The sequence below is a fragment of the Leptolyngbya sp. AN10 genome (assembly GCF_050565645.1).
In the GTDB taxonomy this organism is placed as follows: Bacteria; Cyanobacteriota; Cyanobacteriia; order Leptolyngbyales; family Leptolyngbyaceae; genus Leptolyngbya.
In genome coordinates this window covers 1-113,708 of the sequence record NZ_JBNXVP010000006.1, presented here as the reverse complement: position 1 = coordinate 113,708, position 113,708 = coordinate 1, and the positions used below count along the sequence as shown (strand labels likewise).

The 113,708-nt window shown below is 45.9% G+C and carries 114 protein-coding genes, 1 tRNA gene and 1 riboswitch (1 of these 116 running past the window's edge); of the genes, 64 read left to right on the top strand and 51 right to left on the bottom strand.

Going from position 1 to position 113,708, the window contains the following annotated elements:
- A protein-coding gene (locus tag ACQ4M5_RS10545) for a methyltransferase domain-containing protein (protein WP_430675572.1) crosses the window boundary here: on the bottom strand, positions 1-517 show its 5' portion. 410 nt of this gene lie to the left of the window's left edge; the window shows 517 of its 927 coding nt (coding positions 1-517); it begins with the start codon at positions 515-517; its stop codon lies beyond the left edge, outside the window.
- A gap of 90 nt (positions 518-607) precedes the next feature.
- Between ACQ4M5_RS10545 and ACQ4M5_RS10540 the strand changes: the two genes are divergently transcribed.
- The 3 genes from ACQ4M5_RS10540 (at position 608) to ACQ4M5_RS10530 (ending at position 2,938) form a co-directional block, all read left to right on the top strand.
- On the top strand, positions 608-1,267 hold the full coding sequence (locus tag ACQ4M5_RS10540; RefSeq protein WP_430675571.1) for a DUF4230 domain-containing protein: 660 nt from the start codon (positions 608-610) through the stop codon (positions 1,265-1,267).
- Between the two features lie 17 nt (positions 1,268-1,284).
- A complete protein-coding gene (mtgA, locus tag ACQ4M5_RS10535; protein ID WP_430675570.1) occupies positions 1,285-2,004 on the top strand; it encodes a monofunctional biosynthetic peptidoglycan transglycosylase in 720 nt (239 codons plus the stop codon).
- A 403-nt stretch (positions 2,005-2,407) separates the two neighbouring features.
- Positions 2,408-2,938, top strand: coding sequence for a Dps family protein (locus ACQ4M5_RS10530; protein WP_430675569.1), 531 nt, complete (start codon positions 2,408-2,410; stop codon positions 2,936-2,938).
- A gap of 97 nt (positions 2,939-3,035) precedes the next feature.
- Here ACQ4M5_RS10530 and ACQ4M5_RS10525 read toward each other — a convergent pair whose 3' ends face one another.
- Positions 3,036-4,079: a hemerythrin domain-containing protein gene (locus tag ACQ4M5_RS10525; protein ID WP_430675568.1), complete on the bottom strand. Its 1,044-nt coding sequence runs from the start codon at positions 4,077-4,079 to the stop codon at positions 3,036-3,038.
- Between the two features lie 336 nt (positions 4,080-4,415).
- Between ACQ4M5_RS10525 and pgl the strand changes: the two genes are divergently transcribed.
- Both pgl and ACQ4M5_RS10515 read left to right on the top strand, forming a co-directional pair.
- Positions 4,416-5,132, top strand: coding sequence for a 6-phosphogluconolactonase (pgl, locus tag ACQ4M5_RS10520; protein ID WP_430675567.1), 717 nt, complete (start codon positions 4,416-4,418; stop codon positions 5,130-5,132).
- 81 nt (positions 5,133-5,213) lie between these two features.
- Positions 5,214-6,551 (top strand): ABC transporter substrate-binding protein, encoded by a 1,338-nt coding sequence (locus ACQ4M5_RS10515; RefSeq protein WP_430675566.1) that lies wholly within the window; start codon positions 5,214-5,216, stop codon positions 6,549-6,551.
- A gap of 307 nt (positions 6,552-6,858) precedes the next feature.
- On the opposite strand, the gene ACQ4M5_RS10510 is transcribed toward ACQ4M5_RS10515, so the two are convergent.
- Positions 6,859-7,653, bottom strand: a complete 795-nt coding sequence (locus ACQ4M5_RS10510; RefSeq protein WP_430675565.1) for a glucose 1-dehydrogenase — start codon at positions 7,651-7,653, stop codon at positions 6,859-6,861.
- 140 nt (positions 7,654-7,793) lie between these two features.
- On the opposite strand from ACQ4M5_RS10510, the gene ACQ4M5_RS10505 reads away from it, so the two are divergent.
- The 11 genes from ACQ4M5_RS10505 to ACQ4M5_RS10455 all read left to right on the top strand — a co-directional run bounded on the left by ACQ4M5_RS10505 (position 7,794) and on the right by ACQ4M5_RS10455 (position 21,904).
- Positions 7,794-8,435, top strand: a complete 642-nt coding sequence (locus ACQ4M5_RS10505) for an exopolysaccharide biosynthesis protein (protein ID WP_430675564.1) — start codon at positions 7,794-7,796, stop codon at positions 8,433-8,435.
- 17 nt (positions 8,436-8,452) lie between these two features.
- Positions 8,453-9,976: a mechanosensitive ion channel domain-containing protein gene (locus ACQ4M5_RS10500; protein ID WP_430675563.1), complete on the top strand. Its 1,524-nt coding sequence runs from the start codon at positions 8,453-8,455 to the stop codon at positions 9,974-9,976.
- Between the two features lie 306 nt (positions 9,977-10,282).
- Positions 10,283-10,732 carry a chemotaxis protein CheW gene (locus ACQ4M5_RS10495; protein ID WP_430675562.1) on the top strand — a complete coding sequence of 150 codons (450 nt, stop codon included), beginning with the start codon at positions 10,283-10,285 and terminating at the stop codon, positions 10,730-10,732.
- Positions 10,733-10,736: 4 nt separating this feature from the next.
- Positions 10,737-11,882 (top strand): CheR family methyltransferase, encoded by a 1,146-nt coding sequence (locus ACQ4M5_RS10490; protein ID WP_430675560.1) that lies wholly within the window; start codon positions 10,737-10,739, stop codon positions 11,880-11,882.
- A gap of 10 nt (positions 11,883-11,892) precedes the next feature.
- Positions 11,893-13,488 (top strand): methyl-accepting chemotaxis protein, encoded by a 1,596-nt coding sequence (locus tag ACQ4M5_RS10485; protein WP_430675559.1) that lies wholly within the window; start codon positions 11,893-11,895, stop codon positions 13,486-13,488.
- 3 nt (positions 13,489-13,491) lie between these two features.
- Positions 13,492-14,154 carry a chemotaxis protein CheW gene (locus ACQ4M5_RS10480; RefSeq protein ID WP_430675558.1) on the top strand — a complete coding sequence of 221 codons (663 nt, stop codon included), beginning with the start codon at positions 13,492-13,494 and terminating at the stop codon, positions 14,152-14,154.
- Positions 14,151-16,916: a hybrid sensor histidine kinase/response regulator gene (locus ACQ4M5_RS10475; protein WP_430675557.1), complete on the top strand. Its 2,766-nt coding sequence runs from the start codon at positions 14,151-14,153 to the stop codon at positions 16,914-16,916. The genes ACQ4M5_RS10480 and ACQ4M5_RS10475 overlap by 4 nt, the downstream gene beginning before the upstream one ends.
- A gap of 3 nt (positions 16,917-16,919) precedes the next feature.
- Complete coding sequence (locus tag ACQ4M5_RS10470; RefSeq protein WP_430675556.1) at positions 16,920-17,891, top strand: chemotaxis response regulator protein-glutamate methylesterase; 972 nt, start codon at positions 16,920-16,922, stop codon at positions 17,889-17,891.
- A gap of 4 nt (positions 17,892-17,895) precedes the next feature.
- Positions 17,896-19,386, top strand: coding sequence for an adenylate/guanylate cyclase domain-containing protein (locus ACQ4M5_RS10465; protein WP_430675554.1), 1,491 nt, complete (start codon positions 17,896-17,898; stop codon positions 19,384-19,386).
- A gap of 259 nt (positions 19,387-19,645) precedes the next feature.
- Entirely contained in the window at positions 19,646-20,596 is a 951-nt protein-coding gene (locus ACQ4M5_RS10460; protein WP_430675553.1) for an AAA family ATPase, read from the top strand.
- A gap of 3 nt (positions 20,597-20,599) precedes the next feature.
- Positions 20,600-21,904 (top strand): DUF58 domain-containing protein, encoded by a 1,305-nt coding sequence (locus ACQ4M5_RS10455; protein ID WP_430675552.1) that lies wholly within the window; start codon positions 20,600-20,602, stop codon positions 21,902-21,904.
- Between the two features lie 17 nt (positions 21,905-21,921).
- Here the strand turns inward: ACQ4M5_RS10455 and ACQ4M5_RS10450 are convergent, their stop codons facing one another.
- On the bottom strand, positions 21,922-24,762 hold the full coding sequence (locus tag ACQ4M5_RS10450) for a COR domain-containing protein (protein ID WP_430675551.1): 2,841 nt from the start codon (positions 24,760-24,762) through the stop codon (positions 21,922-21,924).
- A 119-nt stretch (positions 24,763-24,881) separates the two neighbouring features.
- Here ACQ4M5_RS10450 and ACQ4M5_RS10445 point away from each other — a divergent pair, with 119 nt between their 5' ends.
- The 5 genes from ACQ4M5_RS10445 (at position 24,882) to ACQ4M5_RS10425 (ending at position 27,323) form a co-directional block, all read left to right on the top strand.
- Positions 24,882-25,091: a 2-oxoisovalerate dehydrogenase gene (locus ACQ4M5_RS10445; RefSeq protein WP_430675550.1), complete on the top strand. Its 210-nt coding sequence runs from the start codon at positions 24,882-24,884 to the stop codon at positions 25,089-25,091.
- Entirely contained in the window at positions 25,088-25,333 is a 246-nt protein-coding gene (locus ACQ4M5_RS10440; protein ID WP_430675549.1) for a type II toxin-antitoxin system HicA family toxin, read from the top strand. Before ACQ4M5_RS10445 ends, ACQ4M5_RS10440 begins: the two co-directional genes overlap by 4 nt.
- A 121-nt stretch (positions 25,334-25,454) precedes the next feature.
- The gene (locus ACQ4M5_RS10435; protein ID WP_430675548.1) at positions 25,455-26,348 is read left to right on the top strand and encodes a flagellar assembly protein H; all 894 of its coding nucleotides are present in this window, start codon (positions 25,455-25,457) and stop codon (positions 26,346-26,348) included.
- 69 nt (positions 26,349-26,417) lie between these two features.
- The gene (locus ACQ4M5_RS10430) at positions 26,418-26,903 is read left to right on the top strand and encodes a helix-turn-helix domain-containing protein (protein WP_430675546.1); all 486 of its coding nucleotides are present in this window, start codon (positions 26,418-26,420) and stop codon (positions 26,901-26,903) included.
- On the top strand, positions 26,904-27,323 hold the full coding sequence (locus tag ACQ4M5_RS10425; RefSeq protein WP_430675545.1) for a type II toxin-antitoxin system VapC family toxin: 420 nt from the start codon (positions 26,904-26,906) through the stop codon (positions 27,321-27,323).
- Positions 27,324-27,328: 5 nt separating this feature from the next.
- Here the strand turns inward: ACQ4M5_RS10425 and mutL are convergent, their stop codons facing one another.
- Positions 27,329-28,963 carry a DNA mismatch repair endonuclease MutL gene (mutL, locus tag ACQ4M5_RS10420; protein ID WP_430675544.1) on the bottom strand — a complete coding sequence of 545 codons (1,635 nt, stop codon included), beginning with the start codon at positions 28,961-28,963 and terminating at the stop codon, positions 27,329-27,331.
- Between the two features lie 628 nt (positions 28,964-29,591).
- Here mutL and ACQ4M5_RS10415 point away from each other — a divergent pair.
- Together ACQ4M5_RS10415 and ACQ4M5_RS10410 are read left to right on the top strand one after the other, a co-directional pair.
- The gene (locus ACQ4M5_RS10415; RefSeq protein ID WP_430675543.1) at positions 29,592-29,876 is read left to right on the top strand and encodes a UPF0175 family protein; all 285 of its coding nucleotides are present in this window, start codon (positions 29,592-29,594) and stop codon (positions 29,874-29,876) included.
- A complete protein-coding gene (locus ACQ4M5_RS10410; RefSeq protein WP_430675541.1) occupies positions 29,873-30,352 on the top strand; it encodes a DUF3368 domain-containing protein in 480 nt (159 codons plus the stop codon). The genes ACQ4M5_RS10415 and ACQ4M5_RS10410 overlap by 4 nt, the downstream gene beginning before the upstream one ends.
- Here the strand turns inward: ACQ4M5_RS10410 and ACQ4M5_RS10405 are convergent.
- The 4 genes from ACQ4M5_RS10405 to argS are packed head-to-tail and all read right to left on the bottom strand — an operon-like array spanning position 30,349 to position 33,266.
- On the bottom strand, positions 30,349-30,840 hold the full coding sequence (locus tag ACQ4M5_RS10405) for an N-acetyltransferase family protein (protein ID WP_430675539.1): 492 nt from the start codon (positions 30,838-30,840) through the stop codon (positions 30,349-30,351). The two genes, ACQ4M5_RS10410 and ACQ4M5_RS10405, sit on opposite strands and share 4 nt — an antisense overlap.
- Before the next feature lie 18 nt (positions 30,841-30,858).
- Positions 30,859-31,260 carry a type II toxin-antitoxin system VapC family toxin gene (locus ACQ4M5_RS10400; RefSeq protein WP_430675538.1) on the bottom strand — a complete coding sequence of 134 codons (402 nt, stop codon included), beginning with the start codon at positions 31,258-31,260 and terminating at the stop codon, positions 30,859-30,861.
- Positions 31,257-31,487 (bottom strand): hypothetical protein, encoded by a 231-nt coding sequence (locus tag ACQ4M5_RS10395; protein WP_430675536.1) that lies wholly within the window; start codon positions 31,485-31,487, stop codon positions 31,257-31,259. The genes ACQ4M5_RS10400 and ACQ4M5_RS10395 overlap by 4 nt, the downstream gene beginning before the upstream one ends.
- Positions 31,488-31,499: 12 nt before the next feature.
- Positions 31,500-33,266 (bottom strand): arginine--tRNA ligase, encoded by a 1,767-nt coding sequence (gene argS, locus ACQ4M5_RS10390; protein ID WP_430675535.1) that lies wholly within the window; start codon positions 33,264-33,266, stop codon positions 31,500-31,502.
- Positions 33,267-33,547: 281 nt separating this feature from the next.
- Between argS and ACQ4M5_RS10385 the strand changes: the two genes are divergently transcribed.
- From ACQ4M5_RS10385 to ACQ4M5_RS10355, 7 genes are all read left to right on the top strand, one after another.
- Positions 33,548-34,978, top strand: coding sequence for a nucleobase:cation symporter-2 family protein (locus tag ACQ4M5_RS10385; protein WP_430675534.1), 1,431 nt, complete (start codon positions 33,548-33,550; stop codon positions 34,976-34,978).
- Between the two features lie 179 nt (positions 34,979-35,157).
- Positions 35,158-35,943 carry a C39 family peptidase gene (locus tag ACQ4M5_RS10380; RefSeq protein ID WP_430675533.1) on the top strand — a complete coding sequence of 262 codons (786 nt, stop codon included), beginning with the start codon at positions 35,158-35,160 and terminating at the stop codon, positions 35,941-35,943.
- 64 nt (positions 35,944-36,007) lie between these two features.
- Complete coding sequence (locus tag ACQ4M5_RS10375; protein ID WP_430675531.1) at positions 36,008-36,163, top strand: hypothetical protein; 156 nt, start codon at positions 36,008-36,010, stop codon at positions 36,161-36,163.
- A 26-nt stretch (positions 36,164-36,189) separates the two neighbouring features.
- On the top strand, positions 36,190-36,822 hold the full coding sequence (locus ACQ4M5_RS10370) for a hypothetical protein (protein ID WP_430675530.1): 633 nt from the start codon (positions 36,190-36,192) through the stop codon (positions 36,820-36,822).
- A 102-nt stretch (positions 36,823-36,924) separates the two neighbouring features.
- Complete coding sequence (locus tag ACQ4M5_RS10365; RefSeq protein ID WP_430675528.1) at positions 36,925-37,878, top strand: S1C family serine protease; 954 nt, start codon at positions 36,925-36,927, stop codon at positions 37,876-37,878.
- A complete protein-coding gene (locus tag ACQ4M5_RS10360) occupies positions 37,878-38,720 on the top strand; it encodes a S1C family serine protease (RefSeq protein ID WP_430675526.1) in 843 nt (280 codons plus the stop codon). Before ACQ4M5_RS10365 ends, ACQ4M5_RS10360 begins: the two co-directional genes overlap by 1 nt.
- The gene (locus tag ACQ4M5_RS10355; protein ID WP_430675524.1) at positions 38,717-39,301 is read left to right on the top strand and encodes a response regulator transcription factor; all 585 of its coding nucleotides are present in this window, start codon (positions 38,717-38,719) and stop codon (positions 39,299-39,301) included. The genes ACQ4M5_RS10360 and ACQ4M5_RS10355 overlap by 4 nt, the downstream gene beginning before the upstream one ends.
- Here the strand turns inward: ACQ4M5_RS10355 and ACQ4M5_RS10350 are convergent.
- Complete coding sequence (locus ACQ4M5_RS10350) at positions 39,298-41,643, bottom strand: hypothetical protein (RefSeq protein WP_430675523.1); 2,346 nt, start codon at positions 41,641-41,643, stop codon at positions 39,298-39,300. The two genes, ACQ4M5_RS10355 and ACQ4M5_RS10350, sit on opposite strands and share 4 nt — an antisense overlap.
- Positions 41,644-41,750: 107 nt before the next feature.
- Between ACQ4M5_RS10350 and ACQ4M5_RS10345 the strand changes: the two genes are divergently transcribed.
- Genes ACQ4M5_RS10345 through ACQ4M5_RS10335 form a run of 3 tightly spaced genes read left to right on the top strand, consistent with a single transcriptional unit; the run spans position 41,751 to position 43,189 of the window.
- Positions 41,751-42,500: an HAD family hydrolase gene (locus ACQ4M5_RS10345; protein ID WP_430675522.1), complete on the top strand. Its 750-nt coding sequence runs from the start codon at positions 41,751-41,753 to the stop codon at positions 42,498-42,500.
- Positions 42,497-42,859, top strand: coding sequence for a hypothetical protein (locus ACQ4M5_RS10340; protein ID WP_430675521.1), 363 nt, complete (start codon positions 42,497-42,499; stop codon positions 42,857-42,859). Before ACQ4M5_RS10345 ends, ACQ4M5_RS10340 begins: the two co-directional genes overlap by 4 nt.
- A complete protein-coding gene (locus ACQ4M5_RS10335; RefSeq protein ID WP_430675519.1) occupies positions 42,860-43,189 on the top strand; it encodes an MGMT family protein in 330 nt (109 codons plus the stop codon).
- On the opposite strand, the gene ACQ4M5_RS10330 is transcribed toward ACQ4M5_RS10335, so the two are convergent.
- Positions 43,173-43,598, bottom strand: coding sequence for a hypothetical protein (locus ACQ4M5_RS10330; RefSeq protein WP_430675518.1), 426 nt, complete (start codon positions 43,596-43,598; stop codon positions 43,173-43,175). The genes ACQ4M5_RS10335 and ACQ4M5_RS10330 overlap by 17 nt on opposite strands.
- 153 nt (positions 43,599-43,751) lie before the next feature.
- Here ACQ4M5_RS10330 and ACQ4M5_RS10325 point away from each other — a divergent pair.
- A tRNA-Gln gene (locus ACQ4M5_RS10325) sits at positions 43,752-43,823 on the top strand.
- A 161-nt stretch (positions 43,824-43,984) separates the two neighbouring features.
- On the opposite strand, the gene ACQ4M5_RS10320 is transcribed toward ACQ4M5_RS10325, so the two are convergent.
- The 4 genes from ACQ4M5_RS10320 to ACQ4M5_RS10305 are packed head-to-tail and all read right to left on the bottom strand — an operon-like array spanning position 43,985 to position 48,200.
- Positions 43,985-45,085: an ABC transporter ATP-binding protein gene (locus tag ACQ4M5_RS10320; protein WP_430675516.1), complete on the bottom strand. Its 1,101-nt coding sequence runs from the start codon at positions 45,083-45,085 to the stop codon at positions 43,985-43,987.
- Between the two features lie 8 nt (positions 45,086-45,093).
- Complete coding sequence (locus ACQ4M5_RS10315; RefSeq protein ID WP_430675515.1) at positions 45,094-45,978, bottom strand: carbohydrate ABC transporter permease; 885 nt, start codon at positions 45,976-45,978, stop codon at positions 45,094-45,096.
- Between the two features lie 2 nt (positions 45,979-45,980).
- Positions 45,981-46,886, bottom strand: coding sequence for a carbohydrate ABC transporter permease (locus tag ACQ4M5_RS10310; RefSeq protein WP_430675513.1), 906 nt, complete (start codon positions 46,884-46,886; stop codon positions 45,981-45,983).
- Between the two features lie 3 nt (positions 46,887-46,889).
- Complete coding sequence (locus ACQ4M5_RS10305; RefSeq protein WP_430675512.1) at positions 46,890-48,200, bottom strand: ABC transporter substrate-binding protein; 1,311 nt, start codon at positions 48,198-48,200, stop codon at positions 46,890-46,892.
- 303 nt (positions 48,201-48,503) lie between these two features.
- On the opposite strand from ACQ4M5_RS10305, the gene ACQ4M5_RS10300 reads away from it, so the two are divergent.
- The gene (locus ACQ4M5_RS10300) at positions 48,504-49,106 is read left to right on the top strand and encodes a Uma2 family endonuclease (RefSeq protein WP_430675511.1); all 603 of its coding nucleotides are present in this window, start codon (positions 48,504-48,506) and stop codon (positions 49,104-49,106) included.
- A 184-nt stretch (positions 49,107-49,290) separates the two neighbouring features.
- On the opposite strand, the gene bchH is transcribed toward ACQ4M5_RS10300, so the two are convergent.
- A complete protein-coding gene (gene bchH, locus ACQ4M5_RS10295) occupies positions 49,291-52,947 on the bottom strand; it encodes a magnesium chelatase subunit H (RefSeq protein WP_430675509.1) in 3,657 nt (1,218 codons plus the stop codon).
- A 140-nt stretch (positions 52,948-53,087) separates the two neighbouring features.
- On the opposite strand from bchH, the gene ACQ4M5_RS10290 reads away from it, so the two are divergent.
- Complete coding sequence (locus ACQ4M5_RS10290) at positions 53,088-53,630, top strand: hypothetical protein (protein WP_430675508.1); 543 nt, start codon at positions 53,088-53,090, stop codon at positions 53,628-53,630.
- 12 nt (positions 53,631-53,642) lie between these two features.
- On the opposite strand, the gene ACQ4M5_RS10285 is transcribed toward ACQ4M5_RS10290, so the two are convergent.
- From ACQ4M5_RS10285 to apcA, 5 genes are all read right to left on the bottom strand, one after another.
- Complete coding sequence (locus tag ACQ4M5_RS10285) at positions 53,643-53,912, bottom strand: hypothetical protein (RefSeq protein WP_430675507.1); 270 nt, start codon at positions 53,910-53,912, stop codon at positions 53,643-53,645.
- Positions 53,909-54,127, bottom strand: a complete 219-nt coding sequence (locus ACQ4M5_RS10280) for a hypothetical protein (protein WP_430675506.1) — start codon at positions 54,125-54,127, stop codon at positions 53,909-53,911. Before ACQ4M5_RS10280 ends, ACQ4M5_RS10285 begins: the two co-directional genes overlap by 4 nt.
- A gap of 113 nt (positions 54,128-54,240) precedes the next feature.
- The gene (locus ACQ4M5_RS10275) at positions 54,241-54,444 is read right to left on the bottom strand and encodes a phycobilisome linker polypeptide (RefSeq protein ID WP_059000225.1); all 204 of its coding nucleotides are present in this window, start codon (positions 54,442-54,444) and stop codon (positions 54,241-54,243) included.
- A 302-nt stretch (positions 54,445-54,746) separates the two neighbouring features.
- Complete coding sequence (gene apcB, locus ACQ4M5_RS10270) at positions 54,747-55,232, bottom strand: allophycocyanin subunit beta (protein ID WP_430675505.1); 486 nt, start codon at positions 55,230-55,232, stop codon at positions 54,747-54,749.
- Positions 55,233-55,296: 64 nt separating this feature from the next.
- The gene (gene apcA, locus ACQ4M5_RS10265; RefSeq protein WP_430675504.1) at positions 55,297-55,782 is read right to left on the bottom strand and encodes an allophycocyanin subunit alpha; all 486 of its coding nucleotides are present in this window, start codon (positions 55,780-55,782) and stop codon (positions 55,297-55,299) included.
- A 274-nt stretch (positions 55,783-56,056) separates the two neighbouring features.
- Here apcA and ACQ4M5_RS10260 point away from each other — a divergent pair, with 274 nt between their 5' ends.
- The gene (locus ACQ4M5_RS10260; protein WP_430675502.1) at positions 56,057-57,994 is read left to right on the top strand and encodes a CHASE3 domain-containing protein; all 1,938 of its coding nucleotides are present in this window, start codon (positions 56,057-56,059) and stop codon (positions 57,992-57,994) included.
- On the opposite strand, the gene ACQ4M5_RS10255 is transcribed toward ACQ4M5_RS10260, so the two are convergent.
- Together ACQ4M5_RS10255 and ACQ4M5_RS10250 are read right to left on the bottom strand one after the other, a co-directional pair.
- The gene (locus tag ACQ4M5_RS10255; protein WP_430675501.1) at positions 57,944-58,162 is read right to left on the bottom strand and encodes a hypothetical protein; all 219 of its coding nucleotides are present in this window, start codon (positions 58,160-58,162) and stop codon (positions 57,944-57,946) included. The genes ACQ4M5_RS10260 and ACQ4M5_RS10255 overlap by 51 nt on opposite strands.
- 90 nt (positions 58,163-58,252) lie before the next feature.
- Entirely contained in the window at positions 58,253-58,627 is a 375-nt protein-coding gene (locus ACQ4M5_RS10250; protein WP_430675499.1) for a hypothetical protein, read from the bottom strand.
- Between the two features lie 332 nt (positions 58,628-58,959).
- Between ACQ4M5_RS10250 and ACQ4M5_RS10245 the strand changes: the two genes are divergently transcribed.
- A complete protein-coding gene (locus ACQ4M5_RS10245) occupies positions 58,960-59,328 on the top strand; it encodes a VanZ family protein (protein ID WP_430675498.1) in 369 nt (122 codons plus the stop codon).
- Positions 59,329-59,363: 35 nt separating this feature from the next.
- A complete protein-coding gene (locus ACQ4M5_RS10240; protein WP_430675497.1) occupies positions 59,364-61,004 on the top strand; it encodes an Hsp70 family protein in 1,641 nt (546 codons plus the stop codon).
- On the opposite strand, the gene ACQ4M5_RS10235 is transcribed toward ACQ4M5_RS10240, so the two are convergent.
- Positions 61,001-61,246: a hypothetical protein gene (locus ACQ4M5_RS10235; protein ID WP_430675496.1), complete on the bottom strand. Its 246-nt coding sequence runs from the start codon at positions 61,244-61,246 to the stop codon at positions 61,001-61,003. The two genes, ACQ4M5_RS10240 and ACQ4M5_RS10235, sit on opposite strands and share 4 nt — an antisense overlap.
- A gap of 246 nt (positions 61,247-61,492) precedes the next feature.
- Between ACQ4M5_RS10235 and ACQ4M5_RS10230 the strand changes: the two genes are divergently transcribed.
- Positions 61,493-61,666 carry a hypothetical protein gene (locus ACQ4M5_RS10230; protein ID WP_430675495.1) on the top strand — a complete coding sequence of 58 codons (174 nt, stop codon included), beginning with the start codon at positions 61,493-61,495 and terminating at the stop codon, positions 61,664-61,666.
- Here the strand turns inward: ACQ4M5_RS10230 and ACQ4M5_RS10225 are convergent.
- Positions 61,663-62,565, bottom strand: coding sequence for a carbohydrate ABC transporter permease (locus tag ACQ4M5_RS10225; RefSeq protein WP_430675493.1), 903 nt, complete (start codon positions 62,563-62,565; stop codon positions 61,663-61,665). The genes ACQ4M5_RS10230 and ACQ4M5_RS10225 overlap by 4 nt on opposite strands.
- A 39-nt stretch (positions 62,566-62,604) precedes the next feature.
- Here ACQ4M5_RS10225 and ACQ4M5_RS10220 point away from each other — a divergent pair, with 39 nt between their 5' ends.
- The 5 genes from ACQ4M5_RS10220 (at position 62,605) to ACQ4M5_RS10200 (ending at position 66,468) form a co-directional block, all read left to right on the top strand.
- Entirely contained in the window at positions 62,605-63,474 is an 870-nt protein-coding gene (locus ACQ4M5_RS10220) for a type IV pilin-like G/H family protein (protein ID WP_430675492.1), read from the top strand.
- Between the two features lie 78 nt (positions 63,475-63,552).
- Positions 63,553-63,777 (top strand): hypothetical protein, encoded by a 225-nt coding sequence (locus ACQ4M5_RS10215; RefSeq protein WP_430675491.1) that lies wholly within the window; start codon positions 63,553-63,555, stop codon positions 63,775-63,777.
- Positions 63,774-64,637, top strand: a complete 864-nt coding sequence (locus ACQ4M5_RS10210) for a type IV pilin-like G/H family protein (protein WP_430675490.1) — start codon at positions 63,774-63,776, stop codon at positions 64,635-64,637. The genes ACQ4M5_RS10215 and ACQ4M5_RS10210 overlap by 4 nt, the downstream gene beginning before the upstream one ends.
- 68 nt (positions 64,638-64,705) lie before the next feature.
- On the top strand, positions 64,706-65,350 hold the full coding sequence (gene purN, locus ACQ4M5_RS10205; RefSeq protein ID WP_430675489.1) for a phosphoribosylglycinamide formyltransferase: 645 nt from the start codon (positions 64,706-64,708) through the stop codon (positions 65,348-65,350).
- A gap of 179 nt (positions 65,351-65,529) precedes the next feature.
- On the top strand, positions 65,530-66,468 hold the full coding sequence (locus tag ACQ4M5_RS10200) for a branched-chain amino acid ABC transporter permease (RefSeq protein WP_430675487.1): 939 nt from the start codon (positions 65,530-65,532) through the stop codon (positions 66,466-66,468).
- Here the strand turns inward: ACQ4M5_RS10200 and ACQ4M5_RS10195 are convergent.
- A complete protein-coding gene (locus ACQ4M5_RS10195; protein WP_430675485.1) occupies positions 66,430-67,092 on the bottom strand; it encodes an HAD-IB family phosphatase in 663 nt (220 codons plus the stop codon). The genes ACQ4M5_RS10200 and ACQ4M5_RS10195 overlap by 39 nt on opposite strands.
- Before the next feature lie 163 nt (positions 67,093-67,255).
- On the opposite strand from ACQ4M5_RS10195, the gene ACQ4M5_RS10190 reads away from it, so the two are divergent.
- Positions 67,256-68,209 carry a CHAD domain-containing protein gene (locus ACQ4M5_RS10190; protein ID WP_430675483.1) on the top strand — a complete coding sequence of 318 codons (954 nt, stop codon included), beginning with the start codon at positions 67,256-67,258 and terminating at the stop codon, positions 68,207-68,209.
- A 1-nt stretch (position 68,210) separates the two neighbouring features.
- Here the strand turns inward: ACQ4M5_RS10190 and ACQ4M5_RS10185 are convergent, their stop codons facing one another.
- From ACQ4M5_RS10185 to ACQ4M5_RS10165, 5 genes are all read right to left on the bottom strand, one after another.
- The gene (locus tag ACQ4M5_RS10185) at positions 68,211-68,780 is read right to left on the bottom strand and encodes a hypothetical protein (protein ID WP_430675482.1); all 570 of its coding nucleotides are present in this window, start codon (positions 68,778-68,780) and stop codon (positions 68,211-68,213) included.
- Positions 68,781-69,262: 482 nt separating this feature from the next.
- Entirely contained in the window at positions 69,263-69,898 is a 636-nt protein-coding gene (locus ACQ4M5_RS10180) for a universal stress protein (protein ID WP_430675481.1), read from the bottom strand.
- A 115-nt stretch (positions 69,899-70,013) separates the two neighbouring features.
- Positions 70,014-70,146: riboswitch (cyclic di-AMP (ydaO/yuaA leader) on the bottom strand.
- A 326-nt stretch (positions 70,147-70,472) separates the two neighbouring features.
- Positions 70,473-70,778 (bottom strand): hypothetical protein, encoded by a 306-nt coding sequence (locus ACQ4M5_RS10175; protein ID WP_430675480.1) that lies wholly within the window; start codon positions 70,776-70,778, stop codon positions 70,473-70,475.
- 239 nt (positions 70,779-71,017) lie between these two features.
- Positions 71,018-71,917: a DMT family transporter gene (locus ACQ4M5_RS10170; protein ID WP_430675479.1), complete on the bottom strand. Its 900-nt coding sequence runs from the start codon at positions 71,915-71,917 to the stop codon at positions 71,018-71,020.
- A 38-nt stretch (positions 71,918-71,955) separates the two neighbouring features.
- On the bottom strand, positions 71,956-73,038 hold the full coding sequence (locus ACQ4M5_RS10165) for a hypothetical protein (protein ID WP_430675478.1): 1,083 nt from the start codon (positions 73,036-73,038) through the stop codon (positions 71,956-71,958).
- A 276-nt stretch (positions 73,039-73,314) separates the two neighbouring features.
- Between ACQ4M5_RS10165 and ACQ4M5_RS10160 the strand changes: the two genes are divergently transcribed.
- The gene (locus ACQ4M5_RS10160) at positions 73,315-75,507 is read left to right on the top strand and encodes a hypothetical protein (protein ID WP_430675477.1); all 2,193 of its coding nucleotides are present in this window, start codon (positions 73,315-73,317) and stop codon (positions 75,505-75,507) included.
- On the opposite strand, the gene ACQ4M5_RS10155 is transcribed toward ACQ4M5_RS10160, so the two are convergent.
- The 5 genes from ACQ4M5_RS10155 to ACQ4M5_RS10135 all read right to left on the bottom strand — a co-directional run bounded on the left by ACQ4M5_RS10155 (position 75,504) and on the right by ACQ4M5_RS10135 (position 82,208).
- Positions 75,504-76,415, bottom strand: a complete 912-nt coding sequence (locus ACQ4M5_RS10155) for an FTR1 family iron permease (protein WP_430675475.1) — start codon at positions 76,413-76,415, stop codon at positions 75,504-75,506. The two genes, ACQ4M5_RS10160 and ACQ4M5_RS10155, sit on opposite strands and share 4 nt — an antisense overlap.
- A 71-nt stretch (positions 76,416-76,486) precedes the next feature.
- Positions 76,487-77,491 (bottom strand): helix-hairpin-helix domain-containing protein, encoded by a 1,005-nt coding sequence (locus ACQ4M5_RS10150; protein ID WP_430675474.1) that lies wholly within the window; start codon positions 77,489-77,491, stop codon positions 76,487-76,489.
- A 391-nt stretch (positions 77,492-77,882) separates the two neighbouring features.
- The gene (locus ACQ4M5_RS10145) at positions 77,883-78,875 is read right to left on the bottom strand and encodes a multicopper oxidase domain-containing protein (protein WP_430675473.1); all 993 of its coding nucleotides are present in this window, start codon (positions 78,873-78,875) and stop codon (positions 77,883-77,885) included.
- A gap of 197 nt (positions 78,876-79,072) precedes the next feature.
- Positions 79,073-81,727, bottom strand: a complete 2,655-nt coding sequence (locus ACQ4M5_RS10140) for a phospholipid carrier-dependent glycosyltransferase (RefSeq protein WP_430675472.1) — start codon at positions 81,725-81,727, stop codon at positions 79,073-79,075.
- Positions 81,728-81,752: 25 nt separating this feature from the next.
- The gene (locus ACQ4M5_RS10135) at positions 81,753-82,208 is read right to left on the bottom strand and encodes a GNAT family N-acetyltransferase (protein WP_430675471.1); all 456 of its coding nucleotides are present in this window, start codon (positions 82,206-82,208) and stop codon (positions 81,753-81,755) included.
- 295 nt (positions 82,209-82,503) lie between these two features.
- On the opposite strand from ACQ4M5_RS10135, the gene ACQ4M5_RS10130 reads away from it, so the two are divergent.
- Positions 82,504-83,757, top strand: a complete 1,254-nt coding sequence (locus ACQ4M5_RS10130) for a vWA domain-containing protein (RefSeq protein WP_430675469.1) — start codon at positions 82,504-82,506, stop codon at positions 83,755-83,757.
- Here ACQ4M5_RS10130 and ACQ4M5_RS10125 read toward each other — a convergent pair.
- The gene (locus ACQ4M5_RS10125; RefSeq protein WP_430675468.1) at positions 83,729-84,181 is read right to left on the bottom strand and encodes a hypothetical protein; all 453 of its coding nucleotides are present in this window, start codon (positions 84,179-84,181) and stop codon (positions 83,729-83,731) included. The two genes, ACQ4M5_RS10130 and ACQ4M5_RS10125, sit on opposite strands and share 29 nt — an antisense overlap.
- Before the next feature lie 142 nt (positions 84,182-84,323).
- Between ACQ4M5_RS10125 and psb29 the strand changes: the two genes are divergently transcribed.
- The 5 genes from psb29 (at position 84,324) to ACQ4M5_RS10100 (ending at position 87,447) form a co-directional block, all read left to right on the top strand.
- Positions 84,324-85,016: a photosystem II biogenesis protein Psp29 gene (gene psb29, locus ACQ4M5_RS10120; protein WP_430675466.1), complete on the top strand. Its 693-nt coding sequence runs from the start codon at positions 84,324-84,326 to the stop codon at positions 85,014-85,016.
- Between the two features lie 332 nt (positions 85,017-85,348).
- Positions 85,349-85,789, top strand: a complete 441-nt coding sequence (gene cynS / locus ACQ4M5_RS10115; protein ID WP_430675465.1) for a cyanase — start codon at positions 85,349-85,351, stop codon at positions 85,787-85,789.
- A 75-nt stretch (positions 85,790-85,864) separates the two neighbouring features.
- Complete coding sequence (locus ACQ4M5_RS10110; protein ID WP_430675464.1) at positions 85,865-86,542, top strand: cation diffusion facilitator family transporter; 678 nt, start codon at positions 85,865-85,867, stop codon at positions 86,540-86,542.
- Between the two features lie 28 nt (positions 86,543-86,570).
- A complete protein-coding gene (locus ACQ4M5_RS10105) occupies positions 86,571-86,813 on the top strand; it encodes a hypothetical protein (protein ID WP_430675463.1) in 243 nt (80 codons plus the stop codon).
- 31 nt (positions 86,814-86,844) lie between these two features.
- Positions 86,845-87,447, top strand: a complete 603-nt coding sequence (locus tag ACQ4M5_RS10100; RefSeq protein ID WP_430675462.1) for a Uma2 family endonuclease — start codon at positions 86,845-86,847, stop codon at positions 87,445-87,447.
- A gap of 3 nt (positions 87,448-87,450) precedes the next feature.
- Here ACQ4M5_RS10100 and ACQ4M5_RS10095 read toward each other — a convergent pair whose 3' ends face one another.
- The 3 genes from ACQ4M5_RS10095 to ACQ4M5_RS10085 form a co-directional block, all read right to left on the bottom strand.
- A complete protein-coding gene (locus ACQ4M5_RS10095; RefSeq protein WP_430675461.1) occupies positions 87,451-88,623 on the bottom strand; it encodes an alpha/beta hydrolase in 1,173 nt (390 codons plus the stop codon).
- A 23-nt stretch (positions 88,624-88,646) separates the two neighbouring features.
- Positions 88,647-89,204, bottom strand: a complete 558-nt coding sequence (locus tag ACQ4M5_RS10090; protein WP_430675460.1) for a DUF924 family protein — start codon at positions 89,202-89,204, stop codon at positions 88,647-88,649.
- A 130-nt stretch (positions 89,205-89,334) separates the two neighbouring features.
- Positions 89,335-89,820 carry an allophycocyanin gene (locus ACQ4M5_RS10085; RefSeq protein ID WP_430675459.1) on the bottom strand — a complete coding sequence of 162 codons (486 nt, stop codon included), beginning with the start codon at positions 89,818-89,820 and terminating at the stop codon, positions 89,335-89,337.
- 192 nt (positions 89,821-90,012) lie between these two features.
- On the opposite strand from ACQ4M5_RS10085, the gene ACQ4M5_RS10080 reads away from it, so the two are divergent.
- On the top strand, positions 90,013-90,336 hold the full coding sequence (locus tag ACQ4M5_RS10080) for a type II toxin-antitoxin system RelE family toxin (RefSeq protein ID WP_430675458.1): 324 nt from the start codon (positions 90,013-90,015) through the stop codon (positions 90,334-90,336).
- Entirely contained in the window at positions 90,302-90,556 is a 255-nt protein-coding gene (locus ACQ4M5_RS10075) for a type II toxin-antitoxin system Phd/YefM family antitoxin (RefSeq protein WP_430675457.1), read from the top strand. The genes ACQ4M5_RS10080 and ACQ4M5_RS10075 overlap by 35 nt, the downstream gene beginning before the upstream one ends.
- Positions 90,557-90,819: 263 nt before the next feature.
- On the opposite strand, the gene gyrA is transcribed toward ACQ4M5_RS10075, so the two are convergent.
- Positions 90,820-93,399 carry a DNA gyrase subunit A gene (gyrA, locus tag ACQ4M5_RS10070; protein ID WP_430675456.1) on the bottom strand — a complete coding sequence of 860 codons (2,580 nt, stop codon included), beginning with the start codon at positions 93,397-93,399 and terminating at the stop codon, positions 90,820-90,822.
- Positions 93,400-93,548: 149 nt separating this feature from the next.
- On the opposite strand from gyrA, the gene ACQ4M5_RS10065 reads away from it, so the two are divergent.
- The gene (locus ACQ4M5_RS10065; protein ID WP_430675455.1) at positions 93,549-93,947 is read left to right on the top strand and encodes a response regulator; all 399 of its coding nucleotides are present in this window, start codon (positions 93,549-93,551) and stop codon (positions 93,945-93,947) included.
- Between the two features lie 52 nt (positions 93,948-93,999).
- Here ACQ4M5_RS10065 and ACQ4M5_RS10060 read toward each other — a convergent pair whose 3' ends face one another.
- Both ACQ4M5_RS10060 and purE read right to left on the bottom strand, forming a co-directional pair.
- Positions 94,000-94,779 (bottom strand): cytochrome b-245 chaperone 1/Eros family protein, encoded by a 780-nt coding sequence (locus ACQ4M5_RS10060; RefSeq protein WP_430675454.1) that lies wholly within the window; start codon positions 94,777-94,779, stop codon positions 94,000-94,002.
- Positions 94,780-95,073: 294 nt separating this feature from the next.
- A complete protein-coding gene (purE, locus tag ACQ4M5_RS10055) occupies positions 95,074-95,592 on the bottom strand; it encodes a 5-(carboxyamino)imidazole ribonucleotide mutase (protein ID WP_430675453.1) in 519 nt (172 codons plus the stop codon).
- Between the two features lie 38 nt (positions 95,593-95,630).
- On the opposite strand from purE, the gene nagA reads away from it, so the two are divergent.
- Together nagA and bchM are read left to right on the top strand one after the other, a co-directional pair.
- Complete coding sequence (nagA, locus tag ACQ4M5_RS10050; RefSeq protein ID WP_430675452.1) at positions 95,631-96,728, top strand: N-acetylglucosamine-6-phosphate deacetylase; 1,098 nt, start codon at positions 95,631-95,633, stop codon at positions 96,726-96,728.
- Positions 96,729-97,201: 473 nt separating this feature from the next.
- The gene (gene bchM, locus ACQ4M5_RS10045) at positions 97,202-97,885 is read left to right on the top strand and encodes a magnesium protoporphyrin IX methyltransferase (protein ID WP_430675451.1); all 684 of its coding nucleotides are present in this window, start codon (positions 97,202-97,204) and stop codon (positions 97,883-97,885) included.
- Positions 97,886-97,904: 19 nt separating this feature from the next.
- Here the strand turns inward: bchM and ACQ4M5_RS10040 are convergent, their stop codons facing one another.
- The gene (locus ACQ4M5_RS10040) at positions 97,905-98,432 is read right to left on the bottom strand and encodes a hypothetical protein (protein ID WP_430675450.1); all 528 of its coding nucleotides are present in this window, start codon (positions 98,430-98,432) and stop codon (positions 97,905-97,907) included.
- Between the two features lie 102 nt (positions 98,433-98,534).
- On the opposite strand from ACQ4M5_RS10040, the gene ACQ4M5_RS10035 reads away from it, so the two are divergent.
- A complete protein-coding gene (locus tag ACQ4M5_RS10035; protein ID WP_430675449.1) occupies positions 98,535-99,944 on the top strand; it encodes a GTP-binding protein in 1,410 nt (469 codons plus the stop codon).
- A 113-nt stretch (positions 99,945-100,057) separates the two neighbouring features.
- Positions 100,058-101,875, top strand: coding sequence for an ABC transporter ATP-binding protein (locus ACQ4M5_RS10030; protein WP_430675448.1), 1,818 nt, complete (start codon positions 100,058-100,060; stop codon positions 101,873-101,875).
- A gap of 471 nt (positions 101,876-102,346) precedes the next feature.
- On the opposite strand, the gene ACQ4M5_RS10025 is transcribed toward ACQ4M5_RS10030, so the two are convergent.
- Both ACQ4M5_RS10025 and ACQ4M5_RS10020 read right to left on the bottom strand, forming a co-directional pair.
- The gene (locus ACQ4M5_RS10025) at positions 102,347-102,946 is read right to left on the bottom strand and encodes a Uma2 family endonuclease (protein ID WP_430675447.1); all 600 of its coding nucleotides are present in this window, start codon (positions 102,944-102,946) and stop codon (positions 102,347-102,349) included.
- Positions 102,947-102,993: 47 nt separating this feature from the next.
- On the bottom strand, positions 102,994-104,076 hold the full coding sequence (locus ACQ4M5_RS10020) for a glycosyl transferase (RefSeq protein ID WP_430675446.1): 1,083 nt from the start codon (positions 104,074-104,076) through the stop codon (positions 102,994-102,996).
- 127 nt (positions 104,077-104,203) lie between these two features.
- Between ACQ4M5_RS10020 and ACQ4M5_RS10015 the strand changes: the two genes are divergently transcribed.
- The 4 genes from ACQ4M5_RS10015 to ACQ4M5_RS10000 all read left to right on the top strand — a co-directional run bounded on the left by ACQ4M5_RS10015 (position 104,204) and on the right by ACQ4M5_RS10000 (position 108,698).
- Positions 104,204-104,806: a 2OG-Fe(II) oxygenase gene (locus ACQ4M5_RS10015; protein WP_430675445.1), complete on the top strand. Its 603-nt coding sequence runs from the start codon at positions 104,204-104,206 to the stop codon at positions 104,804-104,806.
- A 33-nt stretch (positions 104,807-104,839) separates the two neighbouring features.
- Complete coding sequence (gene grxC, locus ACQ4M5_RS10010; protein ID WP_430675443.1) at positions 104,840-105,100, top strand: glutaredoxin 3; 261 nt, start codon at positions 104,840-104,842, stop codon at positions 105,098-105,100.
- Positions 105,101-105,226: 126 nt separating this feature from the next.
- Positions 105,227-106,195: a glutathione synthase gene (gshB, locus tag ACQ4M5_RS10005; RefSeq protein WP_430675442.1), complete on the top strand. Its 969-nt coding sequence runs from the start codon at positions 105,227-105,229 to the stop codon at positions 106,193-106,195.
- 301 nt (positions 106,196-106,496) lie between these two features.
- A complete protein-coding gene (locus ACQ4M5_RS10000) occupies positions 106,497-108,698 on the top strand; it encodes a CHASE2 domain-containing protein (RefSeq protein ID WP_430675441.1) in 2,202 nt (733 codons plus the stop codon).
- Positions 108,699-108,988: 290 nt separating this feature from the next.
- Here ACQ4M5_RS10000 and ACQ4M5_RS09995 read toward each other — a convergent pair whose 3' ends face one another.
- The 5 genes from ACQ4M5_RS09995 to ACQ4M5_RS09975 all read right to left on the bottom strand — a co-directional run bounded on the left by ACQ4M5_RS09995 (position 108,989) and on the right by ACQ4M5_RS09975 (position 113,559).
- Positions 108,989-109,627, bottom strand: coding sequence for a lytic transglycosylase domain-containing protein (locus ACQ4M5_RS09995; RefSeq protein ID WP_430675440.1), 639 nt, complete (start codon positions 109,625-109,627; stop codon positions 108,989-108,991).
- Positions 109,628-109,996: 369 nt separating this feature from the next.
- The gene (gene fba, locus ACQ4M5_RS09990; RefSeq protein ID WP_430675439.1) at positions 109,997-111,079 is read right to left on the bottom strand and encodes a class II fructose-bisphosphate aldolase; all 1,083 of its coding nucleotides are present in this window, start codon (positions 111,077-111,079) and stop codon (positions 109,997-109,999) included.
- 133 nt (positions 111,080-111,212) lie between these two features.
- Positions 111,213-111,488, bottom strand: a complete 276-nt coding sequence (locus ACQ4M5_RS09985) for a Uma2 family endonuclease (protein WP_430675776.1) — start codon at positions 111,486-111,488, stop codon at positions 111,213-111,215.
- The gene (locus tag ACQ4M5_RS09980; RefSeq protein WP_430675438.1) at positions 111,464-111,841 is read right to left on the bottom strand and encodes a Uma2 family endonuclease; all 378 of its coding nucleotides are present in this window, start codon (positions 111,839-111,841) and stop codon (positions 111,464-111,466) included. Before ACQ4M5_RS09980 ends, ACQ4M5_RS09985 begins: the two co-directional genes overlap by 25 nt.
- A 158-nt stretch (positions 111,842-111,999) precedes the next feature.
- Positions 112,000-113,559: a hypothetical protein gene (locus ACQ4M5_RS09975; RefSeq protein WP_430675437.1), complete on the bottom strand. Its 1,560-nt coding sequence runs from the start codon at positions 113,557-113,559 to the stop codon at positions 112,000-112,002.
- Positions 113,560-113,708: the final 149 nt, after the last annotated feature.

Sequence of the window (113,708 nt, the reverse complement as noted above, 5' to 3'; positions counted from 1 at the left end):
CAAACACCGCTTTATCTGGCATGTGTGGACCTGCTTCAATACACCACACCACATCAAAGCTAGAATCTGCAAACGATAGATTCATAGCATCATCTTGCTGAAATTTTGCTGGGACTTCTGGTGGCGTAAGTTCTTGTGCCCGTTTTACTTGCCCAGGACTGATCGTAATTCCCGTCACCTGAAAGCCATAGTCTTTTGCCAGAATTCGACTGCTGCCTCCGATGCCGCAACCGACATCTAACACCGTTGTGCCTGCGGGAAGCTTGTCTAATCCACCCCAGCGCACCATTTCATGCACAAAGTCTGCTTTGGCTTGTAAGAAGTCTTTTGAGCGAGGAGGAGAACCATAGTGACCAAGATGGATGTGTTCCCCCCAGTAGAACTCTAGAATGCCGTCTTGAGTCCATTCGTCATAGGCATTCGCTACCGAATCACCCGACTGATACCGACGCGGATTTAGAAGATACACCAGAACCAAGCCAGCGGTTCCAAGAGACAGTAGCCAAAAAATGTTCATAAAACTTAAAGAAGTGACTCTTTCATTTTAAGGGACGAGCAGGGCGAAGTTTGGAATAGACTGGCAGGAGATGAAATCAGGAGACGATTTATGTTAACTTGGGGCACGTGGCTCGGACAAAAGACTGGAACGCTGATTGCTCAAATTCTTCAGAAACTTGGATGGCAAGCGATCGCGCTTTTAACTATTCTGATGCTCGGTTTGTTCAGTCTACCGTTTCTCTTGCAACCAAGTGCGACTCATGTTGATGTGAGGAATTTGATCTTCTCAGGATTGAACAATGTGGATCAGTTAACGACAGTCACGATCGATGCGAAAGCGACTGTTCGAGTAGAGAAGCCGAGTGAAGTCTGGGGCTTGCAAGTTGGGCAAACGAATTTTGTGTATGAGGGAGTGAGTCAAGTTCAAGCAGGGATTAACCTCAAGCGGTTAGAGGTGAAATCGGTGAGTGCAGATGCCGTTCATTTAAGTTTGCCTGCACCGTATGTTCGAGAGATTGGCTTGAATGTGGGGCATTCGACGATTTTGGCGAACTATCGAGATTGGTTTGCCCCAAAAGCAACTCCCGAATTGCAAGAACAAGCTCAACTCAAAGCGATCGCTGCAATCCGACAAGAGGCTTGTAAGGGTGGCATTCTTGAAGCCGCGAACCAGAGCGCGAAACAATTGCTAACTGATGTATTGACGAAGTTGGGATATACAATGATTCAGATTGATACTCAGTTGCCGAAAGATAGTATTTGTGGTTAGTTTTTGGGAAGCGTTCAATGCCTCGGCTCAAATCTCGGCGACGGTTTACACTCAAATCGATCGTTCTGTTTCTGTTCAAAAGCGCGATCGTATTTCTCTTTATCTCGATCGCGCTTGTACTTCCGTTGCGTTGGATTCCTCCGATTACATCTAGCTTTATGCTGCAATCGGCTTTCTTTAGCTCAGGTGGATTGCAGCCTTACAGCTATCAATGGAGATCGTTTGATCAGATTGCTCCGAGTTTAGCTTTAGCAGCAATTTCCGCAGAAGATCAGCGATTTCCAGATCATCAAGGTTTTGATTTTCAAGAGCTTCAAAATGCGATCGGGCAAGGGAAAGCAGGTGAAGGATTACGAGGTGCAAGTACCATTACTCAGCAAGTTGCAAAGAATTTGTATCTTTGGTCAGGGCGTAACTTGCTGCGAAAAGCTTTAGAGGCTTGGTTTACGGTTTTGATTGAACGGAGTTGGTCAAAGCAGCGGATTTTAGAAGTTTATTTGAATATTGCTCAGTTTGGCGATCGTACTTTTGGAGCGGAAGCCGCAAGCCGACGTTTTTTTCAGATTAATGCAAATCAATTGAACCAAGAAGAAAGTGCATTGTTAGCAGCAGTTTTACCAGGTCCTGAAATTTATTTTGTCGATCGACCTTCTGCAACAGTTTTACGGCGACAAGCCTGGATTCTTCAACAGATGGAGCAATTAGGATTGGATTATTTGAGTCGCTTGAGAAACTAAAAATCGCTCAAATGTTGTGATTTGTGAATATTTATCTGATATTTATTTGCATCTAGTGAGTGTTCTCTAGATTACACATTCATCTCGTTAGATCAGTATCTGCACAACAAAGTCAGGATCATAAGTTTCAAAATTTGCTTTGAGGATTGGCGATAGAGAGATCAAACCCATCTCAGCACCTTGCAATAACTTATAAGCATTACATGATTTTGTTATCCAGCTTGTTCTCCGTACACAAATCATCTTTGCTTAAGCGGCAGTCAGTACTGATAAAACCTTGCATTTTTTCAGGTTTAAACCCTGTAGAATCAGCGATCGCGCCTCGAATAAACCTGTTACACTCAGGCGTAACTCACATACAAAGCATCGATCGTGAACCTATCGATCTGCTAGGAGAAATACTATGGCTCAAACACTCGTCAGACCCTTTGGACAAGTTGGGAACAATCCAGTCCTATTAGATCGTTCTACGACTGAACCCGTTTGCGAAGGTTTAAACATTGCTTTGGCAAGTTTTCAAGCCTTGTATCTGCAATATCAAAAACATCATTTCGTAGTGGAAGGCGCAGAGTTCTACTCATTACACCAGTTCTTTGAAGAAGGGTATGGTGCAACTCAAGGTCACGTGCATGATTTGGGAGAGCGCTTAAACGGTTTGGGTGGTGTTCCCGCTGCCAGCTTCTCGAAACTTGCAGAACTTTGCTGTTTTACTCCCGAAGCGGACGGAGAATTTAACTGTCGCCAAATGGTCGAAAATGATTTAGTAGCAGAGCAAGCCATTATTTTGCTACTTCGTCGATTGGCATCGCAAGCAGAAAGTTTGGGCGATCGCGGAACTCGTTATATGCTTGAGCAAATTCTTCTCAAGACTGAAGAACGCGCTTATCACTTGGATCATTTCTTAGCAGCAGATACATTGGTCGTGTTCAATTAGCGATCGCACTGTGGATCAGATTCAAACGATCTGATCCACAACACGATTGATAGTTACTAATTTACTAATCAGAGAATCGACTGGATCAGTAGGAAACCTACATAGATGCCATTTCTTGTTGCACTCTGGTCTTCACTGCTTTGAATTCAGATGCCATTTGTTCCTTCTCTTCGGTGCTGCAATTTTTGTCGATCGATGCAAACATCGTGCTTTCTTCCTGCCGAATGTGATCGCCGACTTGCTCCATCAAATCCTTGATCTTAGAGCGGAACAGATCAGCCGACGAAGCTGGATCGATCGATTTAATCTCCTCTAACATCGGTCGCCATTCTGCTTGTTCGTCGTAGAGTTCCTGAGTGTTGTCATCGCCATAGAACGGGCGAATTTTGGCATAGACGACTTCTTCCTCAGCTTGAGCGTGAGCCAGCATATCCTTGTACAGTTGACCGAAGTATTCTTGTAGTTTCTGTGGATCTTTCGTTGCACCGATTTCAGTGAAGATCGTGTTGACCTTATTGTGGTCTAACCGAATCAACGTTTGGATATTCATATCCTGCTTATCGGTGTTTTGCGTGATCACACTCCCTGCAACACCAGACAACGCTGCGATCCCATCTTGCACACGTGCCCACAGACCTTGATCCGCATCCATTCCAGTCATCTCACGAACGCCCACTTGTTCGAGCATTCCTTTGAGTTGTTCTTGGTGTGCCCGACCTTCAAAGTTCACCGTATTGAGCGGCGCGATCGCAATTTCGATATCGGCTCCCACTTTCTGAGCCGCTTTGTGGATATTGATTCCACTCATGGCTTGACCATGCTTCATCAATTCATGGTGAATGAGCTTTTGATAGTACGTAAATTCATCGCCTTCCATCATCTGCTCAAAGTTCTTGATAAAAATCTTTGTTGCAGGACTAGGTTCAGCTTGAATGCCATACTGAACAATCACCGTTTCAATGATGCCTAAGTTCTTTTGGTCATCTTCTAGCATATTTTGTAAGCGATCGCGCACATCATTATAGGGACACGCTTCGATCAGTTTTTGATCATTGGAAATAATCAAACTTTGAAACGTTTTCAAATCCGCTAACCGTTCTCCGATCATCAATCGTTTTGTATCATCTAGCGTTGTAACCATGTTTAATTCTCCTATAAGTTATGTCGATCGCTTCCTGATTCTGAAAGGGATCGCTCAGTGTTCCACCTGACTGAAGTTAGATCTTGAAAAGATATAGCGATCCTATTTGAGTCGTAAACATTAGAAAGAGTGGGGGGTAGGGAGTAGGGAGTAGGGAGTCAGGCATCAAAACGGGAGCAACACCCTACTCCCCACTCCCCACTCCCCACTTCTTCACAACTCACTTAGGATTGCTATAGTCAGTTTGCAACCTCTCGATTTCGCCAATATTTCTTAAGAGAGCGGAGGTTTCAAAATTCTTCCCTTATTCTGACGAAGAAGAATGATAAATGCCTTATGAATCCACACGTTGAAATCCTCTCTGACTTGCCTGCACTCGTCGATCGTGCTCTCGAACTTGTGCTTGAAAAACTCCACAGCGCGATCGCATCTCGAAACATTGCGACGATCGCTCTAGCAGGCGGTAGCACTCCAAAACCGCTCTATGAAAAACTCGCACAGCAAGACTTTCCTTGGGATAAACTGCACATTTTCTGGGGGGACGAACGGTATGTGCCAGCCGATCATCCTGATAGTAATCAGCGAATGGCGCGATTAGCTTGGCTCGATCGAGTTCCAATTCCCGCTGAGAACATTCATCCCATGCCAACTGAAGAATCTGATCCTGCGATCGCAGCCCAAAAACACGAAGCTGAATTGCAATCTTTCTTCAACTCAAAGCCTGGAGATTTTCCTGCATTTGACGTGATTTTGCTTGGAATTGGCGATGATGCTCATACCGCGTCGCTGTTTCCACAGACGGAAGCCTTGAAAATTCGCGATCGCTTAATCACAGTCGGAAACAAAGACGGAAATCCACGAATTACTTTCACTGCGCCTTTCATCAACGCTGCTCACAGTGTTATTTTTATGGTCGCAGGTGCAAATAAATACAATGCTTTAACGCAGATTTTTGCAGACGAAGCCGACGAAATGACTTACCCAGCAAGACTGATTAAACCGCAAGGCGAACTCTGGTGGTTACTCGAACAATCTACAAACTTTGCTAAATAATGCAAAAAATCGAGAGTCTTAGGTTTACAATCGGCTTCACTAACACTCGGATTTCTCGATCTTAAAGGAGTTGACCGTTCAATGAGTAACCAGGCTTCCCCAACTCGTCTGAAAATCGGACGCGCTTTGTCTCTCGCAGTTATGACACTCACGGTTGGATTGCTGGCTGCCGCCTGTCAAGAAGCCGCCCCACCCACCGGACAAGGCGGAACCGCATCGCCAGCGGGGAATGCCTCTCCTGCTGCAAATACCGGAGGCTTAAAGATTGGATCACTCCTGCCTTCGACTGGAGACCTCGCCTCGGTTGGACAACAGATGACAGCGGCAGTTCCCCTGCTGGTTGAAACCGTGAATCAATGTGGTGGCGTGAATGGTCAACCTGTCACTTTGGTTCAGGTGGATGACCAGACCGATCCGGCTGCGGGTGCAGAAGGGATGACCCGACTAGCAGAGCGGGAACGAGTTGCAGGTGTGGTTGGCTCATTCGCGAGTAGTGTTTCGACCGCAGCATTACCGATCGCGGTTCGTAACAAAGTGGTGCTGATTTCTCCAGGAAGTACGAGTCCGGTGTTCACGCAACAGGCGAAAGAAGGCAAGTTCCAGGGCTACTGGGCAAGAACCGCTCCACCCGATACCTATCAGGCGCAAGCTTTGGCAAAATTAGCGAGTGAGCGCAACTTGAAAACCGCAGGCACGATCGTGATTAACAACGATTACGGAGTGGGCTTTGAGCGGGAATTTGTCAAAGCATTTGAAGCACTGGGCGGCAAGATTACGAACGAGGCAAGACCGACTCGTTATGATCCGAAAGCAACCACGTTTCAAACAGAAGCTGCGGCAGCCTTTACAGGTGGTCCACAAGCTGTTGCAGCCGTTCTATATGCAGATACGGGAAGCTTGATTGTGAAATCGGCTTATGAGCAAGGAAGAAGCCAAAACGCTCAATTTCTACTCACAGATGGCGTTTACTCTCAAGACTTTGTGGATAAGGTCGGTAAAGGTCAGAATGGACAATCAATTCTTACAGGTGCGCTGGGAACGGTTCCGGGGGCAAGTGGAACTGGATTAGCTTCATTTACGAAGCTGTGGGAAGAAAAGCAGAAACGTCCTTTAGCGGCTTATGCGCCTCATGCTTGGGATGCTGCTGCGATCTTGGTGTTAGCAGCACAAGCAGCTAAATCGAACACGGGTGAAGCAATCAAGAATCAGGTGCGGGAAGTGACTAATGCGCCTGGAGAAGAGGTTTCTGATGTGTGCAAAGGGTTGGAACTGTTGCGTCAAGGTAGACAGATTAACTATCAAGGGGCAAGCGGTAATGTCGATATCGATGAGGCTGGCGATGTGGTTGGTAGTTATGATGTTTGGACAGTGGGACCGGACGGCAAGCTGAAAACGATCGGCAAAGTGAATCCGAGATAAGGGGGAATTGTGCGATCGACATTAATGCCTGGGCGAATTCTATTCGGTGGGTGTTCGTGCAGAAAGTTGAATCGATGCAATCGCGATCGCACTAAGAGAGTGTTTTAAAGGTAGTCGTTGGTTGCTACATCCGCCCGTGATTAGAAATCACGGTCTATCGGCACAAAGTCCGTTGGAAACGGACTGAAGCATAACGATGAGTGGCTTTCAACCCGTTTGAACGGGTTTCTCCCCGATAGACCGTGATTTGCAATCACGGGCGGATGCAACCGTAGCGACCTGTCTCTCAATTCCTTTAAAACATCTTCTAAGCAGACCAAGCCTCACGAAAATCCGCGTAGAGCGTTAATCCACCATCAATAAACAGTGTTTGCCCGGTAATGTAAGCCGCATCTTCTGAAGCGAGAAAGGTAACAGCGGCAGCCATTTCTTCAGTCGTTCCCGCACGAGACATAGGAATATGACTTTCTACAACCGCTTTCTTTTCTGGATCTTCGACCCACTCTTCATTAATTGGAGTCACGGTTGCACCAGGCGCGATCGCATTCACCCGAATTCCACGACCTGCATATTCAAGTGCCAGTGTTTTAGTCAAATTCTCCATTCCGCCTTTACTCACTGAATAGCTTAGATACATTGGTCGAGGAATGATCTCGTGAACACTTGAGATATTGATAATAGTTCCAGGTTGAGTGTGTGAAACAAAGTGCTTTAAGGCTTCTCGCGCACAGAGGAATGCACCGCGTAAGTTAATCGAGAGAATTCGATCGAACTCTTCAGTCGGAATCTCATGTGAAGCTCGCTCAGTTTGTACTCCTGCATTGTTGACTAAGATATCTAAGCTACCAAATGTCTCGATCGTGGTTTTGAACATTCTCAAAATGTCTTCTTCTTTTGAAACATCACCTTGAATCAGAACTGTTTTGATGCCTTCAGGAGCTTTTTGGAGCGCCATTTTTTCGGTCTCTTCGGCTTCTTCGAGGCTCTTACGATAGTTGATGGCAACATTGCAGCCTTCTTGAGCCAGTCGAATTGCGATCGCTTGTCCGATCCCTGAACTGGCTCCAGTAATAAGCGCGGTCTTTCCAGCGAGTCCTTTCATCACAGTTCTCCATTGGGTCTGAGCGAACAGCGCGATCTTACACTAGCAATTCGCTAGAAAAAACGATAAATCACTTCAGTAAACAAAAATCTGTCTGTAGAGTGAGTCAAACCTTGCTAACTGCGATCGAGAATAACCCTATGACTGAACAGGACAAATCTCAGAGCGAATCTCAGTTACATACCTCTGAATTGTTGCAGAATTTATTGCGGCAACATTCTGGGGAAACGATTCGCTTAGGAGAATTGATCCAAAGTTTGGGCAGTCGTGCGTTTGGTCCAACGTTATTAATTTGTGCATTACCGGAAGCATTACCGTTACCGATCGCAGGTGTATCTGCGATTATTGGAACTCCATTACTCATTTTTTCGGTGCAACTTCTACTTGGATATTCTTCTCCTCGACTTCCAAAATGGTTATCGAATCGAACTTTCAGGCGCAAAGACTTTGAGAAAGCGGTGAGAGAAATTCTCCGCTATCTGCACCGATTTGAGAAAGTAATTCGTCCTCGCTGGCAGTTCGCAACAACTTCGATCGTAGAACGTTGGTTAGGATTGCTTTTTGTGGTGCTTGCAGTCGTGATTATGCTGCCGATTCCGTTTGGAAATTTCCTACCTGCGATCGCGATTGTGACGATTAGTTTGGGATTGATCGAGGCGGATGGAGTGTTAGTAGTCGTTGGCTCGATCGCTGCTGTGATCATTCTGGCAATTATGGCGGGTGCGATCGTGGCACTCTTCTCTTGGGTGATGCAGTGGCTTAATCAATTCTTGAGACGATAAGCGAAATCTTTCTTCGGATGGAAACTTTCTGTGTTCTTGAAACGGTAAGGTCAGTCTGGAATCTCGTATCGATCGCGTTTATGGAATTACAAGAACTCTTCAATGGAATCGTTGTTCGAGGCTTGTCTGGAGAGTTATCTGAGTTCTTTTCGACCAATCTATTTACGTTTGGTGGAAAGCAATTCTCGATCGGCTCTGTGGTCGAGATTCTGATTCAAGTCATTATTGTTCAGATCATTGCAAATCTAACGAAGCAACTTCTGAAACAACGAGTGTTTCCGGGCTTCGGAATCGATGTTGGAACTCGCGAATCGCTTTCTACGATCGTGAGCTATATCGTTACGGTTATTGGATTTTTTGTTGTTGTTGAAACAACTGGAATCAATCTGAGTTCTCTTGCGGTCTTTGCAGGCGCGATCGGGATTGGTTTCGGAATTGGTTTGCAGAATATTACTAGCAATTTTATCAGCGGCATTACATTGCTGTTTGAACAGCCTGTGAAGGTTGGTGACTACATTGAAGTGGATCAAATGGCGGGAGTGGTTGAAGAGATTTCGGTTCGCAGTACAACAATTCGGACTGTTAATGGGGTGCATGTGATTGTTCCGAATAGTCGAGTGCTTGAAAATAGCGTAGTGAACTGGAACTATCGTGAGCCAGAATCTCGATTGGTGATTCCGGTTTCGGTTGTCGATGAGAGTGATTCTCTGACCGTAATGGAGGCGTTGTTAGCGGCTGCACGTCAAGAACCGAGAGTGTTAACTTCGCCATCTCCAGAGGTTTATTTCAAAGGATTGGATGTTGAGAGTTCCATGCTGAAGTTTGAACTATTAGTGTGGATTATCCGACCGATCGAGATGGATTCGATTAAAAGTGCATTGTATTTTCTGATCGAAGCAGAGTTTCGCGATCGCGATCTCGATACCAAAGCGGCTCCGACTGATATTGTGCTGAATGATTTACCCACAATCGTTCAACTCTTACAAAATAAAACTCATCAGAATGGTTCAGCAATTCCAGTCATGCAGCCTGAAAAGCCGATTAGTGGTTGGCTTCTGCGCGATCTGCTGAAGAAAGTGAGCTATTTCCAGCATTGTTCCGATGTAGAACTGCGGCAGGTGATTGAGAAAGGCTATCGGAAGCGGTTGGCAGCGGGCGAAGTAATTGTGCGAGAGAATGATCCAGGAGATGCGTTTTATCTGATTCTGTCGGGTGCTGTTGAAGTGGTGGTGGAATCTATCGATCGACAAGTTGCCGTTCGACGTGCGGGCGAATTCATCGGAGAGATGTCGCTTTTGTTGGGAACGCCTCGGAGCGCAACTTTACGCACAGTTGAAGATACGATTCTATTTGTCGTGGATCATGGAAATCTACAAAGTTTGCTCAGTAGCCATCAGGGATTGGCGGATCAAATTGCTGAGGAACTATCGCATCGGCAGGAGACGCTTAAAAGTTTAGGTGTGACTGTAATGGAAGCGACGAAGGAGGAATCGCGATTTGAATTGATTCGGAAACAGATTCGATCGATTTTTGATCTTTAATTTTGGATGTGTTCAAAGTTTGGGTATGTTCAAAGGTTTGCGTAGCTCTGAGTCTGTCGCTGCAATTGAGTCCACCCGGAAATAAATCTCCGGGCTAATCGGAGAAAGGAGGCTGAAGCCCCCTAAGAGCGCAGTTTTAGCCCTCTTCAGAGGGGTTCCATCCATTAGCCCGGAGATTCATTTCCGGGCGGGATAGCGGGTAAACACACCAACATTCACAAACCGCTAAATTCCCCTCTTGAGATAGATACTTAGCACCTTCAGATTGCGTTAATCTCGGCTACGAACTGATCGCGGCGATCGTACATGTTACTGCTGCTTTTCCATCTTGATGAAGATACTTATGCGATCGATAGCACTCATGTGGTCGAGGTGCTGCCGATCGTGATGCTGCGAAAAGTATATCAAGTGCCTGCTCATGTTTCAGGTGTGTTTCGGTATCGCAATTGTATCGTGCCTGTGGTGGATCTCTGTAAGCTGATTCGGGGTGAAGCTAGTCGATCTCGCTTCAGCACTCGCATCATTATGGTTCGATATCAAACCAGAGATGGCGAAAATGCTTATGTGGGATTGTTAGCAGAACGAGTGACTGAAACGCTCAATTTACCGCATCTAAAGCCAATAGAACAGAGTAATGATGGTTCTTATCTCGGTGAAGTCTTGATGCACGACAGCGAAATGATTCAGCGATTTCATTGGGAATCTTTGATCACTGATGTTCAGAATGCAGCACTAATCTCTGGAGGGGCTTGTTGAGTGAATGGTGCAAACAACGATTGAAGCAATGTTGAGACAGAAGATTGGATTAGATGCGAATAGTATCGGATCAAACGCGATCGCTTATGCGATCGATCAGCGTCGATCGCGCTGTGGTTCTCCCAATCTGAAAGATTATTACGATCGTTTGCAGCATTCACCCGAAGAACTTAATGCGTTGATCGAAACGGTTGTTGTTCCTGAAACTTGGTTTTTTCGCGATCGAGAACCGTTTGCGTACTTAAAGCAATGGATTCAGAATGAATGGAAGCCAATCACGAAATTGCGCGTTCTTTCTGCACCTTGTTCAACCGGAGAAGAACCGTATTCGATCGCGATTACATTAGTCGAAACAGGACTATCGACAGAACAGTTCCGAATCGATGCGATCGACATTAGCCAAATTGTTTTAGAGAAAGCGAAAAAGGCAACCTATTCAAAGCGATCGTTTCGAGGAAATGCGCCTGCTAATTTGGCGTATTTTGAGAAAACTGGCGAACAATATCAACTACGATCGCACATTCGTAATACGGTTCAATTTGTCCGAGAAAATCTTGTAGAACCTCGTTTTGTTCTCGATCGACAATATGATGTGATTTTTTGTCGGAACTTGTTGATTTATCTCGATCAAGAATCGCGATCGCAAGTGATGAATACGCTCGATCGTGCTTTAGTCACACCTGGATTATTGTTTGTAGGTGCAGCAGAAACATCACAAGTTCCATCCAACAGTTATGAATTAGTTCATCACTCTGGCGCATTTGCTCATCGGAAAGTAGAGCGACCAAAACCTGCGCCTACAGTTCCAATTCTTCAATCATTACCGCCGCCAAAGCCATCCCCAAAACTGCCGAAAATGGAGCAAGCAAAACAATGTCTTAAGCAAGGAAAACTCATTGAAGCGGTACGACTTTGTGAAGCACATTTAATCTGCGATCGAACCGATACAAATGCTTACTTTCTTCTCAGCAAAATCTATCAGGAACTCAAACAACTTCCTCAAGCAGAACAAGCCTTACAAAAAGCGATTTATCTTAATCCTAAATTCTATGATGCCTTGATTGAATTAGCAGTTTTGAAAGAGCAACAAGGAGATTTTACAACCGCAAACATTCTCAGAGCAAGAGTTCAAAGACTTCTCAATTTATAAGGTCATTTCTATGCTAAACAGAATCACAAATCGAATTTTACTCGGCTATTCTATTCCCTTAATATTTTTGATTGTACTGAGCGCGATCGTCTATCGAACAACAACCCGCACATTTCAATTACAAGCCCAAGCCCAACAAGCAGAGCAAAATATTCGACAGACCGATCAGTTAGTGGATGGCATCAATCGCATGATTGGCGCAGGTCGAGGATATTATATCTTTCCAGGACAGCAAGACTTTCTCACAAGTTACAATGCAGGACGAAAACAAGCAGCCGAGAGAGCACAACAATTGCAATCTTCCAATAGTCCTGTTGTTCGGAATGCGCTTGGTGAATTAACGAAATTAGTTGAGCAGTATGATGATGTGTTTCAGAGCGCATTCCGAGCGGTGAATCAGCGGAATCTAGCACAGGCTAGAGCAGAACTCGCAAAGCCCAGAATTGTTGATGTAATAGAGCGGCGCGATCGAGTCGTGAGCGAACTTCAGGCTGAACTGAATCGGCTTAATCAATCGGTTGCTGACTCTCAAGGGTTTTTGCTCAGATTGATTGTAATTGGAACAACGTTAGCACTGATTTTAACAGTCATTGTGGGATTGCTGACTACTTTGCCTCTAAAACGTCAACTTCCCAAAGTGGTGAATGCAGCAGAAGCGATCGCAGATGGCAATTTGACTTACTCACTGGGTCAAACGAAAGATAGAACTGAGGTCGGTCAATTGCTGGTTGCTTTCCAAAACATGATCAAAAGCTTGAATGGTTTAATTTCTCAAGCTCAACGATCGGGGATTCAAATTAGTACTTCAACGACACAGATTGCCGCTGCTGGCAAAGAGTTAGAAGCAACTGTAAATGAACAGTTCGCCTCAATGAATGAAGTGAATGCGACTGCACGACAGATTGCAATGACAGCGGGGAACTTAGCGCGATCGATGGATGATGTGGTGAAAACAGCCCAGGAGACAACGAATGCAGCTACAGATAGTCAAACGAACTTAGATAAGATTCAGTCTGCGATGCAAAGACTTGGATACGCGACGAATTCGATCTCATCTAAGTTGAAAGTGATGGATGAGAAAGCGAACAATATCAATACTGTTGTTACTACGATTACGAAGGTCGCAGATCAAACGAATTTACTGTCTCTCAATGCTGCGATCGAGGCAGAAAAAGCTGGAGAATACGGTGCTGGATTTGCCGTGGTTGCTCGTGAGATTCGACGGTTGGCGGATCAAGCCGCAGTCGCGACTCTTGAGATCGAACAGATGGTGAAAGAAATGCAGTCTTCGGTTTCAACAGGTGTGATTGAAGTGGATAAGTTTCGGGGTGAAGTGAAGCAATATGTGGATGAAGTTGGCAATGTGAGTCAACAGATTGAAAGCTTTATCGGTGAAGTGCAAGGACTGACACCCAAATTTGTCACGGTCAATCAGAGTATGGATGAACAATATCGAGGAGCCGAGCAAATTAGTACTGCGATCGCTCAGTTGCGCGATGCGTCTCAACAAACCGTACAGTCGATTCAGGAAACGAACTATGCGCTGACTCAGTTAGATGATGCGACACGAGGCTTGCAGCGTGAAATCTCACAATTCAAGGTGTAAGTCATGGTGACGATCGAAGAAATCAGCGATTGTTGGAATCAGATCGGCGCAGAAGGCGATCGCAGTTGTGAGCAGCTTAAACAGGTGAATCATTGCCATAACTGCCCCGTGTTTGCCAAATCTGGAAGCTTGCTGCTAGAGCGCGAAGTTCCAAGTGAGTATATCCAGGAATGGACTGATACGATCGCAGAACGCGGATCAGCCCTGAGTTTGCGATCGACCGAAGAAATGCTTTCGTTGATTCTATTTCGGTTGGGAAATGAACAGTTTGCAATTTCAGTACGATCGCTGCAAGAAGTGATTCGTCTAGCTCGAATTCATACTTTGCCCCATCGCAGCAATTCTCTACTTTTAGGTTTAACTAGCATTCGAGGTGAAATCTTACTCTGTGCGTCTCTTAGAGAGTTTCTGAACTTAGAACCGACTGCATCATCAGGACGCGAACAAATGCTAATCGTAGGAACAACTCAGCGCAAATGGGTGTTTCCAGTCGATGAAGTGTATGGAATCCAGCGCTATCCCTTACGAGAGATTCAAGATCCACCTGTTGTTCTGCTCAGGACAAATGCTGCTTATACGCAAGGCATCATTACCTGGAATGATCAGAAAGTGAACTATCTGAATGCAGAATTGCTGATTGACACGCTCGATCGGAGATTGCTATGAGCTATTCAATGCGCGATCTGTTTCAGCAAGAAACGAGTACTCAAGTCGATCGCTTAAGACAGTGTTTGACTCGTTTACAGCAACAGCCTGATCAAAAAGATGAGATTGATACGGCTTTGCAATCGGTTCGTGCGATCGTGGGTGCGGCTCATTTGGTCGAGTTTACGGCTGCGATCCATTTAGCAGAAGTGATGCAAGCTTGTTTGAGTGCAGCCTATGAGGATCGGCGACCTTTAACACCTGAACGGTTAGAAGCATTGTTGCATGGCTGTACTTTGCTTTCTCAGATGGGTCAGCTTGAAGAAACGGAACAATGGTTATCGAATCATGGAGAAGATCTAGAGAAAACAGAAAGGTCGATCGAGGAAACATTGTCTGCTCAGATGAATAATGGTGCGCCCTCACCCCCAACCCCTCTCCCTAGGGGAGAGGGGGGCAAGAATTCTGGTTCCCTCTCCCCTAGGGAGAGGGCTAGGGTGAGGGCTACAACCGACTCAAACGAAGCGAATATACCTCAATTACTAATAGAAGAGCTACCTAAATCTTCTGCTCAAAGCCTTGTTCAAGATGATCCGGAGTTAATGGAATTGTTTCGGCAAGAAGTCGAAGCGCAAACGATTACGCTCAATCGGGGATTAGTCGCGATCGAAGCTCATCCCAATTCCCGTCAAGAACTTGAATCTCTTATGAGAGCCGCACACTCGATCAAAGGAGCCGCTCGAATTGTTGGGCTAGATGTTGCAGTTGAGTTGGCGCATCAGATGGAGGATTGTTTTGTCGCGGCTCAGAAACAGTCTCTCAAGATCAATGCGGCTCAGATTGATGCGTTGTTTCGCAGTGTAGATCTGATTCAATCAATCAGCCAAACTCAGAATGTTCAACAATGGCTGTCTCAGCATCGTTCTGATCTTGAATCAGTTCATCAATTGCTGTCGCCTGATGCTGCTCCAAAATCCATTTCACAGCCTGTTCTGCAATCCGCTACTCCTGCACCGATTTTGCCAAAGATCGAACCCCAAGAGCCTGAAGCGAACATACAGAGCAATACACGGGAGCGCGATCGAGTGGTTCGGATCAGTGCAGACAACTTAAATCGCATTGTTGGACTGGCTGGAGAATCAATGGTGGAAGCGTATTGGCTCCAACCGTTTGCAGAATCATTGATGGAAATTCGATCGAAACAAATTGCGCTGTCAAAAGCCCTAGAAGATCTGCAACAATCGCATCCGATCGAACAGTTGGAACCCCTTCGGCAACAAGAACGAGAATGTCGAGACTTATTGAGCGATCGTATTGCCGAACTCGGTGAATACATTCGACGGACTGATAGTTTATCCGATCGCTTATATCGTGAAGTGATTCAATCCCAGATGCGCCCGTTTGCAGATGGAGTGCAAGGCTTTCCGCGAATGGTGCGAGACTTATCTCGACAGCTTGGAAAGCAAGTTAGATTGTCAATCATCGGAGAGAACACGCCTGTCGATCGAGATATTTTGACCAAGCTCGAAGCTCCGATTACTCATATTTTGCGAAATGCGATCGATCACGGAATCGAGTTGCCCGAAGATCGGATTAAAGCTGGAAAATCCGCAGAAGGAACGATTCAACTCGAAGCTTCTCATCGGGGTGGAATGCTGATGATTAGCATTTCTGATGATGGCAAAGGCATTGATTCGGATCGAGTTCGCAAACAAGTGATTCGTCGTCATCTTGCACCGCCAGATTTTGCCCGACGAATGACCCACTCTGAACTGATGGAATTCCTCTTTTTGCCTGGTTTTTCGCTCACGAAACAAGTGACAGAACTATCCGGGCGCGGTGTCGGATTAGATATTGTTAAAGCGATGGCGCAAGAGGTCGGAGGTTCAGTCCGCGCAACGTCTTCACTCGGTTCGGGGACAAGTTTTCACCTACAGTTGCCGCTTACGTTGTCAGTCGTGCGAACGTTGCTAGTTGAAGTTTCAGGTGAACAGTATGCGTTTCCTTTGTCGCGAATCGATCGTATTCTGAGTCTCGATCGAGCTTCGATTTCTGTGGTCGAAAATCAGCCTTACTTTACCTTTAATAATCAACACATTGGATTGATTTCGCTGAATCAAGTGTTTGATCTAAAGCGATCTAGTTCATTACCTGAATCGCTCTGTGTGATTGTTCTAAGTTATCAATCAGCCCAATATGGATTGATTGTCGATCGAACATTGGGAGAGCGAGAATTAGTTGTGCGCCCCCTCGATCCGCGCCTTGGTAAAGTTCAAGATATCAGTGCTGCATCGTTGATGAGTGATGGTTCATTAGTTCTGATTGTCGATGTTTCGGATCTAGTTCGATCGATTAATAAACTCTTAGATGCTGGAAAGCTTACAGCACCACGCACCGTTGAAACTGAAGAACCGAAAAAACGGATTCTTGTGGTAGATGATTCGATCACAGTGCGGGAAGTAGAGCGAAAACTATTAGAAAAACGTGGATATAGCGTCGATGTTGCGATCGATGGAATGGAAGGTTGGAATGCAGTTCGCAATCAGGCTTATGATTTAGTGATTAGTGATATTGATATGCCTAGAATGAACGGAATCGAGTTAATTCAACAGATTAAGAGCCATTCACGACTACGATCGATTCCTGTGATCGTTGTGTCCTATCGCGATCGAGAATCTGATCGATTGCAAGGCTTGGATGCAGGAGCCAATTATTATTTAACAAAAAATAGTTTTCAAGATGATACTTTGATTCAAGCTGTCGTTGATTTGATTGGGCAGTAAGTGATGAGAATTGCGATCGTCAATGATTTAAGTTTGGCTGTAGAAGCCTTGCGCCGAACAGTCAAACAAGTTCCGCAGCATCAGATTGCTTGGGTCGCTTACACAGGCTTAGAAGCGGTGAATAAATGTGCCCACGATCGCCCCGATTTGATTTTGATGGATTTATTCATGCCTGAGATGGATGGCAGTGAAGCGACAAAGCTGATTATGCAGCGATCGCCCTGTGCGATTTTGGTTGTGACCGCAGATGTACAACATAGCTCTGCAAAAGTGTTTGAAGCGATGGGCTATGGGGCGTTAGATGCGGTGAATACGCCAACGTTTGGGAAAGAAGATGCTCACTTGTTATTGACGAAAATTAAGACGATCGGGAAATTGATCGGAAAGTCTGAGTTTGTGCCAATTCAAGCGAAAGTCCCTCTAGTAGTGATTGGGGCTTCAACTGGAGGACCAAAAGCGATCGTGACGATTCTCTCTCAGTTGCCGCCCGATTTTGGAGCCGCGATCGTGATTGTTCAGCACGTCGATGTGCAGTTTGCGGCTGGCATGATTGATTGGTTAGATCAGCAAACCGCATTAAAAGTGAAAAAAGCGCAGGTGGGCGATCGACCCACGAAGGGCACAGTTTTATTTGCATCAAGTAATGATCATCTCTGCTTACAGGCGAATGGAACACTAACGTATACGCCTTATCCAAAGAACTATCCTTACCGTCCCTCGGTGGATGTTTTTTTCAAAAGCGTAGCGCAATATTGGAGCGATCGAGGAACTGCGATTTTGCTCACAGGCATGGGACGCGATGGAGCAGAAGGCTTGAAAGCGTTGCGGCTTCAGGGATGGTATACGATCGCTCAGAGTGAATCGAGTTGCGTCGTCTATGGAATGCCTAAAGCTGCGATCGAGCAAAATGCTGCGGTTGATGTTCTGAGTCCTGAAGCGATCGCAACCACTTTATTGCACCGTTCACCTTTGTAAAGTCATGAGCGATTCTATTACTGTTCTCCTCATCGACGATCAAGCGATTATTAGCGAAGCCATTCAGAAAATGTTGGCTCCGGAGCCGGATATTACGTTTCACTATTGCAACAATCCACTAGACGCGCTAAAGGTTGCGAAACAGTGTAATCCGACTGTGATTTTGCAAGATTTGGTGATGCCGCAGATGGACGGATTGCTACTGGTGCGATTTTTGCGATCGCAAGATGCGCCAACTGCTGATGTTCCTCTAATTGTGCTATCGAGCAAAGAAGAACCTGTGATTAAAGCTCAAGCGTTTGAACTAGGCGCAAATGATTATTTGGTGAAATTGCCCGATCGTGTTGAGCTAATTGCTCGAATTCGCTATCACTCTAGAGCGTATATCAACTTACGCAAGCGTCAGGAAGCAGAAGCCCAATTACGCGATGAGAACTTGCGGCAAGCTCAGTACATTGAACAAGTGAATAAGCTCACGAAAGCAGCGGTTTCGGTTGAAGATAATAGTTTTAGACCAGAAGATTTAGAAGAAGTCAGCGATCGACCTGATGAACTCGGACAACTCTCACGGGTGTTTGTTCAGATGGTTGATACAGTGAACACACGAGAACAAGAACTAAAGCGATTGAATCAGTCGTTTGCTCGATTCTTTCCCGGTGAATACCTGCAATTTCTACGAAAAGAATCGGTGACTGAGGTGCAGTTAGGCGACTATGTGAGCAAAACAATGGCAGTGATGTTTAGTGATATTCGATCGTTTACAAGCATCTCTGAATCAATGACACCACAGGAGAACTTTGCCTTCGTGAATGCTTACTTAAAGCGTGTCAGTCCAGAAATTCGCAATCACTACGGCATCATTGTGAAATTCTTGGGGGATGGAATGATGGCAGTGTTTCCAGATGGTGCGGATGATGCGGTCGCGGCGGGTGTTGCAAAACAGCTTCGAGTGCAGGAATACAATGTCGATCGAATGGAACGAGGCTTTCTACCTGTACAAGTTGGGATCGGAATTCATGTCGGTCACATGATGTTAGGAATGGTTGGGGAAACCAATCGAATTCAAGGGGATGCGTTCTCAGATAATGTAAATTTGACCTCTCGGCTTGAAGGATTGACCAAATACTATGGCGTTTCAATGCTGATTTCTGGTCAAACTTTGGAGTATTTGAGCAATCCGGATCAATATCAATTTCGGTTTCTCGATCGAGCGATCGTCAAAGGTCGAATTGAACCGATTACAGTCTACGAAGTGCTAAATGCTGAAACCGAAGAGAACCGACAAATCAAACTGCAAACTCAACCGATTTACGATCAAGGAATTGAACACTATCGACAACAGGAGTTTGATCAAGCGAAGTCTTGCTTTAAAGAAGTTTTAGAGGCGAATCCAAACGATAAAACGTCGCAGTTGTATGTCGATCGCGTGACTGAATTGCTCGATCGAGGAGTGCCCGAAAATTGGACGGATGCTTGGGCATTTAGCGAGAAATAAAGGAACGAGATCGTTTGGGTCCGTCCAAAATGTCGCTACGATGCAGTCCGCCCGGAGGTAAACGCTCCGGGCTAATGGGAGAAAGGAGGCTGAAGCCCCCTCAGACAGCAGTTTCAGCCCTCTTCAGAGGGGTTCCTCCATTAGCCCGGTGGTTTACCTCCGGGCGAAATAGCGGATAGACGAACACGCCAAAATTCACAAAACCCGTTTTCCAAATCTGCATTAAGATGGTCATGCCCTCGTTACCCGGTTCGATCGTATGTCTGACCTTCAAGCAACGTTCTCCAGCCTTCGACAAGCTCTTGATCAAATTGTCGTAGGTCAAGGCGCATTAGTGCAGCAGCTTCTAGTCGCGTTGCTATCTGGTGGTCATGTGATTTTAGAAGGTGTGCCGGGAACTGGAAAAACGCTTTTAGTCAAAGTGATGGCGCAATTAGTTCGATCGGAGTTTCGCCGCCTTCAATTGACTCCAGACATTCTGCCATCTGACATTCTAGGAACGAATATTTTTGACCTGAACACGCGCAACTTTATCTTGAAAAAAGGTCCAGTGTTCACGCAGATTCTACTTGCAGATGAAGTGAACCGAACGCCACCCAAAACCCAATCTGCACTGCTTGAAGCAATGGAAGAACAGCAAGTTACTCTAGATGGTGAAAGCTTACCTTTGCCTGAGTTTTTCTGGGTGATTGCAACTCAGAATTCATTAGAGTTTGAAGGAACTTATCCATTACCAGAAGCGCAACTCGATCGCTTTCTATTCAAGCTAATGGCGAACTATCCCGATCCAGCAGCAGAAAAGAAAATGTTGCTGAATCATCAAGCAGGATTCCAAGCGAAACGGCTCGATCTCGGTAGACTTCAGCCGATCGCATCTGTGGACGAAGTTCTCAAAGCGCGGCAACTGGTACGATCGCTGACTGTTGAGGAACCCATTCTCGACTACTTACTGTCTGTGGTTCAGAAAACTCGCCAACATCCCGATTTAGTGTTAGGGGCTTCTCCTCGATCGGCGGTTGCTTGGTTGAATGTGAGTAAAGCTCAAGCTTGGTTATCCGGTCGGAACTATGTGACTCCTGATGATATTAAAGCGGTTGCTCCTCCACTGTTGCGACATCGATTGATTCTACGTCCTGAAGCTCAGTTAGATGGAATTAGTATCGATTCAGTGATCAATGCCATTCTTAATCAAGTTGCTGTTCCTCGTTAGATTATGATTCCTTCACTCCGAACGTATGGATTATTGCTAGTCGGCGGCGCGATCGCTGCTGTTCTATTTTTGTTTGATTCACAATTGTCGATCGTCGTTTTATTACTCTTCGATCTGATTGTTCTCGGATTAGCATTTTTTGATAGTTCACGAGTGAAACCGCATCGGGTGAAAGTCGATCGACAAGTTGCATCCAGATTGTCGATCGGGCGAGATAATCTAGTGAGTTTGAATGTTGAATCTGGAGCGCGATCGACAGAAATTCGTATCTATGATCAGTACCCGATCGAGTTCTCTGTTTCATCAATGCCGTTAGCTCTAAAGCTGGGAGCAAATCTGAAACAGCAACTTTCCTATACGGTGAATCCTTCCTATCGTGGAGAGTATCACTGGAAAGACATTCAAGTGCGTCAATTAAGTCCGTGGCGACTCGCTTGGCATAGTTGGAAGATTCCACAAGAGCAGAAAGTTTCGGTTTATCCAGACTTATTAGGACTACGATCGCTTTCGATCCGATTAACTTTAGAATCTTCTGGTTCAATTCGTCGTGCCCGTCGATTAGGCATTGGAACCGAATTCTCAGAGCTTCGAGAGTATGGCATTGGAGATGATCCACGCTTTATTGATTGGAAAGCAACTGCACGACGCGGACAACCGTTAGTTCGAGTATTGGAACCGGAGCAAGAGCAAACTTTGATTATTTTGCTCGATCGGGGTCGGTTGATGACTTCTCAAGTTCAAGGTTTAGCGCGATTTGATTGGGGATTGAATGCAACACTAGCATTGGCACTGGCGGGATTACATCGAGGCGATCGGGTTGGAGTAGGAGTGTTCGATCGACAAGTTCAAACCTGGATTCCTCCAGAACGCGGACAGGCACATTTGAACCATTTGATCGAGCGCTTAACTCCGATTCAACCAGAGATTCTAGAGCCAGATTATTTGGGTGCAGTTACAACATTGGTGAATCAACAGGCTCGACGTGCTTTAGTTGTTGTGATTACCGATATTGTTGATACTACAGCCTCATCTGAACTATTAGCAGCATTGGGACGATTGACACCGAGATATTTGCCATTCTGTGTTACTTTACGAGATCCACAGGTTGATCAACAAGCACATACAGTAACCGAGGATTTGCCCTCAACTTATGAAAGAGCCGTAGCATTGGATTTGATTGCTCAACGACAGATTGCATTTAGTACATTAAAACAACGAGGTGTATTGGTATTAGATGCACCTGCAAATCAAATTACAGAAGAATTAGTCGATCGATATCTGCAACTCAAAGCCAGAAATCAACTTTGATCAAGTCTCTGAATGGCTCAACGGGACAGTTTTGCTTGAACAATCTTCTCGATCGCTTGCTCAACATTCAACCAAGCATCATCTCGATCAGACCATTGCCTCACCGCTTTTAGATCAGTCGGTAATGCTTGAAGATGATTAAACGGAACGGACTGCCAATCGACAGGACGAATCAAGATCGGAATAACCGTTGCTTCTCCCGCTTGATCTCGTTCTAGAGCGCGTTTGCCTTCGATTTCATAGCAATAGTCTGAAGCTATAAAATCAGGGCTAATCAGTAACAAGATAATATCGGCTCTTTCTAAGTTCGTATCAATCTCTTGTTTCCAGTCGGAACCAGGCGGAATTTGTCGATCGTCCCAGAGTCGAATTAAGCCCTTGCGTTGTAAAAGTTTCAGACGCACTGATAGTTCATCCTTCAGCACTTCATCTTTATGAGAATAGCTACAAAACAGATGAAGGGCTTGATTTCGGAATTCTGGTCTTTTGCGACGAGTTTGATCGAGATCAACGCCTTTTAGTAAGTCTTGAACATTGAGCTTAATCACTTTGCCATTAATCACATTTGGGAACTCTCTCAAGCCTTCTTTTTCCATCACAATCAGGTCTTGATAGTTCAATAACACGCCTGGATGAGCAGGAACGGGAACTTGCTCGATCGGTTTAAATCTAAAACTGCTGTGGATGCGTTCAAAGTCCGATCGAATAATCGCTAACAATCGATTGCGACCAGAAACAGCACCCTCGACATTGATCATGACGGTGCGATCGTGTCGATCGGCTTTCACGAGCGCTCGATTGCCCTCGAATTCCAGAATCACGCCTGTTCGCCAGCGCAGTTGTTTGGGACTCAATACATGAGTGCGAACAATAAAGCGCGGGAGTAAGCCTTCGGGCAAGATGGGATATTCATAGCAAAAATTGAGACAGTCTTCGGGGTGAAAGGCTTCCGCTTCGGGGGGTTGCTGTTTGCCTAACAGATCGGGAATCAGATAGCGGGATTCGTCTTCGGGGAATCGAAAGCAGAGTTCAAACTTGTGCATCAGTTCCAACAGGAAGCCGTGACGTTCGGGGGGATAGAGTTCTCGATCGAGAATCTGCGCGAGAGATGCGATCGCGATTTCGCCTTCGGTGGTGGAGAACTCATGAGCATTGAGCAATTGATAAATGCCATTCGTGACCCAATGAGGGCTGAGAACGTGAGTATCTCGCAGACGCGGATCATCTTTGTAGTTCAGAGCAATTCCGAGATTGTGGAGATGCACTGCGAGCGAATCTTGAGCGCCGAGGTCGGTTTCGCCATCTTGATGACAAATCGATCGATATTCCTCAAACGGAATGTAGTTTTTCCGCAGAGTGCGCTGCATATCGGTGAGGCGGGTTTTGATGGTGAACCAACTTGCGGGGAAGGGGGCGCGGAGATGGTCTAAGCGATCGGTTTCGCGTTCGATCGCGCTTTGCAATTGTTCGATGCCGATCTCCGCCTCGAAATCGGTGGGAATAAAATCGCGGATGTTGGGGAATTTCTGCATGAGAGCGCTGCGATTGAGATCAAAGGGATGGTCTTTGATCTTGTTCAGAACAATGATCACCGGAGAGCTTCCCCCAAAGCTCTGAATTAGCTCTAACCAGTATTCGGCATCGCTGTCTTCATGACTTTGGCGACCATTGAGGACGAGCAGATACAGGCTGCGTTCGGTGAGAAAGAACTGGTGGGTCGAGTGCATGATTTCTTGCCCGCCAAAGTCCCACACATTGAGCTTGATGTCTTCTGTGCCATTTAAGCGGAGGTTCCATTCTGTGATCTGAATGCCCTCGGTCTTTCTGGAGTCTGGATCAAACGTTTTGTGAATGATGCGATTGACGAGCGAGGTTTTACCAACGTTGCCATAGCCGACTAGGATAAGTTTGGCTTCGTTTAGGGGTTGTCGATCGTCGAACTTGGTGCGGAAGTAGTAGTTTAGAATGTCTTGCGGATTGGCTGGTGTAGCAGAACGTCCGATAAAGTCGCTCCACGTACAGCCTAGAATCTCATCAGGAATCCCCAGCTTTGGATTGTCATGAAGAAACAGGCTTTCCAAGGTTGACATTTGCTTCAGAAATTCTGGTAAGGCTGTAATCTGATTCGCATTAAGATTAACCTCCTCCAGATTGCGAACAAAACGGATGAATTCTGGCACTGCTGTCAGTTGATTATCAGAGAGATCAAGCCTTGTCAGATTAACAAGTTGACCTAATTCCGCTGGCACTGCTGTCAGTTGATTATTAGAGAGATAAAGCGTTGTCAGATTAACGAGTTGACCTAATTCCGCTGGTACTGCTGTCAGTTGATTATCAGAGAGGTAAAGCGTTGTCAGATTAACGAGTTGACCTAATTCCGCTGGTACTGCTGTCAGTTGATTGTCAGAGAGATAAAGCGTTGTCAGATTAACAAGTTGACCTAATTCCGCTGGTACTGCTGTCAGTTGATTGTCAAAGAGATAAAGCTTTGTCAGATTAACAAGTTGACCTAATTCCGCTGGTACTGCTGTCAGGTGCAAACTAGATAAATACAGCGTAGTCGCTTTCGTGACAACAGCCTTCTGAATTCGTCGTCTTGCCTCAGCGAGTCCCTCATCATTATTTATTAGTCCATCTTCTGCAATCAACTCATCGATCGACAACCTCAACACATTCGCGATCGACAACACACTCGCCTCACTCACCCGCTGCCCCTGCCACACTCGCCCCACCGTCCCCACACTCACCTCCGCCCGTTCTGCGATCGCCGCATAAGTCAAGCCGAGCCGCGCTTTTGCCGCATTGAGCCGAATCAGCCCCTCTGGACTGGCACTAAACGATCGAGGTTTCGCTGGCATAGTGGAAACAGTAGAATTTCAGTCCTATTTTATACGCCTCAATCTATCTAGCGACTTCTGCAACACGCTAAAATTCAACCATCCCTGATTCTTTGTCATCCTTATGGCGATCGCACATCATGACTGAAATCGTATTTCTCATCGAAGATGCACCCGAAGGCGGCTATACTGCTCGCGCACTGGGTGAATCAATCTTTACCGAAGCCGATGATATCAACCAATTACGCGAAGAAGTCCGCGATGCCGTCAGATGTCACTTTCCAGACGAACAAGCTCGCCCTAAACTCATTCGTCTACATTTTGTGCGAGATGAGGTCATCGCCTCGTGAAACTCCCTCGTGACCTTTCCGGTTTAGAGCTTGCCAAGCGGCTCAAACGGTTTGAATATGTCATCGATCGTCAGACAGGCAGCCATATCCGCTTAACGACAGAGCAAAACGGAGAACATCACATTACAATTCCTGCTCACAATCCGCTCAAAGTTGGAACTCTTTCCGCAATTCTGGGAGATGTTGCTGAACATTTGGAGTTGAGTCGTGACGAGCTAATCGCTGAACTATTTCAGAAATAGCAGAATTTCAGTTCTTCTACGGCTTAACTTGTAGTCGAAGTCTGGAAGCGCGATCGCAACGCTTGTTAAACGCAACAGTGCAGAATACGATCGCACTATTTCCATCCCTGCGTGTGAGAGTATGGCTCAGAACAGTTTTGATCAATTATCGAAGCAGTACCTTGAGGAGTTCCTTGCTCCAATTGGGACAGTACAACGTCAGTACGAGATCCCTGGAGAAGCGAAATTTGCTGACCTGTGGTTTGTTCCCAATCCTGACGCGACCCACGCAACCGATTTGGGGTTACTAGGGCGAATCGTGCAGAAGCCCTGCCTGCTCGAACCCTACCGCAATGTACCCACCCGAACTGAGGTGCGAGTCTCAATTATGAAACTGGTATGGGTGCAGGAAGACGAGCGGCGTAAAGTGCGACGAGAAGAATTGCCCGACGAAGAACTGCCCCAGCTTTGGATTCTAGCCGCGACGACCTCTAGACCATTACTGGAAGAGGCGGAAGGGAAGACTCAAGCGGACTGGATGCCCGGAGTCTACTTTATGGCGGGTATTTTGAAGACGGCGATTATCGCGATCGATCAACTCCCTGAAACCGAAGAAACTCTATGGATAAGGATTCTCGGATGCGATGGCACACAGGAACGAGCGATTCGAGAAGTGTTAGCACTCCCTCCAAATCACCCCCGTCGCGATGGAATTCTGCGATTACTGGTAAGTTGGAAAGTTAGAATAGACTTAGGAGAGCTTGAAGATTTTAGTGGGCGGGAGGCAATCATGGCATTCTCAGAAGCATTCCTACAGTGGGAACAGCAAACTCAGGAGCAGATTAGACAGAGAGTCGAACAGGAAGTCAGACAGAGAGTCGAACAGGAAGTCAGACAGAGAGTCGAACAGGAGGTCAAACAGGAAGAGCGTCGTGAGATCGCACTGAATATGATGAAAAATAATCTTCCACTTGAGCAAATTTCGCGATTCACTGGACTGACGATCGCAGAAATTCAGATGCTCCAACAAGATTAGGAATGACTGTTACCGTCAGGGTAAATATTCTGAAACCTTGGCGATGCAGGGTAAGCGCGATCGCACATCATGACTGAAATCGTATTTCTCATTGAAAATGCACCCGAAGGCGACTATACTTCTCGCGCATTGAGAGTGTCAATCTTTACCGAAGCCGATAACATCGACCAACTACGCGAAAAAATCCGCGATGCTGTCAGATGTCACTTTCCGCAAAACGCTAAAATTCAACCATCTTTGATTTTTTGTAATCCTATGGCGATCGCAACCTCCTCTGAAGTCTTGACCCTTGAAGAAGCTGCCGACTACTTGCGGTTGTCGCCCGAAGTCGTCGAACGACAAGCAATTCAAGGAAGCATACCCGGACGAAACATCGAAAATGAATGGCGATTTCTTAAATCAGCGATCGATGATTGGTTACGAACACCAACCAGCCATGCCGCATTGCTTCAGCAGATTGGCGCTTTTGCCGATGATGAAACACTGACTGAATTGAGAGACTCGATTTACCGCGATCGAGGTCGCCCCGAAGTTGATGAGGGGCAAGACGCATAAATGCACCTGTTAGATACCGATACGCTGACCCGTCTTTATGCCGGAAACCGCAACGTTGCAGAACGATTCAGAAGCGTAAATGATCCTGATACTGGCACAACGATCATCACGAAAGTTGAAATCTTGCGTGGAAGAATCGATTATCTGCTCAAAGCGACAACAGGAGACGATTTACTTCGCGCTCAAAATCTTTTTCTACAATCTGAGGCTTCACTCTCGCGCATCCTGATTGTTCCATTCAATGAAGCCGCCACAGAGCAATTCGATCGACTGGTTGCACTTCGTAATCTGCGTAAAATTGGACGGGCTGATCTGCTTATCGCCAGTATCGTTCTTGCAAATCGAGCAGTATTGGTGACTCGCAATATGCGACATTTTCGACAATTTCCTGGGGTCATGATCGAGAACTGGGTGGACTAAGATTATTACTCCAATCCGTGACTCTTACCAATCACCCAATGCCGCTTGAAGAATCGCGCCAGACTGGATTCTTCAAGTGATAGATAAATCGGGCGACCATGCGGACAGGTGCGCGGATTTCGAGTCTTCTGCCATCGATCGATTAACGATTGCATCTCGTCGATCGACAACGGAACCCCATTCCGAATCGCACTCCGACAAGCCACTGCCACCTGCGCCGCCTGCAAATCTCCACCCAAACTCAATTCAATCAAAGCATCTCTACAATCTTCTCGTTGCGCTAAGAGTTCAGGAGCCGATCGCACTGCCCAAAGTTGCTCTCCGAACGGATCAACTTCGATTCCAAGCCGTTGTAGTTGTTCGATTTGAGTAACTGATAGTTGATTGAGTACGATCGCAGGTTCGAGCGGAACAATTTGCCATCGATCGCTAATTTCCTCAAACAAGATTCGTTCATGAGCAATATGCTGCTCAATCAACCACATTCCCGATGGATGTTCTGCCAGAATGTATCGATTGTGAACTTGTGTCAGTGCTTTGAGAAACGAGAACGAAGGTTCAGGAACAATTTCGCGCTGCACATGATAACCAGCATCAGACTCAGCAGCTTTAATCAGTTGACTCACTTGTGAAGTGTAAAGACCTTCAGGAACAGTCTCAGAATTGATTCGGAGAGCTTGAGCGATCGCGCTTTTTACTCGCTCTCTCCAATCCTCTAGATTGTGCAAATACACTTCCGCTTTTGCAGGATGGCGATTCCAGTCGATATGTTCTGGAGCAAGTTGAAGATGGATTAAACAAATCGGATGTCGATCGCGAGGTAATGTTCTCCGAAATGCTCCTAAAATCGTTTGTTCTAGCTCTGGAAATTGTACAAACCGACCATTGATAGCAACTCTCACCCAATCCGGGCGATGTCGATGAGCGCGATCGGGCAATCCCAATACTAAAGAAAGTGCAGTAGATTGAAGCTCAGTTAAATCTTCAATTCGCACATCTTTCAACAATTGCGGTAGTAAATCTTTTGCAGAGCTTCCCGCCCAGAGATTGAACCACAATCGATCGTTCTGATACACCTGCCAAGTAATTCGCGGATGAGCTAGAGCAATTTGATAAATAATTTGCTGAACTGCTTTTAACTGTTGAGAAGTCGAAGGTAAACCATCACGTCTTGCTTCCCAGGTTTCAAATAATCGATCGACCATCACAATCGTTCCAGGTGCGATCGCAACCGATTCAACTTGCTCTGCTTCTCCATCTGTCCGATACGTAGCTTTCCATCCTGGTTCCGAAGCAGTTCGACTCAGAATCTCTAAATTTGAGAGTTGAGCCAAACTATGAAGCGCTTCCCCCCGAAATCCGAGGCTATGAATTTGCCACAAATCAGCACGATCGCGAATCTTACTCGTACTATGGGGCTGTGCAGCTTTCCGCAAATCGTCCAAACTCATGCCTGCACCATTGTCCGCCACTCTAATGCGCCATTGATCAGCCCACACGGAAACGGTGATCCGAGTCGCGCCTGCATCGATCGCATTTTCGACGAGTTCGCGCACGACTGCGGCAAGAGAATCAATCACTTCTCCCGCTGCAATCAGGTGAACGACATCGATCGGTAGTGGTTGTATCTGCTGTCCCATTCCTCTAGTTTACAAAAATGCAGTCGGGCTTGAGGTTATAAGTCTCGTGAATGAGATAAAAATACTCGCGGTCGAGTTTCAAAGACTCGCGCTTGAGTTTCAAAGACTCGTGAGTGAGTCCTAAACACTCGTGAATGAGTCAAAAAGACTCGTCGTTGAGTTCTAGATACTCGTCGTTGAGTCCTGAATACTCGTGCTTAAGTTCCAAAGACTCGCCACCAAATCCTAAATACTCGTCGTTGGGTTCTGAATACTCGTCGTTGAGTTAAAAAGCCTCGTCAAAGAAATCACAGAAGTGCTGTGATTTCTTTGAATAATCCGTGTTGAACTGCGATCGTGGTAAATGAATGTAATATTTCTCTCGCCGCCCAGACTTTCCATGATACTTGAGGTCGCAGCACTGCCAAAATAGCGATACGCTTTCTAACTGCAATCGAATCCCGAATGCTTGCCGTACAAAATGATTAAGTATTGATCGTTTGGTGTGCAGCGTGTCAAAAGTGTATAAATGATTTAGGTCTAAAAGCGCGATCGTATAAAACCATCATTCTCGTCGATCGTCTCCTGCAATTGCCAAAACTAGAGAAATAACTCGTTCAGATAAATGTAACTTTTCCTGTAAAAGACAATGCAAATCACCATCGATCTTCCCGACACCTTAGCGCACCAGCTACAATCCCATCAAGAAAATTTAGAGCAAAAAATGCTTGAACTCTGCGTGATTGATGCTTATCGAAACGGTTGGATTAGCTCAGGCAAAGCGAGAGAACTGCTCGGATTTTCAACTCGGCTTGAACTTGATGCGTTTTTCAAAGCACGAGCCATTGATCTTAATTACGATATCCCCGATTTACAGCAGGATCTAGAGACACTAAAAAATCTTCAACATAAGGGTAATCAAGCCCAAGCATGATCGTTATTTCTGATACGTCTCCTCTCTGTTATCTCTTGCTGATCGATCTAATCGATTTACTCCCCGAATTGTATAGGCAAGTAATTATTCCTGAAACCATTCGAGACGAATTATCTGCCCCAAAATCACCGTCGATCGTACAAGCTTGGATTACTCAACCACCAGCATGGTTAGAAATTAGAGCAGTCTACACCGCAAACAATCTTTTTGTTGATGAACTCGATCCAGGAGAACGAGACGCGATCGCACTAGCAGAAGAATTACAAGCAGATTTAATTCTGCTTGATGACCAAGCTGCTAGAAATGTCGCCTCTAAACGAGGACTCGCGATCGTTGGCGTTCTAGGAATTTTGGTGCAAGCTGGTCATCAAGGAAAAATTGATTTTCCTATCGCGATCGCCCGATTACAACAAACTACGTTTCGCGCTTCTGCCAGTTTGATTCAAACATTACTTGACCAGTTCGGGCAGAGCTAGAATTCATCTAATAAGCGATACATCACATAAGCATCGACGTATCCAAGCGATCGATGATGGAATGCTTTCGGTAACGTTCCAACGATCGAGAATCCTAACTTTTCCCACAATGCGATCGCGGCATGATTCGTACTCACCACAAAGTTAAACTGAATCGCGAGATATCCTAATTGCTTTGCCGCTTGCAAACAATGTAATCCCATTGCTTTCCCGATACCGCGACCGTGACAGGTTGGATCGACCATAAAGCTGGCATTAGCAACATGAGAACCGCGATCGCGCTGATTGGCAACAATCTTGTACATTCCGACGACTTGCCCTTGGTCTTCTGCAACATAAGTCGTGACTTCTGCACCAAACCAGTAGGAAAAGGCATCTTCGCGGCTTGTATCGGCTGCAAAAACGTAAGTGTCTTCCGGTTCAATCACGGTTTTGAAGATTGTCCAGATGGAATCAAAATCAGTGTCGGTCGCTCTCCGAATTAGCATATTTTTAACTCAAACAATTCACCAAATTGTTTGTAAATTTGAGGCTTGAATCTTATGATCGCGTGTAATCACAGGTACATTCAAATGAAGTGCTGTCGCTGCAATGATTCGATCTGCTAATTCTGGCACTTGAGCACGATCGACCTGACACATTGTATTTGCGATCGCTCGATCGAAAGGCACTTCAACCCAGACCGATTGTCCAGAATCAAGGAGCTTTATGAGTTCCGGTAGCGTTTCCATCGGAATCCGATTCCGCTCTGCTAAATACACAATTTCTGCAAATGTAATGCTTGAAATCGCAATAAAGTCTCCTCCAATCGTTGCTTGTTCGATATAAGAACGGGCTAAATTCGAGAGGCGACCATCCGCAAAAAGATACCAAATAATCGCATGAGTATCTGCAACTGCTCGAATCATAAAGACTCGCCAAAATTCGCGTACATTTCCTGGCGAGTTTGGTCAATTTCTATCTCGGAGGGAGCTTTTCCTAACTGTGAAAAGACTCCAAACGAAGATATCTTCGATTGTTGGGATCGAGCTAAATTCGCAAGATCAATCTCCATCACTAACTGTTGAACAAGTCGCAATTTATCAATTTCTGTTAGCTGATTTGCAATTAATAGGGCTTGCTCTAATGTAGTCATTTTACTCTCCTTTTACATCCGTTCCAGCACTTGAATTCCTAACAACGATAGTCCGAGCTTGAGTGTTCTCGCAGTTAAATCACACAACACTAATCGAGAAGTTCGTGCAGGCTCTTCCGCCGATAGAACCGGAACACCTTGATCTCGATCGTAAAACACATTAAATTTCTGACTCAGTTGGAATAGATAGTCACAGAGTCGATTCGGAAATAGATCTTGCTCAACTTCAGAGAGTACTGTGCTGAACTGAAGCAAATGCTTTGCTAATGTCAATTCGGTATCATGCTCTAATACCAATTGAACATTAGAACCCAACTGATTGAAGTCAATGCCACCTTTGCGACTAATACCTTGAATTCGAGCATAGGCATAGAGCATGTAAGGTGCAGTATTACCTTGAAGTGCCAGCATCTTGTCGTAACTAAAAATATAGTTACTTGTGCGATTCTGGCTCAAGTCAGCATACTTCACCGCACTAATTCCAACTGTTTTAGCAACGTGATTGATGAACTCTTCGGATTCGGGACGTTCTTCAGTTGCTAATCGAGTTTCTAAATCGGACTTCGATCGCTCAACTGCTTCATCCAACAAATCCCGCAGTCGAACGGTGTCACCCGATCGCGTTTTAAGCTTTTTACCATCCTCGCCTTGCACCAGTCCAAATGGCACATGGGTTACTTCCACAGTATCGGGAATCCAACCTGCTCGACGTGCCACCTGAAAGACTTGAGCAAAGTGATTTGCTTGTCCTGCATCGGTAATGTAAATTAAGCGATCGCTATGTTCTTGTTGCACCCGATATCGAATGGCAGCTAAATCGGTTGTGGCATAGTTATAACCACCGTCAGACTTTTGAATGATCAACGGCAGAGGATTTCCTTCTCGATTCGTAAAGCCTTCGAGAAACACACATTTCGCACCTTGATCTTCCACTAACAAGCCCGCTTTCTCTAAGTCTTCAACGACTTGTGAAAGCAATGGATTGTAAAAAGATTCTCCCCGCTCTGTGATGTGAATGTCTAGCAAATCATAGATAATTTGAAACTCTCGGCGGGACTGATCACACAACAATCGCCAAGCTCGTAAAGTATCTTCTGCACCGGATTGCAAGCGCACGACTTCTTGACGCGATTTTTCCTGAAACTCTGGATCTTCATCGAATCGCTGTTTCGCTTTCTTGTAAAACGCAACTAAGTCACCTAAATCTAGAGCATCAGCAGTCGTTAGCGCTTCAGGTGCAACTTCTCTCAGATAAGTGATCAACATTCCAAACTGTGTTCCCCAATCTCCAACGTGATTGAGACGTAACACATCATGCCCTTGGAATTCGAGAATGCGGCTGATTGAATCTCCGATGATGGTCGATCGTAGATGTCCAACGTGCATTTCCTTGGCAATATTCGGACTGGAAAAATCCACAATCACTTTTTTTGGCTCTTTGACCGCTGGAATGCCTAGGCGTGAATCGCCCGTCATTGCGCTGAGTTGCGTTTGAAGGTAAGACGGTCTCAGCGTCAGATTAACAAATCCCGGACCCGCGATCGAGGGCGTTTCACAAAGGTCATCAACCTGCAAATTTTCGGTAATCTCTTGTGCGATCGCTCTTGGCTGTTTGCCCAATCGTTTCGCCAGCGACATCGCTACATTCGCCTGATAGTCCCCAAATTTCGGATTACTCGTCGGTACTAGCATCGGATTAGTGCCCGCCAACTCTGCACCAAACGCCGCCACCAAAGCAGCTTCTAAGCGATTTTTCAATTCAGCAACGATCGCGCTCATAATTCCTCAACCTGAAAACAGCCAAGCCTATCTAGAATACCGATTCAGACCGCTTAAGGGTAGCAAAAATCGAAAGAAATGAGCGATCGTCATAAGAAATCCGACAATCAGAATAAATCTCTGTCCGTAGACAGAAGCCAAAGTATTAGATAAACGCAGGAACGAGTTCAAATCAAACTGTTAATCTAAATGATAATTTTTTGTAGTTTTTCTAACATTATTTATGCTCTATCTTTGGTTGTATACAGTATATCAACTCTACTACTGCCGCCATATTCCACATGACAGAAGCGAACACCGAATTAACGCCGGTCGATAGTCAGGATACGACTGATGCGCCGATTAGTCGATCGCAACTCCTCTATGGCTTGAACGACAAACCCCCGATCGCTGAAGCAATCTTCGTCGCTTTTCAGCACGTTCTCGCTGCATTTGTTGGAATCATCACTCCGCCCCTGATTATTTGCACCAGTCTTGGATTAGATGCGACTAACACCAGCTATTTGATCAGCATGTCGCTGTTTGCATCTGGACTTTGTACCTTCATTCAATGCAAGAGAATCGGTCCCGTTGGTTCAGGACTCCTAAGTTTACAGGGAACGAGCTTTGCATTTTTAGGACCCATTCTGGGCGTGGGAACAGTCGCACTCCAACAAGGCAGAACACCCGAACAAGCTTTAGCACTCATCTTTGGAGTGTGCTTCTTTGGATCTTTTGTCGAAATCATTCTGAGCCGATTCCTGCACTTGATGAACAAGATCATCACGCCTGTCGTTTCGGGAACTGTGGTGATGATCATTGGACTGGGTTTGATTAAGACTGGGATTACCAGTTTGGCAGGAGGAGCAGTTGCACTGGCGAAAAATGATGGTTCGTTTGGAAGCTGGCAGAATCTTGGACTGGGTGGTTCTGTGTTGCTGATAGTTGTTCTGCTTACGCTGTCGAAGAATCGCTTCTTGCGGATGGGCGCGATCGCAATTGGGCTGGCAGTCGGCTACGTTGCAGCTCTGTTTATGGGCATGGTCAACTTCAGTAGCTTGAGCAGATTGCCCCTGTTTAGTCTACCGATTCCGTTTCGTTATGGAATGGCATTTGATTGGGGCGCATTTTTGCCGTTCATTCTGCTCTATGTTCTCACTGCAATTGAAACAATGGGTGACTTGACTGCGACCTCTGCGGTTTCGGGAGAACCCGTGAAAGGATCGCTCTATATCAAACGGATTAAAGGAGGGGTGTTGGGGGATGGAATTAATTCTGCGATCGCGGCAGTGTTGAATACTTTCCCGAATACGACCTTTAGCCAAAACAACGGTGTGATTCAAATGACGGGCGTAGGAAGCCGCTATGTCGGATTCTTTGTCGCTGGTATCTTTGCAATTTTGGGACTCTTACCGATCGTCGGTGGCGTGTTCCAAGCGATTCCGCAGCCTGTATTGGGTGGAGCAACTTTGGTAATGTTTGGCTCGATCGCGGTTGCAGGATTGAACATTGTGGCTTCGTCGGGAATGGATCGTCGATCGATGATTATTGTTGCAGTGTCACTGGGGTTAGGGTTGGGTGTTGTGTTTATGCCTCAGATTTTTGCGAACAAACCTGCTTTATTTAACAATCTTTTTGGTTCAGCGATTTCAACCGGAGGCTTAACAGCAATCTTGCTCAGTTGGTTGCTTCCGCAGGACTTGAGTACTACTACGGAGACAGCACAAGACTAATTTGCAATTAATTTTCAACTAAGCCAAGGTGGGAGCGATTCTCACCTTGGTTTTGTTTTTGCAGCTAGAACAGATTGATATTTTCAATTGCTATCCCCGAAAAATTACGAAGTTGCTGTTCGGAAAAATCGGGAATGCTAGTGAAACACTTTATAGCACGAATCATTAGGGATGCTCCCATGTCACTGACTCTCAGAATTGAAACAAACACCGTTCTCAAGAGAAAGCCGATTCAATCATCCGAACTGCCCGACACTCAGAAGCAACCGATCGAGGCAGGCAGAGAATTTCAGATTGATTCCTATACTATCGATCGCGGTCACGTCCGCTGCTTTTTTAGCAAAGATACATTTAAGGATACGAATGTTTGGTATGCCTTTGGCAAGCACGTTAAAATTTTCCGCGAAACGCAAGTCTTTCCTCGCACCCTTCCTGCTTCAATCAAGCTGAATATTCCGTATAAGTCGCAGCGGGACAATGTTTTGAATCCGGATGGTGCTTGTAATGTGACCTCGATCGCGATGTGTTTGCGCTATCTTGGAGCCGCTCGCAAGGAAACGACCGGACAGTTCGAGGATGAACTGTATAACTATACAATTCGTCGGGGCTACAGTCGCCACAATCCTTACGATCTAGCAAAGGTTGTTCAAGAGTATGGAATGCGGGATGAATTTAGAACGGATGGCACGATCGAGCAAGTTCGCTCTTGGTTAGCGGATGGTAATCCGGCTGTGATTCATGGCTATTTCACGGATTTTGGTCATATTGTGGTAGCTGCTGGCTATGATCCGACGGGCTTTTTGGTGCATGATCCGTTTGGGGAATGGTACTCGTGGGGCTATGACCTGAATGAGCCAAACGGCAACAATCGCAAAGGAGAGTACATTCACTATTCGTTTTCAATGATTGAGCGGCTTTGCATTCCAGATGGTGATTTCTGGGTGCATTTCATTTCCAAGCCTTAGAGACTATACTACACCCTGCTTTGATTGCATTCCGCCCATGATTTCCAGGTCATAGGCGGATAACTTGCAGTTTGTTGAATGGTATAACTCGATCGTTCTACACTCGAAAGAACTTGGAGTGTTAGAGCGCATTGCTGAAAAGATTGACAACATTAATGTGAATGGAGGTTTAGAAAGCATCCTCACCGAACTAATCAAAATCAAAGGACAGCCAAGCTGATGCTTATATCTAGAGAAACTAGGTTCTTGTTTGTTTGGATCACTATCAATGCTCTAGGCTTGGGAATTAGCTTGCTTATCGGCGCATGGGTTGAGACGATGGGAATCACGGAGTTTACCAGTCGCCATTTCAGATTTCCCAATGCCTTAAATGTAATGGTTGCAGGTGTAGGACTTGGTTTGCTGCAATGGAAAGCGATCGACGATTGGTATGTTAGAATCCCGATCCGCTGGATTTTAGGAGCCGCGATCGGCTTTTGGACAATTGCAGCAATGACCTCATTTTTTTATGAACTATCAATCTGGGCAAACTTCAGAAATTCGTTGTCGCCTGAACAAGATCTAGTCCGAAACGTTGAAGTCGGTACAACTGCTGGAATGATTGGAGGTGCAGTCTTGGGACTGATCCAAGGTTGGTCACTCAAGGTTCGACTATTCTGGGGGATTGTCAACGCTGCTGCCTGGGCAATTGGATGGTCAGTCAGTTGGGGAATTAACTTCAAAGCGTATCATGCACTACTGTATTTTCCAGAAGCTTCTCAACCGTTCAGAATGATAGTACAAATGGGCGTTTTAGGGTTGGTTGCAGGTTTCGTGAGTAGTGTGATGACAGCGGTTCCTTTGCTGCTGTTATTACGCAGAGAGTGGATGAGATTTTGATACCTAGACAAATGGCTAGGTCAAGTTCTACCCGAATCTCCGATGCTACTTGGGTAAGAGTTGCGGCATTCTGGAAACAGGAAATCGTTTACCCCCAACTCTATGACAGATCCAACTTTAGCCTTTGCAGCGTTGGCGTTCTCGAATCAGCTATCGGATGCAGTAGAAAAAGCATCTAGCTCGATCGTTGCCGTCAATGCCCGAAGAAGACGCGCCTCTAGTGGAATTCACTGGCGCAAAAACCTGATTATCACAGCGGATCACACGATCCAACAAGATGAAGAAATTAACGTGATTTTGCCCGATGGTCGATCGACATCTGCCTCGATCGCTGGACGAGATTCGACAATGGATCTCGCTGTTCTCCGCCTCGAAACGGGCGACCTTTCTACCGCTGAAATTGCCGATTCAACTCAAGCCAAAGTGGGTCAGATTGTTCTCGCAGTCTCTAGAAGTGCAGAAGGTTCGACCAGTGCCAGCATGGGCATTATCAGTTCGATTAGCGAAGGGTGGCAGCACTCCGGTAGACCGGAGCGACATGGAAGACGATCGAGAGCCGCGATCGCACAATTGATCCAACCTGCACTCATGATGTATCCGGGCTTTTCTGGTGGTGCATTGATCAATCCTGAAGGGCAAGTCCTGGGAATTAATACAGCAGGTGCAAGACATTCCCCGTTAACGATTCCAGCAGCAATGGTCGATCGAGTGTTAGATCAATTGCTTCAAACTGGGCGAATTGCCCGTGGTTATTTGGGGTTAGGAATGCAGGCGATTCGATTACCCGAAGCACTTTGTCGATCGCTGAATCTTTCAAATCCGGGTGGCGTGATTGTTGTAAGTGTCGAACCGGGTGCACCTGCGGACAATGCAGGAATGTTGCTCGGTGATATTTTGGTTGCATTGAATGAAACGACGATCGAAGATGTCACTGATGTTCACGCAATGCTGAGTTCTGAACAAGTGGGACAACCTTTGAGCGCAAAAATTGTTCGGGGTGGAGTGCTGATTGAGAAAACCATCATTGTTGGAGAAAGACCGGGGAGGAATGGTTAATGTTGCTTACAGAGAGCTTTGCGGCAATTGTAGAACCACTTCGTCGATCGACGGTGCAAGTTCGGGTGGGAAGACGGGGATTTGGCTCAGGTGTAATTTGGCGATCGAATGGTTTAATCATCACAAATGACCATGTTGTTCGGGGTCAAGATGCAACTGTAGAACTCTCAGACGGTCGAACTTTTTCAGCCAAGATTCAAGGTCGAAACTCACAGCGCGATTTAGCTGCGCTCCAGATTGATGCAACTGATTTGCCTGCTATTAATCTTGGAGATTCAGAGCAGTTACGAGTTGGAGAATTAGTGTTTGCTGTGGGCAATCCGGGCGGAAAAGTCGGGGCAGTCACAGCAGGAATTATTCATACGATCGAGTCAAAGAATGCTTGGATTCAAGCCGATATTCGATTGGCTCCCGGTAATTCTGGCGGTCTATTAGCCAATGCGAAAGGCGAAGTCATCGGCATCAATACCATGATCATGAATGGTAAAGGGCTTGCTATTCCGAGCAAAACTGTCGAACAATTTCTCAAAAACATGGGTAACAATCCCTATTTGGGTGTTGAACTTCAATTTGTTCGAGTGATCATTGCTCGTCGTCCCGCTCATGGATTGTTGATTACTGCGATCGAGCCAAATAGTTCAGCCGAAACCGCAGGATTGTTGCCCGGAGATATCCTGATCGGGATTCGTGGCACAGTGTTCCAATCGCAGAATGAACTTTTTTGGATTCTGCAAAACTCGAATGTGGGCGATAGTTTACAGATTGAATTCCTTCGAGGTGGGCAACATCTGAGCCGAAACGTTATCCTAGAAAGCCGCCAAACTGAGCCACAAGCTGCATGATCCGCGTGTTCATTATTGCTCAATCGATTGTGACTCAAGCAGGACTCACAGCGTTGCTCACTCCTGATTTAGACATCGCTGGTAGTGCAGTTCGTCCTGCTTCGATTTCTTCTGCGATCGCAGCTTCGGAAGCAACTGTAATCTTGGGTGAGCAAGACGCAATTGCAGAAGTGTCCGAGGTTGAAATCCCGATCGTATTGTTACTCGATGATAGTTCTGCGATTTCAGAATTGTTGCAATCTGGAATTCGTTCCATTTTGCCAAGTGATGTATCTCGTGAACAACTGCTCGAAGCAATTAAAGCCACTTCAGCAGGTTTAACGGTGATTCATCCTGATTTGATGGAATCGATGTTGATTCCATCAGTACGATCGACGGAACCTGCGCCGTTAACGCCACGTGAGATTGAGGTATTAACTATGCTGGCGGAAGGATTAGGGAATAAAGCGATCGCGCAACATCTCAACCTGTCTGAACATACCGTGAAGTTTCATATTAGTTCGATTTTTAGTAAGTTAGATGTTTCGAGCCGAACTGAAGCTGTCATTTTAGGTGCAAAGCAAGGATGGATTCTGCTTTAAGCTTCTTGAACAAGCCGTAAGGTTGGGGCTTCTGTCTGCACAAAGCGCTTTCGTAATTTGTGAATCGCTTCGATCGCATGTTGATGTTTTGCCTGATCGCCTTGCACTGAAAAGAGCCAAGCCGCTTCTTTCAAGTCCCGAATTGCACCTGTCTTATCGTTCATAGTGCTACGGACTAGACCGCGATGAAAGTAAGCTACTGCATTCTGAGCGTCGATTGTCAGCATTGCAGTAAAGTCATCGATCGCGCCTAATTTATTCTCAAATCTCATCCGCGCCAGTGCTCGTTGCACATAAGCATTCAGACAAGTGGGATCGACTTGAATTGCATAGCTAAAATCTTCGATCGCATTCACTTTCTCACCAATTTGCAACCAAATCACGCCGCGATTGCAATACAGCGTTGGATTTCGACCATCAGTAAGAATGGCACGATTGAGATCTGCGATCGCACCTGTATGATCTCCAAGTTCAAATTTAACTAGCGCTCGATTGTTGTAAGCAACGCTCTGTTTCTCATCCAGTCCAATCACATTTGAGTAATCCTCGATCGCGCCTTGTCGATCGCCCATTTCATAGCGAGTAATGGCACGATTCAGATATGCGATCGCACTGTTCTCTAACACCGGATGATCAAAGCGATCGATCAAGCCTTGAATCACAGTCGAATTCTGAGTCCGAAGCCCGATCGCCATTTCAGGAAACGCAGTACTCGCAGTTGCAACCGGATGCAGTCCGAGAATGCTATAGCTAGAATCACACACCAGAAAGTTCTCACTGGTTCCCAATACTTTGAAGCGGAATTGGCTTGGATAGTTGCGCTTCAGTTGGGTTAACTGTCCGAGAATCTTTCTGAGGAAGTTCTTTGAAATCGAAGGTGTTTCTCGATCGTGAATATATCGTGCTTGTTGTCCAGCTTGTTCATCTCCCAAGTGTCCCCAACCAATGTCGAGCGAACCTCCTCGATCGAGGAATGCCTGAAAGCTCTGGAGCAATTCATCATCAAGCGTAGCGCGATCGGGATACGGGAAAACAACAATCACTCTCGATCGTGCTGATTCCAGTGCTTCTTTCAACACAGTCCGCGTATTCTCGAACGGGTCATCATTCTGCGACAGATTGAACAGCAATTCATACTCCGACTTAGCAGGAGAGGTAACTAATTCGGCAAGCTGATTTTCAGTCACTTCCAAACGCGAGGTTAGATACTTAATCTGAGTCTGGAGCGCACTCGCATCGAGCATTTCAGGCAAGCGACCCATCCATTCGGTTAAATGCTTCTGTTGTCGATCGAGATTCTGAGCGTATTGCTGCACACTATTAAACTGTTCTTGCAAATGGCTCAAATGCCCATTGATCATTGTTTGCATTTCAGTGTGCAACTCAGCTAAATTTGCTCCGCTTGAGAAAGTATCGAGCCGATCTTCAAGCTGTTTCACTGTGGCTTGTAGCTTCTCAACATTAACCACCGGAGCAGCAGGATGTCCAGTTGCTACCCAAGTTGATAAGGTATCCATCTGCTTTCGCATGATGGTGTTGACCGATTTTAATGGAGCAACGGTTTGTTCTAAGGTCTGATGCTGCTGTCGGATTCGCTCAATTTCAGCCATTAGTTTCGCCAAATCCCGCCGAGAAACCAGTTCTCCAACGACTTTCACTAATCCATCCACTTCTTGCTTCAGTGCAGTGGCATCAAAGGGCTGCGGTAGACTATTCAGCCGACGGTGAATCTGATGAAGTTCATCTTGCATCACACGCGGAATCACTTGTTTCTGACTTGTTGCAACCTCGGTGAGCTTGGTCTGTAGCTGTGCTACTTCAGAACGCAATTCGACGATCGCATTTTCCGATCCCTCGACTCGATTGTTCGTTGCCAAGCGTCCTAGGTACTGTGAAACGGTTGCCATTGATTCGGATAGCTGGGAGTACTTGGTTTTGAGATATGCCAATTCTTTCTCAAGCTGGTCATAATCACGACTCTCGATCGCGTCAATCCGATTGGAAATATTGTGCTGCAATTGTGCGATCGCGTTATCGTGTCGCTGTTGGATCGTTTTGCGAACACTAGCAAGATCCACAAAGCCGGGAAGAGTTCGCACTTGCTGATCCAGCACTTTGATCTCGTCAGATAAGCGCTGGTCGAGATGTGTAATGCTAGTATTTGCCGCTTTCAAAGTCTCTTTATCGAGACGGCGACGGTTCATCACATTCAGTAACAATAAGCACGAGACAGGGGCAGCCGTAAATGCTAATTGTTGGGAGGCGATCGACGCGATCGAACCGAAACCTGAGCCAATGAGTACCAAGTATTCAACCAGACTGAGCCATTTTGCATTCTTCATATTGCCCCTGAATCCCACAAGTCACTGAGTAGTTAAAAGCACAAAGGTGCTATCTGTTTCTACAGGCGCAGTATCACCTAATCAGGAAATCGATCGAGAAATTTTCTATGTCTAATTTGAAAGCCTTAATCTTTGATGTCGATGGCACACTTGCCGATACCGAGCGCGATGGACACCGAATCGCTTTTAATCGCGCCTTTACAGATTTTGGTCTCGATTGGAATTGGTCGATCGAGCTTTACGGTGAACTGCTCGAAATCGCTGGCGGCAAGGAACGCATTCAGCATTATGTTCAAACTTACGGGGCTAAGATTCCAGCAGGCGAAGATCTCAAGAAATTAGCCGCAAAAATTCACGCTACAAAAACGCAGCATTATCAAGCTCTCGTTCAAGAAGGCATGATTCCCTTGCGTCCGGGTGTGCGGCGATTGATCACAGAAGCGAAACAGACGGGAGTGAAATTAGCGATCGCAACGACCAGCCGTCTCGAAAACGTGATTGCTCTGCTCGAAACCGAACTTGCGCCCGATAGTCCAAATTGGTTTGAAGTGATCGCAGCAGGCGACATTGTGCCACAAAAAAAACCTGCACCTGATATCTATCTTTATGCGCTAGAAAAACTGAATTTAAGTGCAGCCGATTGTATTGCGATCGAAGATTCTTATCAGGGCTTGCAGGCTGCGCTTTCGGCAGGACTCAAAACAGTGATCACACTGAATGCGTATACTCGATCGCATAATTTCACGGGTGCTACTCTTGTCATTGATCAGCTAGGAGAACCAGACCAACCGTTTGAAGTATTAAACGGAACCATTGAGCAAACCTACCTCGATTTAACTGGATTAAAACGCCTATGAACGTTCGTGCGCTCCCATTACTCAGTTTATTAATTGCGATGCCTGCTTATGCGGAGCGGCTCGAACTAAAAAATCCAGCCTGGAAAGCGGTTCCTGGTACAGAATTCGACGGAACTGCTTATGTGGAAATTAATGGCGTTCGTCGATCAGGGCAAAAAATAATTTACGATGTGGTGAATTCTGAGGCGGCTTATTCACGAGTTGAAATGGATTGTAAAACCCAGCGATTTCGCACTGTGAGAACAGGATATTTTGAAACGCGATCGCGCATCAATTACAAACCGATTAACGACCCTTGGACCAAACCCGAAACCGCTTATCATAAAGCACTTGCTGCTTTTGTATGTCGTCTCAAGTAGATGTCTAAGTATCACCAAATTTATGCAGTCGTGCGCCAAATTCCTCATGGTCAAGTGGCAACTTATGGACAAATTGCCGAACTTGCAGGACTTCCAAGACAAGCTCGTCTAGTCGGATACGCCTTATTCCGCGCCACTGACGACACGTTAGAAGTTCCGTGGCATCGAGTAATCAACGCCAAAGGAGAGGTTTCAATGTCTCCGTTTCGAGAAGGCATGGATTATATTCAGCGATCGCTTTTAGAATCCGAGGGGATCGAATTCGATGAAAACGGCAAACTCAGCCTAACTCGCTACCGCTGGCAACCGGATCTCACGCAGTTTGGTTAAAAATCTCTACAACCCGCTGACAAAATAGTTTTAATCTCGCGGCTGCTTCGGGTGCAGGCTGTCCTTCTCCTTCAAACTGCCAATTCTGAACGGTCGAAAACTGCCATTGCTTGCCCTTGTGATCAAATCCCGCTGCTTCGATCCCGATCGCTCTTCTCTTCTGCGTCTCTACATCGGAATGAAAGCGAATTTGCACTAAAACACTACGGCACTGAAACAATCGGCTGCGTCCGGGAAAGTGAAAACCAATATCGATCGAGTCCGGGTCAATGAGTTCTCGTGTATCAGGATCATTCGCCCAGGGTTTGAGATCCACGCGGGCATCTGGAAAATCCGTTTTTACCAAATTCGTGACAGTCGCAATCTTACTGGCGGTTTCTAAACTGGTCGCTTGTTCTGCTGCATTCACGATTGTCCGGCTCCCAATCGAGTGATATAAAACGTCATGATGTTATCTTTTCATCATAAGGATTTCCCCACTCTGCGGCAGTACGAATCGATACGAAAGAAAGTTGTTGACAAAACTTTAGACGGTCATGTTATATTACTGGAGGTGATGCGTTGGGGCGTCGCCAAGCGGTAAGGCACCGGGTTTTGGTCCCGGCATTCCTAGGTTCGAATCCTAGCGCCCCAGTCTAATCAGATAAAAGCACAGTCGCTTGATTCATGATTGAGTGGCTTTATTTTTTATGAAAGCGACCAACAAAAACGCGCTTGTGAAAGTTTCTGAAATGAGGCATTGAAAACCTGCCCGCATCGATTTCAACTTCCACAAGCGCGATCGCTTCATCCAAATTACGCCATCACTCGCGATTCCGCTGTCGCAATACGATCGCCCGTCGTCACATCAAACCAGTGAACATACTCCATCGGAAACGCTAACCGAATTGCACTTCCATTTTTCATTCCCGAATGCACAGGCAGAATTGCGCGAACATTCATCGGCTCTGCTGCACCCGTTCTAATCCGAGTACTCACCAAATCGTGCATTCCCAAGTTTTCGGTCAGGAATACTTCGCCTGTGAGCGTCGGTTCATTCCCACCCTGATCCATGTGAACATGCTCCGGACGAATGCCCAGTACAATTTCACGCGATGAAAATTCACGAGGAACGGGAATTCGAGTATTACCCACAATCGCGCTTCCATTCTCAACAGGCACTCGCAAAAAGTTCATCTGCGGACTGCCAATAAAGCCTGCCACAAATTGATTTGCTGGATGACTGTAGATCACATCAGGTCGATCGTACTGTTGCAGATAGCCATTGTTCAACACAGCCACTTTGGTCGAGAGCGTCATTGCCTCGGTTTGGTCGTGTGTCACATATACGATCGGTGCATTTTGCGAGCCAAATAGCTGTTTCAACTCCGCCCGAACATGTTCCCGTAACAGCGCATCTAAGTTACTCAGCGGTTCATCCAGCAGAAAGATATCTGGACGACGCACTAAGGTTCGTGCAACTGCAACCCGTTGCCGCTGACCTCCAGAAAGTTGACCCGGTTTACGACTCATCAATTCATGCAAGCCTAAGAAATCTGCGACTTCTCGAATTCGCTCTTTGATTTCAGCATGAGGTGTCTTCTTCAGTTTCAAACCAGACGCAATGTTGTCATAGACGGTCATGTGTGGGTAGAGCGCATAGCTTTGGAACACCATTGCAATATTGCGATCGCCCGGATTCAACCGACTCACATCTCGACCATTGATCATCACTCGTCCACTGGTCGGCTGCTCCAATCCTGCAATCATCCGCAAAATTGTCGATTTTCCGCATCCCGATGGACCGAGCAGCGTTAAGAACTCACCTTGATTTACCTGTAAGCTAATATTTTTAACCGGAACAACAGTCGGAGTGTAAGCTTTTCTCAGATCAATGAGTTGTAAATTTCTTTCCATGATTGTAATTATCCTTTGACAGCACCAGAAGTAAGACCTTGAACGATGCGGCGTTGGAAGAGCAACACCAATATAACGAGAGGAATTGTGCCGAGAACGGTTGCAGCCGCGATCGGTCCAAATGGAATTTCAAAGGGTGAAGCTCCACCGAGTTGAGCGCCCGCTACTGGAACTGTTTTCATGTCCTCGCGAGTAATGAATGTCAGAGCAAAAATGAATTCATTCCACGCTGAGATAAACGTGAGAATACCCGTGGTCACTAATGCTGGAATCGTCATCGGTAACACCACTTCTAGCAACATTCGCGGTGTGCTGTAACCGTCTACTCTTGCAGCATCTTCGAGATCTTTCGGTAACTGCTGGAAAAAGCTTCGCATCACCAAAATTGTGAGCGGCAAGTTAATCGCAGTGTAAGGAATGATCAGAGCGAGATAGTTGTTTCCTAAGTTGAAAGTGCGAACGATTTCTAGCAATCCTAAGAACAATAGAATCGGCGGAAACAAGGTCACAATCAGAATTGATGCAAGAATCCATTTTTCGCCTTGAAGTTTCAATCGTGCGAGTGCATAAGCGGCAGGAGCACCGACCCCTAATGCAAGGATCGTTGAAGCAAACGAGACGATCGCACTATTAAAGATATAGCTCAAGAATGGACGACGCTCGAACAAAGACCGATAGTGCTCCAGCGTGAACCGCGTGGGAAAGTAAACGTTCGGAATTGCAGCGATATCCGCATTCACCTTAAACGAGGTGAGGAGCTGCCACAAGATGGGAGCAAGACAGAAGATGACAGTGAGCGCAACCGCGATCGGTAAAATTACTTTGCGCCCAATTCGAGTGAATTTGCCGCCAGGACTTCTACGATCGATAGATTCAGGAAATACAGTTGTCATAGTTAAACGGCTCCGGATGCTCTAGCTCTAGACCGACTGAGAAAGTACGCCGCGATCGCGACTGCTAACACAAGCAATAGGAAGGTCACAACGACTAACGCTGAACCATATCCAAAGTCGAGATAGCGCATGACGGTCGAATAGATGTATAGCGAAACGGTTTCAGTCGCACCACCCGGACCGCCACCTGTCATGACGCTAATCAAGTCAAAGATTCCAAAGGATTGCGCGAGTCGGAACAACAATGAAATCACGACCTGCGGCATCAAAAGCGGTAGTGTAATCGTTCGGAAACTTTGCCAAGGACTGGCTCCATCGATCGCTTGTGCTTCGTACAAATCATTCGGAATCGACTGCAATCCAGCCAGCAATAGAATGCTAATAAATGGCGTTGTTTTCCACACATCCGCGAAAATAACCGCCATCATTGCAAGCGTTGGATCTCCTAACCAGTTAATCCCGGTATTAATCAATCCCAACCGCAGCAAAATATCATTCACAATGCCGTACTGATCATTGAAGATCCACGTCCAGCCGAGTGCAATCAGCGCAGTCGGCAACGCCCAAGGCAGAATCGCGATCGTTCTCACAATCCCTCGACCTCGAAAGGCTTGGTTTAGCACTAGAGCAATCCCCATTCCCAGCACTAGCTCGATCGCGACTGCTGTAAAGGTAAAGACCGTAGAGTTCCACAAGGTCTGCCAGAATCGCCCATCTTGAGCCATCCGCGCAAAGTTTGCGAATCCATTAAACTCTGGTGTGAGTTGGTTGCCTAAGTTCTGAGTGAACATACTTTGCCAGAATGCTCTCAGAATTGGATAAACAAACACTAACGCCATAATCAACAGGGCTGGAATCGTGAGAAACCACCCAGTACGGCGTTCTCGCTCTCGAATCACATCTTTCATCGCCTACGCTCCTAACAACGATCGTGTTTCTCGTGCTGCCGATTGCAATGCTTCTTCAGGCGAAATTCTTCTCGAAATTGCCGCACTGAGATAGCGCTGCAAGATGTCAGAAGCTTGTGCATATTGCGCGATCGGCGGTCGCAATCCTGGATTTTCGAGCGCTTCAAGTGCGATCGGGAAAAAGTCGTACTTCGCCAGAATTTCCGGGTCTTTATACAACGCTTTCCGGCTCGGCAAATAGCCCGATTGTAGAGTTGTTTGCCTTTGCACTCTCGCACTGGTAAAGAAATCCAAAGCTTTTCGAGCTTCGACTGGATGCTGCGTAGTACTTGCAATTCCCCAGCCCCATCCACCGAGACAAGCCGAGCTTTCTTGACCAGGTGCATGAACAACAGGTCTAATGCCAACCTTGCCTCTCACGGGTGAATCGTCTTTGTTCAACAGCGCCCAAGCATAGGGCCAGTTCCGCATAAATAGAGTGTTACCACTTTGGAAGAGCAATCGTGCTTCTTCTTCTTGGTAAGTACTCACACCTGTTGGCGTGATGCCTTTATCGATCGTTGATCTCAAGAATTGCAGAGCTTGGATGGATTCGGGTCGATCGAGTCCGACTTCTCCGTTCTCTGGATTCACCCAGAAGCCACCATTACTGGTCAGCACATCAACAAACATCGCAGCTACGCCTTCATACTGCCGTCCCTGCCAGACGAATCCCCACTGTGCCTTATCCTGACCTTGAATCTTTTGAGAGGCTTGAATTAACTCATTAAAAGTATTCGGAGGTTGAAGTCCAGCTTGCTCTAGCAAATCCTTGCGATAAAAGAGCATTGCAGCATCAGTCCGCCAAGGAACCCGATAGAGTTTGCCTTGATAACGACTCGCTTCGATATCTCCCGGCAAGAACTCATTCAACTGTTCTTGAGAGACTTCATTGCTCAAATCTCGGAGCCAACCTGCTGCCGCAAATTTTGCAACCCAGGTGACATCCATGTTGACCAAATCGTAAGGCGCACTCCCTAGCAAGAATGCAGAAGTATTCAAATCCTCAATCAAGTTTGAAGCGTTAGGACCTTCAATCATGTTGAGTCTGATGCCTGGATTTTCTTTCTCAAATTCTGCAATTAAAGGTCGCAGGTTTGGAACCTCCGGCGCGTTCATCAAAAAGGTGAGCGTGACTGGCTGTTGCGATCGTACAGGGAGTACAATCAACAGCGCAGATATCGCGAACAGCACGAGCAAACTAATCGTCCGAAAGGCGATCGACGCTCGCCAATACTGCGCGAATTTATAGCGGTATTCTTGTAGCATTTTCATAGGCAAATCACCCCGCGATCGCATTTTTATTTATCGATCGCGCTCCGGTTAGTTAAGTGAATGGATTGAACAAAGTATCAAATTGCTAAAACAAATCATTCCTGTAAGTTCTAGCGTTCTAAATCATACGAATATAGTGATCCCCGTCTCATCTTCTTTAAGATGGATCAGATTAGAAAGGATATTAAGTTAGTTGAATAAACCTACAAGTTATTAATAATAATTAGACAAACATTGCAATCATAATACAGACTAATCTTATAGATATTCGATAATAAGGTGAGTTCAAAACGCAGCTTCTTTATGACTTACATAGCCTCTCAGAGCTTAACTTTTGAAGAATTTATTGCCCAGTACGGTGACAATCCGCGCTACGAGCTAATCGATGGAGAATTGCGCGATATGGAACCGACCGGACCCCATGAATCTGTTTGTGGAGAAGTGGCAGGTCGCCTGTTTGCAGAAATTTTAAGACTGAAATTAAATTGGACAATTCCAAAGAGTTGCTTGATCAAACCGCCCGCAGCAGAAGCGACGGCATTGCGTCCTGATGTCGTCATCTTAGATAAATCTCAGTTAGAACGTGAACCCCTTTGGCAACGAGAACCGATTTTAACGAGTGGTCAAGCAATCAAGCTTGTGGTGGAAGTTGCCAGTAAAAATTGGCAAGATGACTATGCGCGAAAAGTTGAAGAGTATGCGCTGCTTCAAATCCCCGAATATTGGATTGTGGACTTTCGCGCTTTAGGTGGCATTGATTACATTGGCAAACCTAAGCAGCCGACGTTTACCGTTTGTCAGCTTGTAGACGATCGATATGAGAAACAGAAATATCGATTAGAGGATGCGATCGCATCTCCTTTACTTCCAGACTTATCGCTTCGTCTCATCGATGTGATGCCCTAATAGTCACTATCCGCAATACAAATCCCCTGACACTTAATTCCATTGGTCGCAGTTCGCAAACAATGAGGACAAAGTATCTTTTCAGCGGATTGCTCAGTCTTTTCCTGAGTGGTTGTTTGTGGTTTATCGTTCTGAGTCGTCATAAACATTCGAGCAATACACTGCTTCAAATAGCTTAACAAATCTAAGAGATTGGAACTCCTTCGATTTTGCTGTCGGACTGATCGTAGAGCGATCGTAGTTTCTCCAATTTCTCCTGATCCGGATTCCAAAACCCGCGCCCATTCGCCTCAAGCATCCGCGCCACAATATTCCGAAATGCTTCAGGATTCGCTTCTTGCAATCGTTTCGCCATTTCCGAATCAAGCGCATAAGTATCCGCTGCCTGGTCATATACCCAAGATTCTTTGAAATCGACGGTCCCACTCCAGCCAATTAACGCGGTCATTCTTTGCGAAATTTCATACGCTCCGCCTGATCCTTGGGCTGCCATCGCATCTGCCCATTTGGGATTCAATAACTTCGTGCGATACTCCATTCTCAAGAGTTCTTCTAAGTTCCGAGGGGTTGTATCTTTCGAGAAGCTTTCGACAAAACTGGCTTGAACTTTTTCACCTTTCTGTTGTTCTGCGGCGCGTTTCAGTCCGCCTGTATTGGCATAGTATTCTTGAATGTCGGTTAAGCCATATTCAACCGAATCAATTTCTTGAACAATGCGATCGGTAGTCTTAAGTAATGTTTGTAAAACTTGCGATCGCGCTTCTCCTTTGTCCTTCTTGCCATAACTAAAGACATTCCGACTCTGCCAAGTTTGACCTAATTCCTCACCTGTTTCCCAGTTTGAGGCAACCACTTGATCGTTGACTAAAGAACCGTAATCGCCTGCGGGATTGGAGAATAAACGGGCTGTGGGATTTGCGATGCCTTGTTGCGTGAGTGCGATCGCGTGTTTCCGAATAAAGTTCTGATCTTCTGGCTCATCGAGTTCTGCGGCTCTCCGAAACAAATCATCTAATAGCTCAATAATGTTCACGAAACTATCTCGAAAGATCCCAGATAGATTCGCGAGAACATCAATTCGAGGATGTCCAACTTCTGAGAGTGGTTTCAAACTATAGCGAACAATCCGCCCTGTGCCTTCTTTCGTTGGTTCTGCACCGACTAACTCTAATAAGATTCCAAGCGATTCACCCTTTGTTTTAATCGCATCTAATCCCCAAAGCATCACTGCAACTGTTTCTGGATAGCTTTGATGTTCTTTGAGATGCTGATCAATAATCTTTCGAGCAATTTCGCGACCACGTTCATAAGCCGCTGGAGAAGGCATTCGATAGGGATCAAGTGCGTGAATGTTTCGACCTGTAGGCAATGCTCCTAAACCATCGCGCAATAGATCGCCACCCGGAGCAGGAGGAATGTATTCGCCGTTTAGACCGCGTAGTAGATTGGTGAGTTCGTCCGGGGTTTGAAGTAAGAGATTGCGAATGTCGATCGCTTCTTGATGCCCTGCTAAATCCTCACCTTGAGCAATTCGAGAAAGCTCAGAACTATGATCATCAAAATAAGCGGTTAAATAACTCTCGATCGCTTCTGCCGATGGCTTTTCTCCCAGAGTATGCAAGCCCGACGAGAACAATCGATTTTCTAAAACTTGCAAGTATTCATACAGTTTGATCAAATACTGATTGAAAGCAACACTGCTAAACAGATTAATGTTCTCAACATTAAAAGCAATTCCCAACCGTTTCGCATCTTCAAACGGGCAATCTGCATCAATGCCAATATCAATGATTTTTTGCACGATCGCACTTTTCAACGCATAGTTCTTTTCTGGATCTTCCCGATACTCTGCAACTAAATCTCGAATATTGACTAGCTCTTTGTACAATCCTGCTCGACCATACGGCGGAACATTATGAGAAATCAAAGTTCCATAGCCGCGACGTTTTGCCAAAATCGACTCTGATGGATTGTTCGCAGCATAGATATAAAGATTTGGAAGATTGCCGAGCAGAATATCTGACCAGGAATAGCCGGTGTTACCAAGCGGTGAACCGGGCAACCATTCAACAGTGCCGTGCATCCCGAAATGTACGATCGCATTCGCTCCAAAGTCATTCTGAAGCCACTTATAGAATGCTGCATACTGCGGATGTGGTGTTAAATCGCGCTCGAACATCAATCGCATTGGATCACCAGAAATCCCTAACGGCGGTTGTACTCCGATCCAAACATTACCCAACTGTATGCCACCCCAAACTAAATCATCGCCCAATGTTTTAATGCCGCTACTTGATAGTGATTTCCACTGTTTCTTAACTCTCGAAGTTAATAGATAACCCAACCACTGTTCTAGAGTTTGAGTTGAGACTGTAATAGAGTCGCTTTCATCTGCATTCTTCACAGCTTGAATTAAAGCTTCACCATCTTCGGGTAAGTCTCCTAGCTCGTATCCCTGCTCTTTCATTGCTTGAAGTAGCTTGATTAGCGATCGCGGAACATTCAAAAGCGCTGCCGTTCCCACTGCTCCATATCCCGGCGGAAATCCATATAACAAAATCGCAACTTTCCGCTCTTTAGGCGCAGTTTGACGCAACTTAATCCATTGATTTAATCTTCCAGTTAATCGATCGACTCTTTCTGGAACTAAATAGATTGTTTCCCCAACCAAACCACCGAGCGGAATTGTATCGATCGCTCCATCCAACTCTGGCAACGAATACAAAACCACACTTTGTAATCCGCCAATCCCTTGTCTCGTCCAAGAGTGAATATCTTGAATCAACAGCGGAGCCGCAACTAGATAAGGAACATTCTTTGCGCTAAGAATCCGTTTTGCAACTTCAATTTGCCGCCCTGCTTCCATTGATCCAGCAGGACCACCAACTAAAGGAAACCCGATCGTAGAAACAATCGCATCAACTTTCACAGCCTGATCCGACAGTGACAATGTTTCTTTAATTCCGCGATCGCGCATTTGCAATTCATATTCAGTCGTCATCAAATCCCGAACGGCGACATGACCTTCAACGCCATTAATAAAAATCGGAACCGGAATCAAATTCGCTTTCTCAAATGCTCGAATCAACTTCGGAATATACGGCTGTTTTGTAATAACGTGCTTTCGATACAACAGAATTCCAACCGTTGGACAATCGGAATTAAAACGCTGTCGATACCACTCTAAATACTGCTTTGGTGATTCAAAATAACCCAAATAATCAGGATGCAAAAGACCAATATTTGGAGTCTCGATCGCTTCTGCAATTTCCCCGATCGACAATCCTAGATACTTTTGAGCGATCGTACAAAACATCGCCGCAACATTCTCCGTTCCACCCGCATTCCAATATCCATAAATAATCAACCAGTTCCGCAGATCCTGAACCTTCTGAACAGGCACAAACTTCAATAATTTCGGTCCCGTTTTCAGAAAGCTAATGTATCCCGCCAGCTTATCTTCTTCCCGCCCATTGCTAAATTTATCAAGAATGAACTTAACGGGCTTCGGCATTCCTTTCGGTTTATCCCCGATCGCAAACTTCCCAATCTGCGTCAAACTCATCAGTTCCAATGCCGATTCAAACACCAATCGAATTGGAATGGTCTGAACTCGCTCTCTCAACCAAAGCACTTGATCATAGTCAAACAGCAGACTTGCGAAAAACACATCAGCTTGCTGAAGTGCTGCTTCGACTGCGGTTGGATTTGCCGCGAGATCTCGATCGCTAAACACCCGAATCTCCAACTCCGGACACCGCCCCTGCGACAATTCTGCTGCCTGCCGATACAGCCCCGCATTAAACGACTCAAATCCCGCAATCAAAACAATCCGCTTCATACTGGTTAAGCAAGAGAACTTCTCTTCATTTTAAGGATGTTTCTCCAGGAAGCTTGGAAAGATACGATCGCGCATTATCACTCATGGCTCAGAGAAAAAGCTGCTTTATGATTGCGAAACTTAGACATTTGCTTCCTATCATGAATCGAATTACTTCTCTTACTTGCGCGATCGCACTTTCTCTCATGAGCGGTCAAACCGCGATCGCCGGACCCGCCTTCTCACCTCCCCGAATTAACTTCGCAGGCGCAGGCGGCAATCAAACACAGCGATTCGGAACATTCGTGGTTCCAGATCAAGACACCTCTCTGTTTGTCGGTCGCTCTGGCTTAACTCGCTACGATCTCCATGTCGCCAAAATGATCGAAATCGCTCACTTTGAATGGTGCACCCAGCGTCCCAAATTCGATGGCGTTTACTACAATTTCGATGCGGACAACGGCAAAATTTTCATGGGCAAGCTTTACATCAGTTGCAGTCGTGCGAAGGAGGCTGTCACCCGATTTGGAACCGGAAAACCAGAACGAACTGTGATTCTCGATCGCGGAAACCCCTCAACCGTTTCGATTCCCACACTCAACATTCAAGGCAAAAACGCGCCTGAGTTCAGAAAATTAGTGCGATCGATCAAACCCGAATGTCTCGATTCTCCAAAACTTTGTCCGGGCGATCGTAATCAGTAAACTTTAACGTGTCTACAATTGGTCAAGCAGCAGATCGTATTCCGTGTGAGAACCGACCCAGAACCAAATTACTGTGTCACCTTCTAATTGACCAACAGCACGATAGTCTTTGTTGATTCGTGCAGAATAGATAGACAAGGTTGGATGAACTTTCTTGAATCGCAAGCTTGGGTAGCTCGGATCTTGCTTGAATCGTTGATAAGCTTTACGAGTTTGCTTCTGAATGGGTTCTGGAAGGTCAGCAAATAATTCGCGGAATTGGGCAGTAGTACGAGATTTCAAAGTGTTTCTGGGTCTAATTCCTGGGTTTTACCTGCCCGATACTCTGCCATTGCTTCGGTTGCCAATTTAGCTAACAAGTCCGGGGAACGGGCAAAGGAGTCGTCCCATCGCTGCTCTTCTTCGAGTTCTTCTAGAATGAGAGCCGCGATCGCATTCTGTTTGTCAGTTGGTAAGGTTTTTAATCGTGCGATCGCCTGTTCAAGTTGCTCGGTCATAATTACTTAATTAGCTCTCAGAAAGAACATTTTTATTATAGAAATTCTCCAATAAAAAAGGAGGTCTAAAACCTCCCGCTAATGCTCAGAGTTAGCAAACCTTGCGAACTTGCTTACGCCAAACCAGTATTCATGCCCTGTTTGCCCGTCGCAAGTTCAACTTTCACAATCTTTCCACCCATTTTTTGGATGCGTTGCTGCTCTTTGAACCAGTTCTCGTAAGGAACCAACTTCGTGAAGAAGGTATTTTGCAGTTCGCGTTGTGTCCGAATCCGAGTTTGGCTCGGAACACAAGCAGTGATCTTGAACATTCTCATTTGGAATCTCTCCTAAAGGATGAAGAAAGAGGACACAGCGCAACGAAGTGCAGTGCGGAGTCAAGTTTAGAAAAATCTCAAAAAGTCGATCGCGCTTTAGATTCAGCTAAATAATAGCGGCTTAACAAATCTAAACGGATCAATTCGGTTAAAACAAACCTCTGTTTAAAAGGTTGGAAGCCAAGAGTCAATATTAAATCGCAAAAGCCAAGAAAAGCCTCAACCACTTAATACTCACTCCAGACTTCCAAACCAGTTGAGAAAGCTAAAGAACGAAGAAGACCTTCATTCCTACCTGTCTCTTAGCTCAAACCAGAGCTGATGTAGTCGAAGTAAACGCCCATTTCTTTTCCAGCATCAGCACCGACCAAACCAGCGGTGACTTCTTTCATCGCTTGGATCGATTGAACAGTTGCTGCAATGGGTACACCCAAGCTGTTGTAGGTTTCTTTCAATCCGTTGAGAACGCGCTCATCAAGGATCGAAGGATCGCCAGCCAACATTGCGTAGGTGGAGTAGCGGAGGTAGTAGTCCAAGTCACGGATGCAAGCAGCATAGCGACGAGTCGTGTACATGTTGCCACCGGGACGGGTGATGTCCGAGTACAACAAGGACTTAGCAACTGCTTCTTTCACGATCGCTGCTGCGTTAGCAGAGATGGTGGTTGCTGCACGAACGCGCAGTTCGCCAGTTGCAAAATAGCCTTTGAGCTTTTCGAGCGCTGATCCGTCCAGGTACTTCCCTTGGACATCAGAAGTGTTGATTACCGAGGTAATTGCGTCTTGCATGATTAAAGTTCCGTAAGTCGCGTGGTCTTAAATTAACAAAGGAGGAAATCGATCAAGGCAGAAATTACTGCATTGCACCGATAACGTAGTCGAAGTATGCGCCAGCTTCAGACGCATCATCAGACGAGAGCAAGGACGCTGCAACGTTCTTCATTGCGCGGATGCCTTCTGCAACTGCGGGGATCGGGGTTCCCAAGGAGTTGTACATTTCACGAACGCCAACGATTCCGATTTCTTCGATCGGGGTGACATCGCCTGCAACAATTCCGTAGGTCACGAGACGCAGATAGTAATCCAAGTCACGCAGACAGGTAGCGGTCATTTCTTCGCCGTATGCGTTTCCACCAGGAGAAACAACATCAGGGCGTTTTTGGAACAATTGGTCGCCTGCTTGCTTGACGATGCGCTCACGCGAGTCGGTCAGGGTTTGAGCAATCCGTAGACGCTTTTCGCCAGTGGTGACGAAGCCTTTGATCCGATCTAATTCGCCGGGGCTGAGGTAACGTGCTTCAGCATCAGCATTCACGATTGACTTCGTGACAATACTCATTGATGGATTCCTCCAAGGAAATGTAACCGAGTGTGTTTAAAAGCGGGAGTTCCCCAAATGGCTTAGTAAGTCGTTGCGCCCGGAACTTGCTTGCTCTTGGCGATTTGACTTAGCGACCTTCCGAAATTATTTTGCGGCATTGCGTTCACCTTCCTAGTCGCTTTGAAACATTTTGTAATATCTTTACTCAGGATAGAGGGGATCTATCCTTCAGTAGAGCCACGGAGAGCGGAATGGGTTTAGGATCTACCGCACGGTTGATCTAGAGCGCTACATGAAGCGATCGCTTTCACGCAATGCCTCGATCGGGGCTTGGTTTTCTCTTGCCGCACTGGTCGGGATCGGAACATTGTCTTACTCGACGCTGGCAGGGTATCGAGAGGCAAAATCCTGGGAAAGCCACACCCAGCAAGTGTTATTGACGACGGAATCGCTTTTATCTCAGTTAAAAGATGCTGAGGTTGGACAGCGAGGCTATTTGCTGACGAACGATCGACAATATTTGCAGCCCTACGAAGATTCGATTCAAGTGGTCGATCAAACGGTGGATCGCTTACGGCAGTTGATTAAGGATAATCCGAGTCAACGGCAACGATTGTCGCAAATTGAGCAATTAATGACCGATCGCTTGTTTTTATTACGAGAAACAATTCGGTTAGCTGATACGAATCAATTGGAGGAAGCGCGATCGCTGGTGAGAAGCAATCGGGGTCGGTTTCTCATGAATGAGATTCGCGGTTTGATTAATACGATGCAGACTGAAGAAACTCAATTATTAGAAGCGCGATCGAATGCAGAGCGAGTTCGGTTAAATACGATCGTGGGTTTAACGATTCCGAGTTGTTTAGCGATCGCATTGTTTCTAGAGCTTCTGATTTGGCAGCTACGGCGGAACTTGATTCAGCGAGAGGTGGCAGAGCAGGCGTTACGAAAACAGAACGATAAGTTGAATTTGCTCTATGATACAACGCGAGAATTGTTGTTAGCTGAAGATCCGATCGCATTGCTTGATGATCTGTACGAGCGACTTTCAGCGCAGTTGGGTTTAGATTTATATTTGAATTATTTAGTGACACCAAGACAGGATGATTCTTATCTCAGGTTGGCATCATCTCGCGGGTTGACAGCACAACAGAAACTAGATTTTTCAGAGCTAGAAATCGGTCAGGCGGTTTGCGGTGGAGCGGTACAGGATGCGGCTCAAATTTGTTTAAGCGATATTCAAAATTCAACTTTAGAAAAAGCGCGGTTGATCAAAGCAATTGGAATTACGGCTTATTCGAGTCAGCCTTTGATCAATCAGGGGAGAGCGTTAGGAGTGTTGTCGTTTGGAAGTCGATCGCGCAATTCTTTCACAACCGAAGAGCAGGAATTGATGCAGGCAGCAGCAGATCAAGTTGCGATCGCGATCGATCGAGCAAATCTAGTCAACTCGCTTCAAAGTCGGAGCGAACAGTTAGCAAGATCGAATCAAACTAAAGATGAATTTCTCGCAGTTCTATCTCATGAATTGCGAACACCATTAAATCCGATTTTAGGATGGGTTCAACTACTGAGACAGCGAAAGTTTGATCAAGCGAGTGCAGAAAAAGCATTAGAAATCATCGAACGAAACGCTAAGGTTCAGATTAATTTGATCGATGATTTGTTAGATATTTCTCGAATTTTGAAAGGTAAATTTGTCTTGAAAAGTGAACTGGTTGATTTAAGGATTGCCATTCAATCTGCGATCGATACGGTTCAACTCTCTGCAAATCAGAAAAGAATTAAGATTGAATTGACTCATCCTGATCAAGCTGTAATGATTTTGGGTGACTCGAACCGATTGCAGCAAATCATTTGGAATCTGCTATCCAACGCAGTCAAATTTTCATCAGAAAATGAACGAGTAGAGATCTCGTTGATCAAGCACAACTCGATCGCTGAAATTATTGTTCGAGATCAAGGAATTGGTATCAATCTTGAATTTCTGCCTCATGTATTCGATCATTTCAGACAGGCAGACGGAAGTAGTACGCGACAATTTGGCGGATTAGGACTCGGACTCGCGATCGTGCGGCATCTCGTTGAATTGCATGGTGGAACGGTGCGGGCAGAAAGCGAGGGAGAAGGGAAAGGGGCAACCTTTATTGTTGGATTACCCGTTTTAGAATTTTCTGACTTAAAAGAGCTTCGCTGGTTTCAGAAACAGCCAACCAATGAAGAAAAATGAGGCAGTGAACAATTGAGCAATGTCGATCGCGGAAAGATACCCGTCCATGAATGCGGCAAGTGAACGATCGGTTAGACCAAATAACCAGGACGAGATGCCAAAAATCCAAATTCCAGAGCGGAGCCGTGAAAGAAATGTAACCAAATCAGCGGACGGTTTACTCATCATAGTGCGTCCCTGCGGAGTAGCTTGTGGGTTCATTATGACCTATATGTTAAAAAATGTTTTCAAAACTTGCCATAATTCCCCAGATATACATTAGGATTTCTTGACTTGGTTTGTTCGAGCCAAATCGCAAATCATGTAACGTCTTGAGTACATTCCACAACTAGCGAGAATTCGCTGATTATCTTTTCGATAAAAGCTTGCTGCTCCAAACTGATTCTCCCAAGTCCAGTCTTGCTGCTCTAAGTGCGTTCTCAGTGTTGCGAAAGAACGAACCAGTAAGCGATCGCGGTTTCCATTCACTAAAACCACGTTCTTACCGCCGAATTCCATTTGTAGCGCGGCTCTAACGATTTCGGACGTATCGCGTTCTTGAGATAAAGCGGCTCCGAAGTAGAGAAAGAAAGCTAAGCCACCAACAGTACAGAAAGAAGTTAGGAGAATGAGAAGCGAAACGGCAGTTTTCATAACTTTAGGAACTCCAAGATTAATAGGAATCAAGAAGAGGCTGTTTGAGAAGAGTCGTTTATTGCGCTTGTCCGCCCCGGAATGAATTCGGGGCTAACAGAACAAAGTCCACTGAAGGGGACTGAGGAAACGGTTTCAGCCTCTTCAGTCCTGTTCACAGGACTTCGCACCGATAGCCCCGAATTCATTCCGGGGCGAACTCGAACGAAGCGAGAAAACTTTCATGCTTCTCAACCATCTCCTAATACATCTCTATCCGTAAAAATTTCGCAAAGCTTTAGAAGTCCGGATTCCTGCTGCTGTAGTGGATTGAAGTTCCACCGAATTATTTTATGAAAACCGTCACCTCTGCACGTTGGGCTTGGATTATTTCCGCGATCGTCTTTTCCGCGATTTTTCTCACTATTCTGTTTTTCGCTTACATCGGCAAACTTCCGCCAATTCTCACCGAAAACGATAAACTCGCTCATGTCATCCTCTATGGCATTGCCACATTGCTCGGACACAAAGCATTAAGTCAGCGACGAATCAGAATTCTCAATATTCCTGTGCCCGTCTTTCCAGGATTATTCGCCCTGTTTACATTGAGCGAAGAGCTTGCACAAGGACTTTCACCGAATCGAAGTTTGGATGCGATCGACTTAATTGCAAGTTTCTTTGGAATCGCGATCGGGTATTGGTTGGCGGAACGAATCAAATAATCTTGCTTTAGGCACATCAATTATGGTTTCGTGAATTGATATACCTGATTCACGTTCATCTACTTGTTGTCAGAATGCCTTACGCGATCGACTTCGGAACCAGTAACACCGTGATCACTCGCTGGAATGCAGCGACTCAACAGCCTGAAACGCTTTCGATTCCTGGAATTTCTCAACGATTGGCGCAGAATCCGCCGCTGATTCCCAGTTTGCTGTATGTCGAAAATGCGGCTCAAGGGAAGATCACGATCGGTCAACAAGTGCGCGATCGAGCCTTAGATATTAGCAACGATGCTCGATTTTTCCGCAACTTCAAACGGGGAATCGGGACAGATGTACAAGGATTTTTACCCGAATTAGATGGGCAGACGGTTCGATTTGAGCAAGTTGGCGAATGGTTTCTCACTCAGATCATCAATCAACTCAAAACAACTGATCCTGAAATTGCAGAATCGCTAACTTTCACAGTTCCGGTGGATAGTTTTGAGGCGTATCGCCTGTGGTTAGGTCAAATCTGTGAATCTCTGGATATTAATCAGGTTCGGATGATTGATGAACCGACTGCGGCAGCGTTAGGGTATGGATTAAGCGATCGACAAACGCTACTCGTAATCGATTTCGGAGGCGGAACTCTCGATTTATCGATCGTTCAGATCAATGTGAATGAAACCGCTCAATCTAAACCGATGGGATTCATTCTGAAATGGGGGCAGAAATCATTTAAGGAACAGTCAGGACAAAAAGCGAGGATTGCTAGAGTAATCGCGAAAGCGGGACAAAATTTAGGCGGATCAGATCTTGATAATTGGATCGTGGATCATTTTGTGAATACTCAAGGAATTGCAACATCACCCTTAATTGCAAGACTTTCAGAACGCTTAAAGATTCAGCTTTCACTCTCAAATCAAGCACAGGAAGTTTTCTTTAACGATGAAACATTTGAGAGTTACGACTTATCGTTAACACGATCGCAGTTTGAGCAGATTTTAAGCGATCGAGGTTTCTTCACGAAACTCGATGAATCAATGGAGCAAGTTTTACAACAAGCTCGCCGCCAAGGACTTGCTGTAAGTGATATTGATGCCGTTCTCTTAGTCGGTGGAACGGTTCAAATTCCAGCGGTTCAGAATTGGGTGAAACAGTATTTTGATCAGAGCTTAATTCGGTGCGAAAAACCGTTTGAAGCGATCGCACAAGGAGCCTTACAACTCAGTCAAGGAGTTCAACTCAAAGATTTTCTCTATCACGGTTACGGCATTCGCTATTGGGATCGCAGACAAAACTCCCACAACTGGCATCCACTGGTTAAAGCTGGACAACCTTACCCGATGGAGAAGCCTGTTGAATTAGTTCTTGGTGCATCGGTTGACAATCAGCCGAGTATTGAACTGATTATTGGTGAACTCGGAACTGAAACGACGCAGACGGAAGTTTATTTTGATGGTGATCGATTAGTCACCAGAAATCTTTCGACTTCTCAAACTCCGGTGCAGGCATTAAACGATCGAGAGGGATCGCGCAGTATTGCCGAACTTGATCCGCCTGGAGTACCAGGAAGCGATCGCATCAAAGTGCAATTTGTTGTAGATAGCGATCGCTTTCTTAAAATTACGGTGGAAGATCTTCTCACCGATCGAACGCTCGTTGAAGATCAGCCCGTAGTGCAACTCAGTTAAGAATTGCGTTTCCATTGGCTCCAGGTTGCACCGATCGCGCCACCCGCACCCGCCAACATTCCTGCAAACATTCCTTCACCCGTTTTTCTCACCGGGTCTTGAGTCAAACATTGATTCGTGACCACTTTCTCTTGCAAACACTGGCTACTTTCTGCCCAGCTTGCCGATCCACCCAACACAACGCCAGCAGCACTACACACCAATACGACGATCCAAACCGGGGGCTGTTTTTTTCTAGCCATACAATCCTTCGGGGGTGACACTATCCGAACAGTACACATTACTTTACCCGCAGACCGGATTACTCCTATCGAGATTTATGAAGTTTTCGTGTAAATTTTCAAACAGATTTAATCTACCAAAAGGTAGAAATACGGAAAAGCTTGATTTATCAAGGGTTAATCAGATTCCAGCAAATCCGACTAAAATTGAGGGGAGCTTAACATTTAGTTATGATTAAGCGCGATCGTACTTAGAGGAATTTCAGTATGGATGCCGAAACCATTAAAGAACGCATTAAGTTAATTGAAAGCAAGAGAGAATCGCTCCTGAAACTGATGGAACAGCCGAATTTAGGAACGCTGCGGATCGATGTGAATCAGGCACTCGAAGAAATGGATATCTTGATTGACGAGTTTAAGCAGACCTTCCCGGATGCTTAATCTTCGGTTGTTCTCAGTTGCCAGTACACCAATAAAAGCGCAATCAGCAATAGAATTGTTGCCGCCGCTGCTGCATACCCAAAATCAAATTGGGCAAACGCTTGATCGTAAATGAAGTAGACGAGCAGGTTTGTGGAATTCATGGGACCACCGCCCGTGATCACGTAAACTTGCTCGAAGCTTCTAAGGGTAAAGATCGCAGTCGTCACCGTGACAAATACGATCGTGGGTTTCAATCCCGGCAGTGTGACATATCGAAACTTCTGCCAACTGTTCGCGCCATCTAATTCTGCTGCTTCATATCGACTAATCGGAATCGTTTGCAGTCCCGCTAAGAACACGACCATATTGAATCCGATCTGCTTCCAAACACTCAGCAAAATCAAAACTGGCATTGCCCAAACGGTACTTTGGAGCCAAGGAATTGCTGGAATATTAATTGCACTAAGCCACTGATTAATCACGCCATCGGTTTGAAAGAGCCAGCGAAATCCCAATCCAACCGCAACGAGGGAGGTAATGGATGGGATAAAGTACGCTGCCCTCAACAGTCCGCGAAATTTGATCGATTGATTTAGCAATACGGCTAGACCCAGCGGAATGATCAAACTGGGAATCAAAGTTGCGATCGTAAAATAAACGGTATTCCCAATCACCTGCCAAAAATCGGGACTAAGCAACAATCGCCAATAATTTCGCAATCCAATCCAGCGCACTCCCGCCCGTGTAAAGCTGCCAGTTGTGAAACTGAGATAGCACAGGTATGCGATCGGATAAATCACAAATACACTCAGCAAAATCAGTGCAGGTGCAAGAAAGATCCAAGCCGCGATCGCTTCTCGATCCAACAAACGTGAGAATCCGGAATCTGATTTAGCTTTGGTGGAATCAAGAAGCATATCGATCGCTCAAATAGATAGTAATTTTAGGGTTAGACGATGCTAAAGAAAATCGGTCTGAGTGTTGCTTTGATTGTATTTTGTCCTATGTTGGTAGCGCGATCGCAAGCTGCTCCAACTGAAAGTTCCGTCATTCAACAATTAGCGGGACGCTGGGAAAAACCAATCACCGACACCTCATCACCCGCTCCCGGAGGATTCCGATTCTTCCCGGATGGCAGAGTGATTTGGTCACTTCCAGGTGGATACGACTTCGCCACTCGGATTGCGATCGTGGGAACTTACATGATCGATCCTAAACCCAAACCGATGCACATCCATTTTCAGTTCGGCAATTCGGAAGCGCCACGAGAAGATCAGCCGCCCGTCGTGTTTGAGTTTCAAAATCCTCGATCGCTCTTGTTGCAACAAAGTAAAAGTTGGAATCCGGGACAATTCGAGCAACCACCAGAATTCACGAAAGTTTCAGATCAAACCGTTTCTTTACCAGAATCAGCCCAACTTACTCAAGCTGAGCAATCCAAAACAGGTGAAGGACAGCTTATGATGCAGCATCTCACTTTGTCTGCACTTTACTACAGCGTTGAGAAAAAGCAATTTCCGAAAACGTTATCTGAACTCGGACTTAGCAGTGGTGCGACTCGGAACTATCGCTATCAACTACAAGCAAAAGCAAATCAGCTAACGCTGATTGCTCTACCGACTCAAGGGAATTTAAATAGCTATATCGCGATCGTGGCGCAATTTCCGCAGCCAAATTCAGACGAAGTGAAATACATTGCTGCAAAAGCGTGTCAGTCTGTGCGTCCTTCTCGTAGTGCTCCCTCAGTGCCTCGGATTCCAGACGATCGTGCTATGGGAACGAATTTGATCGAATGCAGTTCTAGCTCGAAAGAGATCGACTTATAAGAACTATCCGGAGCACGATCGCATTTCTGCGTCAAAAGAATTACAGACTATGACAACCCGGATGAGCCGAAGAATTGGATGGAAGGTAGGCGATATTTTGACTCGATCGATGAAGGTGTCAAACCCTTTCAAAAAGCGAGATATTTACTGTTTCTAAGAGGACGGAATGTATATTTTGTCTCCGGCGTAGTGTACGGGAGATACAATCTCGATGGCAAAGACCGATCGGAAGAAAATCTTTTTCGGTGGGCGAACTTTGAGCAAATTCGCAAAGTAGCGAGAGAACGGTTTAAGGAAAGATGATGAGCAGAATCGGTTTGATTGGAATTTTAGGAATCGCGATCGTATACCCAAGTTCAATCGCGCTTTCACAATCGAATGAATCTCAGCAGTTAGTCGGGCGCTGGGAAACACAAGTTAAAAGAACTGATACCCCAATCGGAATGCAGTTTTCTCCATCTGGCAAGCTAATTCTTGCGGTTGACATGGGATCAGGTACTCAAACCCGAATGGCATACTCGGTGAATTACTCGATCGATACGAAACCCAAACCGATGCACCTTGATTTCAGGCTAGAAAAGCCCCGAAACGAGCAAGAAAAGCTACCTGTTTCTACGATTTTTGATTTTCCCAGTCCCGGTACGTTGCGAGTTCATGTGAAGAACTTAAACATGAGGCAACCTAGACCGACACAATTTGATCAGCCTGCGGAATTCTCAAAAGTTTCAGATAGCGCGATCGCTTTCCCCGATGTCGCCAAACTCAAACCAGCCGAGCAATCGACCGATGGCGAAGGACGACTTGTGGTTCAGAACTTGGCGATGTCTTCTTTGTATCACTCTCTAGAAACGCAGCAGTTTCCAACGTTGACTCAACTAGGACTCAGTAACGGTCAAACTCAGAACTATCGCTATCAACTCCAAGCGACCTCCGATCGTCTAACGTTGATCGCACGTCCGAACAAAGACAATCTGAAAAGTTACATTGCGGTTGTCTTAAAGTTCTCGATCGAAGGTCAAAATATCGGCGCGACTAAAGTTTGCCAGTCGGCTCGTCCTGCTCGGATTGCGCCACCGATGCCAAAAATCCCTGATCCACCAAATGGAATTCTTGCTAGAGATTCGATTCGATGTGGAATTGGTTCAGAAGCGATCGACTTTTAAGAAATTGTTTCTACCTTCGATCGCGTTCCTCACGTTAAACTGAGAGCCTGTTTTTTAGAAAGGCTCTCATGGTTGCGCTGATTTCACCTGATTTCGCTGAGTTTCCACCCCATCCCCGCCTCAAAATCGGTGTGATGGCTTCGGGAAGTGGCAGCAACTTTGAAGCGATCGCGCAATCGATCCAAGATGGGCATCTGAATGCAGAAATTCAGGTCGTGATCTATAACAATCCGGGTGCGAAAGTCGTCGATCGAGCAAATCGTTTCGGCGTTCCGTCGGTCTTACTCAATCATCGAGAGTTTGCTAGTCGAGAAGATTTGGATCAAGCGATCGTAGACACTCTAAAGCAGCATTCGGTCGAGTGGGTGATCATGGCGGGATGGATGCGGATTGTCACTCCGGTTTTGATTGAGGCATTTCGCGATCGTATTCTCAACATTCATCCGAGTTTGTTACCGAGCTTTAAAGGAAATCGCGCTGTAGATCAAGCCCTCCAAGCGGGAGTTCAGATTACAGGCTGCACTGTCCATTTAGTCGTTCCAGAAGTGGATAGCGGAAAAATTATCATACAGGCAGCCGTTCCGGTGATAGAGGGCGATACTGTCGAAGCCTTACAGAGTCGGATTCACGCCCAAGAACATCGAATCTATCCGGCTGCAATTGCGATCGCTGCGATACATTCTGTTACCGATGATGATAGGCATCAGTCTTAAGGATGATGTGAATTCTTTCTGGAGACGGCATGATACTTACAGATTGAGAAGCTCATCGTCTAACACAAGGGCAGTCCAAACCGGGTAGGGACTGCTTTTTTATTGGAAATTTTTAGAACTCTTCCCAAACTTGCACACTTCAGGCACAATCAAGCGATACCGTATTGCAAGTGCCACGCATGGAAGCTTTTTTTAGCCAACTCATACAGTTAATCGTTAACGGAATTTCGGTTGGAAGTATCATTGCTCTCTCTGCGGTTGGCTTAACGCTAAGCTATGGAATCCTGCGACTGTCGAATTTCGCTCATGGCGATTTCATGACGATGGGCGCTTATTTTACGCTGCTGTTTAATGCGATCGGCATCAATATCTGGGTGTCGATGGTCTTTTCTGCGATCGCAACAATTGGCATGACGCTCCTGGGTGAAGCGCTGCTTTGGTCGCCGATGCGGAAAAAACGAGCGACTGCAACCACGCTGATTATTATCTCGATCGGGCTTGCGCTCTTTATTCGGAATGGCATTATTTTCATTTGGGGGGGCGGCAACCAGCGATACAATCTGCCTGTTGCGCGTGCCCTCTCGTTTGGTGGAATTACGATTCCGTTTAATCAGATTGTGGTGATTGTCCTTGCAGTGATCGCGATCGCGGGACTTCATTACTTGCTGCAAAATACCAAAATTGGGAAAGCGATGCGGGCAGTCGCGGACGATCTGGATTTAGCGAGAACGACTGGGATTAATGTCGATCGAGTCGTGCTTTGGACTTGGATTATCGCGGGCGGATTAACTGCGCTTGGTGGCAGTATGTTGGGATTAGTGGAAGCAGTCCGTCCGAATATGGGATGGTTCTTGATTTTGCCGCTGTTTGCTTCGGTGATTTTGGGTGGAATTGGTAATCCTTACGGCGCGATCGCAGGTGGACTGATTATTGGACTCGCTCAAGAAGTCGGATCTGGAATTTCCGATCTTTTGACTCCAGTTGCAACGAACCCGATCGCACAATTTATTATCAATACAAGACTTTTTACAGCCCAATACAAACTAGGAATTGCACTGCTGATTATGGTGATTGTGCTGTTAGTGCGTCCGCAAGGATTGTTCAAGGGAACGGCTTAGAATGCGATCGCGTAAATACTCTCGAACTTCAAAGAAATCATTCCAAGGAATGTAAGGCTTATGGCGTTCTTCTAAATAGCGGGTTAGTGGCGATCGGGCGAATACGATCGAGGCAGATAATGCCATGTTTAAATCTGTAATTGAATCTCCGATCGCGATCGTTTGATCTGCCTGATATTTCGCCATAATTTGCGCCTTTGCGACCAATTCCGTTCCCCCCTCATAAGCAGAATGAACTTGCAAAAACGTTCCTCTTGTATCGACCTCCATTGCATGAATCGCATGAATTCGATCCTTGAGCGGATTCAGGACAGATTCGACCATTCCCGTTAACCCACCAGAAATCACGACAAATGGAATTTCTTCCGTTTTAAGAAAATCGAGAAATTCCAACAGTCCTGGACGAATCGGTTGTGCTCGTGTGAATTCAATGATTTCGCTATATCGAACCGATGGAATGGATTGAATAAATCGCCGTACACCTTCGCGTAACGTTAAGCGTTTCGCATAAATCTCAGGTAGTAATCGTTCTGCTAATACGGGTGTAAAGTGTTTCAGCATTGCGACAAATGTTTCGGATTGTGTGATCGTCCCGTCAAAGTCACAAAATACAATACGTTTCATAAGCTGACTCACTTCTGTTGTTTTATTTGTTGCTAGGAGCGAATACTTTTTATACTTTAATTCTCATTTGATTAAACCTTGAAACATTAACTAAAGCTAGAGGTTTTCAAGTTTCACATGTCAGAAACTCAAAATAATGGATAATCCTGTTCGAGAACTGACTATGAACTTCCAAATCAGATTGCCTCAAGAGGCTTTAAGTCATTTTGCTCATCGTGCGATCGAGAAACATTTCCGTAAGGCAATGAAACACGAAGAGGATGTGCTTGCCGATCGCGATCCGGAAGCTCTTCATCAAATGCGGGTTGGTTTACGTCGTCTCAGAACTGCGATTCAAGTGTTCGGATTCGCTGTGGAGTTACCCAAATTCGTCAACGATGCCAAAATTCGGAAATTCGCTCAAATCCTTGGAGCCGTGCGCGATCTGGATGTTCTCAAGCTTGAACTGACTTCTCATCCAGATCTGCCAGAAGCAGAACAGAAAGCGCTGAAACAAACATTGAAAAAATTAGATCATCAGCGATCGCAAGATTTCCATCAGTTAGAAAAGACTTTGAATTCTCGTAAGTATGACGAATTCAAGCAGGCGATGGAAGATTGGTTAGCACTGCCGCAATTGAGTACGATCGCGCAATTACCCATTCAAGATGTGCTGCCCGACATTTTGCTGCCGCTGATTAGTGAAATTCTTCTGCATCCAGCCTGGTTAATTGATGTCGAATTTGCGGGTGATGAAAAAATCTTTGCGCCAATCACACCAGAATCGATTCGATCGCAATTAAAACAAGATGATTTGCTTCACGATCTGCGTAAGCAAATGAAGCGATTACGCTATCAGACCGAGCTTTTTACTGATTTTTACGGTGAGAACTATCAAAAGCAAGTTCAAGAGTTTCAGAACATTCAGGAAGTCTTAGGGCAGATTCAAGATAGCGTGGTGTTGCAGGAATTTCTGGATCGGCATTTAGACGAATCGATCGAGAAACTCTGCCCAGTTTTTGCGAATCAGCTTGACCAAAAAAGAGCGATCGCGTTTAAAGAATGGCGATCGCTCCAACAAAAATATTTAGATTCAGAATCCCGCAATCAGTTACGACAGCTTGTTTTGCAGCGTTGAATTAAGGAGAAAAATAGTATCCCCACTGATGAGTAATTCTGGAGCCGTTTGAAGTTTTGATCCATCGTTGATGTGGACTGTTTTCATCAAGGTCAGTCCAAGTAAAGGTTCGAGCCGTTCGATCGGGAAAATAACCGACCGGAACGTATCCTTCATGCCAGTGGGCGAATTCGACCAAACCAACACGATCGCAGCTTGCCATAATCTGAGCGCTCATTGTCGCCATCAACTGAGGTGAACTCATTAGCCCTTGATACAATCGCGTCCCGTCTCCTGATAACCGAAATGTCAGAATTTGAGTTCGCTCAGTGGGATAGTCATAGAAATAATTCCGAATGCCGTTGTTATCAAACACCACTTGCGGCGTAATTGAACGACGCGCAGATTTCCAGGGAATGAAGTAACCGCGTTGTACCAAAGAAGATTTGACCGAAGCGATCGCGCTTTCACAACTGGCAGAACTGTCAGGAATTCGAGCGCTACCGGGTGGTTTCGCATTAGCAATTTGCGGGAAAACGCTGAGAGTTGCGATCGCGATCGCGGAGAGAGAAGCTTTTTTGATGAAATGCACGAGTCAGTGAGTCCTAAACACTACACTGATCAACACGACGATCGAGGTGCGTTACGGATTAGAGGGTGTTTGAAAAGTATAAAAAGCGGCTTTGCTGCGTTGCGAGTTCGCCCGGACATGAAGCTCTGGGCTAATGGAGGAAACCCCACTAAACTGGGCTAAGAGCGTAATTCGGAGTTCTTAGGAGATTTATCGAAAACAAATTACCCGCTGTCTTCGGCTTCGCTCAGTCAGCTAGAGATCGCGCCCTGAGCGAAGCCGAAGGGCAGTCTTTCAAGCGGTAAGCTCTTTCGTAGAAATCTCCTTAGCCCAGTTTAGTGGGCTTCCCACGATTAGCCCGGAGATTCATGTCCGGGCGGGTGAATGCGATCAACGATTACTTCTCAAACACCCTCTTAGACAGACTCGATCGTTGCCCTCACCCTAGTTCTCTCCGCGCAAAGAGGATTCAGGGATGAGGGCTAGTAGAAATCAGCCTTTTTCTATTCTCCCTCTAGTACCGAAGGAATTCCCAAGACCGGGCAAGCGAACGATTTACCCAATTGTCGAATTAATGGGTGCTGCGGTGAATCACAACCCAGAATCAGCAAAGAAGCTTTCTCGGTTGCCACAACGGCTTTCAACTCATTCGCAACCGTTCCAAAGCGCAAATGTGTTTTCAGCGAACCTCGCCATTCTTCAGCCATACAGCGAGCGTTCCAGAGAATTCGATCGGCTTGTTCAAACAATTCAGCCGTTCCGAATTGTGCCTTTGTTGACGTTTCCAGTTCTGCGATCGCGGTTCGGCTGGTTCGCCATTCGCCTTCCGCTTTCAGCTTTTCTTTCGGTTTGCGACCTGAATCAAACGAGGAAATTCGATTCATTACGCTGTCAGCGACTACATACACAACTTGAACTGTGACTTGCTTTCCAGTCGCCAACCGAGTTTGGTGAGCAATCCACAGCGTCAAATCAAGCGCTGTCTGACTGCTCGGAGAATTAGAATATCCGACTACGAGATTAATCTCAGACCCTTCTGCTTGAAACAAACCCGATGCCGGAATCAGCATCATTTTTTGGACGAGATCAGTACGACCGAGCGTTCCTTGGAGTCGTACCAGCATGGAATGAACGTTCATTGAGTGCAACCTCTCCTAACTACACGACGCACGAGAGGTGGGTTGAGGGAGTTTTTCGATCGAAAAACACGATCGATTCAGTTCAGGATACTCAGAATTGCAATTGCATACTGAGTTATCCTCCCATTGCCGACGGAGTTAGCTGACGGGCTAAGACTGGAAGGTGTCTTTCTCAAACCAATGTTCAAGATTCGCCCCAAGAATTGGTTCCTCCGCTCTATTTCGATTAGATTAGGCGACCCACAGATTAGCTTCCCTAGTATTTACAAAACGAACTTGTGGATAGTTTGGCAACAAAAAACCAGGCATCCTGGTTTTCACTGTACTTAGATAATTTAGAACAGGTGAGCAAGTAAGAACTGCTACTTTCAAAACAAAAAGGCAAGGTTTCATAAAATTCTAGCCTCAGTAGCAAATTCGTTCTCATTATACCAACTGCTTTTTGAAATCCCCAATTGTTTCAAAAACTGTATTCTCATTTACAGCAATAATCTCTGACTTCATTCATCAGTTTCCGCTATGACAGACAGAACTCCATCCATCCTCAGAACGAAATAGTAGCGATCGTAACAACTTAATGATTTGTAAACTGAATTTCGTCGTTGGAGTTGAGCGGCTGTGACTTCGGAGTTTCCAACATTTTCTGATAAAGCCGCGCTGCTCGGCTAGAACGCTTGAACCTATCCAAAAGTTCTACGTAAGCGAACGGGAGCGCAATAATCCAAAACACACTCGCGATCGTAATCATGAACAGTGAAATTTTTTGGTCTTCTTGAGTGAGATTGTCTTCGTCGTGGCGGAAAAATTCAAGCCAGCTAATGAAGAGAATGGGTATGACCGCCAGATAAAACAATCCCAAAATCAATAATAAAACCTGCATAGCAAACATCCCTCAAACTTGCACAATGCCAGGATCTCAATCCGTTTTAGTGTTCCCAGTGCCCCTGAGCAAGACGCAGCATTCACTCCTTTCTATCGATATTATTCAGATCTATCAGGGTAAGTGGATAGAATCGCGACGGCTTGCAGCATAACGTTACATGAACAAGGTGCGAAAGGAAATTCTACGAAGTGCTAATTGTTGCTCACACGGGCACTCTAACACATCAGTGATCTTGATCACTCACGATGAAACAATAAACTCACTCCCAAAAGAGAAATCAGGACACCGATGACGGATCGCATACTAACTCGATCTCCTATTGCTCTGCTCAGAGGTATGACAAAAAGTGGACTGGTACTACTCAATGCCTGCGCGATTCCAGTAGTGGCGTATTTTAGCGAGGTTTGCTGGAGCCAGATGCCTAGATAAGTACTAATAAAGGCAGTTCCAGCAATAATTGTAAGCAATCTACGATCGCGTAAAGGTTTAATCATTTCGCGAGGTTGATTTCGCAACAGTATCCAGATGAAAAGTACGATCGTGCCTCCAAACAATCGAATTAGCGTACTCCACAAGGAATCGATCTCGGTGCTAACTAATGCGGATCGGGACATGACTGCGCCTGCTGCCTGACCGATTGCCGCCAATAGTCCGTACAGACTTCCTAAAAGGGGGCGAAAGTTCCCCTGCTGCTCTGAAGTGCGTTCTAAGATGACCCAGATTACTCCTGCGATCGTCAATCCAATGCCAATCCAAGCGGATAGTGCTAACCGCTCCTGAAGAAAAATTAGTGCTAGAACTGCGGACATGGGAGGCGCAAGCGTTTCAAACAATAGAGTTCGTCTTGCACCGATGCAGTTTAGGGCACTGAAATAGGCAGTATCTCCGAATCCGATGCCAATCACGCCGCTGAGAAAAAGCATGAGAAACGGTGTGAATTCGATCGAGGGAATGGATTGTCCAGTGATCAGAAATGTGAGGCACAGAAGAACGATCGCGACCCAGCCTTTCGTGAAGTTCAGAGCAAGCGGGCTGATTTGTCGTCCGACTCCGGTGTAAACGATCGAGCCACATGCCCAGATGAATGCGGCGGTCAGTGCGGCGAGTTCGCCTCGATATTGAAGAAAAAATGACATTCAAGCGAAACCAATCAACTTGATGATTCTAAGACGCTCTATTTCCGCTGCTGAATGAAATCGAATTTCGGAGGTTGCATCGCTCCTTTATTTATCCAAAGTAAACCGAGATTTGCGACCAATCCTAAAATTGCCACACCGAATGCAATCTTGAAATACAACGGAGGTCGATCGGCTTGTCCTATCCCGATCGATTCCCACTCAGTATTCGTCTCAGTTTCTTGCGGTTCCTCGATTGCAGGAAGAGCCAGCAATTGATTTCGAGCAGCTTTAGCTCTAGAGAAGGGCAGCGCTTCGATTCCCAGCAATTGTTGAATGAATTGTTTTAGGGACTGATCCGCGATCGTATTCCAGCGCGGATCTTGGATCGGATTCCAATATCCTGGCGGATTCAGTTCGCCAAGGAGCATTTGAGTCGCGATCGTGCCCAAATCTCGGAGATCTTGCTGTTTCTGTTCATTCAACGATCGGGTAGACAGCATTTCTGGCTTCACTACACTTTCCCAGAGCGTAAAGTCTCGCAAATACACTTGAAACTGGTCAGTCCAAGCTTGTGATTCAGGAACAATCAGAAGACTCTCTAGAGTTAAATTGCCGTGTGCTGTGCCTTTCTGTGTCTCTCCGTCTGCAAAATCGACCATTTGACCATGCAGAAACCAGAGGGATTGCAACACTTGTGAGAGAAAATGTCTAACTGTTGGGGTTGAAAGCCTGCCCTGGCTTTCTAGGTAGTGTTTCAGCGATTGTCCAGGGTGATGAGGAGAGCGCAAAACCATGTAACAGCGCTGATCCTTTACTGAAACGAACATATCTTGCGGAATCAACAATCGAAAATCTTGAACGCCTCCGCTGTGAAGCTCGATCGTTTCTAAAGGTCGAAGTGCGGCTTCCATGTGCTGCATCTCAACGGCTGTCCACCAAAACGAATAATATTCCTTCACCAGCACAGGACTGTCTGTGGCAAGATCAGTGCCGCTGTAGAGTCGCACTCCCGGTTGATTTTCAGTGAGAGACGCGATCTCGTAATGTCCCCGTAGCCCACTTAAAATCCTGCCTTCCAATGTTTTTGGTTCAGTAGCGCTCTCCTGAGTCATGGATGTCGATCGATTCTTACTCTGCATTAGATTTTCAGGTTCATTCCTGATAATCATTACTTCTCATACTTTTCCGCGCATCAGTGGCGACTGAGTGACAGTTTAGTGTCAGAACGATCCCGTCCTGATAAAGTAACATTCGATTGTAGACAGAAATGGTGTTAGAATTCGGTTTCTTTAGGGTGAGTGTGATACTGCACAGTGTGTTTGATCAAACAGACAATTGTGGTTTTGATCTGGAATGCTTTCAAATATGGGAAAGCATGAGTCAAACTATGGAACGGACGACCGTAGAAAAGAGGTATGAAAGAACACTCAATGCAGATTGAGGCACAATCTACCATTCAAACGACTCAGACGGATCGGGGAATTCAGTTCTGTCAGAGCTTCGCGATCGCAAATACTGGAGTAGATGCGAAGCGTTCTGCGGTATATTTCTGGCTGGAAGTGACTGAACCTAGCTTCTTTTCTTTGATTGAATGGCATTCTTTCTCGCCTGCGTCTCCTGCGTATTTGGAACCTGGAGAGACGCGAAATATTACGCTCAATTTCGATGTGCCAACTCAAGCGGCTCCGGGCACTTATCACTATACGATCGCTTATAAGTCTGAACAAAATCTTGAAAAAACGATTCGCTGTCCGCTTCAGTTTGAAGTGCCGTTAATGCAGCGCAATCGGTTTAAGAAAACATTAAATTTTAATCTTGCTCCCGCAACAACTTCTGATGCTCCTTACCGCTTGCAGCCAGGTCAAGCGGTCACATTCACGCTCAGCATTGAGAATCGATCGACGATTTCAGATCTAATCTATCTCAACTGTTCAGAACTCCCGTCTGACTGGTTCACGATCGACTATCACAATCAAGAAGCAGAACCACTAGGCATTGTTCAACCGATCAAAGGGTTGCGGCTCGAAGCTCAAGAAAGTGGCGAAATCCAATTCACGTTTCATCCCCCGATCGGAACTCCAGCCGGAAGCTATTTTCCAACGCTGCAATTAATTTCGATGAATTCTCCTGACCTGCTCACGCTGGATGTGATCTATGTGCAGGTATTACCAGATACTCGGTTAGAAACTGAACTCATTCCAAAAGTACGATCGATTCCGCGAGAGTTTCCGAGTTTTACGCTCAGAGTGCAAAATCGCGGCAATGTGGAGCGGAAACTGAAATTAGAAACGAGAGGGGCTGAACAGCGATTTCAGTTTGTGACTGATAGTAATGGCATGACGATCGCGCCGAATCAAGAAGCTTCGATCGTGCTTCGAGCAATTCCGCGCAATCGTTGGCAGCGTCCTTGGTGGGGCAAGCCTCTACGGTCAACGGTTAACTTTCATTTGATTCCGATCGATGCGATTTCAGATCCGCCGTATCCAGCACAAGCAAAACTAATCTGGCTCCCTCACCCAAAATGGGTTCTAGCTGGATTGATGCTGCTAGGAGCCGGATCACTCTTGATGCTGGTTAGCTTGTTGTATCGCTTTAACCGTCAACCGATTACCACGGCAGATATTGTAGAGTTCAACCCGACTAAGCGAACTTATCTAGAAGGTGCGAGTAATGCGGTTCGGCTGAATTGGACAGTGCAAAATCCTGAAACTCTCGATCGATTAGTGATTGCTCAATTGAATGAAGGCGCGGAAATTCAAACAAAAGCGTATGATTTTTCGACTTCAATTCCAAAGGAACTGCAAGCAAAAACTAATAAAGATAATGGCTGTCGTCGGCTAGAGTCAGATAAGCCTGCTCAAGCTGCACCTGTGTTTTGGGAACTTCCACTGCCCGATCTACCGTGGTTTTCTTCACTACAACAGCCTGCTCAATACACGAAGGTGGAATGCCAGGGAATTCCCTTTGTGTCTTCACAGTCTGGAGCATTCAAGTACAGATTGAAGCTGTTTGATAAGTCTAATGCTCGTGTCCCGATCGTAGAAGAAACGACAGATACAGTAACCGTGAAATCGACTGGATCATCGCAGTCTCCAGAGCAAGCAGCGGCTTTCATGCCACGATCGGCGGAACAAGGGCGCAAGCCTGAAATTGTATCTTTCACGCTGAATGGACAAGACGCGATGAGCCAACTGACTCATACTTTCTCGGTTGGTAACAATGAAGTTGCAAACATTGTCGTCTCTTGGGCAGTTCAAGATGAGGCAGGCTTAGAAGTTGAACTTTTACCATTCACAGGATCAGTCAATTCTCAGGGTTCAATTACCTATCCGATTACGCCTGGAAATGTGAAAACAATCACGCTCACGGCTCGAAATCGTGCAGGAGAGCAGGTAACACAATCTGTGGATATTCAAGTCGTCGTTGCCGATCGTCCGCGCCCGATTCGATCGACCATTCCTCGATCGACTCCACAACCGACTCCGAGTGCAACTCCGCCTGAAGTGGCTCCTGAACCACCAGAATCAACCGATACCCCAACGCCTGAACCGTCTCCGACTACGACTCCAACGCCTGAACCGTCACCGACTGATTCTCCCCAGCCTTAATGTTTTCTGGGACTGAGCAGCGATTGAAAATACAAGCTACCGACTGAAATTAGAAATGCTAGATATGCAATCGCTTGAACCAAATAGAGTCGATCGGTGTATCCAAACAATGCACTCAGAATTGATCCAGGGAACTTCTCAGCAGGTAAGACTTTACTCAAGTTCCAGACCATTCCACCCAGTACACAGTCGCGATCTTGAGGTTTCGCAAATCGCTCGTAGAAGAAACACAGAGAAGCTGATCTACGATCAACCTGTGATAGTGCGCTCATTCCGGCATCGAAATGTCCTAATGCTGTAACAACCAAGCCAGAAACAATCAAGAGCAGCAAAATTCCCATGACCATGAAGAACTTCCGAACATTCAGGCGAGTTCCCCAGCGGAATAACACTGCTCCGATCGCGGCTGCAACTCCAATTCCACCCAATGCACCTAGAGTTGGAACAATTCCCTGCTGAAACTTACCTGCAATGAATAGAACTGTCTCAAAACCCTCTCGCACCACTGCAAAAAAGACCAAGCCAAAGATTCCCCAACCTGCCTGAGCATCCTGCTTTAGAACTGATCCAATTGCACCTTCAACATCTTGTTTGAGCGATCGAGCATTCCGAGTCATCCAAATCAGCATCCAACTGAGACATGCGATCGCTAATACACTAAACGATGCTTCTAGAAATTGCTCAACGGAACTGCCTGCTGCACCCGCCTGTTGCACGACCCAGCCAAACAATACGCCAATCATGCCACTCGCGGCGAGTCCAACCCCAACTCCGCCCCAAACCCAACCTCGAAGATTGCGTCGGTCTGCTTTATTCAAATATGCCAACACAATCCCAATGACCAAGGCAGCTTCGACCCCTTCGCGCAGGGTAATGACAAACGTTGGGATAGCAGAACTGAGATCCATTTTTGACTCCAACAAGTGCATCAAACATCTAAAAAGGCAGACCTCGATCGAGATCTGCCTCAACACTCTATCTAAGAGGCTTTTGCAACTTTTTGAGTGTTGCTTTCGATTTCTTTAATCAATCCTGCAACTTCATCGCTGGTGTGGACAAGCTTTTCAGGTGGAGTGACCGCTTCCCAAGTTTTCGATAATTCAGCAAGTTTCTGTCCGATCGCTTTTTCTGCATCTGGCTGAGACTTGAGCATTGCACTAGAGATGCCTTTGAATAGTTCATTAGCATAGAGAACAAAACCGCGTGAGTCTTGATATTCAATCACTTGAGCAATTTTATTGTTTGCGATCGCGGCTCCGTATTCAGAGTTCGCGGTGTCTAACAATCCATTGATCACTTGCAGAACAAATTTTGGAGATTGACGCTCGGATTCAGGAAGTGCATTGATTGCAGTCTCGATCGCTTGCATCGAAGTTTGATAACCTGTGCTTACTTTTTCCGCATTTTTAGCACCCGCTTTCACTTCATCTTGCAAAGCAATCAAAGGAGCTTTGAACTCTGCAACTTTGCGCTCAGGCAATTGATCTTCCACGTCTGCATAGATTTCTTCAACGGGATGCCCGATGTGAGGTTCTGCTTGCTCTGGTTTGTTCAGGTCTAATAGTTCTTTCGCAACGTAGAGATGCCCTTTCATCAAACCGAGCTTGGTCATGTAATCGATATCTTTGGCTTCACCTTCGAGCTTAATATCTTCGATCGTGACTAAATCTTTGATTTGATCAAATTGTTGCTGAGTGATGACGTTTTTAGCGACCAATTCCTCAGTTTTGCCGTAGGGACGGCTTCCTTGAATTTTGTTGGATAGTGCTGGAACACCGAGTTTAGCTTCTAGCTTGTCGAGTTCAGACAGAATTGCACTGTTAATGTTGATCTTTCTGCTACCTTGCATCGAGTGAGTTGTAGCGGTATCGGTTGCAGCAGGAGCAGAACTGGTTGTGTTGGGGGTCTGAGAACCGCACGAAATCAAGATACTCAAGCCCACTGCACAGAGAAAACAAGCCAAAAACTTAAACTTGATAGACATGATTTGAGGTTCCAGAAATGAAGTGAGGATTCGACTATTGAGAAAATTTCTAATTATGTATCGGCATCGCTCATTGTGTGGCTTAATCAAAGTTTTTGTCAATAAAGAAGATGTTAAATTCAACTAAGGAGATTTATCGAAAACAAATTACCCGCTGTCTTCGGCTTCGCTCAGTCAGCTAGAGATCGCGCCCTGAGCGAAGCCGAAGGGCAGTCTTTCAAGTGGTAAGCTCTTTCGTAGAAATCTCCTAAGCATTGGGAATGACATTTAAGGAGATTTATCGAAAACAAATTACCCGCTGTCTTCGGCTTCGCTCAGTCAGCTAGAGATCGCGCCCTGAGCGAAGCCGAAGGGCGGTCTTTCAAGCGGTAAGCTCTTTCGTAGAAATCTCCTAAGCATTGGGAATGACATTAAACTCGCCCATGCAACCAGATTCCGCCATATAGTCCTGGTGAGGGTGAAACATAAATTTGCCTGTGTGATGAAAGCTGAACTCCAGAATATGCCGCTCAGCCGTTCCCATCGTAATCACATCTGTTTCCTCAGTTGGCTCCAATGTTCGCCCCGTGCGATAGACCTTGAACATGTTTGCATGAAGGTGAAAAGTTACTACCGGATCAAATTCGATCATGTTGAGAACATACAATCGCACTAACTGATCTTGCTGAATTGGGATCGGATTGTGCATGTAATAGTCGGGTAATCCATTGAAGGCGTAGAGTTCATTTTTACGATCGTCATTCACGTCGTATCCCGCCATGATCAAGACCATTTCATCCGCAGGCGGTCTCGGTGTGGGCGGATCGATAATGAACATTCCATATAGACCTTTCCCAACATGGCGGGTGATTGGCTCGATATGACAGTGATAGAGATGCACTCCATAAGGCTCTGCATCGAATTCGTAGATTTCTACCGTGTTATTTTTTACAGGTTTCACACCGTCCATCTCTGACGCATGAGTGCCATGAAAGTGCAGCGAGTGTGAGTGTCCAGCTTTGTTGTAAAAAATAACGCGGATTCGATCGCCCTCAGTTGCCCGAAACGTTGGACCTGGAACTCGTCCATTTAGATTCCAAGTGACAAATGTATTTGAGCCATTTAACTGCAATGGAGAGGTTCGCGCCTCAACTCGAAATTCTCGAACGGTTCGACCATTTTCCTGAGTCACGGTTCCAGAGTCAAACTCGCGCAAAACTGCCATCGGATTCGCGGCATCTTTGGTTTGTGGAATGTCGATCGGGGGAATGATGACTTTGCGATCGCGCCGTTGGTTGAGTCGATTTAACCCCAAGACTGATCCCGCTACTCCTGCACCTGAGAGCAGTCCGAGTTGAAGCAATTGCCGTCGGCTTAGAGTCTTGAGAAAGTTTGTAGTTGACATGAGAGATGCTACCGTCTATCGAAAGAGGTAGATGGATCAGCTTCAAAATTATCAATGATTTTTCAATTTGAAGCAAGCATATTGGCAATCATTCTCAATACGATTTGTGCAGTTAAATTAGAATTTGTTCAAAAATCGAGATATAGTGCCGCGAATTTTATTTGCCAAGGTATTGAGGCAAGACGGTTTGCTGATCGTTATTGCGATCGCTGATACTCATTCCAGGCTTGTACTAAGTTTCCTCGCATCAATCCCGCAACCGCATTCAAGGTTCGGAGTTCTTTCAAGTTCGGATCGAGTGCGATCGCTCTATCTAATGCTTTCTGTGCAGCTTGAGGACGAAAATCATATAGATTCACAAATGCGAGATAAGCGTGAGCAGCAGGATTCTTTGAATCGAGTTGGGTAACTTTTTCTAACATGTCGATCGCGGGTTGAACTCTTCGTTTCAAAACATTCGATAATGCGACTCCGTAAGCGAATTCTAAATTGTTCGGTTCTTGTTGTAATCGGTATTCTAAAATCTGTCTCGTTTGCGTGACATAATCTTGATTTGGATCGTATTGATTCAATTGTCCAACTTTGGCGAAAATGCGATCGAGCACTTTGATTCCCTGCGGCATTGTGGCAGCAAGCGATCGAAGTTGGGTAACAGAATCGACTTCTGGCGCTTCGATCTCTGTTGTTGGCGAAATCGTTAATTGAAAATCAGGACTATCAATGGCGTAAGTTGCTCCGGTTTCGCGATTCAAATAAGCAGCAGTTAACGTGTAAGTACCTTGAGCGTTGGTGGGAGGAAGAGCGGCGAGGCGTTCAGTGACTTGGAAAGCAGCATCATCAGAATTGGCAGGCGCGTGAAGGGTTCCAAGCGCGATCGCATGATCGTGAAACCATCTCGGAGCAGCATTTTTTGGAGTCGTATCGTCAGCAATTCGCGTCCAAGTGAGCAATAGTAAGCCCGATCGTAATTGCTCCCAAGATCCTGACCAACGATAGGTAATCGGCAAAGGTTTTCCAGGAGCGGCTTGATTGGGAATGCGAATTTGTTCGAGTTTGATCTGTTGAGCGGGTTTTGGATTTGGAGCAACTTGAACAGGTGCGATCGAGCGTCGATATAAGCTTAATTCAGTGTTATCTGGTGATTTCCAAGACTTGTAAAGCTGAAAATCTGGACTGGTGGTAATCGTTTGATTCACAGCGTTATAAGCTTCTGGACGACGAATTGCGCCCGCTTCTCCGGTTTTCGTCACGTACCAGGAAAGCGATCGCGTATCCGGTTCAATTTGTTTTCGATCGGCTCCGACTTGTCGCCCGTAGATTTGGAAATTTCTGAGAACACCTGCGTAATTCAGATTGTGCTGATTGAATTCTGGAAGCGACGGTAAGACTCCGATCGTATTTTGCAAATAAGGTTCAGCGCTAATCACTTCATTCACGATATCGGCTTGATGCCAATTGCTAGAAAGCACAGCATGACGCGCATGAGCCGTTTGTAGAAACCTTGGAGTGAATCCAACAGGTAACAGATTTGCAAACATCAGAATCGTTGAAAGTACGATCGCACCCCAACGGAAAATTTTTAAGCGATCGGGAAACAGTAACAATCCTTGTGCTAATAGAATCGCCAATACTGGGAGCAATGGTGTGATGTAGCGATCGTCTTTGTTGACATTCGCAGAACAGAGAATGTATGCACCAATCAAAAAAATCAACAACCAGCGAACCGATTGCGACCAATGATCATAAATTTCGCGTCGGTAGCCTCTTCGTCCCAAGCCGCCGTAATCCGTTGTTTTGATCCAACGTCCATCGATCCATTCCCATTCTTCTTGGATTACCGATCGCTTCCAGTACAGCAGCAATCCAACTAATCCCACAATGAATATCGGAACGGAAACGAGTGTGGGTAGGGATTTGAAGTAATATGTCCAAGCAAACAGGCTCGTGAGCGGGGGATCACCTTCTGCGATCGCACTATCTACAGTTGCTCGTCTTCCAGCGGTGAGAATAATCAGCCAATTCGTTCGATACCAAGGCAAACAAATCGAAACTGCGATCGCGATTCCCATCACTAACTGAATCAATCGCCGCCATGCTTTCTTTCTAATTGCGATAATGCCAAGCCAAACGATCGGAGTAAACAGGAAAAATAACGCAGGCTGTTTGCAGAGAAACGATAGACCCAATGAAATTCCAAATCCAGCGGCGTAAAACCACGATCGAAAAGCTCGAATGTGAGGAAGTGAGAACGATTGGGCGATCGCTAATGATTGAGTAATTGGTGCAGCTTTCGGTTGTTCAACGGTTTCAGATTGTTCGTTGGATAATGGCGGAACCGTTTCAGTTGCCCAAAGTGTCAGGCAAAAGAAACTGAGAGTTACGATCGCGACTAATGGGAAATCGATCAAATAATCTAATCGAATTACGTACAATCCCGGTAACAATAAGCACAATACTAAAGACCAGATTGCCACTTGCAGATTGAACAATCGAATCGCTAATCCATACACTGATCCAAGCAGGATCGCACTATAGAACAGGTTCACTAACGTCGATCGATCTTCTCCAGAGCCAAATAAATGAATAAACGGTGCAGTCGTTAAATAAACCAGCGGTGGCACTTTAGAAGACAAAAGCCAAACACTCGTCCACCACTCTTGAGAGAACCATTCTGGCTGTTGAAACGTTCGCCAGAAGTTCATCGCACCCGTTAAATACTCTGCTTGATCCCACGCTGGAACCGATTGATCGAGGGCAAACCAAACGCGATCGATCATCATCGCGATCGCCCAAATTGCTGCCACGATCGTGAACTTTGTCACTCCTCTTCGTTCTTGCTGCTTTGCAATCACTCACACCAATCCCAATTCGCTAAGATTACGGAAATTTGTAGTTCATTTTGATATGGGAAATTCCCGCTTCATCAAACGGCTCACCCTCCGTAACAAACCCCAATTTTTGATAAAACGCTACTACAGATATCTGAGCATGAATGCGTAAATCAGAAATATTTTTGTTAGCCAGAAATTTTAGAGCAGTTTCCACAATTTTTCTACCAATTCCATATTTTCTTCGGTCTGTTAATACAGCGACGCGCTCTAATTTTGCCGTGTGAGAATCTAAAAATCGGACTCGTGCAGTTCCAATTGCTCGATCGCCTTCGTAAGCTAAAAAATGCGTTGCCTTTTCATCCAACCCATCGAATTCTAAGGCTGAATCAACGCCTTGTTCGTCTTGAAAAACGTTCGTCCGAATCGCAACGATGTCTTGGAAATCGCGATCGAAATCTGCAACTTTAATCGAGAAATGAATCGGAGAAGAATCAACTATCATGGGTGAACTTTATTTCTAATCAAAAAATTCTGACGATAAGACGACGGTTTCTTCCGACGTTACCCGCGCTTCTAATCACTGCCAATCCCAAAACCTCCAACGTTTACTGAAAACGAATTGAGCATCAATCCGTCATCTTAGCGATACGAACTTAAAAGATACTAATTTATTTGGGTCAGATTTGACTAATGGCAATCCTATCAGTCTGATAATTTCGGTAATCCGAATGCGGAGGAGGGCTGAGATAAGCTGTAGTTGTTGAGCACCTTTGAGTTCTCCCGATCGGAGTATTTCTATGCAAGTCGGTTTGAAATGTGCGCTGAGTGATGCCCATCTGGATGTGACGCAACTAAGCAGTCAGCGCCAGATTTCGATCGCGATCGAAGCCCTCCCAAATTCTACCAGTCGTGATATTCCGCTCAATCTCTGCCTGGTTCTCGACCAAAGCGGTTCGATGGAAGGTCGATCGCTTAAAACTGTCAAACAAGCCGCAGAACGTTTAATCGATCGATTGTCTCCAGGAGATCGGTTGTCGATCGTGACGTTCAATCACAAAGCCAAAGTAATTTTTCCAAATCAAATCGTCGATGAACCGATCCTGGCGAAAGCAGCCCTAGATCGACTTGAAGCAGCGGGCGGAACCTCGATCGATGAAGGCATCCGACTCGGAATCGAAGAAACCGCGAAAGGCAAGAAAGAAACCGTTTCGCAAATGTTTGTATTAACTGATGGCGAAAATGAACATGGAGATAACGATCGCGCTGTCAAACTTGCTCAAGTTGCCACGGGCTACGGTTTATCGATTAACTCACTCGGATTCGGCAATCACTGGAACCAAGACATTTTAGAAAAAATTGCCGATGCGGGAGGTGGAGCGCTCTCGTACATTCAAGAGCCAGAACAAGCGGTAAAAGAATTTGGACGATTATTCGATCGCGTTCAATCGGTCGGACTCACGAATGCGTTTCTAAGATTGGCTCTCGCTCCCGGAACTCGATTGGCAGAATTGAAGCCGATCGCGCAAGTGGCTCCCGAAACGATCGAGCTTTTAGTCCAACAGGAAGGTGATTTGGCGATCGTGCGATTGGGGGATTTGATGATTGATTCTCCGCGTGTGATCTTGGCGAATCTTTATGTGGGTCAATTACCAGAAGGAAAAAACACGATCGCTGAAGTTCAGATCAAATACGATAATCCTGCGATCGGACAATCTGAGTTAATTTCTGAGACGTTTCCAATTGAAATCGCTTCCCAAGCTCAATATCAGCCTGCGATCGATTCGGAGGTTCAACAAAACATTCTGGCACTGGCGAAATATCGTCAAACTCAAATCGCAGAATCGAGATTGAAACAAGGCGATCGACAAGGAGCCGTCACAATGCTCCAAACCGCAGCAAAAACGGCGCTTCAAATGGGCGATCGAACTGCGGCAACCGTTTTACAAAACAACGCCACTCAACTGAATTCGGGTGAAGAACTTTCGGAAAGCGATCGTAAAATTACCCGACTCGTTTCCAAAACTACTTTGCAGGAGGCAGATTCTGAGTAGGCGTAGCGAATTCCACCGTCGGCAGCGCACAGATTTTCTTTGACATTTCTGGATCAGAATAGCGATTGGTTTTCCAAGCTGCCGGAGAACCAATTCCGTCTGTGTAAGTAATCTGATTCGTTCTACAGTTCACATCCGCGTAGAGAAACTGAAACACGCCACTACAGCCCGATCCGCTACTTTTCTCAGCCGTTTGTAATACAATCAATTGCCGAATGTTTTTATCCGTTCCATTCGGTCTTTCACTCCGCGCCACGATAAATTCTGGATCAGCATAAAAGGCGCATCCATCTCGACTTTGACGCATCAGGAAATTGTATTTTCTAATCACAAAATTATAAGTTTCAACATCAGGCAAAGCAGCGATCGCTGCTCCTTGACCCAGAACGGAAAGCGAAAGTGCAATAGCAGCAACAGATTTCATCTCGATCTCCAAGGCGAACAAATGAATGGGATGAACGATTCTGGCAGATCCGAGTTCCCGCTCGATCGCGAATCCCGGCAAAAAAATAATTGATCCCTCATTACCCTTTACAATGGTTTGACGTAGATCACCGAAAAATCCCGTGAATAGTGTCCGTACCGTTTCTGATACCAAGCGATCGTTTTACAGCCTCCACACCCGTCCGGTAAATTCGATTTTCCGCCGTGTGGTCGAGGAATTGATGGTCGAAATGCACTTGCTTGCCGTCAACACGGACTTCCGCTACGACCCCTTCTATGCACTGGGTGTGGTGACGACGTTCGATCGCTTTATGCAGGGTTATCGCCCCGAAGCCGACAAAGATTCGATTTTCAACGCGCTCTGTCGCTCCCTCGAATCCGATCCGCAGCAATACCGCAATGATGCTCAACGAGTCCTGTCCGCCGCGTCTCAAAATACTTGGGATACGGTCTTGATTCCTGAGAAAGCGGGCGAATTTCGCGAACTGTTGAGCGCGATCGCAGCAAATCCTAAATTCAAATACAGCCGTCTTTTTGCTGTCGGACTGTACACTGCGATCGAGACTTCTAGCCCCGATTCGGTGAAGGATACGACTAAATTGACCGAAGCCTTAAAGCAAGTGTCTCAAGCGTTGAACATCTCTGAAGACAAGGTGCAGAAAGACTTAGAACTGTACCGCAGCAATTTAGAGAAAATGGTACAAATTCAGGCAGTGATCGCCGATGCCCTCGAAGCCGATCGCAAAAAACGAGAGGAACGCGCTCAAGCCAAAGCCACAGAAGCCCCGAAAGACGAGGCAACATCCGAATCCTAATGAATTGGGGGGCAACTGCTCCCCTTATTTGTAAGCAGATGGGCGAAATTAACTTGAAGATCCCTCGCTCCGTTGCTGTCTCGCCCCGGACTGGAAGTCGGGGCTAACGGTGCGAAGTCCCCTGAACGGGACTAAAAGCCAGTCAAAGTCAACTCTTTAGTGGGTTTCAACCCACTTCGCACTGTTAGCCCCGATTTCAATCGAGGGTGGGTGAGCAACGGAGCGAGAGAACTTACATTTAATTAAGCCTGCCTACTTATTTGTATCGATCGCAACATTCTTAAGTCATCAAATTCGCATAAAACTAAGACCGACCCGAATTTGATACAACAATGACTATCCCAGCAATTACAGAGAAACTCCTAGCGGCAAAAAAGGCGAAAGGATTAACCTTCGCGGATCTCGAATCAATTCTTGGACGCGATGAAGTTTGGATCGCTTCGTTGTTTTACCGTCAAGCGACCGCCTCTGAAGATGAAGCTTCCAAATTATTAAATGCATTGGGATTGCCTGAAGATTTGGCTTCTGAACTGATGGCGTATCCCGTCAAAGGATTAGGTCCGATCGTACCGACCGATCCGCTGATTTATCGCTTCTACGAGATCATGCAGGTCTATGGAATGCCGATGAAGGATGTAATCCAAGAAAAATTTGGCGATGGGATCATGAGCGCGATCGATTTCACCCTCGACATCGAAAAGATCGAAGACCCAAAAGGCGATCGCGTTAAGGTCACGATGAACGGTAAATTTCTTCCCTACAAAAAATGGTAGATTTTTGGGGCGTTCATCGGAAACTCATCTACACTGGTCACAGTCAATGATCCCACTGTGTACGTTGAAATGCCGATGGTCGCTCCTCATTCTGCGAATTGTTCCTGCCCTGTCCACGATCCGCAAACGAAACAACGCCAGCTTTTCTCTGCCCTGATCGTGGTCGGGAGTTTTGCAGCCGTTGAAGGTACGATCGGTTTATCGAGTCACAGTCTCGCTCTAGTCGCTGAAGCAGGACATCTCGTTTCAGACTGTTTTGCGCTAGTACTCGCTTTAATCGCTACCCGAATCGCGCAATCTCCAATTCAGTGGGGTTGGATTGGCGAAAACACAGTTTCGATTAAACCAAATCGCTCTCCTGAAACTTGGGCAGCTTTAATCAACGGATTTGGATTAGTTGTCGTCTCGCTTTGGATCATCTGGGAAGCGATCGCACGATTCCAAACTGTAACTCCCGAAATTTCTAGCTTACCAATGTTGATTACCGCGATCGTCGGTTTGATTGTGAATGGAATTAACATTGCAATTTTGCATCAAGGCAGCGATCACGATTTGAATTTACGAGCCGCATTCTTGCACGTAGTTGCTGATGCTTTAGGTGCAATTGGCGTAATTATTGCTGCGATCGCGGTTGCTGTCTTTCATTGGATGTGGGCGGATAGTGCAATTAGTTTAGCGATCGCAGGCTTAATTCTAATCTCAACAATTCCGCTCATTCGCCAAAGTATTCAAGAGCTACGTCGTTCGTTATGATTGCATTACTGAGCTAATCGCCGCGCTGATGAATCACTCAAACGACGAATTACTAACAGGTTTGAGCATTGAAGAATTGCAGCTTCTTGCTGAAGGGATTGTTTCTCCGCAGAAACAGGCTCAACTTGAGGACTGGTTAGACCGCAATGCAACCGATTCACTCAGCGCTGAAGAAACGGCAGAACTCGATCGGCTTTTAAGTCAAATCGATCATTTGAATATCCTCAAAGCTAGAGCAAGGCTAACTTTGCCATCATCTAGTCCGTTATGATTGGTTTACCGCAGTGGCGAGGCAGAATTGCATGAACATTGCAAAAACGAAGAAACTGACCTTTCAGGAATACTTAGACTTCTGTGAAACGAGTCAAGAGCGCTACGAATTGGTTCGAGGGGAATTGCGGCTTATGACTCCGCCTGCTTGGTTACACTATCGGATTGCGAAATTTTTAGAACGTGTCCTCGATGAAGAGATTACTCGACTACAACTTCCCTGGGAAGCCTTTCGTGATCCTGGACAGCAAACAGAAGAAAACACTTCTCGTCTTCCAGATGTCGCGATCGTGCCAGTAGAAGTGACTGAGGTTTATCTTGATCGACCTGCTATATTAACCACCGCTGCCATTCTAATTGTAGAAGTCGTGAGTGATAGCACTGCGCTGCAAGACTACCGCGAAAAGGTGGAAGAGTATCAAAACAAGGGAATCCGCGAGTATTGGATCGCTGATCCTGATCCGTTTGGAGCAGCAAAGTACATTGGTTCTCCGAAGCGTCCGACTGTTAGCGTTTACTCGTTAGTGGATGGCGTTTATCAAGTAAAACGGTTTCAGGGAAGCGATCGCATTCTTTCCCCAACGTTTCCAGCCCTCGAACTAACCGCTGAAGAGATTCTGAGGGCTGGAAGATAATCATTACACCGGAGGCACGATCGGTAAATTCGGCTCTTGTTCAAGGTTGCTTAAATTGCTCGTGTTCACCCGTCCAGAAGTCAAGAACCGGAACGTTTCCTGATACAAGCTTTGCCAAAATCGATTGCTCATGTTTTGGCTCACTTCAGTCGGATCAACCATCGGATGCGGCACGAGGTCTTCTTTGGGATACAGGAAGAATCGATGCCCTTCACCTTCTCCGCCAATCTGGTGATAGAAGTCTACCATCGTATCAATATCGGCTGCATCCTCGTTCTCAGTTAATACTAAGAAAGTGGGAACGTTCGAGAGCGATCGTACCGATTGATCACTCATGACAACGCTACTTCCAAAGCGATCGGCTGCGGTCAAACACCCGATCGGAAATCTCAAATTCGGGTCCCATCCAGATTCGCTAATGTCTAGAGGACCTGCCAGATTCACATATCGCCGCCGTTCTTCTCCATAAATCTTGAGCAATGGTGCATACGCGACCACACCTCGAACACGATCGGGACGCGATGCCGCTAATCCCAATGCCACCGCACCCCCAACGGATAAACCAACGGTATAAACATTTCCAGGCATTGCATCAAGTTCGGATAGTCTGGCTTGAGCTTCGGTGAGATAGCGCAAATGAGAAGACGTGAAATAGCGATCGAAGTCTGGATCGTCCGCTAATTCCATCGATTTCACAATGTCGAGCAGTTGCGGCTCAATCAACACCAATCGCGCCATCAATCCCATTTGCTGCATGAATCCGGGTTTTGCTGCGCTTGGATTGTTCGCAAAATTTCGGATAAAGGTTTGCAGAACTGGATCTTTTTGTACTTTTGCTTTCAGCGGTTCTGCATATTCGGGTTTCAAATCGACCTGACACCAATTTTTTGCAGGATTGATCAACGAATGTCCAGCGATCGAGGGTTGATAAACGTTGAACCCATTCTGAAAGAGATAATCCGCTAATCGCCACATCTGATGAGGCTTGGCGCTGAATCCGTGAAAAATCATCACCGTTCCACGAATCGGACGACCCGGTTCATGAAATAAGTAATACGGCAGTGCGCCCTCTCGACGATCGAGATTCTCGTTTAAGGATTGAATGTAAGGGTCGATCGTAGATTTGGTCTGATTGATTTGCTCAAGTGTGGGGATCGTTTCAGCGGCGATATTCATAGGAGTCTCTACTCAGAACGGGGTTAGAACGACGATCCAGGCTGTTTCAGGAACTCGATTTCTTCTGGAGTCGAAGGTCGATCGAGAATTTGATTGCGGTGCGGAAACCGTCCAAACTGCTCAATCACCACTCGATGCCGAATCGCATAATCGTAAGTTTCTTTCAATTCAGGGTTGTCCCTAAATTGCTCATATAACCGGACAGATTCGTTTTGGTCATCCAGATTTTCACTGTGTTCGAGCGGCAGATAGTAAAAGAACCGCTGAACCGGGGGAACGTGCGGATCGAACTGTTTTGCGATCGCATCTTTCGCAATCTTCAACGCTTTAGGATCAGTCGCAAACGATCGAGGAGTTCCCCGAAACATATTGCGCGGAAACTGATCGAGAACGATGATCAGCGCTAGACAGCTTTCAGGTGAATCGCTCCAGCCATCGAGCTGATCAGATGCGGCTTGCTCATAAATTGGCAGAAAGCGCGATCGTACCTCTTCATCAAAGTCCGAATTCTTTGTAAACCAGACCTTCCGCATCTCTAACTTGTCCTCAAACCAGAACGATAAAACTTCAGTAGCGGACATTTTTTGCTCCAGTGAAACTGCGTGAATTTTCGGAATTTTAAAAACAAATTCCCCGCAGTCTGCGAAAACGCCGCGAAAATTTCACGATCGTCTGCCGCAGTCTGCGGGGAATCGAATTAGATTGAATGCTCTATGACATTGCCTGGATAATGAAATCAAAATACGGAGCCGCTTCTGCCGCGTCTGATTCGCTCAACAGACCTAAGGAAGCTTCCTTCAGACAGCGGATCGCTTCTGCCATTCCCGGAACCGGAACACCAAGCGCGTTATACATTTCCCGCGCTCCGATCACGCCAATTTTCTCGATCGGGTCAGTGCTGCCACACAAGACTCCATACGTAACCAGACGCAAATACCAGCCATAATCGCGCAGACAGAGTGCCCGTTCCCGATTTCCATAAGCGTTACCGCCCGGAGAAATGAAGTCAGGACGCTTCTTCCACAGTTGTTTGCTGGCTTGTTCTACGATTTTCTTTTCGCTCTCAGACAGAACTCCAGCGATACGAGTCCGCTGTTCTCCGGTTTGAAAAAATTCTCTTATCCCGGTAAGTTCGCCACTTGTTGGGTAACGAAGCTCGTCGTCGGCTTGTAGGATAACTTGGCTAACTACGCTCATGTTGTTAATTGCGGTATCTCAGAATTCTTCTGTAGTTTACCGAGTTTCGGTCACGATGCGAAAGGGGGTTTTCTCATTTGTCTTGACAAAGTGTTACATTTCGTCGTGTGGAGATGGAACGATTCCACGATTCGTCAATTCGTGCAAGTCTAACTGTATGATTTGGCGAACATAATTAGATGAATGGTTCGGATGCCTTTTGAGATTGTTTTTACGGCTGAAGCAGTCGAAGATATACGGAATTTGAGAGCTGATCTTCGTGCGAAAGCGCGTTCTGCGATCGAAACTTATCTACGACATGAGCCGATGAAGGTTAGTAAAAGTCGGATTAAACGATTGAGGGGATTGCTTCGTCCTCAGTATCGATTGCGAGTGGATGAATTGCGCGTGTTTTATGACATTGATGAGGAAACCGTTCAAGTCTTAGCAATCGTGCCAAAATCAGAAGCAGAAACCTGGCTAGAACGAAATGGAGAAGCGGATGAAGGAAGTGACAGTGAGCGAGGTGCAGAGTAATTTTTCTGAATATCTTCAATTGGCTGAACAGGAAGAGATTCTCATTACTCGTGACGGAAAACCTGTCGGGCTGTTAGTTGGATTTGAAGAAGACGAGAATTTGGAAGACTATCGACTAGAGAGCGATTCTCGTTTTCTGCGTCGAATTGCGAAATCTCGTGAAAGCGTCAAAGCCGGAAATGTTGTAAGGCTGGAAGATATTGATTGGGATTCGCCTTAGTTGTTTGATGATGTTTGTCGATCGACCTTTAAATTCCTGCTACTCTCCATACATCTCAGGTAAGCGTTCTCGGAGGGTGGCGATGGATAATAGAAGATTGTCTTCTATTTCTGGGCGAGTGCGATCGCTGATAGCTCAACTTAAGAAACAGATAAAATAAATTTTATTCATTCAATCGAACTCTGATGACAATTACTTGGTAGCTAAACCCTTCTGAAAAACCAGCGATCATACAAGTAGTTTGGCGATCGCTGGTTCCCAAATTACTCGATCGATTCCTCATCCCCGTACAGCACAGGCAAACTCACATGAGTCACCCGCTCGGTTTTGCTGAGTTTGACTACACGAGAACCGCGATCGTCTTTCAAGCTCAAATCAACATCATCGACATCAATCCGCGCCAAGTGATTCTCATTCGTTAACAAGAACACCAGCGATTGAGGCAACACCGCAACAATTCCTGCAACAATATCGGTTTTATTGCTGAAGTGGAAAGCTTGAGTTCCTAATTCTCCTGAACTGGCTCGTCGTAAGGCTTGCACTTCCATGTGTTTCGCGTAACCCTGTTCAGAAATCATCAGGAAGGTATCGTCTTCATTTGCGATCGCCCATCCGACAATCCGTTCTTTCTTGCTCACGCGCATTCCGGTTTGACCTTGAGAGGTTCGACTCGCGATCGGGATTTGCAAATCATTCACCTCAAATCTCAAGACTCGACCGCTTGAAGTTGCTAACAGAACTTGTTCACCGACTTGAACTGGACTGACACACAGCAATTGATCGCCATCTTTGAGCTTCAATGCAGTTAATCCACGTCCGGTTAAATCGGTGAACTCAGAGAGGGGCAAGCGTTTGATGCGTCCTTGTTCGGTGAGTAATAGCACAAACTGATCTTCGATCGAGTCGGGCAAGATGAATGTCCCTGCGATCGAATCGGGTTCTGCTTGGGCGGCAGGAGGGAGAAGTGCTACCAGCGGTGTTCCTCGTGATTTGCCATTGTTCGCTTGAGGAATGTCTCGGACTTTTACTGCAAAGGCTTTTCCACTTCGGGTAAAGACGACGAGCGTTTTACCTGTTGTAGTGAAATCGGTTTGTGTGGCGAAATCGTCCCCGTCTTCGAGTTCTTTGGTGGGTGTATCGTCGTTGCGATTCTTGCTCAGTCGATCGTAGACTTTCGGAGTCATGCGCCGCACATATCCGCGCTGTGTGACTTCCAGAACGGCGGGCTGTTCTTCTTCCTCGAACTCGAAAGCTAAGTTAACGTTCGATCGAGAAGTTGGAGCATCGTCTTTTTCGCTCACTTCTGCTGCAACTTCAACCGCAGCAACAATTTTAGTGCGTCGATCATCGCTATATTTTTTCTTCAGCGCTCTCAGGTCTTTCTTCAGCGATTTAAGTAATTCTTTTCGATCGCTGAGTAATTTATTCAAGTCCTGCATCTTCGCAACGAGTTCATCATGCTCGGTTTGCAGGCTTTGACGTTCCATTCCGGTTAATCTTCGGAGCGGCATCGAAAGGATTGCATCAGCTTGTCGATCGCTTAACTCTAATGTTTCTTGCAGTTGAATCTTAGCAGTTCCACCATCGGGAGCATTCCGCAAAATTCGGATGACTTCATCTAAGTTCGCTAGTGCTTTTAATCGACCTTCTAAGACATGAACTTGGCTTTCGGCTTGGTTGTATTCGTTGCGATATTGCCGAGTTAGAGTCTCTTCGCGGAACGTTAAGAACGCATTTAATAGCTCTCTTAGCGTCATTTGTCTCGGTTGAGCATTATCGAGAGCTAAGAGGATGACACCGAAGTTTGTTTGTAGTGCAGTCTGACGATAGAGCGCATTGAGAATTTTGTGAGGATTTACATCGCGGCGAAGTTCGATTACGACTCGAATCCCTTCTCGATCGCTTTCATCTCGCAGATCGCCAACTCCTTCGATCTTACCTGCGTTGACAAGTTCGGCAATCTTTTCGATTAGTCCAGCTTTGTTTACTTGGTAGGGAAGCTCAGTAATGATAATCGCAGTTTTCCGATGCTTGCCGCGACCTGTACTAATCTCTTCGATATTGGCAATTCCGCGCATTGGAATGCTACCTCTACCTGTGAGATAAGCTTCTCGAATGCCGCTTGTATCAATGATTTCGCCGCCTGTGGGAAAATCGGGACCTGGAATCAATGCGAGGAGTTCATCATCCGATAGAGTGGGTCGATCGATGAGTGCTACCAAGCCATCAACAATTTCTCCTAAGTTATGCGGTGGAATATTTGTTGCCATTCCGACCGCAATCCCTGAACTACCATTTAGGAGCAGGATTGGTAATTGAGCAGGTAATACGACAGGTTCTTGCTGTGAATTATCAAAGTTACCAACAAAATCAACAGTTGCTTCACTAATTTCGTTCAGCAAGGACTCGTTACCGATCGAGGACAATCTCGTTTCGGTATACCGCATTGCCGCAGGTGGATCATTATCAACCGATCCGAAATTTCCGTGACCACCGAGTAACGGATAGCGACTCGAAAAATCTTGCACCATTCGCACGAGGGCATCGTAGACCGCCTGATCCCCATGCGGGTGATACTTACCCAGAACATCCCCAACGACGCGGGCGCATTTTCGATAAGGGCGATCGGGAGTTAGTCCCAACTCGTGCATTGCGTATAAAATACGACGATGGACAGGCTTCAAACCATCGCGGCTATCGGGGAGCGCTCGCCCCACGATCACGCTCATGGCATATTCCAAATACGACTGCTGCATCTCCGTATGTAGGGCAGTCGTGATAACCTGTCCTGTTGGGAGAATGTTTAACTGTTCCGATTGAGATTGAGGTCGCGTCCGAGCCATGAGCCTGTTATCCTGCTGAACTTTACAAGAGTTGGAATCCGAGAGGTTTCCGAATGTCGATCGCCCGTCCTGAAAATACTAATACAGTTGAGCTACATTGCAATCGTTCTATTTTGCCGTATCTAGTGCATTTCGTCTGAGGAATTTATATGCAAACTGTTTTAATTGTTGAGGACGACCTGATTAATGCCAGAGTGTTCTCGAAGATCTTGACCAAACGAGGAGGTTTGGCAGTCAAGCATACTGAAAATGTAGAAGAAGTTATCGAAATTGCCCAGTCTGGTGAGGCGGACATTATCTTGATGGATGTGTCTCTCTCTCGCAGTATGTACCAGGGTAAAGCAATGAACGGAATCCAGCTAACTCAATTGCTGAAAGCAGATACGAAAACCGCGAATTTGCCAATCATTCTGGTAACGGCGCACGCGATGGAGGGCGATCGAGAAAATTTCCTGAAGCAAAGTGGAGCCGATGGCTATATCTCGAAGCCTGTGATAGATCATCAAGCGTTTGTCGATCAGATCTTGGCATTGCTGCCGAAAACGTAGGGGCATGACGGTTTTAGATACATTCGTACTATTATTTTAGCGTGGATGAGTTCTAATCGGGAATTGAGTCATATCCGCCTAGAAATTGCTGGATCTGTCGAGCGATCTTACGCTGCGTCGATTCGTGAGAGATCATGGCGTTCGATGGCAGTTGAATTTTGATGCCGTTTTTTAGCAAAATTACGATGTGGTAGAACACTCCGGATCGGCGCGATCGATGTTCTTCGACGGAAACCGATTCGATTTCTTCTAGGGCGTACTCTCGTTCTGTGCGTCCTAGCGCGTTCTTTTGCGAAATGACGAGCTTTGAGAGCGATCGATAAAAGGTGTAACTCTGTCTCGGCATCATCAAAAAGAAGATTGCCATCAGCGGCGTAAAAAACATAAGGTTAAGCGTATCGCTGCTGTAGAGCGATCGTACATAATTAACCGATAGCGAAGTCGATCGAGGATTGTTGAGAAATGCTTCAATCTGTGTCGCCGTTTGGGTTCGTCCTTCTGAGTTAGAGATCGTAATTTGCTGATTTGGAGTTGCCAACGTCAAGAAAGGAATCCATCGATTTTTTCCTACTTTGCGGCTCGATTCTCCAATCGATACAACATTGTTAACGGTCTGATAACTTTTGAAGCCTAAGATAGTCGATCGACGTAGTTGGCAACTTACAAAATTCACTTGCGATCGCTGACAGAACAATTGAGTCGATGCAGGTTCAGTCAGCCAAACGAAAAATGCAGAAAGAGAAACAATTGATAACGCAACACCGAACAGCCAAAATTCGATTGGTCTGTGACGTAACTTTAATCGTGTATGGGTGTGTTCTACAACTCTCATCGATCGCGCTCCGCTGTTTTTGCTGTTAGATTTCCCAGAAACAGCAGAGCAACCTTATAAGTAGATAGGCACAATTAAACCTAAGTCCGGCAAATTCTCTCGCTTCGTTGCTGACTCGCCCTGAACTAGAAGTTCGGGCTAACCGTGCGAAGTGGGTTGAAACCCACTGAAGAGCTTGTCCTAATTAGCTCTTAGTCCCTGAAGGGGGACTTCGCACTGTTAGCCCCGATTTCAATCCGGGGCGAGATAGAACGGAGCGAGTAATCTTCAAATTAATTCAGCCCACCTACTTAACTACAACTCAGTTAAGTATTGTTTGTAGCCAACATCATCTAGTCTCGCTTGCTTATCTCGTACCATCTCTGCAAGACTTTGCCGATAAGCTTGCACTTTGGTCAATAGCTCAGAGTTATGACTGGCTAAGATCTGAACCGCGAGTAGTCCCGCATTTTTAGCATTGCCGATCGCGACTGTTGCAACTGGAATTCCCGCTGGCATTTGAACAATTGAATAAAGCGAATCGACTCCCTGCAATGTTTTCGTCTGAACTGGAACCCCGATCACAGGCAGAGCCGTCATTGATGCCACCATTCCGGGTAAATGTGCTGCACCTCCCGCCCCCGCAATGATCACCTTAATTCCTCTGGTGTGAGCTTGTTTTGCATACTCGACCATCCGTTCTGGAGTGCGATGAGCAGAAACGATCTCAACTTCACAAGGCACACTAAATTCCTCGCAAACTGCGATCGCGGCTTGCATGGTCGGCAGATCCGAGTCACTGCCCATAATGATTCCAATCAACGGTTGAGTCATGTGCGAAGATCCAAAACGAACGAAATCAAGTCTGTAAAATGCGCCTTCTGATTATCAATGCTCATGTGCCCGGTTTTGACGGTTTACAGCAAATTTTGATCGATGACGTGATTCTCGAAATTGCACCGTCGATCGAGACTGATGCTCCAAGGCTTGATGTTGCTGGTGATTGGATTTCTTTGGGTGGCGTTGATTTGCAGATTAATGGCGCGTTGGGGTTAGCATTTCCCGATTTGAACTCAGAAAATAGCTATCAATTAGAAAAGATTTGTCAGTTTCTTTGGGATGAGGGAGTCGATGGATTCCTGCCCACGATTGTCACAACGTCGATCGAGAATATTCAGCGATCGCTCTCCATTCTTGCCGATTCCAGCTATCCGCAAATCCTCGGTGTTCATCTCGAAGGACCTTTTCTCAACTTTGAAAAACGTGGGGCGCATCCCGAAGAATTCCTTTTACCGCTCACCGTGGAATCCGTGAAACGAGTATTAGGCGATTATGCTGAAATTGTCAAAATTATTACGCTTGCGCCTGAACTCGATCCAAGTGGAGAAGCGATCGCTTATCTCAAATCATTGGGAATCACCGTCAGTCTCGGACATTCTCAAGCCACTGCTGCCCAAGCACAGAAAGCATTTGAGCAAGGCGCATCAATGGTGACTCATGCTTTTAATGCCATGCCTGGGTTGCATCATCGGGAACCGGGACTCTTAGGAGCCGCGATTGCGAACCCAAATATTTACTGTGGATTAATCGCGGATGGTCAGCACGTCACGCCAATCATGATCGACATTCTTCTTAGAGCAAGCCAGTACGATCGCGGTATCTTTCTTGTCAGCGATGCCCTTTCTCCACTCGGACTACCAGACGGTCGCTACCCTTGGGACTCGCGAGAGATAGAAGTAACAAATGGCACAGCAAAATTGCTGAATGGAACTTTAGCAGGCACAACTCGGTCTTTGTTCTCAAGTGTAGAAAATCTGGTGAAATGGCACAGTTGCGATTTGGGAACCGCGATCGCACTTGCCACAACTGCACCCCGAAGCGCGATCGATTTACCGCTTTATCTCAAACAACCTGCTCACCTGCTGCGATGGCAAGATTGCACTCCACAGCGGATCAAAATTGATTCGTGAACGAATTTTATGTGACAGATACAATTCTGTCTCCTTGTATTCCGAAACCCTGCCAATATTCTCTTACACTGCCGATATAGGACAGCAATCCTGGGGCGAATTGCACCACCGCCCACCACAAAAACTCCAAAAAAAACGGGGCACGGTTCAGGTGCCCCCAAGATACTCAGATTGACTTGTCAAAGCAAAAGTTCCCTCACAGCCTTCAACAAACCTGTAAAAATACGGGTGACTGTTGAGGTATTCGGGGTTTTGCCTATCCGTAGAATACCTGAGAAATCCGTACCGTAGTGACGGCTACATGAAAATTTCATAAGAACCTCATGTTTCTACGCAAATAATTAGCAATCCGAAAATAATTCAGACCTCCTACTGAGAAGAATCGCTCCGTACTGCTACGGGGCTTTTTTATTTTTTGGTGGGACGAGTGCGATCGAGTAATACGATAAGTAAAAGCGATTTAACAGAACGATATGCAAGGAATCGACGATAAGACCGAAGTGCGCGAGTACTTTAATGCAACAGGCTTCGATCGCTGGCGCAGAATTTACGGCGATGGCGAAGTGAATAAAGTCCAGCTTGATATCCGAACCGGGCATCAACAAACGGTCGATACATTGATCGATTGGTTGAAGAACGATGGAAATTTAGCCGATTTGACGATTTGCGATGCGGGCTGCGGAGTCGGGAGTTTGAGCATTCCGCTGGCACAAGAAGGCGCGAAACTGTTCTCCAGTGATATTTCGGAGAAGATGGTCGGGGAAGCAAAGGAAAGAGCGATCGAACTTGGTCTAACTGAGAATCCGACTTTTGCTGTTCAAGACTTGGAAATGCTCAATGGCAAATATCACACCGTCGTTTGTCTCGATGTGTTGATCCACTATCCAGCCGAGCAAGCGATCGATATGATCAAACATTTAGCGAGTTTGGCAGACGATCGCTTAATTCTGAGTTTTGCGCCGAAGACCTTTTTCCTGACGATTCTGAAGCGAATTGGCGAATTTTTCCCAGGTCCAAGTAAGACGACTCGCGCCTATCAACATCGTGAAGCCGATATCGTCAAAGTCTTGGAAAGCTGCGGGTTCAAAATTCAGCGAACTGCGATGACTAGCACAAAGTTCTATTTTTCGCGGATGTTGGAAGCCGTTCGATCGTAGTTTTCGATGAGTTGCGTCGCTACTGAAGAATGAGCAAGTCGTTTAGCTTGTTTGTCAGATCAGGCGACGCAATTAGAGGTTTGTACACTTCCCCTTCATAGCGTTTCCAAACATAGCCCGGACGAAATGGACGGAACGCAGAAGGACAGGAGAACGATCGCCAAACTTCTTCAGATAAGACCAAGCCAGGAAATAAAACGCCTAAAACTGAAGCATCTTCTTGTAGTTCAGAATAAGTTCTAAATTCATCCACTTCTACCCCTGCTAGAGCGTATCGGAACGGGGGAGCGGATTGAAGATGACGGTACAGCAGGATTCCGAGTTCTGTCATGACATACGCCATTTGTGGTTCATCAATCCCGACCTGAGATAATCCCTCTGGACAAACTCGACACCACCAGTTTTCCTCCAAATCTTGAAAGAGGGTGACGCTACAGGGATAAATCTCGTGATTCGAGCGCTGCAAAGAAAATTCGTCAAAATGTTGGGCGCAAACATCCGCTCGTGTCTGCTCGGAGCCACATTCGATCGATAAACTGAAAACCATGTCTTCTGTTCGGCAATTGCTCCATCTAGTATCGTCGATCGACCCTCCAACTTGGCTGAATCTGATCGAAAATAGGAATCTGATGCCGTTGGTCAAATTGCTTTGAGTCAAGCCCCTTCTAACCGTCCCAACCCGCAAGATACCCACCTCAATCGAGCGCGGGCAAGTTTGCGGCAAGCCTTCACCAACTATTCTCAGTTTTTACGATCGAGCAAAAATCCCTCGATCGAATCCGCGCTAAAGTCGGAACTCGAAACGATTTCGAGCAATTTGAAAAAGCTCGATCAGTACATTCTAAGAATCGCGGTGTTTGGCTTGGTCAGTCGTGGGAAATCGGCGATTCTGAATGCGCTGATTGGTGAGAAGGTGTTTGAAACGGGTCCGCTTAATGGGGTAACTCAGGCTCCGAGTTTGGTGACATGGACTCCGAGTGGCGGGTTAGTTTCGGAAAGTCGATCGATTATTCCTGAGTCTTCGAGCAAGATTCGGATCGAATTGATCGATACGCCTGGACTTGATGAGATTGATGGGCAAGCGCGGGCAGACATGGCGAAAGAGGTCGCACAACAAGCTGACTTAATTTTGTTTGTGATCTCTGGCGATATTACTCGCACTGAATATAAAGCGCTTTGCGATTTGAGACAGGCACAAAAGCCGTTGATTCTGGTGTTTAACAAAGTGGATTTGTACCCGGATCAATCGCGCCAGGAGATTTATCGGAATTTGCAAAATTTAGGAGCGAGAACGGGAAACGGTGCGGACTTAGAGCAGCTTTTAACCGCAGAGGAAATTGTCATGGTCGCAGCGGAACCTGCACCGTTTCAAGTCCGAGTGGAATATCCAGACGGTCGCATCAGTTACGAATGGGAAACGCCGCCGCCGCAGATTGAAGAATTGAAGGCGAAAATTTTGACGATTTTGAATCGGGAAGGTCGATCGCTGTTAGCCCTCAATGCCTTGACGCAAGCTCGAACCGCAGAACTAGAAATGGCGACGAAAGTGATGGAATTGCGGGATGCAGAGGCAGAGGAATTAATCTGGAAATTCACGCGGTACAAAGCGATCGCAATTGCCCTAAACCCGATCGCATTTCTCGATCTCATTGGTGGCGCAGTCTCAGATCTTGCAATGATTCAAGCTTTGGCGAATTTGTACGGCTTGCCGATGACGCGATACGAGGCTGGAAAGTTACTCAATACGATTTTGCTCAGTTCAGGTAGCCTACTGCTTGGCGAGCTTGGAAGCGGTATCGTATTGGGAATGGGTAAGAGTGCGGCAGCTTTGGCGACTGGAGTGGACGGAAGCGCGGGATTTTCGGCACTGGCAGGAACCGCGATCGTTCAAGCGGGAATCGCTGGATATGGCTCGTATTCGGTTGGACGGGCGGCGCAAGTTTACCTCGAGAATGGCTGTACCTGGGGCGCACAAGGGGCAAATACTGTGATTCGCGAAATTCTTGATCAAGTCGATGCCAAAACAATTATCTATCGATTAAAACAGGAACTTTTGTAATATCTGTAATATCTGTAGTATTATAAATATCCGATGAAGCGAAATTTTACTTCATCGGATCGTTTGCGCTTGGAATTTTATTGGGGCGCTCACTAGCCACACTGGGAGGATGTATGGCTAAATTTTTAGACATTCTCAAATACTTTCGCAACTACTGGAAGATTTCGGTTTTTAGTATTGCGATGATGAGTTTGTTCGAGATCATTGACTTATCTGTGCCGTATGCGATCGGGCAAATTTTGAACGTGCTATCAGGGCAACCGCTCGATCAAGTACTGCAAAATACCGTGAATACGATCGCACAAATAAGCCGACTAGAAATCAATCAAACCTCGACATTAACAGTCTTGCTGGTTCTGGTTGGAATTATTTCTGTTGGTCGTGCGCCGATTCAACCTTGGATTGGTCCTTGGTTCGCTTGGGATACGGCATTTCGAGCGCGTCGAGAGAATGCTGAAGCAGCGTTAAAGAAAGTATTAACGTTGCCGTTAGAGTTCTATGACGAAAATAATGCAGGACGGGTTGCGGCTCGTGTTGCTAAAGGATTATCAAACCACACCTGGACTTATCCCACACTGACCTCGCAACTGTTTCCGAAGTTCTTCCGATTGATTGGCATCTTTTTGGTGATCTGGTTTATCGAATGGCGGATTGCGATTCTCGTTTTGGTTTCGCTACTTGGCATTCTCGCATTTGATTTGAGAGGGTTGAAGCACTTATCCGAGCAAGAAGAACGCCTCGATAAATATGCAGAGAATACCGAAAGTCGTACCTCTGAGATTGTGACGAACATTAAGACCGTAAAAGCGTTTGCAACCGAAACAGCGGAATTACAGCGCCAGCGATCGAGATTCGATCGAGAATTTAAAGTCCTCGATTATCGCATCCACAAAGGTTACATTGTCCTTGCAACTTATGAACGCACGATCGTACAAACCGCTGTGTTCGTCGTGTTTGCACTGACTGTGTTTGCAACCGCACAAGGCAGCATTTCACTCGGTCATTTCATTACGACATTTACAGTGTCGAGTATGGCGTTTGCCGAAATTCAGCCGATTACTGAGGTAGCGGAATTTTTCGCTCGTCGATACGGTCCGATGATTCGTTTTCACGAATTCATGAAGCTTCCGGTCGGCTCAGATGCGTCGAGTCTGGCAACTGATCCTGAAGCAGTCCCACAATATCAGTTCACTGGAAAAGTTGAATTCTCACATCTGCGGTTTGGTTATAACGTCGATCGACCTGTTCTAAAAGACATCAATCTACTCATTGAGCCTTATCAAACAGTTGCTCTAGTAGGTCGATCGGGGTCAGGAAAATCAACGTTAGTCAAACTCTTATTCCGCTACTTTGAACCGAACGAAGGCAGGATTCTCATTGATGGTCAAGACATTCGCAGATTGGATGTCAGCGGCTATCGGAAACGGCTTGCCATTGTTCACCAAGAAGTTGATATCTTTAACGGCACATTGATGGATAACTTGCTGTATGGCAATCCGAATGCCTCGATCGAGCAAGTTCACGAAGCCTGTCGAATCGCTCAGGCAGACGACTTTATCCGCCAAATGCCTGCGGGATACTCGACCATTGTGGGAGAACGCGGAGTCAGACTATCCGGAGGACAACGCCAAAGAATCGGGATTGCACGCGCTCTGATTGTTGATCCAGATGTGTTGGTTTTTGACGAAGCGACATCCAGCTTGGACTATGAATCAGAACGATCGATCCAGTTAGCAATGCGATCAATTCTCGGAACTCGAACTTTGATCATCATTGCTCACCGCTTGAGTACTGTCCGTGAAGCAGACAAAATCGTAGTGTTAGACCAAGGCAACATTGTTGAAGTGGGCAACCACGACGAACTGCTGCAACAAGGCGGACTCTATCAACGCTTGCACTCGCTTCAAGAAACAGGGGAACTGTTAGCTTAGAGCGTGTTTGAGAAGTATAAAAAGCGGCTTTGCTGCGTTGCCAGTTCGCCCGGAAATGAATCTCCGGGCTAATGGAGGAAACCCCGCTGAAGCGGGCTAAGAGGGTGTTTGAAAAGTAGCCGTTTATCGCATCAATCGCCCCTCGAATGGAATTCGGGGCTATCGGAACGAAGTCTGTTGAAACAGACTGAAGAGTTCGCTGTAATTGGCTTTCAGTCCCCTTCAGTGGACTTTGTTCCGATAGACCGTGATTTCCAATCACGGGCGAAATGGCATCGAAGTGAAGCATCTTCCTATACTTTTCAAACATGCTCTAAGAGAGTCATACGGAGTTCTTAGCCCAGTTTAGTGGGCTTCCCCCGATCAGCCCGGAGATTCATTTCCGGGCGGGTGAGTGCGATGAACGATTGCTTTTCAAACACCCTCTTAGACAAAACAGCATGAGAAGACGATTCTACCTTCTCGTGCTGTTTACCAAATTTTTGCCATTCGTAGCACAAAGCCTGGTAACTCTGGATCAGCACTGACAGTTTCAGGATTTTCCAAGACTTCTGGAGCGCGATCGGGACGATAAACGTGAACCGTGTGATTTTTACGATCGATCAAAAATCCCAGAATTGCCCCATTTTCAATGTATTCCTGCATCTTTGCTTGTAGTCCGCTCAATGTATCACTTGATGAGCGCAACTCAACCACAAAATCAGGACAAATCGGCGCAAAGGACGCTTTTTGCTCATCGGTTAAAGCATTCCATCGCTCTGAGCGAATCCAAGAAGCATCAGGCGATCGCGTTGCACTGTTCGGCAATGTAAAGCCTGCATTAGAATCGAACCCTTCCCCAGTTCCATCCTGTTCAGCCCAGACTCCAAGCTGAGTTGCAATCTTAAAATTTCGATTGCCTGTATCTGAATAGGTGGGCGGCATAATAATCACTTCTCCCTTTGCCGTCCGTTCGATTCTGAGATCGGGATTGGCTAGACAAAACTCATAGAACTGCTCATCTGTCATTTGCATTGCAGGTAAGCTAACCGTGAGAGGAATCTGCTCAGTTTGAATCAGCAATGTTGTCATTTGTTCCTGCTCTACGTTTAGTGTGAGCTATCTGCATTATAGTTGGCTCACGATCGCAGATAATCCACGACAGTTTGAGCGATCGACAAATTCCCATCTTTTGCTAATTTCTCAGTTTTACGCGGCGGATTCATTGGCTGAGTGACACCAATCCAATCACCTTTAAAGAATTCATCAATGCTCCAAATTTGATGAGTTGCATAGTCTTGAATGCCTTCGAGCAAAATTGGAGATTCAGCAAAGCCTTCACGAGTGACTGTTGTAACTGGAATACCGTAACGGCAAGCTTCGGAGAAAGTACTGTAACCCGGTTTGGTGAGCAACCGACCGCAAACAGGCATTAAATCGATCGGGCGATAAAAGCGATCGTCAACTTTAATCAAATTCGGCAAGTCAGGAGCATTCAGATCGAAACACAGGAACTTGTAATCGGGATAGCGAGTGACATTTTCGTAAGGAACGCGATCGAGTCCCAATCCGCCAAATGTGACGAGAATAATCTTCTCTTTAGGCGTATCAGATAGATTGAACTTTTCCAATATCTCTGCTGTATCAAATCTTGGATCAACGCCTGTTAAACCAACATCAGTAACATTCGGAAATGCACTCATTGATTCATGAAAGGGCATTCGGAACAATCGATCGCATTGTGCAAAACAATCTCCGATCCAATCTGCAATTTCAATAAAGTCACCACCCCAATCGCGATAGATAAAGTCCCATCCAAAGTTACTCATCATCCATCCTGGAATATTTGCTGATTTAGCAATCGGAGCCGCTAATGGGGGAATGTCTCCGAGCACTAAACCCACGCGATTTTGGCGGATGAAATTGACTTCACTTGCAATCATCGATCGCTGTTGTTGTTTAATCTGACGCAGCTTTTCTAAAGTGGCAGGCTTATCCATTGTCAGACTGTCACTTTGAATGATCCCCACATCCAGCGCACGAGGACGATGAATAAAGTCGCCTGGAATGTATGCCTCAAGCAGCGATCGAGGAGCAGTCGTTACCAGAATTAACACAATCTCAGGATCGAGCCGTTGAATTTCAGCCGCGATCGAAGCTGCGCGGGTGGCATGACCAAAACCATGATTGGTAATTGCAAGATAGAGAATCGGATGAGGCATAACCCAGAAAAGACACGATCAGAAGACAAGCTTAAGCTATCTGGGGAAAATCGGCACATCTTATAAACATCATTGCATTCGGTAAGGCTCGATCGAATAATGTCTGAATGTCGATCGAGCCTTGCCTATGTCGTTTTTCCAACCCGCTCAATTTATTCAAATCCAGAATGTTCTATCTCCCGAAGAGCAAAGAGATTTATTAAATTACATCTTCGATCGCCAAAATCATTTCGTCTCTACTTCCACCTCAACAGGCGAAATCGACTATCGGCAATCTACCATCCTTTACTACTCCGAAGAATACGAACATTGGATCATTGATAAAGTAAAAGCCTATTTTCCAACTCTCTTAGCAGAATGGCAAATCGAACCTTTTACGATCGCTCAAATCGAGGTTCAACTCACTGCCCACAACGACGGAAACTATTACAAAGTTCATAACGATAATGGCAGCGAAGATGCCGCGAATCGAATGATTTCTTATGTGTATTACTTCAATCGAGAACCAAAGAATTATTCGGGCGGAGCCTTAAGAATCTATGACCTCAACATCGAAAATGGGCTTTATCTACAAGCAGAATCCTATCAAGAAATTCAACCGCTGAATAATAGTATTGTTCTCTTTCCAAGTCACTTTTTACACGAAGTTCTCCCCGTGACTTGCCCATCTCGACAATTTGCCGATAGTCGATTTACCCTCAATGGTTGGATTCGTCGCGCCGCACTCTAAAATTAAGAAACGTTGCTAATGCTTGAGACACTTATGAACCCGAACGTTGAAATTTACACCTGGAGTACTTGCCCGTTCTGCATCCGCGCCAAAGCTTTGCTCGATCGCAAAGGCGTTCAATACACCGAATACTGTCTGGATGGCGATGAACCCGGACGCGCAAAAATGGCAGAACGCTCGAATGGTCGCCGCTCTGTGCCGCAAATCTTCATCAACGATCAGCACATTGGTGGCTGTGATGACATTCATGCGTTAGATCGATCGGGCAAACTCGATCCGTTGCTTGCTGCATAGTTGAAGACAAGTGGGGAGTGGGGAGTGGGGAGTTAGAAGTTTGAAATTTTTCTCTATTTCTCAAAACTTCACCCTACCCCCCACTCCCCACTCCCCACTCCGTTCTTTTTATTCTCAAAATCCACCGTGAAAATTGCATTTATCATCGACCCGATCGGGCATCTCGATCCCACCCACGATACGAGTGTCGCATTTATGGAAGCCGCTCAACAGTTGGGTCACGAAGTTTGGATTACCCAAGCCAATCGGCTCAGTGTCGTTCAGGGAAAAGCTTACGCCACACTCGAAAAAGTCACCCTGGTTCCGGTCACATTAGGCGAAAATCGCTGGATCGCAGTCGATCGATGGTTTCAAACCGAGTCGCCCACCTTTCTAGCGCTCGAAACGATGGATGCCGTTTTCATGCGGACTGACCCGCCCGTTAATACCGCTTATCTCTACGCCACATACATTCTGGACTACATCGATCCCACTAAAACCAAGGTGATTAACTCGCCTTCAGGAATTCGAGCGGCGAATGAGAAAATGTACGCGCTGCAATTTACCGAAGCGATTCCAGAAACGATCGTCACTCAAGAAAAGCGCGTAATCCTGCAATTTCTAGAGAAACAAGGAACCGCAGTACTTAAACCCTTGGGCGGTAAAGCAGGTGAAGGGATTTTGTTTTTACAAAGTGGCGATCGCAATCTCAATTCGATGATCGAAATTAGCACACTGCAAGGAACGTTACCGATCATGGTGCAAGCTTATCTGCCACAAGCAAAAGATGGCGATAAGCGAATTATTTTGCTCAATGGCGAACCGCTCGGAGCCGTGAACCGGATTCCAACCGGAAATGAATTCCGGGGAAACATGGCAGTCGGGGGTCGCAGCGCTCAATGTGACATTACCGATCGAGAACGCGAAATCTGTGCCCAACTTGCCCCTACCTTGCAGAAAGACGGACTCTATTTCGTGGGAATTGATGTGATTGGTGGGTATTTGACTGAAGTAAATGTTACCAGTCCTACGGGCATTCGGGAAATCGATCGGCTCAACAATACCCAGTTAGCGGTGCAAGTTATCGAATCGATCCAGAACTTGAAATCCGAGTGATACAATCCTTTCAGCAATTTCTCTAGGCAGCGTTGACTCTCGAAAAAGGGTAGTCAACGACAAGCCCCCTTGCGCTGACTACCCCTACAAGGGCGACTTACCCGACCCTTGCTCGACCAAGCTAACTTACTGCTCAAAGGCGTTTGGCAAAGGCGGAATAAAGAAATTGCGGCTAGACGATGAAGTTATGACAGAATCGGCACATTGCAAGATCGCTGCCCCCCGATCTCAGATGTTTCGGTTGCCTGTCGGGTTTGTGCTTCCTACAAAGCGTTCTGTGAAGGCTGACTTGTGAACTGCAATGATTCAACCATTGAAACGACATCAGGGATTTTGGAAAACCGTATCCACTCGGTTCCGTCGCACTGCTAAAATTTGGCTGCCTGCAACTGTAATCGCGGGCTGTGTCATTGGATTACGATCGACTGGACTGCTCCAAGTTTGGGAACTAGGAGCATTAGACAGTTTTTTTCGGATGCGTCCGATCGAGTCGGTAGACGATCGCATTCTGATTGTTGGGATTCGAGAGGAAGAACTGAAGCAATATGGCTGGCCCTTTAGCGATCGCACTTTAGCTCAATTGTTGCAGAAGGTTCAGGCAGGACAACCGCGTGCGATCGGGCTGGATATCTACCGGGATGTTCCAGTTTTAGAAGGACACAGCGAACTCGTGCAGGCATTTAGAACGATGCCGAACTTGATTGGAATTCAACAAATGCCCGACCCGGATGGACAAGGGGTTTCGGCTCCTCCTGAGTTAGAACGCTTAGGGCAAGTGGGGTTTAACAATGTGGTGTATGACAGCGATCGTAAAATTCGACGCGCATTGCTGTATTGGTTTGATGCAGGCAAACAGAAACATCGCAGTTTTTCCATGCAGTTAGCGCTGCTGTATCTTCAAGAGAAAGGGATTCAGGAAGAAGGCGCAAAGCACGATCGCGGACAGTTACAGCTTGGTAATGCTGTGTTTCAACGATTTCGCGGCAATGATGGTGTTTATGTGAATGCGGATGCGGGTGGCTATCAGATTGTCTCGAATTTTCGGGGACGATCGGGACATTTTGACACGGTTCCGATGCAAGACATCATGAGCGGAAAAGTTCCAGCATCTCAATTGCGCGATCGTATTGTCTTAATTGGATCTCTAGCTCCAAGCTTAAAAGACTATTCTGCGACTCCATTCACCGGAAATATTAATGCTGCGCCTGAATACGTCGCCGGAGTTGAGATTCAAGCGAATTTCATCAGTGATCTTTTGAGTGCGACTTTGAATAACCGCACCCAGCTTAAATCTTGGAATGAATCGATCGAGTATCTTTGGATTTTGGCATGGGCGCTGATTGGAACGGGTGTGAGTTGGCGACTCCGACTACCTCAGCGAAATTTCATTGCAGTGTTTGCACTGGGCGCTGGATTAGTTGGAATTTGCTACGGCTTATTTTTGGCAGGTTGGATTGTTCCATTAATTCCAACTGGAATTGCTTTGTTTGCTTCGTCCACGGCTGTGATTGCTGCGATCGCGCATTCTGAAGAGGAGTCGAAACGCTCAAAAGAGTTCCTGCATCGCGTGATTAATTCCATTCCTGATCCGGTCTTTGTGAAAGATACGCAGCATCGCTGGGTTGTTTTGAATGAAGCTTATTCAAAATTCGTTGGAAAACCGATCGAAGAAATTATCGAAAAATCGGATCACGAAGTGTTTCCAGAACACGAGGCAGATGTGTTTCGCCAACAAGATGATCTGGTTTTCAAATATGAGAGCGAACTAGAACACGAAGAAGAATTTACCGATGCGAATGGCACGACTTATAAGATTGCAACGAAGCGATCGCTGCATAAAGATTCGGCAGGTAATCTCTTCTTAGTCGGGGTAATTCGAGATATTACTCAGCGAAAAACGATCGAGGAAAAACTGAGACAAACCGCAGAAGAATTATCTCAATCGAATGCAGAATTACGCTTATCTCAAGATCGATTGAACTATATTGCAAATCACGACGCTTTAACGGGTTTACCGAATCGAGTGTTGCTCTACGAACGAATTAGTGAATCGATAGAATCTGCGAAAGCAAAGGATCAAATTCTTGCATTAATGTTTCTTGATTTAGATGGATTCAAACAGATTAACGATAGCTTAGGGCATGCGATCGGGGATTTGCTTCTTCAAGCAGTCGCAAAACGATTATCAGGATGTTTGCGAACGAGCGACACGGTAGCGCGATTAGGTGGAGATGAATTTGTAGTGTTACTGCCTGCAATTCCAGATACGAATAATGTGACCCAAGTTGCCCGCAAGATTTTGAGTACTTTATCTCAGGCATTTGCAATTTCGGGTGAGACATTATCGGTGACAACCAGTATTGGAATTGCTTTATTCCCAGCACATGGCGATCGATTAGAGTCGTTAATGGAACGAGCGGATGAGGCAATGTATCACGCCAAAAAAACCGGAAAAAATCGGTTTGCATTTGCCGATCGTATTCCGGTTGAACATTTGGATTAAACGATTTGTACTGTTAGAGACGCGATTGAAAACGCTGAATATGAGAGGATGTTTGAGAAGTATAAAAAGCGGCTTTGCTTCGTTGCCAGTCCGCCCGGAAATGAATCTCCGGGCTAATGGAGGAAACCCCGCTGAAGCGGGCTGGGAGGGCAATACGGAGTTCTTAGCCCAGTTTAGTGGGCTTCCCCGATCAGCCCGGAGATTCATTTCCGGGCGGGTGAATGTGATAAACGATTGCTTTTCAAACATCCTCTGAGATCGCGTCTCTATCAGGAGTTCATGTCAGAGCATTAAACGCCTCGATCGCGCTGTATTTCTCCAGGCTGAATCGCATTTTGTGAATCCCAAATCGCCTGATATCGCCGTAAAATCGACTGGCTATAAGACGCAATACTCGGATAACGATGCCCGTTGTAATACTGGGTTGTCGTATTCCTATATTTCTCAGGTCTGCCGCTGTACCACCAAGCTGCGACTCGTTTAATCGCGATCGCGACATCGCCATTACTCGCCACGATCGACTTCTGCCAATATTGATTCAATTTGAAATCCACGATCGCGATTTGCAACTCAGGACGCGATAGGAATTCTTTTCGAGAAACGACGTATCCAAGCGCTTCTCTTGACCACTGCGGCAAGTTTTCCGGCATGATTTGGGCATATCCTAATGCACCCGAATGCCGATTAACTGCTCTAAAATTTGCGCCGCTTTCCTGACCGATAATTGCCTGACGAATCAAGATCACTTCTGGTGCAATTTCGGGCTGGGAATCGATCGGTCGATTAATCGAAACTGGGTACGCAAAAGAGCGTTCAGGAGTCACCATCATTGCACAACCAGAAAGTCCAATTGTTAATGCGATCGCGCTCGTAATTCCAGGTAAATGTATCCGTGCGAAAATCTGTTTCGCTTGCAAATTAACACTCATTCAATTCTGTGTGAGACAAACTTTGAAGAGTGTACCTTTATTCATTCCATCTACCTAATAGCATACAAATTTCTGATAGATTCAAACCAATGAATCCAGTTTTAACTAATCTAATTCCGTTCATTTTAGGTAGCGAAATTGTAATTTTTTATCGATGAACCTGTGACTTTGACTGCCTCAGCAAATCTGCCTAAAAAATCTAACAAAAAAACTGGGCAGTGATAAAACTACCCAGTTCAAAAGTTTAGAAATTAAGGCTTAGAGGGTGTTTGAAAAGTATAAAAAGCGGCTTTGCTGCGTTGCCAGTCCGCCCGGAGATTCATTTCCGGGCGGGTGAATGCGATCAACGATTACTTCTCAAACACCCTCTTAGACTGCTGCTGCCGTTTTGTTAGTTACAGCATTCAATTCGCCTTTTTTGTACTTAACCGCGAAGAGTTCCATCGAATTTTGTTTGATCGAGCTTGCTTGTCCCGCTGCACCGAATTGGGTATAGCGATCGGCACAAACTTTTTGCATGTACTTGATCGACGGCTTCAAGAAGTGGCGCGGATCAAATTCCTTTGTATTCGCTTGCAGTGCTTCACGAACCGCAGCAGTGATCGCCAAACGGTTATCGGTGTCGATGTTGATCTTACGAACACCCGACTTGATTCCTTTTTGAATTTCTTCAACCGGAACGCCGTAGGTTTCAGGAATCGTACCACCGTACTGGTTGATGATCGCGATCAAATCTTCAGGAACCGAAGACGATCCGTGCATCACCAAGTGAGTATTCGGCAGACGACGGTGAATTTCTTCGATGCGGCTGATCGCGAGAATTTCTCCGGTCGGTTTGCGAGTGAACTTGTAAGCACCGTGGCTGGTTCCGATCGCAACTGCCAACGCATCGACTTGAGTGCGCTCTACGAAATCGACCGCTTCATCCGGATCGGTCAACAGCATCGAGTGATCCAATTCACCTTCAAAGCCGTGTCCGTCTTCTGCTTCACCTTTTCCGGTTTCAAGCGATCCGAGACAGCCCAATTCACCTTCGACCGAAGCACCGATCGCATGAGCGACTTTCACAACTTCAGCGGTGACAGCGACGTTGTACTCGTAACTTGCGGGAGTTTTCGCATCAGCTTCGAGCGAACCGTCCATCATGACGCTGGTGAAGCCGTTCTTTAATGCGGTGTAGCAGGTTGCAGGCTCGTTCCCATGATCTTGGTGCATCGAGATCGGAATATGGGGATAGGTTTCTGCTGCCGCTAAGATCAAATGACGAAGGAAGTTTTCACCCGCGTAGTTACGTGCGCCACGGGAAGCTTGCAGAATAACTGGGCTGTTGGTTTCGTGTGCTGCGAACATGATCGATTGGATCTGTTCCATATTGTTGACGTTGAATGCAGGGATGCCGTAACCGTTTTCAGCCGCGTGATCCAGCAATAGCCGCATCGGGACAAGCGCCATATCAAGTTCTCCTGGTTATCTCAGCAAGTTCTGGTTTTACAAACTTAATTGTTACGATAATCTTAAGGCAATTTCTGTCTCTCTCATCGTCGAATTTTCAATTTTGTTAGGTAAAAATAGCTATTAATTATTCTTATTGAATTTGCGAGGATTGATAAGGCAGGAGATTCGCGATCGAGAGTTGGGCGATCGCTGTTCCTTCTAAAACGACTTCAATCCCTTCTGTAGCGGTCGTTTGCTGTTGATAATCTTCGTTTTCGGGCTGAGTGTAAATCTCGATCGAGCGATCGACTAAATTGATAATCCAATAAATTGGAATGCCTGCTCGTGCGTAAAGTCGCTTTTTAGAAGTGCGAACACTTCGTGCAGCGGAGCTACCGCGTTCTAACGTCGAATCCGCGACTTCGATGACGATATGGCAATATCTTGGGCTGTGGGATGTCGATCGAGGTAATCCTGTGTCGCTCCTCGAACAATCACGACATCCGGTTCTGGTTCACTATCGCTTAATGTAATTGGTTCTTGTGTATCGACGTACCATCCGGGTGGCAAGATTTGATCCAACGCATCGCGAGTGAGTTTCGTTGTAATTCGATGCGGTGGATTTTTCGGCATTTTGTAGACAAGCCAACCTTCGAGCAATTCCACCGGATCATCATCGGTCAAAATGCCCAACTGAATCATCTGGTGATACTGCTCTACGCTTAAGCGCCAGATGGGTTCGGATGGAATTGATTTAGCGATCGTAGATGGGAGAGACACAGAACTATTCGATCGATTAGGTGTATCGTAAGGGCAGTGAGAAATACTACACAAACTTCAGATAAACTTAAGCTAGGATTAACGCCCTGATTAAGCTGCTTCAAGTAACTTCCTTAACTTATGCAGTCTCAAATAATGAGGAAGCACCGCGCAACATCCTATGTTTTAGTCCGTGAGCCATAAAAAAACTCCCAAGGGTATGATTCAGTACTGTCAAAAACTAAATCACCAGTTGTATCGAAACCTAGATACCTAACTCTTCCAAGATTACAAGGATTTAGTATTTCCTCAATTTCCTGACCTTGCCATCTTTTCTGATATGACCTAGCAATAATATAGCTAATAAAGTCAGCAAGTTCTAGGCAAGAATGAGAAGCAGGTTGTACAAAAATAGGCTCTGGAACTTCTATTCCCTTAGCTAAGAATGGATACAGCAAACAATGCTGACTTCCAGAAAAAGCATCACGCGCCCAAGCCTGAATCACCTTGTCAGTCTGTGTTCGTTTTTCTGCATCAAACTGTAGAATAGGCTGCCCTTTTGCTGTTGTTAATTCATGAATTACATGACTAACAAGCAGGATGTACGCATTATCTTGAGGTCGATCTAGGGCTGACTTGGACTTAAAACCCTTCATTGAACCTTTAGTAGTCAATGCTATGTTATACATGAAAAGGTAGTCTGCATGACTTCGGATTAATTGAAAAAGCAGATGAACTGCTAACTGTACTTTCTCAAAGTTCCAGTTGCAGAGTACTCTATGTTTCTTCCTTTGATCACCTGACCAAAGTTCCTTCATGTGAAAAACCCAACTGTCAGGGGTTTCAGAGGGACAAAGCTCTAGCTTTAGATTCCTCAAAGTTTCCTCTACTTTTGATATCATTTTGAAGTCAGCACCAACAAGTGAATAAGTAAAGACAAGATTACCTCGCTCTTCCCTGTATGCCTCATCTCCGAAAAGCATGACTTTCGACTGCATTTGTACTGTAGGAAAGTCAAGAGGAACAAACTCTTCACAAAAAGGGCACATTTCATAAGTTTTCATGGGAACCCATCTTCCTGCACCATCATAATTATTTGGTTTGACAGGAATATGGGGTTCATTACTAAGTTTGAACCAGTTGGGCTTGAATTGCCCCGAACACTCAGGGCAATTCAGTTTAACTACTGCAATATCTTCTGGCAGGTGTCTAAGGAGATTCTGTATTTGCTTATTCTTATTTTTTTTATTCTTGTCTTTGTTGTGCTTGATCTCAATCTTTGAGCAAATATCCACCGCAGAAAGAGGTTCAACGCTTTCTTCAATAAGAAACAGACTATCAGAATTAGAAAAAATTTGCGTTGAGTTATATTCTTCTGACGCAAAAGCTGATTTAGTGATACCTAGGAGTTCTTCTAGCTCTTCAATTGAAAGCCTGGATATTTTCAGTTCTTCAGAAAGCTTGGACATAACCCTACAAGCAGCAACGCCAATCATGAAGTCTTCTGCTTGTTGAAATGTTTTTATCTGATTAGCTTGAATAAAACCTGAAGGGCTAACTAGAACTGGTTGAAATTCCCTCATGACAGCCCTAGCGAGTTTTGGATTAGTGTACCAGTGTTTCAAATAGCTCAATATGAAACCTGAAGCATCCAGCCATAAATTGCCTTGGTGAAAGAAGCCGGGTAGAACAGCACCTAGCTGATTCTCTCGGCTTTTTGCTAAATCAGGAATATACAAGGATTGGCGATCAGGTTTAAGTCAGCAATTCTCATTATGACTTTTGACTATCCAAAGCCATGAGAACGCGGTAGGGTAAAAGAGTCAAAAGCCCCTTCAGTGAGTCGAAAACGTTGACCCCGACCCGCAAGTTTGACGGCATCATTGGG

Coding starts and splice junctions, on each gene's coding strand:
- ACQ4M5_RS10540 (WP_430675571.1), top strand. CDS start 608: ATGTTAACTTGGGGCACGTGGCTCGGACAAAAGACTGGAACGCTGATT.
- mtgA (WP_430675570.1), top strand. CDS start 1,285: ATGCCTCGGCTCAAATCTCGGCGACGGTTTACACTCAAATCGATCGTT.
- ACQ4M5_RS10530 (WP_430675569.1), top strand. CDS start 2,408: ATGGCTCAAACACTCGTCAGACCCTTTGGACAAGTTGGGAACAATCCA.
- ACQ4M5_RS10525 (WP_430675568.1), bottom strand. CDS start 4,079: ATGGTTACAACGCTAGATGATACAAAACGATTGATGATCGGAGAACGG.
- pgl (WP_430675567.1), top strand. CDS start 4,416: ATGAATCCACACGTTGAAATCCTCTCTGACTTGCCTGCACTCGTCGAT.
- ACQ4M5_RS10515 (WP_430675566.1), top strand. CDS start 5,214: ATGAGTAACCAGGCTTCCCCAACTCGTCTGAAAATCGGACGCGCTTTG.
- ACQ4M5_RS10510 (WP_430675565.1), bottom strand. CDS start 7,653: ATGAAAGGACTCGCTGGAAAGACCGCGCTTATTACTGGAGCCAGTTCA.
- ACQ4M5_RS10505 (WP_430675564.1), top strand. CDS start 7,794: ATGACTGAACAGGACAAATCTCAGAGCGAATCTCAGTTACATACCTCT.
- ACQ4M5_RS10500 (WP_430675563.1), top strand. CDS start 8,453: ATGGAAACTTTCTGTGTTCTTGAAACGGTAAGGTCAGTCTGGAATCTC.
- ACQ4M5_RS10495 (WP_430675562.1), top strand. CDS start 10,283: ATGTTACTGCTGCTTTTCCATCTTGATGAAGATACTTATGCGATCGAT.
- ACQ4M5_RS10490 (WP_430675560.1), top strand. CDS start 10,737: ATGGTGCAAACAACGATTGAAGCAATGTTGAGACAGAAGATTGGATTA.
- ACQ4M5_RS10485 (WP_430675559.1), top strand. CDS start 11,893: ATGCTAAACAGAATCACAAATCGAATTTTACTCGGCTATTCTATTCCC.
- ACQ4M5_RS10480 (WP_430675558.1), top strand. CDS start 13,492: ATGGTGACGATCGAAGAAATCAGCGATTGTTGGAATCAGATCGGCGCA.
- ACQ4M5_RS10475 (WP_430675557.1), top strand. CDS start 14,151: ATGAGCTATTCAATGCGCGATCTGTTTCAGCAAGAAACGAGTACTCAA.
- ACQ4M5_RS10470 (WP_430675556.1), top strand. CDS start 16,920: ATGAGAATTGCGATCGTCAATGATTTAAGTTTGGCTGTAGAAGCCTTG.
- ACQ4M5_RS10465 (WP_430675554.1), top strand. CDS start 17,896: ATGAGCGATTCTATTACTGTTCTCCTCATCGACGATCAAGCGATTATT.
- ACQ4M5_RS10460 (WP_430675553.1), top strand. CDS start 19,646: ATGTCTGACCTTCAAGCAACGTTCTCCAGCCTTCGACAAGCTCTTGAT.
- ACQ4M5_RS10455 (WP_430675552.1), top strand. CDS start 20,600: ATGATTCCTTCACTCCGAACGTATGGATTATTGCTAGTCGGCGGCGCG.
- ACQ4M5_RS10450 (WP_430675551.1), bottom strand. CDS start 24,762: ATGCCAGCGAAACCTCGATCGTTTAGTGCCAGTCCAGAGGGGCTGATT.
- ACQ4M5_RS10445 (WP_430675550.1), top strand. CDS start 24,882: ATGACTGAAATCGTATTTCTCATCGAAGATGCACCCGAAGGCGGCTAT.
- ACQ4M5_RS10435 (WP_430675548.1), top strand. CDS start 25,455: ATGGCTCAGAACAGTTTTGATCAATTATCGAAGCAGTACCTTGAGGAG.
- ACQ4M5_RS10430 (WP_430675546.1), top strand. CDS start 26,418: ATGACTGAAATCGTATTTCTCATTGAAAATGCACCCGAAGGCGACTAT.
- ACQ4M5_RS10425 (WP_430675545.1), top strand. CDS start 26,904: ATGCACCTGTTAGATACCGATACGCTGACCCGTCTTTATGCCGGAAAC.
- mutL (WP_430675544.1), bottom strand. CDS start 28,963: ATGGGACAGCAGATACAACCACTACCGATCGATGTCGTTCACCTGATT.
- ACQ4M5_RS10415 (WP_430675543.1), top strand. CDS start 29,592: ATGCAAATCACCATCGATCTTCCCGACACCTTAGCGCACCAGCTACAA.
- ACQ4M5_RS10410 (WP_430675541.1), top strand. CDS start 29,873: ATGATCGTTATTTCTGATACGTCTCCTCTCTGTTATCTCTTGCTGATC.
- ACQ4M5_RS10405 (WP_430675539.1), bottom strand. CDS start 30,840: ATGCTAATTCGGAGAGCGACCGACACTGATTTTGATTCCATCTGGACA.
- ACQ4M5_RS10400 (WP_430675538.1), bottom strand. CDS start 31,260: ATGATTCGAGCAGTTGCAGATACTCATGCGATTATTTGGTATCTTTTT.
- ACQ4M5_RS10395 (WP_430675536.1), bottom strand. CDS start 31,487: ATGACTACATTAGAGCAAGCCCTATTAATTGCAAATCAGCTAACAGAA.
- argS (WP_430675535.1), bottom strand. CDS start 33,266: ATGAGCGCGATCGTTGCTGAATTGAAAAATCGCTTAGAAGCTGCTTTG.
- ACQ4M5_RS10385 (WP_430675534.1), top strand. CDS start 33,548: ATGACAGAAGCGAACACCGAATTAACGCCGGTCGATAGTCAGGATACG.
- ACQ4M5_RS10380 (WP_430675533.1), top strand. CDS start 35,158: ATGTCACTGACTCTCAGAATTGAAACAAACACCGTTCTCAAGAGAAAG.
- ACQ4M5_RS10365 (WP_430675528.1), top strand. CDS start 36,925: ATGACAGATCCAACTTTAGCCTTTGCAGCGTTGGCGTTCTCGAATCAG.
- ACQ4M5_RS10360 (WP_430675526.1), top strand. CDS start 37,878: ATGTTGCTTACAGAGAGCTTTGCGGCAATTGTAGAACCACTTCGTCGA.
- ACQ4M5_RS10355 (WP_430675524.1), top strand. CDS start 38,717: ATGATCCGCGTGTTCATTATTGCTCAATCGATTGTGACTCAAGCAGGA.
- ACQ4M5_RS10350 (WP_430675523.1), bottom strand. CDS start 41,643: ATGAAGAATGCAAAATGGCTCAGTCTGGTTGAATACTTGGTACTCATT.
- ACQ4M5_RS10345 (WP_430675522.1), top strand. CDS start 41,751: ATGTCTAATTTGAAAGCCTTAATCTTTGATGTCGATGGCACACTTGCC.
- ACQ4M5_RS10340 (WP_430675521.1), top strand. CDS start 42,497: ATGAACGTTCGTGCGCTCCCATTACTCAGTTTATTAATTGCGATGCCT.
- ACQ4M5_RS10335 (WP_430675519.1), top strand. CDS start 42,860: ATGTCTAAGTATCACCAAATTTATGCAGTCGTGCGCCAAATTCCTCAT.
- ACQ4M5_RS10320 (WP_430675516.1), bottom strand. CDS start 45,085: ATGGAAAGAAATTTACAACTCATTGATCTGAGAAAAGCTTACACTCCG.
- ACQ4M5_RS10315 (WP_430675515.1), bottom strand. CDS start 45,978: ATGACAACTGTATTTCCTGAATCTATCGATCGTAGAAGTCCTGGCGGC.
- ACQ4M5_RS10310 (WP_430675513.1), bottom strand. CDS start 46,886: ATGAAAGATGTGATTCGAGAGCGAGAACGCCGTACTGGGTGGTTTCTC.
- ACQ4M5_RS10305 (WP_430675512.1), bottom strand. CDS start 48,200: ATGAAAATGCTACAAGAATACCGCTATAAATTCGCGCAGTATTGGCGA.
- ACQ4M5_RS10300 (WP_430675511.1), top strand. CDS start 48,504: ATGACTTACATAGCCTCTCAGAGCTTAACTTTTGAAGAATTTATTGCC.
- bchH (WP_430675509.1), bottom strand. CDS start 52,947: ATGAAGCGGATTGTTTTGATTGCGGGATTTGAGTCGTTTAATGCGGGG.
- ACQ4M5_RS10290 (WP_430675508.1), top strand. CDS start 53,088: ATGAATCGAATTACTTCTCTTACTTGCGCGATCGCACTTTCTCTCATG.
- ACQ4M5_RS10280 (WP_430675506.1), bottom strand. CDS start 54,127: ATGACCGAGCAACTTGAACAGGCGATCGCACGATTAAAAACCTTACCA.
- ACQ4M5_RS10275 (WP_059000225.1), bottom strand. CDS start 54,444: ATGAGAATGTTCAAGATCACTGCTTGTGTTCCGAGCCAAACTCGGATT.
- apcB (WP_430675505.1), bottom strand. CDS start 55,232: ATGCAAGACGCAATTACCTCGGTAATCAACACTTCTGATGTCCAAGGG.
- apcA (WP_430675504.1), bottom strand. CDS start 55,782: ATGAGTATTGTCACGAAGTCAATCGTGAATGCTGATGCTGAAGCACGT.
- ACQ4M5_RS10260 (WP_430675502.1), top strand. CDS start 56,057: ATGAAGCGATCGCTTTCACGCAATGCCTCGATCGGGGCTTGGTTTTCT.
- ACQ4M5_RS10255 (WP_430675501.1), bottom strand. CDS start 58,162: ATGATGAGTAAACCGTCCGCTGATTTGGTTACATTTCTTTCACGGCTC.
- ACQ4M5_RS10250 (WP_430675499.1), bottom strand. CDS start 58,627: ATGAAAACTGCCGTTTCGCTTCTCATTCTCCTAACTTCTTTCTGTACT.
- ACQ4M5_RS10245 (WP_430675498.1), top strand. CDS start 58,960: ATGAAAACCGTCACCTCTGCACGTTGGGCTTGGATTATTTCCGCGATC.
- ACQ4M5_RS10235 (WP_430675496.1), bottom strand. CDS start 61,246: ATGGCTAGAAAAAAACAGCCCCCGGTTTGGATCGTCGTATTGGTGTGT.
- ACQ4M5_RS10230 (WP_430675495.1), top strand. CDS start 61,493: ATGGATGCCGAAACCATTAAAGAACGCATTAAGTTAATTGAAAGCAAG.
- ACQ4M5_RS10225 (WP_430675493.1), bottom strand. CDS start 62,565: ATGCTTCTTGATTCCACCAAAGCTAAATCAGATTCCGGATTCTCACGT.
- ACQ4M5_RS10220 (WP_430675492.1), top strand. CDS start 62,605: ATGCTAAAGAAAATCGGTCTGAGTGTTGCTTTGATTGTATTTTGTCCT.
- ACQ4M5_RS10215 (WP_430675491.1), top strand. CDS start 63,553: ATGGAAGGTAGGCGATATTTTGACTCGATCGATGAAGGTGTCAAACCC.
- ACQ4M5_RS10210 (WP_430675490.1), top strand. CDS start 63,774: ATGATGAGCAGAATCGGTTTGATTGGAATTTTAGGAATCGCGATCGTA.
- purN (WP_430675489.1), top strand. CDS start 64,706: ATGGTTGCGCTGATTTCACCTGATTTCGCTGAGTTTCCACCCCATCCC.
- ACQ4M5_RS10200 (WP_430675487.1), top strand. CDS start 65,530: ATGGAAGCTTTTTTTAGCCAACTCATACAGTTAATCGTTAACGGAATT.
- ACQ4M5_RS10195 (WP_430675485.1), bottom strand. CDS start 67,092: ATGAAACGTATTGTATTTTGTGACTTTGACGGGACGATCACACAATCC.
- ACQ4M5_RS10190 (WP_430675483.1), top strand. CDS start 67,256: ATGAACTTCCAAATCAGATTGCCTCAAGAGGCTTTAAGTCATTTTGCT.
- ACQ4M5_RS10180 (WP_430675481.1), bottom strand. CDS start 69,898: ATGAACGTTCATTCCATGCTGGTACGACTCCAAGGAACGCTCGGTCGT.
- ACQ4M5_RS10175 (WP_430675480.1), bottom strand. CDS start 70,778: ATGCAGGTTTTATTATTGATTTTGGGATTGTTTTATCTGGCGGTCATA.
- ACQ4M5_RS10170 (WP_430675479.1), bottom strand. CDS start 71,917: ATGTCATTTTTTCTTCAATATCGAGGCGAACTCGCCGCACTGACCGCC.
- ACQ4M5_RS10165 (WP_430675478.1), bottom strand. CDS start 73,038: ATGCAGAGTAAGAATCGATCGACATCCATGACTCAGGAGAGCGCTACT.
- ACQ4M5_RS10160 (WP_430675477.1), top strand. CDS start 73,315: ATGAAAGAACACTCAATGCAGATTGAGGCACAATCTACCATTCAAACG.
- ACQ4M5_RS10155 (WP_430675475.1), bottom strand. CDS start 76,415: ATGGATCTCAGTTCTGCTATCCCAACGTTTGTCATTACCCTGCGCGAA.
- ACQ4M5_RS10150 (WP_430675474.1), bottom strand. CDS start 77,491: ATGTCTATCAAGTTTAAGTTTTTGGCTTGTTTTCTCTGTGCAGTGGGC.
- ACQ4M5_RS10145 (WP_430675473.1), bottom strand. CDS start 78,875: ATGTCAACTACAAACTTTCTCAAGACTCTAAGCCGACGGCAATTGCTT.
- ACQ4M5_RS10135 (WP_430675471.1), bottom strand. CDS start 82,208: ATGATAGTTGATTCTTCTCCGATTCATTTCTCGATTAAAGTTGCAGAT.
- ACQ4M5_RS10130 (WP_430675469.1), top strand. CDS start 82,504: ATGCAAGTCGGTTTGAAATGTGCGCTGAGTGATGCCCATCTGGATGTG.
- ACQ4M5_RS10125 (WP_430675468.1), bottom strand. CDS start 84,181: ATGAAATCTGTTGCTGCTATTGCACTTTCGCTTTCCGTTCTGGGTCAA.
- cynS (WP_430675465.1), top strand. CDS start 85,349: ATGACTATCCCAGCAATTACAGAGAAACTCCTAGCGGCAAAAAAGGCG.
- ACQ4M5_RS10110 (WP_430675464.1), top strand. CDS start 85,865: ATGGTCGCTCCTCATTCTGCGAATTGTTCCTGCCCTGTCCACGATCCG.
- ACQ4M5_RS10105 (WP_430675463.1), top strand. CDS start 86,571: ATGAATCACTCAAACGACGAATTACTAACAGGTTTGAGCATTGAAGAA.
- ACQ4M5_RS10100 (WP_430675462.1), top strand. CDS start 86,845: ATGAACATTGCAAAAACGAAGAAACTGACCTTTCAGGAATACTTAGAC.
- ACQ4M5_RS10095 (WP_430675461.1), bottom strand. CDS start 88,623: ATGAATATCGCCGCTGAAACGATCCCCACACTTGAGCAAATCAATCAG.
- ACQ4M5_RS10090 (WP_430675460.1), bottom strand. CDS start 89,204: ATGTCCGCTACTGAAGTTTTATCGTTCTGGTTTGAGGACAAGTTAGAG.
- ACQ4M5_RS10085 (WP_430675459.1), bottom strand. CDS start 89,820: ATGAGCGTAGTTAGCCAAGTTATCCTACAAGCCGACGACGAGCTTCGT.
- ACQ4M5_RS10080 (WP_430675458.1), top strand. CDS start 90,013: ATGCCTTTTGAGATTGTTTTTACGGCTGAAGCAGTCGAAGATATACGG.
- ACQ4M5_RS10075 (WP_430675457.1), top strand. CDS start 90,302: ATGAAGGAAGTGACAGTGAGCGAGGTGCAGAGTAATTTTTCTGAATAT.
- gyrA (WP_430675456.1), bottom strand. CDS start 93,399: ATGGCTCGGACGCGACCTCAATCTCAATCGGAACAGTTAAACATTCTC.
- ACQ4M5_RS10065 (WP_430675455.1), top strand. CDS start 93,549: ATGCAAACTGTTTTAATTGTTGAGGACGACCTGATTAATGCCAGAGTG.
- ACQ4M5_RS10060 (WP_430675454.1), bottom strand. CDS start 94,779: ATGAGAGTTGTAGAACACACCCATACACGATTAAAGTTACGTCACAGA.
- purE (WP_430675453.1), bottom strand. CDS start 95,592: ATGACTCAACCGTTGATTGGAATCATTATGGGCAGTGACTCGGATCTG.
- nagA (WP_430675452.1), top strand. CDS start 95,631: ATGCGCCTTCTGATTATCAATGCTCATGTGCCCGGTTTTGACGGTTTA.
- bchM (WP_430675451.1), top strand. CDS start 97,202: ATGCAAGGAATCGACGATAAGACCGAAGTGCGCGAGTACTTTAATGCA.
- ACQ4M5_RS10040 (WP_430675450.1), bottom strand. CDS start 98,432: ATGGTTTTCAGTTTATCGATCGAATGTGGCTCCGAGCAGACACGAGCG.
- ACQ4M5_RS10030 (WP_430675448.1), top strand. CDS start 100,058: ATGGCTAAATTTTTAGACATTCTCAAATACTTTCGCAACTACTGGAAG.
- ACQ4M5_RS10025 (WP_430675447.1), bottom strand. CDS start 102,946: ATGACAACATTGCTGATTCAAACTGAGCAGATTCCTCTCACGGTTAGC.
- ACQ4M5_RS10020 (WP_430675446.1), bottom strand. CDS start 104,076: ATGCCTCATCCGATTCTCTATCTTGCAATTACCAATCATGGTTTTGGT.
- ACQ4M5_RS10015 (WP_430675445.1), top strand. CDS start 104,204: ATGTCGTTTTTCCAACCCGCTCAATTTATTCAAATCCAGAATGTTCTA.
- grxC (WP_430675443.1), top strand. CDS start 104,840: ATGAACCCGAACGTTGAAATTTACACCTGGAGTACTTGCCCGTTCTGC.
- ACQ4M5_RS10000 (WP_430675441.1), top strand. CDS start 106,497: ATGATTCAACCATTGAAACGACATCAGGGATTTTGGAAAACCGTATCC.
- ACQ4M5_RS09995 (WP_430675440.1), bottom strand. CDS start 109,627: ATGAGTGTTAATTTGCAAGCGAAACAGATTTTCGCACGGATACATTTA.
- fba (WP_430675439.1), bottom strand. CDS start 111,079: ATGGCGCTTGTCCCGATGCGGCTATTGCTGGATCACGCGGCTGAAAAC.